Consider the following 111,506-nt stretch of genomic DNA (forward strand, 5'->3'; position numbering starts at 1 on the left):
CGCCAAGCCTTCGCCGCCCAAAGGATCCCATGCCTACCTCACCCGCAGGAACGCGCCAGCGCGCCGCCGTCGTCATGAACCCCATCAAGAAAACGGATGTGGACATCCGCGCCCTGGTCGACAGGATCTGCCGGAATGAAGGCTGGGAAGAGCCGCTGTGGCTGGAGACCACCAAAGAAGACCCGGGCCGCGGCATGGCCCGCGAGGCCCTGGACGCCGGGATTGACCTCGTGATTGCAGCCGGCGGCGACGGCACGGTCCGCTGCGTGGCCGCTGAGCTCACCGGCACCGACACCCCCCTCGGGCTGCTGCCCCTGGGCACCGGCAACCTGCTGGCCCGCAACCTGGACATCGCCGTCGACGATCCCGAGGGCGCGGTCACCGCCGCCCTGACCGGAGCGGACCGCAACATCGACGTCGTTCATGTCACCCTTGACCGCGCGCTGAAGGGTGACGTCTTCCTGGTCATGGCCGGACTCGGCTATGACGCGGCGCTGATGGGCGACACGAATGACACCCTGAAGGACAACGTCGGCTGGCTGGCCTATGTCGACGCCGGCATCCGGAACCTCCCCGGCAAGCCGGTCAAGAGCACCATCCGGCTCGACGGCGGCAAGGAAATCCACGGTCATCCGCGCAGCGTCATGGGTGGAAACTGCGGAAAGATCATGGGCGGGCTGGAGATTTTCCCCGGCGCCCGCATCGACGATGGACTGCTGGACGTCATGACCATGGCTCCCAAGGGGCGCTTCGGCTGGTTGAGCGTTGTTGCCGGCCTGCTGCGCCGCGGCAAGGGAAGCACGTCGGTGGACTACTACCAGTGCAAGGAAGCCGAGATCTTCACCGAGGTTCCGCAGGAGTTCGAGGTTGACGGCGACCATCTGGGCAAGGCGTCCCATGTGGCGTTCCGGGTGGATCCCAGCGCCCTTCGGGTCCGGATGCCGCACGGGAAGAAAGACCCGGCGATCCTGACAAATCCCCGGGTCTAGGACCGGGCCTCCGGGCCGGGAAGCTAGATGCCCAGCCAAACGGCGGGGTCCTGGTATTCACCGTTGGCCAGCACTTCAAAATGCAGGTGGGGGCCGGTCGAGTTCCCGGTGCTGCCGATGGCACCGATCACGGTGTTGAAGTCCACCCACTGCCCCACCTCCACGTGGATCTCGTTGAGGTGGTTGTAGGTGGTTTCGGTGCCGTTGCCATGGTCGACCACGATCCGCAGGCCGCCGTACTGGTGGTATTCGGCGTACGTCACCGTGCCCGCGGCCGCTGCCTTTACCGGGGTGCCGGTGACAGCGCCGAAGTCGATGCCGGTGTGGAATTCCAGGGTGCCGGCGGCCAGCAGCGGGTTCTCCCGCCAGCCGAACGGCGAGGTCACGCGGAGCTCATCCAGCGGCACGGATGCCGGCACTTCTTCGGGCACGGGCTCGGGCGGGGCCGCCACGGGAGTGGTGGAGCCCTGCCCGTCCGACGCCGCTTCGCCGTCGGACGGCTCGTCCGATTCAGTTTCTTCCTTGGCGGGAAGCTCCGACACCACTGTGGTTCGCTGCAGCTCTGCGGGCTCGTGCGCCGCGTGGGCGGTTCCGACGACGGCGGTTCCCACCACCAGTGCGGCTGCGGCGCCCATGGCGCAGGTGCTGCGTCCGGGAGCGGCAAACCACTGCGGGTTCAGCGGCAGTGACTGTGCCGCCTGCAAAAGCCCGGCCGGCACATATCTCCGGACCGTCGACGCAACGTGTTTACCCGGCGGACGGTTTTCCGTGGCCCAGCTAAGGACCCGCTGCCGTAATTCCGTCAGATAACGCAGGGGCTGCGTGGGGTTCTTCGTAATCCATCACCTCTGTGCAATGTTGGCAAAGGGGCAGGGAACAAGAATGCTGTGGTTAAAAGCACGGAGTTTTACTCCCGCAAAAAGCGCACGGAGCGGCACTCCGACTCCTTAATTTTACGGGAAAAGGACTGCGGTCCGGAAAGAATTGTGAGCAATAACCGGGCACGGCGCGGCGGCCGTCACGCCCTCAAGCGCGTCCGGCCCTCAAAGCGCATCGCGTCCTGAAGCTCGTCTCGTCCGGTCTTAAAGCTCAGCCCGTCCTAAAGCTCAGCCCGTCCTAAAGCTCGTCCCGTCCTAAAGCTCAGCCCGGCCGCTGCGCCAGTAGCCCATGAAGGCCACCTGCTTGCGGTCAATGCCCGCTTCCGAGACCAGGTACCGGCGCAGTCCGCGGACCACCGCCGCCTCACCGGCAATCCACGCATAAAACGGCAGGGCCCCGGAAGGGGTGTCCGGGTTCGGGGTGGCCTTTACGGCGGCCGGGGTCAGCCGCTGCGGGGTCTCCCACAGGATGGCCTCATCGATGTTGACGTCTTCGATGACCGGCCTCGGCGGTACCGGCGCACCGTCCACGGAAGCCCAGCCCGGCAGGGCGACGGCGCCCCGGACGGCTTCCTCCAGCAGCTCGCCGTGGGGGCGGCCGCCGCGGGGCAGCCAGGTCACCCGGACCGAGGAATCCGTGGATACCGGCAGCACATCTTCAGCCGCAGGAACCTCCAGCAGGGCATGCCCTGTCACGTCGGCAGGCAGGGATTCGAGGATTGCGGTGATGGCGGGAACCGCTGTTTCATCACCGGCAAGCAGGATGTGCCGTGCCATACCCGGCCGCCACTCGATGCCGCCGTAGCTTTCCGCGGTGACGCAGTGCGCGGCGTTCGGTCCGATGATGCTGACCCGGTCGCCCGGCTGCGCGGCAGCAGCCCAGCTGGAAGCCGGTCCGCCCCGGCCCTGTTCGTCAAAGTGCAGTACAAAGTCGACGTCGATCTCCGGTTCCGCACCGCCGCAGCGCGCTGCGCGGACAGTGTACGTGCGCATGGAGCCGCGCACGCCGGCGTCGAGCTGCAGCCAGTTGCGGTACCAGCCGGTGTCGCTGCAATCAAACACCGGCATCGGCAGTTTCCGGCCGTCAGGGGCGACGGAGGGCACCACAACTTTGATCCGCAGGTCGTGGGTTTGTCCCTGCACTCCAAACTCGGAGAGGCAGGAACCGGCAAAGGTGATCCGCTGGAAGTTCCCGCTCAGGCGCTGCACCCGCTTCACCTCGACGTCGAAGCACATCACGGCCCCTGCGCTGGAGGCACGGCGTGCCTTGCGGGGAGCGGCTGTGGCTCCGTTGCCGGTGCGGACCTGCGTCATGATGCTGCCTCCAGGCGGTTGTCGGATGCTGATTGGCTGTCCTGCGGATTGGGCAGGTATCCCACGGCGCCCGCGGGGCGCACTTTTTCTGCCGGTTCTTCCTCCGGGAGCTTTTCCTCACGAAGTGCTGCGTGATGGCGGCCCAAAGGAACCACCATAGGCGTCCCCGCTACGGGATCACTGATCACCCGGGATTCAAGACCAAAAACGTCACGGACGAGCTGCTCGGTGACCACCTCGGCCGGGGCGCCCTGGGCCGCGATCGCTCCGGCTTTCATGGCAATCAGGTGGTCCGCGTAACGGGCGGCCAGGTTCAGGTCGTGCAGGACGATCACCACGGTGGTGCCGGAACGGCGGTTGAGGTCGGTGACGAGGTCAAGCACTTCAATCTGATGCGTGACGTCGAGGAAGGTGGTGGGCTCATCCAGCAGCAGGATGTCCGTGTCCTGGGCCAGTGCCATGGCAATCCAGACACGCTGGCGCTGGCCTCCGGAGAGTTCGTCCACGTTCCGTTCCGCCAGATCCAGCGTGCCGGTCTCTTGAAGTGCGGCGGCCACGGCGGCGTCGTCGGCCGGTGTCCACTGGCGGAACCAGCCCTGGTGCGGGTACCGGCCGCGGCCCACGAGGTCCGCAACGGTAATGCCGTCGGGGGCTGTGGGCGTCTGGGGCAGCAGCCCCAGTGTCCGCGCCACCTCGCGTGCGGGCCGGGCATGGATATCCCTGCCGCCCAGCAGCACGGATCCCCCGGCAGGCTTGAGCAGCCGGGAGAGGCCGCGCAGGAGCGTGGACTTGCCGCAGGCGTTGGCACCCACGATCATCGTGATCCGGCCGGCCGGCAGCGTGACGGAAAGCCCGTCCACCACGAGGCGCTCCCCGTAGGAAAGCACCAGGTCCTGTGCGCTCAGGGTCGGCGGGATCTGCGCACCGGATACGTTCTGGGGGTTTCCCATCTCAGCCTCCTCGGCCTACACGGTTGGATGTGACCAGCAGCCACAGCAGGAACGGAGCGCCCAGCGCACCTGTCACAACGCCCACGGGCAGTGACACGCCGGGAACCAGGTTGGAGCCGGCGAAATCAGCGGCCAGCACAATCACCGCTCCCACCAGGGCGGCGGCAGCCAGGGACTGCCGCCCGCCCAGCAGCCGCCGGGCGATGGGCCCGGACAGGAAGGCGATGAAGGAGACCGGACCGGACGCAGCGGTGGCCACGGCGGCCAGGGCCACGCCGGTGACCAGCAGCCCGAGCCGTGACGCTTCCACGCGCACGCCCAGTCCGGCGGCTGTGTCGTCGCCCAGCTCCAGGCCGCGAAGCTGCCGTGCGAGCACTGCGGCGGCCGGCAGCAGGACCAGCAGGGACAGGGCCAGCGCGCCGGCGCGGTCCCAGCTGGCGGAGTTCAGGGACCCGTTCAGCCACACCAGGGCCTGGGAGGCTGTGCGGACATCGGTGCGGGTCATCAGGAACATGACCACTGCCTGCATCACGGCGGCAAACCCGATGCCCACCAGGATCAGCCGGTACCCCGCTGCCCCGCCCTGCCGGGAGAGCAGATAGATGGCAAGCACCACCACCAGCGCGCCGGCCAGCGCCGACAGGGAAACAGCCGTTCCCGTTGCCCCGAAAACCACGATCCCCACAACTGCGCTGGCGCTGGCGCCGTAGCTGATGCCGATGATGTCCGGGCTGGCCAGCGGATTGCGCAGCATGGTTTGGAAGATGCTGCCGGCGATGCCCAGCGCGGCACCCACCATGATCGCGGTGACGGCCCGCGGAAGCTTGCTCTCCATCACGATGTAGGTGGCTCCCGGTATCTGCTCCCCGGCGAGGATCCGGAAGAAGTCCGGAACGGTCACGGTGTAGGTGCCGAGCAGGATGCTGACGGCGAAGAGGAGAACGACGGCGCCGGCCAGGGCAGTTGTGACCGTGCGGACCCGACGGGCGGATCTGCGGCGGGCGGAAGAGACGACGGCGGCCGCGGACTTCTCCAGCAGCGCGCTCACAGTTGGGCCGGCTTCCGGCGCCGGACCAGCCAGATGAACACCGGAGCACCGATGACGGCGGTCATGACACCCACCGGAATTTCCGCGGGCGGGAGCGCAAGCCGTCCGGCGATGTCGGCCGTGAGCAGCAGGATGGGTGCCAGGACGAGGGAAAAGGGCAGGATCCACCGGTAGTCGGGGCCGGTCAGGGAACGCACCATGTGCGGGATGACCAGGCCAACAAAGCCGATCGGGCCGGCGGCGGCAGTGGCTGCACCGCACAGCAGGACCACACCGAGCGCCGTGATGCCCCGGCTCAGCCCCACCCGCTGGCCCAGTCCCCGGGCCAGGTCGTCCCCGAGCGACAGCCCGTTCAGGGCCCGGCCGGCTCCCAGAGTGATGACGGCGCCGACCGCCAGGAACGGCAGTACGGCGGTGATCACGTCCCAGCCCCGGCCGGAAACGCTGCCCACCTGCCAGAAGCGGAAGACGTCGAAGGTCTGCTGGCTCGAGACCAGCAGTGCACTCATGAGGGAGCTAAGGCCTGCGGACAGGGCGGCGCCGGCCAGCGCGAGTTTCACCGGGGTGGCGCCTTCGCGGCCCAGGCTGGCGACGGTGTAGACGACGACGGCGGCCAGGGCGGCGCCGGCCAGCGCAAACCAGATGTACCCGCCGAAGCTGCCCACCCCGAAGCCGTAGATGCCGAGGACCACGAAGAATGCGGCGCCGGCGTTGACGCCGAGGATCCCGGGATCGGCCAGCGGATTGCGGGCCACTCCCTGCATCGCGGCGCCGGCCAGGCCCAGCGCACCGCCGGCCAGCAGCCCCAGGACGGTGCGGGGAATCCGGGAGGCCACCACCGCGTGGTCACCGTTTCCCGGGTCGTACGCGGTGAGCGCCTCAAAGACAGTGGCGAAGGACAGCGCCCGCGCGCCAAAAGCGACGGATGCCAGGCAGGCCAGCGCCAGCACGGCAATCGAAGCGGCCAGCAGGGCGGTCCGGACGGCCGGGCGGACGCCGCGGCCCCGGGCGTTCGGCACGGACAGCGGCTGTAAGGACGGGGGCTGCAGAGTGCTGCGGGATGCCGGGATGGAGGAACTGACGTTCACGCCCACGGCGGCACCTCCCTCAAGACGGAATAATCTTAAGTAAGGCTAACCTACGGTCCGGGTGGTTAAGAAACACTTCTGTGCCCTATTACACACCGCTGTGCCGTATTACACCGGGCAGCTATCCGCAGGGGTCAGACGGCGCCGTGCCCGGGCACCACTTCCTCGCCTGCCCGGACAGGTCCCGGTGCGGTCCCTGATCCGAAGGGCCGGCCGCCCAGCTGCTCCCTGTGGTGCTCGCTGAGCCAATTCGACACATCCGGACCCTTGGGCACGATGCCGGTCGGGTTGATGTCCTCGTGAACGATGTAGTAGTGCGCCTTGATCTGCTCAAAGTCGATGGTGTCGCCGAAGCCCGGGGTCTGGAACAGGTCCCGGGCGTAGCCCCAGAGGTTGGGCATCTCGGTGAGCTTGTTCCGGTTGCACTTGAAGTGGCCGTGGTAGACCGCATCGAAGCGGACCAGCGTCGTGAAGAGCCGCACATCGGCCTCCGTGATGGTGTCGCCAACAAGGTAGCGCTGCCTGGACAGCCGGTCCTCCAGCCAGTCCATGGCGGCCCACAGCCGGTCATACGCGGCGTTGTAGGCTTCCTGGGAGCCGGCGAACCCGCAGCGGTAAACGCCGTTGTTGACCTCGGTGAACACCCGCTTGTTGACCGCGCGCATCTCCTCCAGATGCTCGGCCGGCAGCAGGTCCGGAGCGCCGTCGCGGTGGAATTCCGTCCACTCCGTGGAAAAGTCCTCGGTAATCTGCGGGAAATTGTTGGTGACAACGGCGCCGCTGGGAACGTCCACGATAGCCGGAACCGTGATGCCGCGGCTGTAGCCGGGCGTCCGCCGGAAGAAGGCCTCCTGCAGGCGTTCGATGCCCAGGACGGGGTCCCTGCCGTCGGGGTCCAGGTCGAAGGTCCAGCTGCGGGCATCGTGGGTAGGCCCGGGGGTGCCCAGCGAGATGGCATCTTCCAGTCCCAGCAGCCGGCGGACGATGATTGCCCTGTTCGCCCACGGGCAGGCACGGGCCGCGATCAGCCGGTACCGTCCGGCCTCCACCGGATACCCGTCGCGGCCGTCACGGGTGATGCGCGTTTCGATGTAGTTGGTGTCCCGGGTGTATTCGGCGCCGCCGGTGACATAGGCCCCTCGCGTGCTGAAGCCGGAGCCGTTGTCCTGGTCAGTTCCCGTAGTCTCAGCCATGACGCTCCCTGAAGGTGTAATTTCTGGTGGTGATGCTTCCTTCCCAGACTAACGGCAACTCGTTCACTGCCTGCTTTCCCGATGTGTTCAGCCGCTGCCAACGGTAGAGTCAGGAGGACATTGCCTGCTTAGCCACGAACCAACAGCCGGAGGATCCGCGGCCCGGACCCTTTGGCGGGGAAGGACCCAGCCAGATGCGAGTAGCTGTTATTGGAGCAACCGGGAATGTCGGCACGGCACTGCTGCGCCGGCTTGCCCAGGCCCGCGCTGAACGCCCGGAAGGTCTGGAAATTGTAGGCATTGCCCGGCGGGTGCCCGAAACCAGCGCACCGCCGTACGACGGCGTCCAGTGGCACAGCATCGACATCGCCACCGGGGAGGGCCGGGAAAAGCTGACGGAAGCCCTGCGCGGCGCCGACGCCGTCGTCCATCTTGCCTGGGCCATCCAGCCCAACCATGATGAAGCCGAGCTGCACCGCATCAATGTTTACGGCACGGAAAACGCCCTTGCCGCGGCGGCGGCGGCGGGAGTGCGCCAGTTTGTCTGCGCGTCCTCCGTGGGCGCCTACTCCCCCGCCCCGAAGGACCGGCTCACCGACGAGTCCTGGCCGGCACGCGGCATCGCCAGTTCGCATTACAGCCGCCACAAGGGCGAGCAGGAAGCCCTGCTGGACAAGTTCGAGCGGGAGTATCCCGAGATCCCCGTGGCGCGTCTGCGGCCGGGCCTGATTTTCTCCACGGACGCCGGGACCGAGATCGGCAACTATTTCCTGGGCCCGCTGGTGCCGAAGTTCATCCTGAACAAGCTGAGGCTGCCGCTGATCCCGCTGCCGAAGGAATTCTCCTTCCAGGTTGTCCACGCAGATGACATTGCCGACGCATACTGGCGGGTGGTGGACCAGCGGGCCGAGGGCGCCTTCAACATCGCCGCGGATCCGGTCATCACGCCGGAACTGCTGGCCGGAGTCCTCGGCGCCCGGCGGCTGCTGAACATTCCCGTGAAGCTGGTGCGCGCCGTCGTCGGCCTCACCTGGGCGGCGCACCTGCAGCGCACCGATCCCGGCTGGATCGATATGGCAGCCGGGGCTCCGCTGATGGATACCTCGCGGGTGAGGGAGCTGCTGGGCTGGCGTCCGCGGAAGACTTCCGTCGAATCGCTGCGGTATGTCCTGGACGGAATGTCCGGCGGCGACGGGGTTACCGGTTCGCCGCTGCTGGCTCCCCGGCGCTGAGCAGCGGCCCTTCCGCCTCTGCCGTCCGGACCGCTGCTGCCACGTCTTCCTCCAGCAGCTCGGCGTTCAGGGCGACAGCCAGTCGATAAGCATCCCCCGCTGCAGCCACCACTTGGCTGGAGGGATCGGCGACGTTGCCGACGGCCCAAATGCGCTCCGCGCCCGTCCGTCCGGCTTCGTCGGTCTCGAGGCAGCCGTCGGCGTCCCGGCTGCATCCGGACACTCCGGAGAGCACCGGGTCCACTTCGGCACCGGGTTCACAGAACACAGCCCGGCACGGAACCGTGCGGCCGTCCGCGAGGACCACTGCCGCCAGGGTGTCGTCCTGAACCTGCAGCTCAACGGCCGTGCCTTCCACCACTGTTATGCCCATGGCTGCAAGAGCCCGCGAGTCATCATCGGTCAATTCCAGCCCCTCCCGCCGGATCAGCGTGACCTCCGGGGAGAAGGTGCGCACCAGGCATGCCTGCTGCACTGAATCCGGCCCCGTTCCCAGGACAGCGAGGGGGAGGTCCGCCACTTCCCAGCCGTGGCAGTAGGGGCACTGCAGCAGGTCCCTGCCCCAGCGTTCCGCCGCGCCGGCGATATCCGGCAGCACGTCCCGGAGACCGGAGGCCACCACTACGTGCCGGCCCTGCAGCACCCGGCCGTCAGCCAGTTCCACTGTGCGGTCTTCACTCAGGCCGGTGACCTCTGCATCAACGAGGTCAACGTCGTACTGCTCCAGGTCCGACCGGCACAAGCGGAGGAGCTCACGAGGCGGGATGCCGTCCCGGGAGGGAAACCCATGGACATGGTCAGCGGGGGCGTTGCGCGGCCGGCCCGCATCAACAACGGCGACCCGGCGCCGGGCGCGCCCGAGCACAGTCGCAGCAGTGAGTCCGGCGATTCCGCCGCCGACAATAACGACGTCGTACCGTGCGGGAAGAGCATGGGGTGCAAAACTCATGCATCTTTTCTACCGCATAATTCGGAAATCGTCAGCACCCTTATAGTTGCCCTAGACTTTTCGACATGGATAACAGCACGCAGGCGCCGCCTGCCTCAAAACTCAAGCAGGGGATCACCGGTCCCATGCTGTACCTCTTCATCCTGGGTGATGTCCTGGGCGCGGGCATCTACGCCCTCGTGGGCGAGGTTTCCGGTGAAGTGGGCGGCGCGATCTGGGTGCCGCTGGTGGTCGCTCTCGTCCTCGCGCTGCTGACCGCCGCCTCGTACGCCGAACTTGTCACGAAATACCCCAAGGCCGGGGGTGCCGCAGTTTTCGCCCAGCGGGCCTTCAAGGTTCCGGCGGTTTCGTTCCTGGTCGGTTTTGCCATGCTGGCGGCCGGCGTCACCAGTGCCGCGGGCCTGGCGCTGGCGTTCACGGGTGACTACCTCAGCCCGTTCCTGGATGTTCCCCCGGTTCCTGCAGCCATCGTTTTCCTGCTGCTGGTGGCACTGCTCAACGCCCGCGGCATTACCGAGTCGGTGCGCAGCAACGTGGTGATGACCGTCATCGAGGTGTCGGGACTCGTGCTCGTGATCGTGCTGGTGGGCCTGATGCTGGGCAAGGGTGAGGGCTACACGGAGCAGATCACCCGGTTCCCGGCCGATGTGAACCCGGGAACCGCGGTTCTGGCAGCGTCCGTGATTGCCTACTACTCCTTCGTGGGTTTTGAGGTTTCGGCCAACATCGCCGAGGAGGTCCGCGATGTGCGCCGGGTTTACCCCCGGGCCATTTTCGGAGCCATGCTCACCGCCGGACTTGTCTACATCCTGATCGGGCTGGCTGCTTCCATTGCCCTGCCCACCGAGGACCTGGCCGGGTCCTCCGGACCTCTGCTCGACGTCGTCAGCGCCACCGGGTTCGGCGTTCCGGATTGGCTCTTCAGCCTGATCGCCCTGGTTGCCGTCGCCAACGGAGCCTTGCTGACCATGATCATGTCCTCGAGGCTGACCTTCGGCATGGCGGAGCAGGGCCTGCTCCCGGGCGTCTTCGGCAAGGTCCTGCCCAACCGGAAGACCCCGTGGGTTGCCATCGCCGCCACCACCGCAGTGGCCATGATCCTGACCATGACCGGCGGGCTGGCTTCGTTGGCCGAGACCGTGGTCCTGCTGCTGCTGTTTGTCTTCCTGAGCACCAACATTGCCGTGATTGTGCTGCGCAGGGACAAGGTGGAGGAAAAGCACTTCCAGGCCCCCATTGTGGTGCCGTACCTGGCCATCGCCTCCTGCGTGCTCCTCCTGACCCAGCAGGATGCCACCGTGTGGCTGCGGGCCGGCATCCTGATGGCCGTCGGGCTTCTGCTGTTCGGAGCCAGGTTCCTGTCCAAGGGCAAGAATCTTGGGTCCAGGAGCAAGTAGCGAACCCCGACAGCAAAAAAGACTGCCCCGGACCCAACGGTCCGGGGCAGTCTAATTTAATGGGCCGGTTTAGGTTTACCGAGCCGGCTTACGGAAGCGGCGGGCTACTCGTGGAGGTGGTCGTCGTAGTCCTTGCCGGCGTGCTGCTGGCGCAGCTTCCGGCCCTGCTCGATGTCTTCTTCTTCCTGCTCCTGGCGCTTCTCCGTCTGGCGGGTGTCGCGCGGGGGCAGCTGCACGCTCTCTTCAGCCTGGATCCCGGCCTGCAGTTCACGCCCGCGCTCCACCTCGGCATCGAACTCGGCGCCGAACAGCAGCGACAGGTTGGCCAGCCAGAGCCACAGCAGCAGGACGATCACACCACCGATGGCACCGTAGGTGGCGTTGTAGTTGCCGAAGTTTGCCACGTAGAAGCTGAAGCCCAGAGTGACGATGGCGAGGATTACCAGCGCAATAAGCGCGCCCATGCTCATCCAGCGGAACTTGGGCTGCTTCACGTTGGGAGTGGAGTAGTAGAGGATCGCAATAACCAGCACAGCGAAGATCACCATGACGGGCCACTTGGCGATGTTCCAGACGATCAGGGCTTCGGGGCCGAGGCCAATGACGTTCCCCAGCGTTTCGGCAATGGGACCGCTGATCACCAGCATGATGAGCAGTGCCGCCACCAGCAGGATCAGCACCAGCGTCACCAGCAGCTGGGTGGGCAGCAGCTTCCAGGCCGGCCGGCCTTCATCCACTTCATAGATCCGGTTCATGGACCGGCCGAAGGCCTTCACATAGCCGGAGGCAGACCAGAGCGCACCGGCAATACCGACAATCAGCGCAAATCCGGCGGCACCGGACGTGGTCAGCTGCGTAATCGGCCCTTCGAGGACTTCCACGGCACTGCCGGGCGCAAACTCCTCCAGGAATTCCAGCATGGTGTTGGTGGTGCTTTCGGCCTGCCCCACCAGGCCGAGTATGGACACCAAAGCCAGCAGGGCCGGGAACATTGCCAGCACCGTGTAATAGGTCAGGGCAGCAGCAAGGTCGGTGCACTGGTCCTTGCTGAACTCCCGGATCGTCTTACGCAGGATGTATTTCCAGCTGGGTTTTGTCACCTCGGCCGGGCTGTCCGGTTTGCTCGCGTGTTCGGGATCCGGCGCCGTTTGGGCCCGTCCTCCACTGTCCTGCTGCGCCATGACGGCCTCCTGGGTGCGTTGGATTACAGACCTTCATCCTATTGGTAAGGGGGCTTACTACCAAAGGGTTCACGGTGCGGCTGCGGCCCCGTCCGGGCCTCGGGGGTCAAAACTTCTTGTAGTAGTCGGTGAGCAGGGTTTCCTCTTCAGGACTGAGTGCGCCGTCCGGGTCGACGGCGGGCGAGTCATCAACCGCTTTTCGGCTGTAGTTGACGTAAATGTCATCCTCGTCCCGGCGTGCCCCGGCCAGCGGAACAAAATGCTGCCGCGTTTCAAATAGGCCCAGTGCAACGGTAATCCATTCCGGCTCCCCCGTGGCCCGATCCAGGTGCACCTGCCCCACCAGGCCCAGCCGTTCTCCGTCCTTGGCCCACACGTTGGAGCCCTGAAGTTCATGGACCACAAATTCATCTGCCATTGCTGCTCCCCTTTTCCGATGCCCGGCCGCCCGGCCAAAAAGTGCCGGGCCCTGCTGCCAGCCAGCCAGAAGGATCTCCGTCTGTCAACAGATCAAAGCAGGGTTAACGGTTTTGGTCAGTCGTCCGCGGAGTTCTCTTCCCGTTCGTCGAAGACCTGCTTGCCCGGGCCGGCGAAGGAGTGGCGGCGGTCAATGGCCTCGATCGAGCCGGTGAAGAACTGCGAAGTGCTGGTGTCTTCCGGATCTCCGCCCGGATGGGAACGGGGAGCGCTGTGCACCTCGGGTGCCGTGGCCCGGACTTCTTCCCAGCGCTGGCGCGGCAGGGCTCCGGGATGCCATTCCTGCAGGTAGGTAACCATGGCTTCGCGAACCAGGCAGCGCAGGTCGAAAAGCGCCCCGCTGTCCTCCGCGCTGACCAGGATGCGCACCCGCACCAGGCTGTTGACCGCGTCGGTAATCTGCAGCACTCCGGTGCGGCCGTCCCACAGCTCGGTCGCGGCGAGGGTCTCCTTCAGGTGTTTGCGCAGATCGCCCACGGGGGCGCGCCAGTCCAGATCCAGTTCCACGGTGCCCAGAATCGCGGACTGCTTTCGGGTCCAGTTCTCAAACGGGGTGGTGGTGAAGTAAGTCGAGGGCAGGATCAGCCGCCGGTCATCCCACAGGTGCACCACTACATAGGTCATGGTGATTTCCTCGATGGTTCCCCACTGGGTTTCCACGACCACGACGTCGTCAACCCGGATCGCGTCCGTAAAGGCCAGCTGCATGCCGGCAAACACGTTGGTGAGGGTGCTCTGCACCGCGAGGCCCGCGACGATGGAAATCAGGCCGGCGGAGGCGAGAATACCGGCTCCAAGCGCCCGGACTTCGGGAATGGTGAGAAGGACGAACGCCACTGCAATGGTGACAATGACGGCCACACCCACCCGGCGGCCCAGCATGATCTGCGTTTTCAACCGGCGCATCCGGCGGTTGTCCTTGCTGTCCGTGGAGTATTTGCTCAGCAGCATCACCTCGATGATGAGCAGGACGACGACGGCCAGCCAAGCCAGCGACGCGATCAGTCCCAGCGTGAGCACGTAGCTGACCGGCCCAAACCAGTCGGCGCCGGAGGCCGTGGCACCCAGGCCGATCCGGATGCCGATCAGGGACAGCACCAGCCGCAGCGGATTGCGGCCCAGCGCTATGGCCTCCCGGATCCGGGGAACACGCCGGAAAATCCTGGCCGTGGACTCCCGCATTATCCGCGCGAGCAGCAGGGCCGCCCCCACGGCGAGCAGGACGGCAAATACGGGCTTGAGGCCGGAGGCAATGCTGAGCAGATCTTGCATGCTTCCGATCGTGTCAGCTTCCCCGGGGGTCCTGTCCAATCGGGAGGCGCCGCCGGGACGTGAGAACGGCAACAGCCCGCAGATGCAAAAGAACGCCCCCGGGGCTTTCCGGGGGCGTTCTTTTCACGCAGGAACTAGCTGTCGCCGTCGGCTGCCGCAGCCGCCTCGGCGACCATCGGCACCACGTTGTCGAGAGCATAGGGAATGCTCAGGACGTTGATGGCGGAGACGGAGAAGATGCGCTCTGCATTGGAGTCGGCAACCAGTCCGCCGTTCTTTACCGCGGGGATCTGGCCAAGCAGCGGGTCGGTGGCGAGGGAAGCGGCAGCTTCGTCATCCTGCACCCAGGTCACAAAGACGTCGGAGTCCAGCTGGTTGGCGTTTTCATTGGCCCAGGGGTAGTAGAACTCACCGTCCGGAGCATTCTCTTCCACGATCGGCGCCTGGACCATGCCCAGTTCGGTGAGGAACTTGGGGCGGTTGTCCAGGGCGGTGTAGATGGAAGAACCGGCCGGGGCAAGATTTCCGTAGATGAAGGTCTTGCCGTCCAGCTCGGGGTGTTCTGCGGCAGCATCCTGGATGGACTGCTCGGTCTCGGCGATCAGCTCGTCCGCTTTGTCCGACAGGCCCAGGGCATCACCTGTCAATGCGGCGGTGTCCTGCCACGATGTGCCCCACTGGGCCTCCGGGTAGGCCACAACCGGCGCAATCTTGGAGAGCTTGTCGTAGTCCTCCTGGGACAGCCCGGAGAAGGCAGCCAAGATGACGTCGGGATTGGTGGCCGCGACGTCGTCGAAGGCGATGCCGTCCGCCTCCGAATACTGAGCCGGGGCGTCCTCGGATCCGATCGGCGCGCCAAGTTCTTCCAACGCCTCGTCAATCCACGGAGTTGTGCCCTGCTCGTTTCCGCCGTATTCGATGATTGGCATGCCCACCGGAACGACGCCGAGGGCAAGTGCGGTTTCCGCGTTCGCCCAGGCGACGGCTGCTACACGTTCGGGAGCCGAGTCGATGGTTGTTTCACCGTAGACATGCTCGATGGTGACCGGAAAGGCATCAGCTGCGGCGGAGGAACCGCTGCCGGCATCGGCTTCCCCTCCGGCTGAACCGGTTGAGCAGGCGGAAAGGGACAGTGCGGCGACGGCGGCAACGGCCGCAGCGCGGCGCATCCGGAACAGGGCCATGGGGGCTCCTTGACTGAAGGGAAGGAAAGTTTTCACTCTGACCAGCGTCCGGGAAGCCGGACAAAAGTAAGGGTACCCTACCCTTGCCCTAATTAGGCAACATGAGTCTTGCGTATTCCTCCGCAAAGCCCCGACACGCCCCGAGATCATCCCCGGAGCCGGCCAAAGACCAGGAGCGCGAACTACTCGGGGGCTTCCCCGGGGTAGAGGTACACCTCTCCGCCGCGCACCTCGACCCGGTGCGCTTTGGCGTTTACCAGCGCGGGAAGGCAGAGCGCTTCGCCCGTCCGGAGGCAGAACCTGGCCGAGTGAATGGGACATTCCACCTCGGTATCCTCGATCCACCCCTCCGACAGGGATGCCTCTTCATGCGTGCAGGTGTCGTTAAGGGCGTAGAAACCCCCGTTGTCGCTGTGGAAAACCGCAATGTCATCTGCGGTGCCGGCCACCTCGGCGTCGACCTTCAGCGCAGTTCCTTCGTCAATCTCATCCGCAGCAGCAACTCGAATGCCTTCGCTCATTTTTTACCCTCTTCCGGCCGGGGCCGTGATGTCTTAGTGGACTACTCATCACGTTACCTCGGGCCGGGGAAGCCCTGCTGCCGGCTACAGCGACGCCGACGCTCCGGCCCTGTGAACTTCCAGCTCCCGGATCAGGCTAACAAGCTCCCGGCGGAGTTCGGGTCTGATGTCGGCACTGAATCCCGTGCGTTCAATGTCATCGGCCTGCCTCAGCATCCGGCGCCCGTAATCGGAGATGCCCACCATCCGGCGCGCAGCTCCCTCGGCGCTCGGCGGCAACTCAGCCACGAGCCCCTGACGCGACATGGCCACCAGTGAGGTTCCCAGCGTCTGTGCCGTAACCCTCAACCGGCGGGCCAGCTCCGCCCGCTTCATCGGCCCCTCCGACACCAGCACGCGCAGCACTGTCACGCGCTCCTGCGTCAGCCCCACTTCCCGCAGCCGGTTATCCACCTCGCGCCGCACAAGCCGGGCCGCCGTGGACAGCAATCGGACCGCTTCCCAATCCCCCTCGTTCTGCATCAGCCTGCTTCCCTGTATCCATCGCCCCTTGAAGAGGTCTGCGGTTAGCATCGGAAATAATCAGTGTGCTTACCATTCCAACGCTATAGGGGGGGCACTTGTCAAGAATTCTCGTCTTGGTGCCAGTTACGGCAGCTCCATTTTCACCCCGCCCTCACCCGCCGCCCCAGCACCCTTTCTGCAGACGCCGGCGGAGCGTAGGCTGGGGCGGCACAACCAACGGAGGCTGTCTGGTGCAGCCCGGACCGAGGGGAACTGCCATGAGCACAAAGGACCTGCCGGATGCCCGCACCACCGGAGACGACGGCGTCCGGGAGGTCAAGGAGCGCGTGGTCACCGCACAGGATGCCCGGGCGCTGGCCGAGGACTCCCGGATAGCCGAGGACCGGCGGCCCAGCTTTGCCAAGGGCATTTACATGGGCAGCTACAACTTGGACCTCATCCGCCCGCAGCCCGCGGATCCCGAAGCGGCGATCCGGGAGCGCGACTTCCTGGACCAGCTGGAGACGTACTGCGCCACTTTGGACGGCCGGCTCATCGAACGCACCGGCATGATTCCCGACGAGTACCTCCGCGGCCTGACCGAGCTGGGCGTATTCGGAATGAAGATCCCGCGCCAGTACAGCGGCCTTGGCCTGTCCCTGCTCGCCTACGGACGGGCACTGATGCTTCTGGGATCCGTGCACCCCAGCCTCGGCGCGCTGGTTTCCGCGCACCTGTCCATCGGCGTACCCGAGCCGGTCAAGGTTTTTGGAACCGCAGCGCAGAAGGACGAGTATTTGCCGCGCTGCGCCACCGGCGCGATATCGGCCTTTCTGCTGACCGAACCCGACGTCGGTTCCGACCCGGCGCGGATGCGGGCCACCGCGGTGCCCTCCGAGGACGGCAGCGAATACGTGCTGGACGGAGTGAAACTCTGGACCACCAACGGCGTGATCGCGGAACTGGTGGTGGTCATGGCAGCCGTGCCGCCGCACGGAACGGAAAAGGGCGGGATCAGCGCCTTCGTGGTTGAGATGGATTCACCGGGGATTACCGTGGAGAACCGGAACAATTTCATGGGCCTGCGCGGGATCGAAAACGGCGTCACCAGGCTCCGCGGAGTCCGGGTCCCGGCAGCGAACCGGCTGGGCCGGGAGGGGCAGGGGCTGAAGATCGCCCTGACCACCCTGAACACCGGCCGCCTCTCCATTCCCGCCCTGTGTGCGGCCTCGGCCAAATGGTCGGTGAAGATTGCCCGCGGCTGGACCGGAACCCGGGAGCAGTGGGGGCGGCCGATCGGGCAGCATGAAGCCGTCGCCAAAAAGGTGGCCTTTATCGCCGCCACCGCTTTCGCACTGGAGAGCGTCTTTGAACTGTCGGCCAGCATGGCCGACGGCGGAACCAAGGACATCCGGATCGAAGCCGCCCTCGCCAAGCTGTGGGCCTCCGAGATGGCCTACCGGGTCGGCGACGAATTGGTGCAGATCCGCGGCGGCCGGGGCTTTGAAACGGCGGACTCGCTGGCGGCGCGGGGCGAGCGGGCGGTGCCTGCGGAGCAGCAGCTGCGCGACCTGCGGATCAACAGGGTTTTTGAAGGCAGCACCGAAATCATGCATCTGCTGATCGCCCGCGAGGCCGTTGACGCCCATCTCAAGGCCGCCGGCGATCTTGCCGTCGCCGACGCCACGCTGGGCAGGAAGGCCCTGGCCGCCGTGAAAGCCAGCGGCTTCTACGGCCGCTGGCTTCCCACCCTGGCTGCCGGACGCGGTTCGGTGCCTACCGCATATGCGGAGTTCGGCCCGCTCGCCGTGTACCTGCGCTACGCAGACCGCGCTTCCCGCCGGCTGGCCCGGTCCACCTTCTACGGCATGGCCCGGTGGCAGGCAGGGCTGGAGCACCACCAAGTGTTCCTGGGCCGGATCGTGGACATCGGCGCGGAGCTGTTCGCAATCTCCGCCGTATGCATGCGCGCTGAAACCATGCGCCGGAACAACCCGGTCGAAGGTGCCCCGGCCTATGAACTGGCCAAGGCATTCTGCGCCCAGTCCCGCGCGCGGACCGACACACTCTTCGAGGACCTGTGGCGGAACTCGGATGCCGAGGACCGCCGGCTTGCCAAGGGGGTCCTGGCGGGACGCTACACCTGGCTGGAGAAGGGGGTCCTGGACCAGTCCGAAGGAACCGGGCCCTGGATTTCGGAGTGGGCAAACGGCCCAGATGCCGGAGAGAACCTGCACCGCCGGTACCGCTAGACTCCCAAGGCTCTCCCCCCGGCTCTCCCCCGACTCTCCGTCGGCTCCCCGTCGTCGAGCTCCCCTGGGCGGCCCGCCTCCCCGTTGGCAGGCCGCCCGCCGGCGTGCCGTGTGACGCTTGACACACTCTTGGTACTGCACGAGACTTGTCTTAGCGCGGATCATACCAAGCGGTTGCTTGGTCTCATGACGCAGCGCACCAGGCAATGACAGAGGAGTTCGCGTGCAGGAAAATACCGTCCAGGTCCGCCGGCTGGAGGGCAAAACGGCCATAGTCACCGGAGCCAGCCGCGGGATCGGCCTTGCCGTTGCCCGGCGTCTCGCCGCAGAAGGCGCCCGGGTCTGTATTACGGCCCGCAAGCCCGGCCCGCTGGAGGAGGCGGCAGCGTCCTTCCCGGAAGGCTCCATCCTGGCTCTTGCCGGAAGGTCGGACGACGCCGTGCACCGCGCAGAAGTCCTCGATGCCGTGGCCGGGGTCTTCGGACGGCTGGATATCCTGGTCAACAATGCCGGTATCAACCCGGTGTACGGCCCGCTGATGGATCTGGAACCTGAAGCCGCCCGAAAGATCATGGACGTGAACCTCTACGGCACGCTCGGCTGGGTTCAGGATGCCTATCACCATGCCAAACTCGATTTTGCCGGCCGGGGCGGCTCCGTCATCAATCTGTCTTCCGTCAGCGCGCAGACCCCCTCGCCGGGCATCAGCTTCTACGGAATCAGCAAGGCAGCCATTGAGCAGCTCACCCGGTCGCTGGCAGTGGAGCTGGGGCCCGCCATCCGCGTCAACGCCCTCGCACCCGCCGTCGTCAAGACACAGTTTGCGCGCGCACTTTACGAAGGCAGGGAGGAACAGGTAGCCGCGGCCTATCCCCTCGGCCGGCTTGGGACCCCGGACGACGTGGCTGCCGCCGCGGCTTTCCTGGCGTCCGAGGACGCAGCCTGGATCACCGGCCAGATCCTGAACCTCGACGGCGGCCTGCTGGCTGCCGGCGGCAACGCCTGAGCAGCGAAGGACACTCCATGAACACCCTGCCCTCCGAGGTCGAGGATCTGCGCATCCGCGCCCGGGACTTCATCCGCTCTGTGGTTATCCCCGCGGAACCTTGGCCCGGCGGGCGGCTGGACGAGGACGTCCTCCGCCGGCTGCGCTCCGCCGCAAAGGACGCCGGCGTCTACGCGCCGCACGCCCAGAAGGAATACGGCGGCCAGGGCCTGCCGCTTCGGTTCTGGTCGCCGATCTTCCAGGAAGCCGGCTACTCCCTGATCGGGCCGACCGTCCTGAACTGCCAGGCACCCGATGAAGGCAACATGCACATGCTTGAACTGATCGGCACCCCGGCGCAGAAGGAGCAGTATCTGCGCCCCCTGGTGTCCGGGGAAGCCAGATCCTGTTTCGGGATGACGGAACCTCATCCGGGAGCCGGATCAGATCCGGCCGCGCTGCAGTCCTCAGCGGCGAAGGTGGACGGCGGCTGGGTCATTAACGGCCACAAACGCTTCACCAGCGGTGCCAACAACGCCGCCTTCTGCATCGCCATGGTTCGCACACCGGCCCTCGGTGCATCCGCTCCGGGCGGCGCCGCCCCCGCGGGGGCCACCATGCTCCTTGTGGACATGGACACCCCCGGAGTGCGAATCGGCGAGCAGATTTCCACCATGGACCGCGCCATTGGCGGCGGCCACCCGCATGTGCATTTCGAGGACGTGTTTGTGCCCGACGCCGCCGTCCTGGGAACGCCGGGCCAGGGATTCCGGTACGCGCAGGTGCGCCTCGGCCCGGCCCGGCTGACCCACTGCATGCGCTGGCTCGGCCTCGCCCGGCGGGCCATGGACATTGCCCTGGACCGGACGAACACCAGGGAGATTTTCGGCTCGGCCATGCACGAGCTGGGGATAGCCCAGGACATGCTGGCGCTGAACGTGATGGATCTGGAAACATCCGATGCCATCATCACCAAGACCGCCCTGCTGCTGGATACCGATCCCAAGGCCGGTTCCGCCCTGTCCTCGGTGGCCAAAGCGCACACGTCCGAAGCCGTCTACCGGGTGATCGACCGTTCGCTGCAGCTGTGCGGCGGCGACGGCGTCTCCGACCGGCTGCCGCTGGCGTCCTACCTCAACGAGGTGCGTGCCTTCCGCATCTACGACGGCTCCAATGAAACGCACAAATGGGCGATTGCCCGCAGGGCCTCGGCCGCCCGCCGGCGAGCGGTGGAGGAAGGCGCCCCGTTCCAGGCCGATGTTGACGGCACACCCTCCTACAGCGCAGCGGAGGCATAGAACATGGCAACAGGCACAACGGCGCTGCTCTCCGTACCCGACGGCACCGAGGTGGTGTCCACCAGGGCCGAGGCTGACGCGATGGCCTCACCCCCACTGCTCGTCCTCGATGCGGTGACGGCATTTCTGGACGCCCACAACCTTGGCTCGGGGCCGCTGTCCTGGGCGCAAATCGGTGACGGGCAGTCGAACATTACGTACCGCATCCAGCGCGGCAGCGACGTGTTCGTACTCCGGCGCGGCCCGCGGCCCCCGCTGCCGCCCTCCACACACGACATGGTCCGCGAAGCACGGATCCAGCAGATCCTGAAGACCCGCGGCGTTCCAGTCCCGGCCATCCTGGCGGTGTGCGAGGACGAATCGGTGCTCGGTGTGCCGTTCTACGTCATGACGTATCTGGACGGCCTCGTTATTACCAACACCATCCCGGCGGCTTTGGGCTCTGCGGAACAGCGGCTGGCAACCAGCAACGCCGTCGTCGACACCCTGGTGCAGCTGCATCAGGTGGGCGTGACGGCTGGTGACCTTGCCTCATTTGGCCGCCCGGAGGGCTACCTGCGCCGGCAGGTGGAACGGTTTTCCGCTCTGTGGGACATCAACACCACGCGTTCCCTTCCCGACGTCGCCGTTCTGGGCCGATGGCTGGCCGACAACCTGCCGGACAGCCAGCAGGCGTCCGTTCTCCACGGCGATTACCGCCCCGGAAACCTGATGTTCCACCGCGGCGCACCGGCGCGGGTGGCCGCCGTCCTGGACTGGGAAATGGCCGCCGTAGGCGACCCGCTCGCAGACCTGGGCTACCTGACGGCTACCTACGCCGAGCCGGGCAGCCCGCCGAGTCCGCTGGAGCTGACCGCCGTCACCCGCAGCCCGGGGTATCTGCGGCGCGATGACGTTATTGCGCGGTACCAGTCGCAGACCGGCCTGTCACTCGATGCCCTCCCCTGGTATCAGGCCCTGGCCCTGTGGAAGGCATCGATCTTCTGCGAAGCCATCTACACCCGGTGGCTCAAGGGCGAGCGGCCCCACGACACACTGTTCGCCCCGTCCATGGAGGCCGGCGTGCCGCAGCTCCTGGCCCAGGCCCGGGTGTTCGCGGGCCTGTCCCCCGCCGCCGGCTAGGGGACGATGACCGCACGCCCGATGATGCTGTTGTTTTTCAGTTTCTCGTACGCCTTGGGCGCATCGTCCAGGGAATAGACCTCGGTGTGCACGTTGATCCCGCTGGAGCGGGCCAGATCGAGAACTTCAATCAGTTCCGGCCGGCTTCCCCAGTACGGCGAGCGGATCGTGGCCTCCAAAGCTCCGGACATGAACCCTACGGGAAGCACGCCGGCGCCGACCCCGAGCAGCACTTGGTCGCCCTGCGTGCGGATCATGGCTTTGCCCAGATCCATCGTGGCCTGGTTCGCCACAAAGTCGAACACCGCGTTGACCCCCTCGCCGTGGGTCAGGTCCCGCACCAGATCAACGGTCCCGGGTTCGGAGGGGAATGTGTACTGCGCACCCACGTCCGAGGCAAGGTTCAGCTTGTCCTCGCTGATGTCGAGCGCCACGACTGTCGCCGGAGTCATGGCCCGTAGGAGCTGGACGGCGACATGACCCAGGCCGCCGACGCCGATGACCACGCAGGTGGCACCGGCATGCAGCTTGTCCAGGGATCCTTTGATCCCGTGGTACGGGGTGAGGCCCGCATCCGTCAGCGACACGTTCTGCACGGGATCGAGGTCCCCCAGCGGCACCAGGTGCCTGGGGTCGTCCACGATCATGTACTCGGCCATCGCTCCGGGCGCTCCCAGGCCCGGAGGCATGATGCCGAACTTGGCCGCATTCGTGCAGTAGTTTTCGTTCCCCTTGGAGCACTCGTAACAACGGCCGCAGCCCCAGGGGCCGTACACCGCCACGGAAGTTCCCAGCTCCAGGTGCTCCACGCCGTCGCCCAGCTTATCCACCAGCCCTGCGCCCTCATGCCCCAAAGTCAGCGGGAGTCCGTACACGTACTGGTCCTCGGGAAGACTCATGATGAACTCATCCGAATGGCAGACGCCTGCGGCGGTCACCTTGATGCGGACCTGCCCGGGCCCGGGCTCCGGAGTGTCAATCTCGACTACTTCCGGCGGGGCACCAATCGTGCGGTACTGAAGGGCCTTCATGGCAAACTCCTGCTCTCCGTGCCGGAGACACTGGTCCGACCGGTGTGGGTGGATGGCTGTGGCGCTTTAATCGTTGCACTCATCAGTTGGTTGCACAGCCCCCGCACCACCTGCCCGGCTTCTGGACTGCGGGGTTGGCTGGACTACGGGGCTGGCTGGACTACGGGGTCGGCTGGACTACGGGGCTGGCGGAGCGGGAGGCTCCGGCTTTGGGCCCGCAGGGCACAGTCATCAGCCAAACAGGGCCGCCGCCCGGGAGAGGGTCTGGAAGACGCCGTATCCCAGCGGCACGCCCACCAGCAGCCAGCTCACCGCTACCCGTACATTCGTGGATTTCTTCATTTGTGCTCATCCTCCAATTCGGTTGCGGTCTCCGGATCGGTTTTTGCCTGCGGTTCGTGGTGCTTCGCATCCACCGGGCGGACCAGCAGGTTGGCGATAAAACCGATGACCAGGAGGGCGACCATTGTCAGCAGCGCCGGCTGATATGCGCCGGCGTCCAGTTCCCCGGGAGTTCCCTGGGCATCCAGGAAGGAGTTCACGATCAGCGGCCCGGCAATGCCGGCGGCGGACCAGGCCGTCAGCAGGCGGCCGTGAATGGCGCCCACCTGATAGGTGCCGAAGAGGTCCCGCAGATAGGCCGGCACCGTGGCGAAGCCTCCGCCGTAAAACGACAGGATCACGAAGGCCAGCAGGACGTAAAGGATTGTTGAGACGTTTCCGAACAGAGCCAGCATCAGATACAGCACCGCTCCGGCGCCCAGGTAGACCATGTAGATGCGTTTGCGGCCGATCACGTCCGAGGTCGCGGACCAGACAAAGCGTCCGCCCATGTTGCCGATCGAGAGCAGCCCCACGAAGCCGCCGGCCACCGCGGCGCTGACCAGCGAGACGCCGTCGGGCTGGCGGAAGAAGTCCTGGATCATCGGCGCGGCCTGTTCCAGGATGCCGATGCCCGCCGTCACGTTGCAGAAAAGGACAATCCACACCAGCCAGAACTGACGGGTCTTAATGGCGTTGGCAGCCGAGACGTGATTGGTAGTGACTAGGGATTTGCTTGCCACTGCGGCCGGATCGAATCCCTCGGGGCGCCAGCCGTCCGCAGGAACCTTAATGGTCCATGCGCCATAGAGCATATAAACGAGATAGACCGCTGCGAGAGTGAGGAACAGCTTGCCCACTGCCTGTCCTGCCTCGCCTCCCGCGGTGCCAAAGTCGGGATCGTAGAAGGTCAGCAGCGCCGAGGAGAGCGGGCTGGCGATCAGCGCACCGCCGCCGAAGCCCATGATGGCCATTCCGGTGGCCAGGCCGGGCCTGTCGGGGAACCACTTGATCAGGGTGGAGACCGGAGAAATGTAGCCGATGCCGAGTCCGATGCCGCCAATCACTCCGTAGCCGAGGTAAAGGAGCCATAGCTGGTCAGTGAAAATTCCGGCGGCGCCAACAAGGAAGCCGCCCGTCCAGAAAACCGCGGAAACAAACATCGCTTTGCGCGGGCCGTTGCGGTCCACCCAGGTTCCCATGACCGCGGCAGAGAGACCCAGCATCACGATGGCGACCGAAAAAATGATGCCGATCTGCGTCAGGCTGGCGTCAAAATGTTCCACCAGCGCGTTCTTGTACACGCTCGTGGCATAGACCTGGCCGATACAGAGGTGGACCGCCAATGCTGCGGGCGGGATTAGCCAGCGGTTGAAACCGGGCGGTGCGATGGTGTTTTCACGGTCAAGCCAGCTCATCCATAACTCCCTGGTCCATGGTGAAGCGCCTGCAAACTGCCATTGCCGCCAGCATTCACCATGGCGCCGCAGTCGTCATCCGGACACGCCGGGGCCATTAACTGAATTTCGCCGCGACCGCAACCTACTCGCGGGTAACTTATTTTCTAAAATCCTTGCTTTGTTACCGACCAGTAAGTTAGATGTAACAGACATCACACTTATGTCGGGGGAATTCGTCATCAGAGCAGAGGCGCTTTCGGTCCGGCACCACTGAGAGCGGGAGCCCACCGGCGCCCCTCGCACCCAGCCGGTCGCGGGACCGGACTATGACCAGAAAAAGGAATTTCAATGACGAGTTCTCCGTCCGGCCGGGCTGGATCCCGGCCGCATACTCTCCTGACAGCTCTTCTAGCTTTGTTCCTCATACTCCTTCTCGCCTTTTTTGTTCTTTTCAGCAGCCGCGTTGCAGCCGGAGCCAGCCAGCTCAGCGAGGGCGCCGCGAAGGCGTCCACAGGCGCGGGTGACCTGAGGGACGGGGCGGCCAAGGCCCGCGACGGCGCGGACAAGGTTGCGGCCGGCAGCGAAAAGGTCGACGCCGGAGCGAACACGCTGGCCAAGGGCATTGCCTCCGCCAAAACCGGTGCGACATCGCTGAAGGACGGCGCGGTTTCCCTGGACGAGGGCGCCTTGAAGCTGCAGACCGGCGCCGATTCCGCATCCGAGGGTGCGCTCAAACTCGCCACCGGTGCAGGAACGGCCAATGCCGGTGCCGGTCAGCTTGCCACCGGCGGCATCCAGCTCCGCGACGGGGCAGTGCGGGCCTCCGACGGCGCCGGCCAGCTTGCTGTCGGCTCCGGGGACTTGAACACGGGCGCGCTGAGTGCCGCCGAAGGTGCCAAGACGCTGAACGCCGGTGCGGGACAGCTTAACGACGGAGGACTGGCCCTTCGGAACGGTGCCGATCAAATCGCCGGCGGAGCGAAGGAGCTGAACGACGGCGGTCTCAAGCTCCGGGACGGCTCGAAGGCTGCCCACGAGGGCGCCGGCAAGCTTGCCGCTGGTGCCGGAGTACTGCGGTCCGGAGCCAATGATGCGAAAGCCGGAGCGGACTTGCTGAACACCGGAGCCGGAAGCGCCAAGACCGGCGCCGATCAGATCTCTGCCGGAGCAGGCGAGCTTGCTGTCGGAGCGAATGGGCTCAACGACGGCAGCACTGCTCTTGCCGCGGGCGCCCAGAACGCCGACGCCGGAGCACAGCAGATTGCCGCCGGAACCGGTGAGCTGAAGACCGGCGCCGACACGGCGAAGGCTGGAGCATCACAGGTAGCCGCCGGTGCTGCCGGCGTAAATGCCGGCGTCTCCAAGCTGGCCAAGGGTGCCGGAGACCTTCGGATCGGTGCTGCCACGCTTCACGAGGGGACCGGAGCTGCAGTTCAGGGCACCAAGGACCTCGTGGCCGGCGCCAACCGGGTCAACGCCGGTGCCGAGCAGCTGGGGGACGGCGTCAACGATGCTGCTGCCGGCTCTGCTGAACTCGCCACCGGTGCACGGAACCTCTCGAACGGCATCAATGCCCTGGTCAACGGCGGGCCGCAGCTTTCAGAGGGGGCTTTGGCGCTTTCCGCCGGAATTCCACTGGTAAACGGCGGCGCAGCCGGGCTTACCCTGGGCGCCGACACGGTGGCCACGGGTGCAGGAAATGCTTCAGCGGCCGCTGCCGACATGGTGGCAAAGCTGCAGGCGCTGCAGAATGACGCCGCGGCCCTCACCGATGCTGAACTCCAGGAACGCCTTGCCGCCGTCACGGCGCAGGCCGTCGGCACCAGAGACGGTGTAGACACCATCGCTGCAGGAGCCACGAACTTCAGCAACAGCTACAACACCCAGCTCAAGGACGGGCTGGAAACCGTCCGGGCCGGCGCTGTCACTGCCGGCGCCGGGGCAACAGCCCTTGCCGCAGGCGTCCCGTTGGTCAAGGACGGCGGTGTGCAGGTTGCTGACGGAGCAGAAGCACTCAACGGTGGAATCCTGACGATCAAGGCCGGTTTCGACGGTCAGGGAACTGCTGAAGAACCGGGTCTGCGCAACGGTGCGGCAGGAGTTGCCGGCGGTGCCGCAGCTCTTGCAGAAGGAGCCCTGAAACTTCAGGGCGGCGCCCAGCAGGTCCTGGACGGAACGGACAGCCTGGAGAGCGGAATTGGCGAACTGGCTGCCGGAACCGGTGCCTTGGAAACCGGCTCCAGCACTCTGGCGGCCGGCAATGAAAAGCTCGCCTCCGGTGCCGGAGACCTGAAGACCGGTGCTGCAACCCTGGCCGCAGGCACCCCGGCTCTTGCCGCCGGCGCCGACCAGATTGCCGCAGGTGCAGGAAAGCTCAACGCCGGAGCCGGAGAACTTTCCACCGGCGCATCGGATCTGTCCACCGGTCTCGCTACGCTGCGTGCCGGAGCCGGAGATCTGGCCAAGGGCAACGAGGCCATCGCCGAAGGCGCCGGGCAGCTCAACGCCGGAGCCTCCGAATTGGCCACCGGCACACAGGCACTGGAAGTTGGTGCCGGCCAGCTGGCAACCGGAGCGGGAACGCTCAACATCGGAGCGGTGACTCTCTCTGCGGGAGCCGGAGAGCTTTCCGCCGGGCTCGGTACGCTGCGTGCCGGTGCGGGAACCCTGGCCACGGGCAATACCGCCATCGCCGAAGGCGCCGGCAAGCTCAACACAGGTGCCTCCGAATTGGCTGCCAAGACTCCCGATCTGGTAACCGGTGCAGCAAAGCTTGCCACCGGCGCCCAGACGCTCTCCACCGGCCTCGGCACGCTGGAAGCCGGAGCAGCAACCCTCGCGGACGGAAATGACCAGCTCGCGACCGGCGCCACCACACTGTCGGAAGGCACCAGCAAACTCGTCACGGGCAGCGGCAGCCTTGCCGAAGGCGTCGTGAAGCTCGACGACGGCGGCAAGACGCTCACCACCGGAACGAGTGACCTGAAGGAAGGCGCAACGGAGCTGGCCGACGGCAACAAGAAGCTGGCCGAAGGCACCGAGACGCTCGACGGCGGCAACGGGGAAATCTCCGAAGGTGCAGACACCATGCGGGCCAGCACCTCGGCCATGACTCCCGGTGAGATTGTCACTTCTCCGAAGGTCCTGGCAGTGCTCATCCCGCTGCTCCTTCTGATGGTTCCCCTGGTCATGCTGATCAGCGGGCGCTCACGCAGGACGCAGTACTAGCCGGCAGCGGCACCAGCAGCAAAGATGAAGGGCGGAACCGCAGCAGCGGTTCCGCCCTTCATCTTTCCTGCTCTTCATCTTTACTGCTCTTCCTCTACACGGAGAGACGGCGTTTCCTCAGCGGTCAAGTGTTCCTACCGGTCCGCCCGTGCCCGTGCCCGTGGTCCGCGGTACCAAAAGCAATGGGTTGCAGACGCAGGTGCAGGGCTCCGCTGTCCAGGGTCTCGGATTCAATGAGGCGGAACCCCGACGGCACGGCCCCCGTATCAAAGAGACGCTTGCCCCCTCCGACCACTACGGGAAATACGAGCAGCCGGTACTCATCCACCAGCCCTGCGTCGTGAAGCGCACGGGCAAGCCGGTAGCTGCCGTGGACCTGCACTTCCCCGCTGCGTTCCCTCAGCCCCGCCACGGCCGGCAACAGGTCTCCCGCCAACACCTTGGTGTTATGCCACGTTGGGTTAACCACAGTCGACGACACCAGATACTTGGGCAAATGGTTGAAGGCGTAGGCCACCGGATCCTCCGGATCGGTGACAAGTTCCCAAAAGGGTTGCAGCATCTCGTAGGTGCCCCGCCCGAGAAGCAGCGAGTCGCCCTTGGCGAACCATCCGGTGACCGTTTGGCTCACGTCCGTCGTCATATGCGGCACCAGCCATCCGCCGCGCTCAAACCCGCCGGATATGTCCTCGTCTGCTGCACCCGGAGCCTGCATCACCCCGTCCAGGCTCAGGAACATGTTGAGGGATAGTGTCATGGCGCCAATTTACGCCGCCGGGCAGGCGGGCGATATGCGTCTACCCGGTTTTGGGCACCGGATGCTGCGGGCCGGAATCAGCTCCAGGTGTGGGGAGCCGGACGGCGCGTGCTCGGCAGGGCGCTGTCCTCCCGCCACTGCCGAATCCACTCGGGCAGCTCGAGGTCCGCCGGCGGCTGGACGCCTGCAGCCTTAAAGATCTCCTCGTTGCTCACCGGGCCCTTCTTGGAAACGAAGCGCGCGGCGATGTACGCGCGGGCGTAGATCTCGCCGTCGGCCACCATCCGCTGCTCGATGTAGCTGGCCCGCTCGTCGAAGCCGATGACCTTGGTTTCGATCGCGTAGCGCTGGCCCAGTTCGAGCGATTTGCGGAAGCTGATGGTCTCATTGCCCACTACCGGGTTCCAGCCTTTTCGGCGCATTGCCGCCCAGAAACCGCTGCGAACCATGAGGTCGAACCGACCCAGATCCATCAGCGACAGATACATCCCGTTGTTGAGGTGCATGGCGATGTCGATGTCTGTGGGGAGCACCCGCATGGGCAGCGACGAAGTGTCGAAGAAACCGATTTTGGGTCGCCGGCGGGAGCGGAAGAGGACCAGGAGGGTACGAAGGAGAAGGTGCATGGACGCTATATTACTGGTCAGTAACTTAGATGTCCTGCAGTGTTACAGGCTCCCGGCAATGGCGGAGCAGTAGAGCGGTAAGAATGGCCCGTCGGGGTGCGCGTCTCCACCGTGTGTCCGCGGATTGGCCTTGCTGCTGCAGGTTCGACGGCAGGGAGGGCGTCGACGGTGCGCGTGGTCCAGCCGGGCGCTTCCTTGGCCTGGTTGCACGCCTCGCAGAGCCCCTGGAGGTTCTCGGCACTGGTTGCCCCGCCGTCACGGACGGGGCGGACATGGTCGTAGTGCCGAATGGGTGCCCCGCACCACGGCATCCGGCAGGTCTGGTCCCGGGCGGCGATGAACCGGGCCATGCCCTCGGGCACCAGTCTTGCCCTGGAGTCCATGCCCACCAGCTGGTTGCTGCCGGGAGCGGTGTAGAGCCGCCGGAGCCAGGTTCTGGCGGTCTTGTCCGGAGGCGCGTCATCCGCACCGGCCTGACCGAATCCCTTACCGGAACTCCCGCCGGCCACCGCCCCGTTCCCGGTATTGCCCCCGGCACCTGCCCTGTTCCGGACCAGATCCCGGGCGAACTGCGCCGGAACCACCCCGTAGCCGGGCAGGACAGCCGGTTCCGCGGATCCGGACAGCAGGGCCCGGTCCGTCATGATCAGCTGCACCTCAACCCGGACATCCTCCGCCCGAGCCTGCCCGGTGGTGCGTTCCACGAACGTATCGGCCATGATCTGGCCCTTCGACCGCGGATCCCCGCTTGCCCGTAGCCGGTCCGCTTCCCGCGTCAGCGCCGCATACACCCCCACGCCCTGGGCGACCGGCAGCAGGGCCGTCACCCACGTCATGGTGTCCGGCGCCGGGCGGCAGGACACAAACCGCTCCGAGACCGCATGCGCGGCACGCTTCACCACCGCATGCGGATCCAGACCATAGGAGAGGGTCTTGATCTTCGCGATCAGCTGCCGGTCCCCGAGCTGCTCCAACTCACCCTGATCCCCCGCCACCAGCTCATCAACGCACTGCCGGTCGGCCAGGGACAGGCAGGCGGTCTCCCGGACCAGGATCGTAGCCCGGTATTCACTGATCACCCCGATCGTGAGGGCGTGGAGCGTATGGGGCATTTCCGCGGTGAGGATTCGTGCCAGGCCCAGCATCCGGGTCCCGCGGTTGGGTGACTCGCGGCGGGCGAACCCGATCTGGGCACCGACGCCCTTGCCGAGCTGGTCTGCTTTCAGTCCCGCTGCCGCCTGCGCCTGCCGAGTCACCGAGTCAAAGAGAGCCGTTGCCCTGGCCTGGGCCGCGGACGCTGCTGCCTTCAGTTCCTCCAGCGCCCGGATCTGATCTATCAGCCCGGCAAGCAGCGCACTTTCTGCTGCGGCGGGCTCCCCATGGCTGCCGGCGCGGACAAGTTCGGACGCCTTGGCATCTTCCTGGGTGTCCTTCCGGGGCTCGTACATGTGTTCTATTTTATGTGATCAGGATCGCAAATTGTCGGTCAGAGCGATTATTCACCTACTGGACTTTTTCCTGCTGATTACCTGGGTAGAAAGTGCCAGCGACTCCAAGGAATGATTAGCCTTTACCGATGACAGCAATACCCGAATGCCCGAGGCATCGGGGCGTGGCGGACTTCCACCCCTGTTCCCCCAGTTCGTCCAGCGGGCCGGTCGTGACTCCAGACCTGTACGGGACGTGCTTATTGCTTTTCCCAAGTGCCGCAGCGAGCCGATTTAAAGTCCTGACCCTCGGCCAGCGTAACCACTGGGTGCCCGCCGCCCGGAATGTCGTTCTCGAGAATATCCGCGCCATTGGATCCACTGCGGTAGACGCCCCAGTAACAGTTGGACCCAACAGGCTGTGATGCACGGTAAGTTCCAGGCGCTATATCTGACCCCACAACCCACGTTCCATCGCCCACGGTATTGGCTGCCTTGGTCTTCTCTGCTCCGCTTACCGCATCTTCACGAGCCTTGACCGCTGCTTCGGCCGCCGTCAGTTTCTCCTGGGAAGTGACGGCAGCCGCCTCCCGCTTCTCGACGTCGGTTTCCCTCTTTCGAATGCCGCTCGCCATGACGTCATAGTCTTTTTGAAGGGTTTCATAGTCTGATGTGACCTGTGCCAGTTCTGACTCGGTTGATTCTTTTGCGGATTCCACGGCCGCATACTCTTCACTGTCGGTCGGATCCACCAAGGCGGCCCCCGATACACCGCCACCGACAAGGAGAGCGGCCGCGGCCAGAGCCAGTACCCACACCTTGCCGTTGCCCTTCCTTTTGGAGCGGTCGCCTGAAGCGGCAGCCGACACGTCCGGCTCCGGCGGCGCAGGTGGCCCGGACGGAGGTAGTCCTGCGGCAGCACCCTTCGGGTCGCCCTCCCGAACCACCTGTTGCTCGAGTGGATTGTAGGTCACAGCATTGCTCCTATGCGTCTTGCTATTTCAATGACAATGTTTAGCCCACTGCCCGGACGGGTAATCCCAGCCGCCAGTGAACCTGCATTGCCGGCGACGGTGCCGCAATCCGCCGGCTGAATTTACAGCGGGACCAACTGCCTGAAGTTTTGGCTTCACTGCAGGGGGCGACAATTCGCCGGCGTTTCTACGCGACATGATTCATTTCTGATGAACGACAAATAAGCATTACATACGAAACGGAAGCCGCCTCTCACTAGGCGGGTAACTGATTCCGTTCCAGCTGCTACCACAGCGGTGAAAAAGGCCATGCCTGCATCACCAAAACCCGCCACCCTAACGACACGGGCAAGGTTCGGTTGGTGGCACTTGGGCATTTTTGCCACAGCAGCAATTGCAGGGCAACCACCCAAACTAGTTAGGATGATCCTAAGCACTTTGGGTGGCCGCGCTTTGCAGCCTGCGAAGGACTGCGCGCTATTTGGCCACCCGAAGGACCCCCACGTCCCGTAACGGAGCACCGAAATGTCACAGCACCCCCGAAAGACGCAGCGCGCCCATCAGTCCACTCCGATCTGGCGCGGAGCAGCAGCCCTGGGGTTGATCGGTGCCCTCGTCGGTTGTGCAGGCCAGGCCGCCCCGGCAACTTCCCCGGAGAACGGCACGGAGAATGACACTCAGAACACAGCCGCGAAAAACACCGCCGACATCACCGCCGAAAAGGTCCTTCAGGTCAGCGAGGTCCACCCGGAAACGGGCATGACCCTGCTGGAAGGACCGACCTTCGGCCCCGACGGCGGCCTGTTCGTCGTCGATGTGACTGCACCTCCGGGAGATCCGAAAGTCCATAAGATCGACGTCGAGGAAGGGACCGCCGAAGGGATTTACACCGACGACGCCGGTGTCTACACCTCGGCGCAGTTCAGCCCGCAGGACGGCCGGCTGTACCTGACGGACTTCCTCGGCGGAAAGGTCACCAGCATCACCGCCGAAGGCACCGATCCGCAGACATTCTTCGCGGGCAACGTCGAGGGAACCCCAATGAAGCTCGATGATCTGGCCTTCGACGAGGACGGCCATCTTTTCGTCAGCGACACCACCGGACATGACGGGCCGGCAGAAGAGGCACAGGGCAGGATTGTGCGGATCGACAAGGACACCGCCGAACCGACTGTCCTGGCGAAGGATCTTCCCGCACCCAACGGAATCTCCTTCACCGAGGACTTCAAGGGACTGTGGGTCAGCCAGTACTCTGACAACCGCATCGACTACCTCGGCCTGAACGAGGACCGGACCGGTGTTGCAAACTCCCATCCGGGTGTCCATTTCAGCGGCGGCAAGAGCCAGATCGATTCCAACGCCGTGGACGCCGACGGAAACATCTACCAGGCAGTGCACGGCCAGCCGAGCATCTTCGTCTACAGCCCGGAGGGCAGGCACATCGGCACGGTCTCGGTTCCGGCCGACGACGCCGAGGGCCTGTCATCGGCCACCAACGTGGCGATTAAGCCCGGCACCACCGAGGCCTACCTGACGGTCAGCGGCGCCGACGGCGGCTTCGTCTACTCGTTCGAGGCGCTGGGCACCGGCATCCGCCAGTCCAACGGCGGCTAAGCACCGAACCGCCGCACAGGTTCCCACCCTCTGTTGCCTGCTGGTGCTGCCGGGGCCACACCTGCCACAAGGGCAACGAAGAGTGGGAACCGGTGCACGGAAGGCCTCGGGATCCCCTAGAGCAACCGTCGCGCTGCCCCGCGGGTACCGGGAATGGGAGGCTGCGCAGTTCAAGCTGGAGGAGCAGATGGAGATAGAGCGCTGTGCGAGGCGAACACGACGTCGGGAGGAACTCCGGAAGCGAAGGGACAGACCGCCCGCAGCTAGCCCTTTTTCAGCGCAGCACGCACTGCCTTCCAGGCACCGGTGGACCACAGCGCCCAGATCACGAGCAGCGGCTGGAAGAACAGCCGCACCAGGCGGGCACTGTCAGTATCGAGCCCGAAAGCGTCGGTGTGGGTGACGTACTGGGAGATGTTGCCGGGGAAGATGGCAACAAAGAACGCTGCAGCAGCCAGGCCCACCGGAACCCGGCGCCTGCGCAGCAGGATCAGTGCTGCCCCGAGGCTGAGCTCGGCTACCCCTGAAAGCAGCACGACGACGTCGGGGTCCACCGGAACCCAGCCCGGCACCTGGGCCTGGAATTCCTCCCGCGCAAAGGTCAGGTGCGAGGTGCCGGCAAAGGCCAGGAACGAACCCAGCGCGATGGCGCCCAGCCGCCGGCGCTTCGAGGTGGGCGGAGCGGGCCGGGCTGCTGCAGTAATCAGGTTCGCGATAGGCATGGGCACAGACTACGTCAGCCGGTTGTACGCCAGCTGGGCCAGCGCAGCAGCCTGGTCGCCCAGCACGGAATCATCGAAAACCACCCGTGGAGAGTGGTTCCAGGCCACGGTTTCCGGATCCAGGTCCGGCGGCGTCGCTCCCAGGAAAATGAAGGTGCCGGGAACTTCGTTGAGGACCAGGGAAAAATCCTCGGAGCCCATCAACGGATCACGGGACTCGAGCACCCTGTCTTCGCCGAACATTTCCCGCAGCCCGGTGATCGCTTCACGGGTTCGGCCGGCGTCATTGCTGGTCACCGGATACCGCACGGTGAAGTCCACGTCCACGCTGCACCCGTGGGCGGCAGCAATGCCTTCGGCGAGCGTCTTGGATTCCACCACCACCCGGTCCAGCGATTCCTCGGACAGCGTGCGGACGGAGGCGCCCAGACTGGCGGTGTCCGGAATGACATTGATGGCTTCGCCCGCGCGGAGCTGGGTCACGGTGAGCACAATCGGGTCGAAGGCGGAGAACCGCCGGGTGGCCATGGTCTGCAGCGCGGTGGCAATTTCGGTGAGGGCAGGAACGGGGTCGACGGCGGTTTGCGGCTGGGAGCTGTGGCCGCCGGATCCCTTCACGGTGATCCGCAGTTCATTGGCACCGGCCATCAGCGTGCCCGGCTTGGTCCGGAAAACACCCAGCGGACCGGGGCGCACATGGATCCCGTAGGCGGCGACGGGACGTTCCCCCGCGGCGTCGAGTACCCCTTCATCGAGCATCAGACTGGCGCCGTCGTGGCCTTCCTCCCCCGGCTGGAACATGAAGATGACGCTGCCGGAAAGGTCTTCCTGCTGCGCGCTGAGCAGCCTGGCCGCGCCCACCAACCCGGCCACGTGCAGGTCATGGCCGCAGGCATGCATGTTGCCGTTGGTGGAGGCATAGTCCAGATCAGTCAGTTCAAGGACCGGCAGGGCATCCATATCTCCGCGCAGCAGCACGGCCGGGCCCGGCTCGGCACCGCGGAGCACTGCCACCACGGAGGTCGACTTCACGCCGAGCGTGATCTCCAGCCCCAGCCCCTCCAACGCCGCGAGGATCTTCTCCTGCGTGCGGGGCAGGTCATTCCCCGTTTCCGGGTCGGAGTGAAGGGCGCGCCGCAGCGCCACCAGTTCAGGGAGAATCGCCTGTGCTTCGTCAACAAACATGCGTGCAGTCCTGTCGTCAGCGCGGTTTTCGGCCGCCGCCTGGCTGCCGTGTCAGTACCTTGAAGTAAATCACTCCTTCCCCTCCTGCGGCACCCGGTCATCCCTGCGGCGGAGCCGGCAGTGCACACCGGCTCCTAGACTGGCTGCATGATCGAAACCCCCGCCCTCGGCTCCGACACCCGGGACCCCCGGCCCCGCAGTCTTTTCCGGCCGCGTTTCCCCGGCGTCCGGCCGGAACAAAACGGCGAAGACTGGGAGCGGCCCGGGCCCACGCGGGAGCAGCTGCGCCGGGACCTGATCGGCACCGCCGTCGTGCTGCTGCTCAGCGCGGTGGCGCTCGAGAGCGTCCGCGGCGTCGGGTCCATGGGCGCGGAGGACCGCCCGATCTGGCTCCAGCACCTGGTAATGGCGCTGATGGTGCTGCCGCTGGCCGTGCGGCGCCGCTTTCCGGTCACCGTCCTGCTCATATCATCGGCGCTCTTCCTGGTACTGGGCATGTACATGCCCCTTCTCGCCGTCCAGCTCACCTTCCAGGGCGCGTACTTTGCCGCCATTTATTCGGGCGTGGCCTGGGCCCGGAACCGCCGCCTGCTGCGTCTGGCCCTGGTGCTGGTGATAGCGGCAATGGCCCTGTGGCTGCTGCTGTCCTTCACCGTCTCCAACTCTTACGAGTCTCTCCTGCGGGAAGTCCAGGAGCAGGAAAACCCGTCCCGCGGCCTGCTCCCGCCGCTGGCTTCCTATGCCATCTACACCTTCCTGCTTAATGCCGCTTATTTCGGCGGAGCGATCCTCTTTGGCATCACCTCCTGGCGCAGCGCGCATCAGCGGGAGCAGCTTGCCCAGCAGTCGGCCCAGCTTGAGGAGCAGGCCACGGAGCTGGCCCGGCAGGCCGTGATCGATGAGCGCCTGCGCATCGCCCGCGAACTGCACGACGTCGTCGCCCACCACATTGCGGTGATTGGCATTCAGGCCGGAGCCGCACGCCGGGTTCTGGAGAAGAAGCCCGCCGCCACCGCCGGCGCCCTGCAGACAATCGAGGCCTCGTCCCGGGAAGCAGTGGCCCAGATGCGGTCCCTGCTGGGCGTGCTGCGGGGCGGACAGGAAACGGCCACCGACTCCGACGGCGGCGCACAGCGGCATCCGGAGCCAGGGCTGTCTGACCTCCCCGCGCTGGTCGCCGAACATGACGCAATGGGACTGCGCGTTTCCTTTCATGAAGCACAGGATCCGGATTCGGTTCTTGACCGCATCCCTGCGCCGCTGGGCCTGTCCATTTACCGGACGGTGCAGGAATCACTCGCCAATGTGCGGCGGCATTCCACGGCAGGTTCAGCGGTGGTGGCGCTGCGCACCGGCCGCTCGGAGAACGGCGAGTGGGTGGAAGTCGAGACGGTCGACGACGGCCGGCCGCGGGCGGGAAGCACTGCCGGCTCGGGCTTCGGCCTCCGGGGAATCCGCGAACGAGCGGCGCTGCACGGGGGAACAGCCGAAATTGGCCCCCGGGCAGGCGGGGGCTGGCGGGTCCGCGTCCGCTTTCCCGTGCGCTGAGCGCTCCCTCTGTTTCCGCGGCTTTACCGGTACGGTAATTGCGGGGCCGGTGGGACCTCAGCCGGTGCCGAGGGGCTTTCCTTGTGCGAAAGGGTGTGAACGCACGCGATGGAACCAATCCGGGTCCTGTTGGCGGATGACCAGGCACTGGTCCGGGCGGGTTTCGCCATGATGCTGTCCGTGGAGGAAGAGATCACGGTGGTGGGGCAGGTGGCCAACGGCCTGGAAGCCGTGGACTTCGCCGCCGCCAATCCCGTGGATGTCATCCTGATGGATGTGCAGATGCCGGTGCTCGACGGCATCAGGGCCACGGAAGCCGTAGTCCAGGCGGGCACGGCCAAGGTGATTATTCTGACCACTTTTGAGCGCGACGACTATCTTTTTGATGCCATCCGCTCCGGCGCCAGCGGATTCCTGCTCAAGAACGCCGATCCGGATGACCTGGTTGCCGCCGTCCACGCCGTCGCCGGCGGCCATGCCCTGCTCGCGCCGGAAGTCACCGTCCGCGTTATTGAACGCTTCGCTCGTCAGCTCGGAGCCGAATCCTCGCAGGATCCCTCAGGTGCCGGCCCCGGTGCGGCCCCCGCCGCGGCCCGGCCTGTTTCCCCGGAACAGCAGAAGCTCCTGGCCTCCCTGACCTCCCGGGAGCGGGAAGTCCTGGTGAATGTTGCCGCCGGATGCAGCAACGCCGAGATCGCCGCCCGCATGTTTGTCGCCGAGGCGACGGTCAAAACGCATGTATCGAACCTGCTCGCCAAAATTCAGGTCCGCGACCGCGTCCAGGCCGTGGTGTTCGCCTACGAATCCGGCCTCATCCTTCCGGGGGAGAGTGCCGCCGGGCCCTCCGGCGACCGGCGTCCCTGACCCGGAAGGATTCACCCGCCCGGCCGATTACCTTTGCTGCTGCCGCCCCTAGGGTTGAGGGAGAAGCTTTCCCCTGACAACACCCGGGATCTCCGGGAAAGGAGCAGCCCCCATGCTGCAGGTCTCCAACCTCACCCGAAAATTCGGGGACAAAACGGCGGTGGATAACGTCACCTTTGACGTCCCCTCCGGGCAGATGACCGGATTTGTAGGCGGCAACGGCGCCGGCAAAACCACCACCATGCGCATGATCATGGGGGTTCTGACGGCAACCGGCGGCGAGGTGTTCCTCGACGGGTCGCCCGTCACCGCCGCCGACCGCGCCCAGTTCGGGTACATGCCCGAGGAACGCGGCCTCTACCCGAAGCAGCCGATCCTGGACCAGCTCATTTACCTCGGACAGCTGCACCGGATGAGTTCGGCAGCCGCGCGGCGCGAGGCCATGGACCTGCTGGAGCGGTTCACGCTTGCGGACCGGTTCAAGGACAAGCTGGAGTCGCTGTCCCTGGGCAACCAGCAGCGGGTGCAGATTGCTGCGTCGCTGCTGCACCGCCCCAACGTGCTGATCCTGGACGAGCCGTTTTCCGGGCTGGACCCTGCCGCCGTCGATTCCATGGTGGAACTGCTGCGCGAACGCACCCGCGAAGGGGTCCCCGTCCTCTTTTCCAGCCATCAGCTGGACCTGGTGGACCGGCTCTGCGACAACCTGGTGGTCCTCAAGGCCGGAAAGGTCATGGCAGCCGGGTCCAGCGAGCAGCTCAGGGCCAGCGCACCCCGCCGGCACCGCCTCACCGTTTCCCCGGACGCCGGCTGGCTCCGTGACGAGCCCGGGCTGCAGGTCATTGATGTAGCCGGGCCAACAGCAGTGTTGGAGTTCGGCGGCGACGCCGCGGCCCAGCGCGTGCTCGGCACCGCCATGGCGCGGGGCACCGTTGAAGAATTCACGCCACTGAGGCCGTCCCTCAGCGAAATCTACCGGGAGGTATCAGCATGAGCACCACCGAGACCCGCCGCCCTGAGTCCTCCGCGTCCCCGCGTCCGGAAGCGGCGGCCAACAACACCCCGCCGTGGGCGATCGTCACCCTGCGCGAAGTCATGGTGAAGGCCCGCGACCGCAGCTACCTGATCTCCACCCTGGTCACCCTGGTACTGATCATCGGTGCCGTGGTGTTCAACGCCTACATGGCCAACCGCGGCACCGACTACACGGTGGCCGTCGCCGGGGCATCCGGGCAGTCGGTGGTGGAAACCGCAGGCGAAGATGCCGGCGCCGATGACAACACCACGTTCGAGGCGGTTACCGCCGACTCACCGGAGGCGGCACGGGACCTGGTCAGCAACGGAGACGCCGACGCCGCCCTGCTGCAGGATTCCGACGGCGCCTGGACCCTGGTGGGGAACGAGGAAATCGACGGCGGCCTCCGCTCCGCAGTTGCCGAAGCACTGCGGCTGACCGTCATTAATGACAACGCCGAAGCGGCCGGAACCACCGGCACGGAGCTGCTGGCCGGCAGCGAGCTCAAGGAAGAGCTGATTGAGGGCAACGCTGAAAACGCCCTGCTGGCCACCGTGGTGGGCTTTGCCTTCAGCTTCCTGTTCTACATGTCCGCCATCATCTTCGGCATGGCCATCGCCAGCTCGGTCCTGGAGGAAAAGCAGAACCGGGTCGTGGAGATCCTGGCCACGGCCATTCCCATCCGTCAGCTGCTCTACGGCAAGGTGGCCGGCAACACCGTCCTCGCCATGATCCAGCTTGCCCTGTACGGCGGTGCCGCCCTGCTCGCGCTGAACCTCACGGATACAGCGGACATGGTGGGAATGATCATTCCTGCCTCCGGCTGGTTCCTGGTGTTCTTCCTCGCCGGGTTCCTCATCCTGGCATCGGCCTGGGCCATGCTCGGCGCCATGGCCAGCCGCAGCGAAGACCTGAACAACAGCTCCACCCCGGTGCTAGCCGTCGTCTTCGCCGCACTGTTTGCCGGCCTGTTCGCCAAGGGGCAGCTGCTGGTGATCGCGTCCTACATTCCGGTGGTGTCCTCGGTTGCGATGCCGATCCGGATGCTCAACACCGAGGTTCCGCTCTGGGAGACGTTCCTGTCCCTGGCTCTCGCCCTGGCTGCGGCCTACGCCCTGCTGCGCTTCAGCGAGAATGTCTACCGCCGCGCCGTGATGCAGAGCGGAGGCGCGCTGACCCTCCGCAAGGCCATGAAGCTGGAGTCCTAGATCGAGCGCTTCATCAGGTCCGCCAGGGAGTTGAAGCGGTCATTGGACGGCAGGTCATCGAGCAGGATGGCCTGCCCGTCCGGCCCGCACAGGGGGATGCGCCAGTTGGGATATTCGTCCCCCGTGCCCGGCTGGTTTTGCGTCTGCCGCTCCCCCACCGCATCGGTCAGCGACACTCCAAGGAGCACCGACGGCGTCTGCAGGATGAAGGAATGCAGGGCCTCGACCGTCTGCTGAATCTTCTCGGCGCCATCGGCCCCGGAATCAGGCAGGAGCCCGCGGTCGCGCACCAGCGACAACAGCGCTTCCTGAGCGGCGGCGTCCATCTCCCGTTCTTCCTCCACCGGACGGCTCAGCAGCCCCAGGGACGCCCGAAGGTCCACATGTTCGCCGGCCAGATAGCCGGCCGCCGGCGGCAGGTCATGCGTGTTCACTGTCGTCAGTGCTCCCTGCCGGTATTCTTCCGGAACGCGCGGACCGGTCTCGGTCTGCTCGAACCACAGAATGGACGTGCCCAGCACGCCCCGCTCCCCGAGGTACTCCTGCACCCAGGGTTCAAACACGCCCAGATCTTCGCCGATCACGACGGCGCCGGTGCGCTCCGCCTCCAGTGCCAGGATTCCAATCAGGGCTTCGTGGTCGAAGTTGACGTAGGCGCCTTCACTTGGAGCCGAACCGGCCGGAATCCACCACTGCCGGAACAGGCCCAGAATGTGGTCCACCCGAATCCCGCCGGCATGCCGCAGCACGGTGCGCAGCATGTCCCGGTAGGGGAGGTAACCGGCGTCGGCCAGCCGCTCGGGGTGCCACGGCGGCTGGCTCCAGTCCTGCCCCTGCTGGTTGAACATGTCCGGCGGTGCTCCCACCGAAACCCCGGGGGCGAGCACCGGCCGCAGCATCCAGGCATCGGCTCCGGCCGGATGCACTCCCACCGCGAGGTCATGCACAACGCCGATGGACATGCCGGCACTGCGGGCAGCGGACTGCACCGTTTCCAGCTGCTGGTCACAAATCCACTGCAGCCACTTGTAGAACAGCACGCGCGGAGCGAGCACGCTCTCGTGTTCCCGCACATAGGAGCTGTCCGGCCCGTTAATCTCCTGCCACTGGGGCGCTCCGGGCGGAAGGTTCTCCGCCAGTGCGCACCACAGGGCAAAGCTGTCCAGCCCCGGCCCTTCCACGGCGCAGAACCGCTCAAACTGCTGCTCCCGGGCAATGCTGCGCGGCACCGAGAAGACCTGCTCCAGCGCTGAAAGCTTGGCCGCATAGGTTGCATCCCGGTCCAGCAGGTCGGCGGAACGGTTCGCCGCGCCCAGGGTGCGTGCCGAATCCTCCGCTTGCGTCCGCGCTTCGTCGGAAAGATAGCTGTACTCGGGGACATCCTCTACCCGGATATAGAGCGGGTTGAAGAACCGCCGCGTGGTGGGAAGGTACGGCGACGGCTCCAGGGGCGGGACCGGTTCCGCAGCGTGAAGTGGATTGATCAGGATGAACCCGGCACCGTGTCCGGCGCCGGAGAGCGCAGCCAGATCCGCCAGGTCGTTGAGGTCGCCGATGCCCCAGGAGCGGGAAGACCGCACCGAATACAGCTGCGCCATCAGCCCCCAGGCGCGGCGCCGCGCCAGTTTCTCCGCCGTCGACAGCCGTGCCGGCGTTACCACCAGGACAGTATCGGCCTGCCCGCCGGCGGATGCGACTTCCAGCCGGTGCCATCCCAACGGCAGGTCGTCCGGAAGCGGTACAAGGGTGCGGCCGGTCAGGGTTCCGTCAATGTCGCGTTCCTCGGCGGGAATCCGGGGCCATTCCAGCTCCCGGCGGCCGCCGCCCTCCAGCGTGATCCATATTCCAACCTCGTCCCCTGCCGCGTCCCCTGCCCCGTCCCCCACCGCAGTGTGGACGGCAACGGAATGGCTCATGCCCCGGCGCACGACGACGGCGCCGGGCAGGGTGCGGCGCCACTCGGAAAGGCGTCCGTCAGCCAGGGAAGCCGCCATCTCTTCTTCGGATCCCGCTGCGACTCCCAGTGCTTCGAGGACCCGGCGCAGACTTTCGTCCGAGACCTCGCGGGGAGAGCCGTCCCAGCCCTTGAACGTGGTGACAACGTGATGGTGTGCGGCAAGCTCGCGCAAAAGGGTGCTGCTGCCGGTCGCCTGGTCAGGAGAATTCGCTACAGTCATGACAGCTAATCTAAGGCGTGCCGCCCCCGGGTGCCCAGTCTGCAGCGGCCCGGCGCGGTTAGCTGCGTTTCTCGGTGAGCCGCCAAACGTCCTGGTAGTCGGGATGATCCTGGTACGCGGCGGCCATGGCCGCCAGTGCCAGGGTGGTCCACTCCAGCTCGTCTGCAAACTGCTTGCCCTGGCCGTCCGCATCCAGAACCATCCGGGCCAGTGCATTCCGCCTGGCGCCGCCGATGATTTCAATGAGCATCAGCTTGGCTTCGCATTCGCGGAGCAGCCGTTCCTCGTACCACCGGTCGGAAGGGGAAACGCCCCGGGCCGTCAGGAGCTTGCGGGACTCCGCGGCATCGTCCTGGAAGCGGGTCAACAGGAAGTCCACGATATCCATGGTCCCGATCGTACGCCGGGGCAGATCACGGCGTCAGGCACACTGCCCCAAAAGCGCGTGCGGAAGGCGGGAATAACTTCCCGGCCCGTTTGGTTGACATAACTAGTCAACAGAAAGAGAGTCCGTGCCACCGGTCAGCATGCCCAGTACGCCCACACGTTCGAAGGTTGCCCGCCCCAAGCGGGTCCGTAATATCCGTTCCATCCGCCGCGGCGACCACGTTGAAGTCCGCAGCGGCAGCGAGGTCTACTACCGCGGAGAAGTCAGGGATACCGCACCGGGACTGGGAACCCTGTGGATCCGCGAAGATGAAGGAAACCGCATCGCAGTCAGCGTTGAGGACTTCACCATCTGGAAGGTCCCGGCCTAGCCCCCGTTTTTCCCGGCCCGGCGCTCATCAGTCCAGCTCATCGGTCCATCAGGGCGCCGGCGCTGATGTTCAGCGTAGCGGCCGTCATGCTGGCAGCCTTGTCAGATGCCGCAAACGCCGCCGCATTCCCCACCTCTTCCAGGGTCGCCGCCCGCTTGAGCAGCGTGGCATCGACGATGCTGTTGGCGATGTCTTCCCGGCCGTCCATGGCTGCCGGAAGGGATTCGGGAATTCCGCCGCTGCGAAGAGTGACCACGCGGATGCCGTGTTCCCCGAGCTCCACCGCCAGCTGGCGGCGCATCGCTTCCATGGCCTCAAACGCCGTGATGAGTCCGCCGAAGTAGTTTCCGGGACTCGGATCTCCCGATCCGCCGAATACCAGAATGACCCCCGACTGCTGCCGCATCATGTGCCTGGCGGCTGCCCGGGCAGTCAGAAACAGAGTCTGCACCGCGGTGGAAACCGGGCGCAGGTAGCCCTCCACATACATGTCCACCATGGGCGAACCCTGCACATCGCCGTGCTGGATGACGTTCAGTGAAATATCCAGGCTGCCGGCGGCAGCGGCAACATCATCGGCATGCTCATCCACCGCCCGGGCGTTGGTGGCGTCCAGCAGAGCCGTCTCAACCAGCCCTCCGTCCGCGCGGATGTCCCCGGCAACGGCCTCCAGGCTCTCCGGACTGCGGCCGGCCAGGAAAACCCGGGCGCCTTCCCGTGCGAAGGCCCTGGCCACCGCTCCCCCGATTGATCCGCCGCCGCCGTAGATGACGGCGGTTTTCCCGTTAAGCAGCATGTGAGCCTCTTCGGTCCGCTGTGGCTGTGGCTGTGGCTGTGGCTGTGGCTGTGGCTGTGGCTGTCAATGATGGCACTGCCGCCCGGCCGTGCACAGGGGTCCGGGAGCACGCCCGTACCCCTGTGCACTTGTCCTTTACGCGCTGGCTTCTTACCAGCGCACTTTTTTCTCCCGCCGGCCCTGCTTGCCGTTGGTGTGCGTGGGCTTGTGGTCCTTGCCCAGGCTCTGCCAGCCGGGAAGCGCGTTCTCCGCCGCCATGGCGGCAGCCGCCTTGTCCGACGCCTCGGCTGCCAGCTTGGCGGCTGCGGCGGGGGCAAGACTGACCGCTGCCTCCAGCGGTGCGTCCGACGCCGGCAGCACCGGCGAGGAAACGGACGCGGGGGAAGAGGAACCGGACAACGGGGAGTTTCCGGGCAAAGGCTTAGCGCGGTTTTTCTTGTTTTGCGTCATGGTGGTCTCCTGACATGCAGTACGGGCCGGGAGCTTCGCTGGGTATGGTGCGGACGATGCGTCCTGAAAACATCCGGCATCAGCGGCCGCCGCCACTGTTGAAGCGGCGGCAGCACCTGCAGCGGGATGGTTGGACGGGGAGCACGGTCAGCAACACGCACCATCGACAAGCTCACCCGGCAGTGGGTGGATGCTGTCTGCGAAAAGCGGGTGCGTGCGACCGGGGGATCAGCTGCAGCGGATGAGGCCGGCGGATCCGGAGCCCGGTCAGGGCACGGCCCTACTCGTAAATGAGTTCCATGGGGAGACCGTAACAGGAAAAGACGGCACCGGGTAGACCCGATGCCGTCTTTTGCCGGCTTTAACCGACGCTCTTACTCCTGGTGACTGACCTTGCTGCTGCCCGTCCTGCCCTAGATCAGGGTGTCGGAAAGGTGGTTGGGCGTCCCGAAGCGGTGGGCCGTGATGCTGACGGCCTGCTCGTGCAGGAACGGCAGCAGTTCAACCCGTCCGGCTTCGGTGACCGGGTTGGCGTACACCGCAACGTCCGGACGTCCGCCCAGTGCGTCAGCCAGTGCCGACGCGCCGCCGCCGATGAGGCGGATCCGCGGGCCGTGGACCGCGGGATCGTAGCTGGAAGCGGCAGCCAGCCAGGCGGCGTCGTCCTCTTCCGTCACGGAAATTCCGTGTTCAGTCAGCAGCGCCCGCAGCGCCAGCGGCAATTCGACGCCGGTGGAGACCCGCAGTGCGGATCCGGCCAGCAGTCCCGCTGCCGCAACGCGCAGCAGCGGCGTGAGCGGCTGGTTTTCGGCCAGGCGGATGGTGACGGGCAAGGGCCGGTAGCGGAAGACATTGCGTTCGGCGCTCAGCGCAGAAACGTCCTTGGCGGTGCCGAATTCCTCGGCCCATGCTGCCGCGTCACTGCTCAGCGCACGGTGCAGGAAGTCCGTGTCCGCGTCGAAGCTGCCCGAGCCGGCGGCGGCCAGGATCTTGGCGGCACCCTGATGCCGGACGGGGGCTCCCGCACCGGCGGCTACAGCCGGTTCCCATTCGCCCAGGCCCATCAGGTAGTTGGGGCCGCCGGCCTTGGTTCCCGCGCCCACTGCCGACTTCTTCCAGCCGCCAAACGGCTGGCGCTGAACAATGGCCCCGGTGATGCCGCGGTTGATGTAGAGGTTGCCGGCGGAGATGTTCTCCAGCCAGACATCCATCTCAGCCGGGTCCAGGGAATGCAGGCCAGCTGTCAGCCCGTACTCAATCTGGTTCTGCAGGGCGACGGCCTCTTCCAGGGTCTCAGCCGTCATCACGCCGAGAATCGGACCGAAGTACTCGGTGAGGTGGAACTCGGAGCCGCGGCGAACGCCGGTGCGCACGCCCGGGCTCCACAGCCGGCCGCTGTCATCGAGCTGCTTGGGTTCGATCAGCCAGGATTCGCCCTCGCCCAGGACGGTGAGCCCGCGCAGCAGCTTGCCGGCGGCCGGTTCGATAACCGGGCCCATCTGGGTGACGGCGTCCACCGGGTAGCCCACCTTGAGGGACTGCACGGCGTCAACGAGCTGGTTGCGGAAGCGCGGCGACTTGGCCACCGAACCCACAAGGATCACCAGGGAAGCGGCGGAGCACTTCTGGCCGGCGTGGCCGAAGGCGGAGGCGACGACGTCGCGCGCTGCCAGGTCGAAATCGGCACTCGGCGTGACGATGATGGCGTTCTTGCCGGAAGTTTCGGCCAGCAGCGGCAGGTCCGAGCGGAAGGAACGGAACAGCTCGGCGGTTTCATAGCCACCGGTGAGGATGACGCGGTCCACCGACGGGTGCGCGACCAGCTGGCGGCCCAGTTCCTTCTCGCCCAGCTGCACCATCTGCAGGACGTCGCGGGGAACGCCTGCCTCCCAGAGGGCCTCGACCATGACGGCGCCGCTGCGGGCGGACTGGCGGGCCGGCTTGATGATCACGGCTGATCCGGCGGCCAGGGCCGCCAGGGTTGAACCGGCAGGAATGGCTACCGGGAAGTTCCACGGCGGCGTAACCACCGTCAGCGTTGCCGGCACAAACCGGGCGCCGTCGACCTTTTCCAGGTCCTTGCCGCGCTCGGCGTAGTAGTGCGCAAAGTCGATGGCCTCGGATACCTCGGGGTCCGACTGGTCCAGGGTCTTGCCGGTCTCGGCGGCCATGACCTCCATCAGATCCGCGCGCCTCTCCTCCAGCACGACGCCGGCGCGGTGCAGGATTTCGGCACGTTCGGCTGCGCTGAGGGAAGCCCAGCCCTTGGCGGATTCCACGCCGGTGCGGACAACCGTCTCCAGGGCGTCCTCGTCGGCCACCTGTGCCTCGGCGACGGCGGCGACGCCGAGGTCCGAGCCCGCTACGCGGGTCAGGATCGCGCGGCCCCACGCCTGGTTGGCGGGCAGGGACGGATCCGTGTCCGGAGTGTTGCTGAAGTCCTGCTGCGCGGCGTCGGCTCCCGCGGTGTCCGCCGGGCGCGGCCGGCTGCGGTCCTGGACGCGGTTGGACGCGGGAACCGTGTCGTCCAGGTCAGCCAGCGAAGTGAGGAAGCGCAGCTTCTCCCGTTCGAAGAGCGCCTCGTTTTCACTCAGCTCGAAGACGGCGGACATGAAGTTCTCGGAGCTCGCCCCTTCTTCCAGACGACGGATGAGGTAGGCGATGGCGACGTCGAACTCCGCCGGGTGGACCACGGGGGTGTACAGCAGCAGCGATCCGACGTCGCGCTTGACTACTTCGGCCTGGCCCGTGGCCATGCCCAGCAGCATCTCGAACTCGATGCCTTCGGTGACGCCGCGCTGCTTGGCCAGCAGCCAGGCGAAGGCAACGTCAAAGAGGTTGTGGCCGGCCACGCCGATGCGCACGTTGGCAACGCGTTCGGGCTGCAGGGCGTAGCTGATGACGCGCTTGTAGTTGGTGTCCGTTTCCGCCTTGGTGCCGCAGGTGGCCAGCGGCCAGCCGTGCAGCGAGGCTTCCACCTGCTCCATCGGCAGGTTGGCACCCTTGACGACGCGCACCTTGACGGGGGCACCGCCGTCGGCCCGGCGGGCGGCAGCAAATTCCTGAAGCCGCATCATGGCGGACAGGGCATCGGGAAGGTAAGCCTGCAGGACAATGCCCGCTTCCAGATCCTTGAACTCCGGCATGGAGAGGAGCTTGGTGAAGACCGCCATGGTCATCTCCAGGTCCTTGTACTCTTCCATGTCCAGGTTGATGAACTTCTTCGGGCTGAAGGCGGCCGCCTGGCGGTAGAGCGGGGTCAGCTTCTCCACGACGTGCTCTACGGCTTCGTCAAAGGCCCAGTGTGAATGCGGTGAAACCGTGGAGGAAACCTTGATGGAGACGTACTCGACGTCGTCCCGCGCCAGCAGCGTATGGGTGCCCTCCAGGCGGCGGTTGGCTTCACGCTCGCCCAGGACTGCTTCGCCGAGCAGGTTCATGTTCAGGCGGACGCCGTCCTTCCGGATGCGGCTGATGGCCTTGCCCAGACGGGCGTCCGTGGCGTCGACAATCAGGTGGCCCACCATCCGGCGCAGCACCTTGCGGGCCACGGGAATGACAACCTGGGGCAGCACAGGGGCCATGACGCCGCCCAGCCGGACCGCCGAACGCATGTACCAGGGCAGGAAGCCGGGAACCTGCGGGGCCAGGGCGGCGAGGTTCCGGCCGGCAACGCGCAGGTCTTCGGGGCGGATGACGCCGTCAACAAATCCGACGGTGAAGTCCAGCCCGGCGGGGTCCTTCAGGACGCCGGCCAGCTGGGCCGCCGAGGCGTCCACCGGCACGGTTGCGGCTTCGGCCAGCCAGCGGCGGACGAGGTCCACCGCTTCCCCGGACAGGTCCTGCGGTACGCCCGGTACCGCGCTTGGTTCGGTGACGGTGTTGCTCATGGGCCAGCTCTTTTCAACGTGCGACTGATTGATACTTCTCTAAGTATCCGCGCAAACTCCCGTAAGACAAAGGTTAGTTTTCTTACGCATATAGGTTACTTTTACTAATGATTAGTGAAGCAGGATAAACATCGGAGGAAGCCCTTGCTGGACGTGCGCCGGATGAACCTTTTACGCGAGGTAAAAGTGCGCGGAACACTGGCAGCCGTGGCGGAAGCACTGGGGCTTAGCCCCTCGGCTGTATCCCAGCAGCTGGCCCTGCTGGAGAAGGAAGTGGGGGTGGAACTGCTGCGGAAAACCGGACGCGGTGTGCAGCTGACCCCGCAGGCCGAAATCCTGGTTTCCCACACATCGGACATCCTGGAATCGCTGGAACGGGCCGAGGCGGACCTGGCCTCGTCGCTGACGACAGTCACGGGAAGGATCCGGGTGGCAGTGTTCCAGTCGGCGGCCCTGGCCCTGATGCCGGGCGCCCTGTCGCTGCTGCGGCGCGAGCATCCCGATCTGCGGGTGGAAATGGTGCAGCGCGAACCGGAAACCGCGCTGTACGAAACGTGGGCGCGCGACTTCGACGTGGTGATTGCGGAGCAGTACCCCGGTCACGCTGCCGTCCGGCATCCGGAGCTGGACCGGGTACATCTGACCTCGGATGCCATCCGACTGGCGGTACCGAACGAAGGGTTCCCGCCGGTCGATTCGCTGGCGGACACCGCGGACCTGCCCTGGGTCATGGAGCCGCGGGGAGCCGCTTCCCGGCACTGGGCCGAACAGGCCTGCCGACGGGCCGGATTTGAACCCGATGTCCGCTACGAAACCGCTGACCTTCAGGCCCAGATACGCCTCATTGAGTCCGGCAATGCCGTGGCCCTGATGCCGGATCTGGTCTGGACCGGGCGGGAGCCGAGCGTGCGGCTGCTGGAGCTGAACGGCCGGCCCCGGCGCAGTATTTTTACCTCCGTGCGACGAGCAGGCAGCAGGCGTCCTGCCGTCCTGGCCTGCCGCGAGGTACTGGACCGGACGGCGCGGCAGGTGGCGCTGCAGCGCTAAAGACCTGCAGCCCCGGCCGGAGCCGGGGCTGCAGGTCTTCAGGCCGGGTTGCTACCGGCCGGAACCGGAACTGCCCGAGCCGTCGGTGCCGCTGCGGCCGGACCCGCGCGTGGTGCCGTCCACATCGGTCTCGATCTGCTCCTTGCTCACTTCTTCCGTCACGCTCTCCGTGTCGGTAACCGTTTCAGTGTCCAGCCGAACCCGCTCCACCGGAACGGTCTTCTTCTCGACCACCGGCTCCTCGGCGTGCAGCGTCACCTCGTGTTCTTCTTCGCTGAGCTCCGGGCCGGACAGGGCGGAATCGACATTTGAATCGGTAATCGGCTCCCGCTCCACGCGGACCTCTTCATGGCTCACCGGAACCTGCGTGGTGACGTTTTCCGTGACAACGTACTTGCGCAGGCGTGCCTTGCCCGTTTGCCGGGTCTGGGTTCCCACATCAATCTGTTCTTCGGAGCGGGTCATCGCGTCGTCGGTGGTGGGCCCCGAGGTGTCGCGCCCCACCGTTCCAGAGGCATTGCCCGACGAGGTTCCAACACCGGAACGGGTGATGTCGCTGTCATCCCCGATGCCGCTGCCCACGCCCGTGTCGGTGCTCCGGTCCGTCATGGTGCCCGTGCCGGCACCCATGGTGCTGGTGTCGGCCGAGCCGTCGTCGTAGGTGAACCCGTAGTAGCGGTAGAGGGTCACTTCCTCTTCCGGGGAAATGGATCCGTCGGACTCAACCTGCGGGGAGTTCTTCACCTCATCCTTGGAATACGGCACCAGGACGTCAACACCCTCAACGGTTGCCTCACTGAGCGGGACGAAAGACTCATTAGTACCAAAGAGACCGGTGTTGACGGTCACCCAGGCGGGTTCGTTGGTCTGATCGTCCAGGTAGAACGTCCCCACCGAGCCAATCTTGTCTCCGTTGGGGCCCAGCACGTTGCCTGAACCGGCCATAAGGCCTTCGACTTGCTGATTGCTGATCATGTTGTTCTCCTTCAGCTGCGAACCTTCACCGTTGTCCGGTGCTTATTCACGTTGGGCCGGAGTATGCCGGTGCACCGAAGGGCGAACGGCGGAGAGATGCAGAGCCGAACGGCCTTGACGGATATACACGCCAAACCCCGGTTGAGCCTTGTGAGGGCCCTCGTTGGCGGCCCGGCCTGGAATCCCAAGCCTGCTTACAATTCCAACTCAACAGCTTCAGAGCGTCAATAGGTAGTGTTTCGACAGCCCTACTTCGGGTCAGCTAGGAGCTCGCGCACCTCGCGGCGGAGTACCTTGCCCAGCATCGACTTGGGCAGCTCGTCCACGGCGACGATGCGCCGCGGGACCTTGTAGGGGGTCAGCCGCTCGCGGCACCAGGCGCGGAGGCCTGTCTCGTCCAGTTCCGTTCCCGCCTGCAGCACGACGGCGGCAACAACCTGTTCCCCGCCGTCGGCCCGGGGAAGACCCACCACGGCGACGTCGGCGATGTCCTGGTTGCTGCGCAGCACCTCTTCCACCTCACTGGGCGAAACGTTGAAGCCGCCGGTGATGATCAGTTCCTTGCGGCGGTCCACCACCGTCACGAACCCGTCCTCATCAACGGTGACAATGTCGCCGGTCCTGAGCCAGCCGCCGTCGAGGAGTACCTGCTCGGTGTCCTCGGTGTTATTCCAGTAGCCGGCGAAAACCTGCGGCCCGCGGATCAGCAGCTCGCCGCGCTCTCCGGCGGGAACGTCGTTCTCCGGGTGCTCAGGATCGGCCACCCGCATCTCGGTGCTGGGGAAGGGGACGCCGATGGTTCCGTTGCGGCGCGAATCGGCAAACGGGTTGCCCAGCGCCACCGGGGAGGACTCGGTGAGGCCGTAGCCCTCAACCAGCAGGCCGCCCGAGACTTCTTCCCACAGCTTTACCGTGGCGGCCGGCAGCGTCATCGCTCCGGAGATGGCAAAACGGATGGTGGACAGGTCGATGCCGCGCTTCTTCGATTCCAGCGCCGTCTTTTCATAGATCGGCGGCACGGCGCAGAAGACGGTGGGCCGGGACTTCTTCGCTGCCGCCAGGACCAGGTCCACGTCGAACTTGGGGAAGAGCACCAGCCGGGAACCCGTGAGCATGGCGAACGTCAGATACAGCGTCAGGCCGAAGGCGTGGAACATCGGCAGTACGCCGTAAATGACTTCCTTGCCTTCTTCGGCGCCGTGCATCCAGGCCTGGCCCTGCAGGGCGTTGGAGCGCAGGTTGTAATGGGTGAGCATCACGCCCTTGGGGATGCCGGTGGTGCCCGAGGTGTACTGCAGCGCCGCCAGGTCCTTCACGGAGGGGCGGGGGTGGGCACTGTCGATCCGGGGTGAGCTGAGCAGCTTCTCCCAGGACATGGTGTTCTCGGTTTTGGCGGTCAGCCCGGCACGGGTCCGGCGCAGCTTCGGCAGCGGCAGCCGCAGGGCCATGCGCTTCATCCGCGGCATTGCCTTGGTGATGTCCACGGCAATGATGGTCTTCACCGCAATGTCGTCGGGGAAATCCTGGATCTTCTCCACGGCCTTGTCCCAGACAATGGCGACCTGGGCTCCGTGGTTTTCAAACTGGTGGCGCAGTTCGCGCTCCCTGTACAGCGGGTTGTGGCCGACGACGACGGCGCCCAGGCGCAGCACCGCGTAGAACGCGATGAGGTACTGGGGGCAGTTCGGCAGCACGATGGCCACCCGGTGTCCCCGGCTCACGCCCAGTTTCCGCAGGCCCTCGGCAGCGCGGTCGATTTTCTCGCCCAGTTCGGTGTACGTGGTCTCGGCACCGAAAAACTCCAGTGCCACCTTGGGCCCAAAGCGGACGACGGCGTCCTCCACCATGGCGGTCAGGGACTCGGTGGGCAGCTCAATAGTTGCCGGAACGCCGGGCTGGTAGTTCTTGACCCACAACGGTTCCTGGGCAGCAGTCATTGAGCAAGCTCCTTCAGATCGATTAATCCCGACTATATCGACGGGCCGGGCCGAGGGATAAATAAGTTGTCCCAAGCCACTGCCCGCACCGGTGCCCGCAGGCTAGGCCAGGAGGCCCCCGAGGTACCGGGCCAGCTCCCGGGGAGCCGAGCGGGGAGCCGCCGCTTCAACCGCTGCGTTGTAGTTGGTGTTGGTGTTCACGTCGTAGGTGAGGATGCGGCCGTCTGCGGTTTCCATGAATTCAATGCCGCAGATTTCCAGGCCGGTGCGCTTGGCGAAGTCGAGGTACTTTCCAATGATCGGGTGATCGAATCCTTCGCGCAGGCTAAAGAGCTGGGTGTCCGCATCCGGTGCGATGGTGGCACCCGGCGGCATGATCGGCTTGCCGGTGGACGGGTCGATGGCGCAGGCGTCCGCCGGGCAGAGCTGGAATCCGCCTCGGGCGGTGTCTGCCTTGATGGCGTAGATGAATTCCCCGCCGACAATCTCCACGCGGGTGATGAAGGGTTCGGCAGCAACAATGTACTCCTGGATCAGGGTGATGCCGTCCGCCGGCTCTTCAAACTCATCACCGGCCACGTACTCGGCCAGCTCACCGTGGGACTCGAACTTCCGCACCCCGAGGCCCTTGCCGCCCTGGTTGTGCTTGGTGATGAAGGGTGCCGTGAATCCCCTGGCCGCCTCGAGGATGGAGTCCCTGCCCACGGCCGCGACGGTCCGCGGCGTATCAATGCCGGCAGCCCGGAGGGCGGTGAGCTGGTCCACCTTGCTCATTTCCAGTTCCAGGACCCGGCGGCCGTTCACGGTGCGCCGGCCGTGGGCTTCGAGCCAGGACAGCACGGCCCGCGCATAATCCTTGGACAGGGTGTGGTCCCGGGTGTGCGAGGAAGCGCTGATCCGGGACCAGAAGATGCCTTCCGGCGGCACCGAATCCAGGTCCAGGACACCGTCGGTCAGCAACCATTCCTCCACCTCCAGCCCCTCGGCTTCAAAGGCGCGGGCAAACGGAGGGAACCACTCGGGGTTCTCGTGCAGGGCGTAGATCTTGGGGGCGGCGGAGCTCATTAAAAGTGCCTTTCCTCGGGTCGTTGCTGTGGCGGTCGATGGCGTGGCGGGTGGCGTCGGCGGTCGTTACTGTGGCGGTCGTTGGCGTGGCGGCCGTTGCTGTGAAGCAGCGCCTAGCCGCCGATGTAGATTCCGTTGCCCGGGCCCATGGGCAGGTCGAAAATGAAAAACACCGTCAGCACCGCCACCCAGGCCAGCCAGAAGAGGATGGTGAAGGGCAGCATCCGCGCAATGACGGTGCCCAGACCGGCCTGCGGCTCGTATTTGCGCAGCATGGTCAGCAGCACAATCATGTAGGGGTTGAGCGGAGTGAGGATCTGCGTCGCGGAGTCGCCCACCCGGAACGCGCCCTGGATGAAGGCCGGTTCAAACCCGAGCAGCGCAAACATCGGCACAAACACCGATGCCATGAGGGTCCACATGGCGGAGCCGGAAATGATGAACAGGTTCAGCACCGAGGCGAGCAGGATGAAGCCGATGATTGCCGGGTATCCGGTCAGCCCGATGGATTCCAGCCCGGACGCTCCGGCCACGGCGATCCAGTTGCCGATTCCGGACCAGTTGAACAGCGCGATGAACTGGCCCAAGATGAACGCGAGCACCAGGAACCCGCTCATGTCCTTGATCGAGGCGCCCATGACCCGCGGAACATCCTTGCCGGAGGCGATAGTGCCGGTGATCTTGCCGTAGACGAGTCCCGGAACGGTGAACAGGACAAACACGATGAAAACGATTGAGCCCAGCAGCGGGGACTTGGGCAGAAATCCGCCCTCCTCGTTGCGCCACGGGGAGTCCGGCAGCAGTGCGCCCACCAGGATGAGGACCGCGACGGCGGCTCCCGCCGCGACTGCCCACAGCACGCCGCGGCGCTCCACCGGGCTCAGCACGGAGGACAGTGCGGGTGCGGTTGCTGTTGTGGCCGCACTGGCAGGCGTGCCGCCGTCGTCGTCGCCTTCCGTTTCCTCAACGGGCACGCCCTGGCGGGTCAGGCGGGGCTCCAGGATCTTGTCGATGATGAACCCGGCCAGCAGGATCAGCACCAGCGAGGAGGCAAAGTTGAAAAAGTAGTTCGACAGCGGGTTTACCGGCGCACCGGGGTTGGGCAGGGTCTCGGTGACCGCCGTCGTAATTCCCGCGAAGAGCGCGTCAAGGCTCGTGACCAGCATGGAGGTGGAGTACCCGGCGCCGGCGGCGGCGAAACCGCCGAGCAGCCCGGCCACCGGATGCCGGCCCGCGGCCTTGAAGACCAGTGCGGCCAGCGGCGGAATAACCACGAACGCGGCATCGGACATGATTGAGCCGGTCACTCCCACAAGCCCGACCGCATAAGGCAGGGCCCAGCGCGGGGCCGACCCGAAGGCCTTGCGGATCAGGGCCGAGAGCAGCCCCGATTTCTCCGCCACTCCGACCGCCAGCAGGATCGGCAGCACCGTGGCCAGCGGCGGAAATCCGAGATAGTTGGCGCCGAGGGTGGTGGTGAACCAGCTCAGCCCTTCGGCGGTGAAGAATCCCTTGATGACCGTTGCCTCAGTTGCCCCGGGCACGGTGACCACAACGTTGGCCCACGCCATGGCCGTGGACACGACGGCCACGGCCAGGAAGAGGAACAGGAAGAGCATGAACGGATCCGGCAGTTTGTTGCCGATCCGTTCCACCCCGCCCAGGAGGCGGTCGGGGAGGCTGCGGCGGCCGGTGTGCAGGGAGGGGGGCGTCGTGGTCATTCCAGTCTCATTTCCTGGTGCGGGGAAGCTTGTCCGGGGTCAGTCGAAATAGGCGGGAACGTCCACGGGCCCGCCGGCGTCGGCGAATTCCCGGGCCACCGCGCCGCGCAGCTCGGGGTCGCAGAGGTAGTCCAGCGCGGTCAGCGCGAGTCCCGCGGCGCCGTCGAGCGCGCCGGATTCGGCCGCCGGCGAGCCGGCTGCCTCCGCGAAGGCCCTGGTATGCAGGGCCACGTCGGCCGGGGCAATGCCGATCAGCGGATGGATCCCCGGGATGCGGTAGCTGACGTTGCCGAAGTCGGTGGAGGCAGCGATGGTTTCGGAGACGACGCCGGCCGGCAGGGGGCTGCGGCCCCGGCGCTGCTGGGCCGCCACCCACCGGCCGGTCAGGGCCGAGTTGGTCCGCACCGGCAGCGACGGCGGGTGTTCATCCCAGCTGATGTCCACTGCCGTGCCGGTCATGAGCGCGGCGCCGGCGGCAATGTCTTCGAGCCGGCTGCTCAGGTCCTTCAGGGTTTCGGGGTACTTGGACCGTGCGTAGAGCTTCAGGACGGCCTTTTCCGGGATGACGCTGGGACGCTGCCCGCCCTCGGTGATGATGGCGTGCACGCGGTCCGCCGGCGGCAGCTGCTGGCGGAGCAGCCCGATGCCGGTGTAGGCAAGGGAGGCGGCGTCCAGCGCGTTGCGACCCATGAAGGGCTGGGCGGAGGCGTGTGCTGCAACGCCGGAGAACGTCACTGTGAGCAGGCGCCGGCCGAGCCAGACCTGCTCGGACAGGTCCATCGCATAGGGATGGACCATGATCGCCGCGTCGACGCCGTCGAAAGCGCCGTTGCGGGCCAGGACTTCCTTGCCCGAGTGCCCTTCCTCGGCGGGGGTGCCCAGGAACACCACCCGGCCGGGGAAGGCTTCCGGGTTTTCCCCGAGAGTTTGGGCCAGGGCGATGAAGGCGCCTACTCCGGTGGCCGCAATGACGTTGTGGCCGCAGGCGTGGCCCACCTCCGGCAGCGCGTCATACTCGCTGAGGACGGCGATGGCCGGTCCTTCGCCGCTTCCGATTTCGGCCCGCAGTGCGGTGGGAAGGCCGTGGGCGCCCAGTTCTGCCTGAATGCCGTGCCGGTGCAGCAGATCAGCGAGGAAGGCGGCGCTGCGGTGTTCCTCGTAGGCGGTTTCGGGATCCTTGTGCAGGGTATGGACAACCTCATTGAGGTCATCCGCGAGCGCGTCCACCCGGGCTTCCACGGCGGCGGCCAGCCCTGCCGGTGCTCCGGCGAAGGGTGACTCCGGGGTTTGGGCCGTCTGCATCCTGCGGGTTGTTTCGGCGTCGAGCTGGTTCAAGTAGGCAGTGCTGGGTGTGATGCGCGTCATGGGCCCCCACCCTAAGGGCCCGGCCCGCCCGGGAGCCAGTTAGATGACGCACCGTGTTGGGCGCACAGGTGCCGCGCGCCGCCTGCGCTACCTGCCTCGGCCGGCGATCCGGGCTACCAGTGCCTGCGGTCCGCGGGCGCCGAACCAGGCCAGCGCCTTGTACCGCTTCGAGGGAATGGAGACACCCTTGCCGGCGATGGCATCGGCAAGGCCCTCACGCACCACCCGTTCGGCGTCGAGCCACATCCAGTTCGGATACACGGACTTGTCCATGTCCATGCGCTGGTGGAACTCGGTGTGGACAAACCCCGGGCACAGCGCGGTCACATGCACGCCGCGGCCGCCGTAGGAGAGGTTGGCCCAGCGGCTGAAGGTGATGACCCACGATTTTGCGGCGCTGTAGGTGCCGCGCGGGATAAACCCGGCCACCGAGGCGACGTTGATGATGTGCCCGCCCGGTCCCTCCAGACGGGAAAGCATGGTGTTCAGGGCCGTGTGGCTCAGCTGCAGCGGAGCCGCCACCAGCACGTTCAAATGGTCCAGCTCCGCGGACAGGTCATTGCGTTCGAAGCTGTTCTTCAGCCCGTACCCGGCGTTGTTGACCAGCATCGTGATGTCAGGCTTCTCCAGCCGCCGGCCCACCCGCTCCACTCCCCCGGGATCGGCAAGGTCCGCCGCGATGTACTCCGTCTGGACGGAGTATTCCCGGGCCAGTTCCTCTGCCGAGTCCTTGAGCCGCTGTTCGTTGCGGGCCGTGAGGACCAGGTTATAGCCGCGGTTGGCCAGCTGGCGGGCGAATTCGGCGCCGATACCCGATGTGGCGCCGGTAATTAATGCTGTGGGAGTCATGGGTCCACCTTTCCACGCCTACCCTGCATTGCCCCGCAGGCTTTGGCAACGCGCGGCGATGTTCCGCGCCCGGTGCCTTGCCAGCAGCCCTAAGCCGCCCCTACCGTGACAAGATAACCGGCCCCCTTCAGGAGGAGCCATGGCACCACCGCGGTTATATCGGGACAGGCAGGATGCAGGGCGGAAACTTGGCGTCGAACTGGCGGCGTATTTCGGCCTGCCGCATTTGCTGGTGCTGGGGCTGCCGCGCGGCGGCGTACCGGTTGCCGCCGCAGCGGCGGAGCTGCTCCGGGCCCCGCTGGACGTTGTGGCGGTCCGCAAGGTGGGGCTTCCCTCCCAGCCGGAACTGGCGGCCGGAGCCATGGCATGGCTGGCGGGAACCGTCACGACCGTGCGCAATGAACCCGTACTGGTGGACTGGCAGCGCGCCCTCGCGTCCCGGCGCGGCCGGGATCAGCATCCCCCGGGCCGGCCCTTCGACGCGGACCAGGCTTTTGATGAGGCGGCGGCCGTTGAGCTGCTGGAACTGATCCGCCGGGACAAGCTCTACCGGATGCAGCGGGATCCGCTGGACGTGCGGGGGCGGACCGTCATTGTCGTGGATGACGGACTGGCCACCGGCAGCACGATGCGGGCAGCCCTGCTGGCCCTGCGCCGACAGGAGCCGGCCCGCCTGATCGCCGCAGCTCCGGTCGCCTGCGGCAGCGCGGGCTGGCTTTCCAGCTTCGCCGACGACGCCGTCGTTCCCTGGGAGAGCAGTGAACTGGCATCCGTGGGACAGACGTATGAGAGCTTCGACCAGACCACCGATGCGCAGGTCCGGCAGCTCCTGGACGTCCCCTAAAGTGTCCGGACTCCTCCGGACCCCTCCCACCATCGAAGGCAGGAACCCATGAACGCAGCGCCAGACAACGACGGCGGCACACGCAGCTGGGCCGGAGCCCGCTATGTGGCGCTGGGAAGCTCCTACGCGTCGGCGCCGGGCCTGGGGCACCCTGTGCCCGGCAGCCCGCCGGAGGCAGGGCGCACGGATGCCAACTATGCCCACCTCCTGGCGGGAGCACTGCAGCTGTCCCTCACCGATGCCACCAGCTCCGGGGCAACCACCGCGGATGTACTGTGGCGCTCGCAGTACGGACAGGCGCCGCAGGCCGATGCGCTCACCCCCGACACGGACCTGGTCACGGTCACCATCGGAGGCAACGACATCGGTTATGCCGCTTCCATGATGCTGGCGGGACTGTCGCCGGCGGCATATCTGCGCCACCGCCCGTCGCTGGAGCTCATCAAGGCGCTGGCTCCGGCAGCACTGAACCGGAACATCGCCATGCTGCCGGCTGACATGGCATCCGTTGGCCAGCTCATCCGGCGGCGCTCCCCCAACGCCGTCGTCCTGTTTGTGGAATACCTCACCGTGCTGCCGCTGGACCCGCACACCAGGGTGCCCGGCATGAAGCCCGCGCAGGCCGCCGCCTCCCGCCGCCTCGCCGTACATCTGGCGCTGGCCACGGAAGCCGGTGCCAACGCCACCGGGTGCTCGGTGCTCCGGGTGGCGAAAGCCAGTGCCGACCACTACGCCGGATCCGATGACCCATGGACCGTGGGAGCCTTCCTTCCGACCGAGGGCGGGCCGCTGCCGTTCCATCCCAACCAGGCCGGCCATGAAGCCGTGGCGCGGATGATCCGCAACTACCTCGGAGCGTAAAACCGGCCGGCCGGTGTGCGTTCCGGGCTCTCCGAAGGCGCGGAACGCGGCCTGCCCTACCGCTGGCAGCGCCTTCGACGGGATAATTCCATGGAGCGGGCAACCCGCTTTTCGAACTCCGCGGGAGGTTCCAGATGTCCATGTCAGGAAGCGTGTTCAGGCTCGGCGGATTGAACCTCGACATCAGTGAACTCACCCGCAAGGCCGTCCGGAGTATCCGCGCCGGCCTGGCCCTCACCGGAGTGCTTTCCATCATTCTGGGTGCCCTGGTGCTGTTCTGGCCCGGGGCAACGCTGGAGGTTGTCGCGTTCCTTTTCGGACTGTTTTTCCTGGTGTCCGGGGCGATACGGGTAGTCACGGGAATCTTCACGCCCCTGTCGGGAGGCCTTCGGGTGCTCAACATCCTCACCGGCGTGCTGATCTTCATTGTCGGCGTGGTGGCCATGCGCAACCCGCTGGCTTCACTGGCCGTCCTGGGCATGGTGATCGGCATCGCCTGGATCATCGAGGGCATCATGGCACTGACCGAAAGTGAGAGCGGCGGATCGCGGTGGTACGCCATCACCTACGGGATCATCAACATCATCGCCGGAGTGGTGGTGCTGTTCCTGCCGGTGGATTCCCTGACCGCCCTGGTTGTCTTTGGCGGAATCTTCCTCGTGGTCCTGGGCATTGTGGAAGTGGTTCGGGCGATCGCGTTTGGCCGCGGCATGCCACTGGCCTCCTAGCGTCCAGCAACCTTCCAGCAGCTGTTAACACAGTGCTAACCTGCCGCGAAACCTGCCTGAAATACGGGGCCTCCACGCTGGGATAAGTACGGTTTCCATCCCCGCGCTCCGGCCCGCGTGGCCGGCCATCCCCGAATGGAGTAACTCCATGGATTCTGGAAACACCGCCTGGCTGCTCGCCAGCTCCGCACTGGTCTGCCTGATGATCCCCGGTATCGCCTTCTTCTACGGAGGAATGGTGGGCTCCCGCCGGATCCTGAACATGATGCTGATGTGCTTCGCCGGAGCCAGCCTCGTCGCTGTGCTCTGGGTGCTCTACGGCTATTCGGCTGCCTTCGGCAACTCGATGACCGGAGCCGGCCTGCTGGGAAACCCCGCCGAGTTCTTCGGGCTGTCCGAACTGCTGGTGGAGGATCCGGAGAGCTCACTGCCGACGGCCCTCTTTGCAGCCTTCCAGCTGATGTTCGCCTGCGTCACTACGGCCCTGGTGGCCGGTGCCGCGGCCGGCCGCATGAAGTTCGGCGCCTGGATGCTGTTCGCCGGGCTCTGGGCAACCCTCGTCTACTTTCCCGTGGCGCACTGGGTCTTCGCTTTCAGCAGCGAGGACGGGTCCGTGACCGGGGGCTGGATCGCCAACCAGCTGGGAGCCGTGGACTTTGCCGGCGGCACCGCCGTCCACCTGAATGCCGGCGTCGCCGCGCTGGCCCTGGCACTGGTCCTGGGCCGCAGCAAGGGCTGGCCGCACGCCCACGGCAAGCCGCACAGCCGGCCCCTCGTGCTGCTGGGCGCCGGCCTGCTGTGGGTGGGCTGGTACGGCTTCAACGCCGGCTCGGCCCTCAGCGCCGGCCACGCCGCCTCCGTCGTTTTCCTGAACACGGCCGTGGCTGCGGCGGCGGGACTGCTCGGCTGGATGCTGATGGACCGGCTGCGACTGGGAACGTCCTCCTCGCTGGGAGCGGCCTCCGGGCTGATTTCTGCGCTGGTGGCCATTACCCCCGCCTGCGGCGCGGTCAGCCCGCTGGGCGCCCTGGCGATCGGACTGCTGGCCGGCCTCGTGTGCTCGCTGGCCATCGAATGGAAGTTCCGGCTCGGTTACGACGACTCGCTCGACGTCGTCGGCGTCCATGCCGTGGGCGGGCTGCTGGGCACCCTGCTGATCGGCCTGTTCGCGACCGATGCGGCGCCGAACGGGGTCAGCGGCCTGTTCTACGGCGGAGGGTTTGAACTGCTCGGCATCCAGGCGCTGGCCGCAGCCGCGGTCCTTGTCTACTCCTTCGCCGTCACCTGGCTCATTGCGAAGGCGCTGCAGCTGACCATCGGCCTGCGCATCCCGGAGGAAAGCGAGCTGCAGGGGATCGACATTGCGGCGCACGCCGAGTCCGCCTACCTGAACGACGAGGAGCCGGTGGAGCTAGGCGCCCGCCCCTAACCCGGCAGGTAGTCTCCCGCCTCCAGTCCTCCGCCCGTCAGTCCTCCGCCAGAGCCTCCTCCTGGCGGAGGTAGACGGACAGCAAATCGCGGGCATGCTGCGTCTGCGGCCCTTCCTTCTCCATGGCCTCCATCATGGATTCCGCCTGGGCCCGGCCGCCGGGGAAGGGCGGCAGGAGCGGAACGTCGGGGTCGGAAACCACTTCGATGATGCACGGGCGGTCCGCGGCGAGCGCCCGGTCCCAGGCCTCCCCGAGCAGTTCGGGGTCCTCCACCCGGATCCCTTCGAAACCCAGCAGCTCCGCGTATCCGGCGTAGTTGAACTCCGGCAGGGCCTGGCTGTCCTCGAACCGCGGTTCGGTCTCCATCTCCCGCTGTTCCCAGGTGACCTCGGTGAGTTCGCGGTTATTCAGCACGCAGACAATGAAGCGCGGATCCTCCCACTGCTTCCACATCCGGCTGACGGTGATGAGTTCGGTGAGCCCGGCCATCTGCATGGCCCCGTCTCCGGCCAGCGCGATGAGCGGGCGGTCGGGAGCGGCCAGCTTTGCGGCAATGCCGTAGGGCACCGCGCAGCCCATGCTGGCCAGCGTGCTGGACAGATGTGCGGGAACTCCGCGGGGCAGGCGCAGCTGGCGGGCGTACCAGTAGACACTGCTTCCCACGTCCACTGCCACCTGCGCGTTGTCCGGCAGGCGCCGGCTCAGTTCGTGGATTGCCCGTTCCGGGTTCACCGGGTCCGCCGGCGTGAACGCTCGTTCCAGGGACAGGTCGTGCCAGGAACGGACGGCCCGTTCCACGTCGGTGCGCCAGGCGGTCGCGCCGCGTTCGGTGAGCAGGGGCAGCAGCGCATCGAGGGTGGCGGCCGCCTCGCCGGTCAGCGCCGCCTCCACCGGGTACCGGTTGCCGATGGCGGCGGAATCGATGTCGATCTGCACGGCCCGGGCGGCTCCCGGCGGCGGATAGAACTCGGTCCAGGGATCATTGGAGCCGATGATGAGCAGGGTGTCGCAGTTGGCCAGCGCAAATCCGCTGGCTGAAGTGCCCAAATGCCCCATCACGCCTGCGGCCAGGGGATGGGATTCATCCACATACGGCTTCCCCAGCAGGCTGGTGGTGATGGCCGCGCCCACCTTTTCCGCCAGCGCCACCACCTGTTCCTGGGCGCCGCGCGCTCCCTGGCCGACGAGCAGGGCAATTTTCTGCCCGCTGTTCAAGAGTTCCGCGGCGGCCTGGACATCCTCCGAGCGGGGCAGGATCCGCGCCGGCCGCCAGACCGGTGAGGTGCTGAGGACACCGTGTTCCTGGTCCAGCTCCGGTGCCTGCGCCTGCTGGACGTCGTGGGGCAGGATGACCACCGACGGCGTGCGGGTGGCCAGTGCTTCCTTGAAGGCCCGGTCAATTACCAGCGGCGCCTGCTCCGGGCTGCTGACCTGCTGCCGGAAGCCGGACGCAACGTCACGGAAGAGGTGCATCAGGTCCACCTCCTGCATGTAGGCCGATCCAAGCACGCTCAGGCTTTGCTGTCCGATTAGGGCCACCACGGGCGCGGAATCCATCCGAGCGTCGTACAGGCCGTTGAGCAGATGGATGGCACCGGGTCCCTGGGTGGAGACCACCACACCCACTTCCCCGGTGTACTTCGCGTGGCCCACGGCCATGAACGCTGCGTTTTCCTCGTGCCGGGCCTGGACGAACTCCGGTCCGCCGGCCCGCCGCAGCGCACCCATCAGCGGGTTAATGCCGTCTCCGCTGTAACCAAAGATCCGGCCCACACCCCACGCCTTGAGCCGGGAGACCAACAAATCCGCCACCAGCTTCGGTTCGCCCTGCTGTTCCGCGCCCGCCGTTTCGCCCATCGCCTGCCTCCTGGAAATGATCAGTGTGCTGAGTACCCCCACTCTAACCCCGCCTCCGGACAGGGACGCAGCGGACGACGCCGCGGACGACTTTGCCCTCGGGGGCTGCTGTCGGCGCAGCGGTTGGTGTACAGGAACCGGGACGCCGATATGCTCTTTCCCATGGGTGTCCTCTATTACGTCGCGTCGTCGCTGGATGGTTTCATAGCCACGGAGGACCACAATCTGGACTGGCTGATGGCCTTCGGATTCGAGGCTTTCCAGGACCACTATGACAAGTTCATGGCCGGTGTCGGTTCCCTGGTGATGGGTTCAGCCACGTATGAATTCGTGCGCCGCCAGGAGCCGGACAGCTGGGCCTACGGCTCCCTGCCCTGCCAGGTGCTCACCCACCGAAGCCTCGAGGCACCCCCGGAGAGCGGCGTGCGTTTTGCTTCCGGGGACATTAGGCAGATTTGCGCTGACGCCGTTCGGGACGCCGCCGGACGCAACGTGTGGGTGGTGGGCGGCGGCGACGTTGCCGCGCAGTTCGCGGAGGCCGGGCTGCTGGATGAAATCCGGGTTACCTACATGCCGGTTGCCCTGGGCTCGGGGCGGCGGCTGCTCCCGGTGTCCACGCCGACCGCCCCCATGCGGCTGGCCGGCACGACGTCGTTCAACGGCGGTGCCGCCGAGCTCCGCTTTTCACTGACGTAGGGCTCCAGCGGCGCTCCAGCGGCACTGCCGGACACGGCGTCACCGCCGCCGCTCCCCGTGTTTCGGGGGCTGGGCACTGGACCACGGTAGAGTGTGGGTTTCGCGCAGGCGCCGTGGCCCGGCCCGCAAGTCTCAGAAAGTGGCAGATCAATCATGGGGACAGATATCCGCACCCGCAACAACGTCCAGGTCCTGGGAAACCCTGACGGGCCGGTGATGATGTTCGCGCACGGCTTCGGCTGTGACCAGGGCATGTGGCAGCGCTTGGTTCCCCGGTTTTCCCGCGACTACCGGATCGTCCTGTTCGACCACATGGGTGCCGGCAACTCGGATATCGACTCCTATTCCTCCGCCAAATACTCTTCGCTGGACGGCTATACCTCCGACGTGCAGGACATCATGTCCGAGCTTGACCTGCGGGACGTGACCTTCGTGGGCCACAGCGTAGGGGGCATGATGGGCGTGGCCGCTGCGGCCGCGGACCCGTCGCGCTTCAAGGCACTGGTGTTCCTGGCCTCCTCGCCCAGCTACATGGATTACCCGGAGGACGGCTACGTGGGCGGAACGTCGCAGCGGGACATCCGGGAACTGCTGGATTCGCTGGACAGCAACTACATGGTCTGGGCAGCAGCCATGGCACCGGTCATCATGGGAAATCCGGAATCCCCGCAGCTGCACAGTGAGCTGGAGGGCAGCTTCTGCCGGATCAACCCGACCATCGCCCGCGAGTTTGCCCGGGTCGCGTTCCTCTCCGACGTCCGCCACCTGCTTCCGGACGTCACCGTCCCCACGCTCGTCATGCAGTGCTCCGAAGACCTGCTGGCTCCCGTCCACGTCGGCACATACACGCAGGAACAGCTGCCCCACGCCACTCTGGCGGTCATGAAGGCCACCGGCCACCTTCCGCACGTCAGCGCTCCGGCGGAAACCGCCGACACCATCATCAGCTACCTGCAGGCGGCGTAGTTCCTCTGGTGGAAGCTGCTCCCCTGGACTACGAAGCGCTGTTTCACGATGCTCCGGCCGGGTATCTCATCAGCGGGGCTGACGGCACCATCCTCGAAGCCAACCGCACGCTGCTGTCCTGGCTGGGAATGAGCCGCCGGGAGCTGGTGGGAACCAGCTTCCTGAAACTGCTGCCGATCGGCGACCGGATTCTCTACGCAACGCACGCCGCACCCCAGATGGGGGTCGCCGGTGCGTTTGCCGAGCTCGCCGTCGACCTCATCAAGGCTGACGGCGCCCGGATGCCGGCCCTGCTCTCGGCGAGCAGGGTCCCTGCCGAAAACGGCGGGCCGGCTCTGGACCGGGTCATTGTCTTCAACGCCCGCGAGCGCCGGCTCTACGAACAGGAACTGGTCAACACCCTGCGCAAGACCGAGGAAGCCGAGGCGGCACGGGCCAGCGCCGAGGCATCTGTTTTCGCCCAGCAGGAGGCACTGCGGCAAAAGGACCTGGTCCTGCAGGAAAGCCTGACTGAAAGCCGGCGCAAAGAAGCCCTGCTGGAGACCATCCTGAACACTGTCGAGGTGGGCGTGGTGGTGATCGACGAGGCGGGAACGGACCTCCTCACCAACAGCCGGCAGATTCACAACCGACAGCGCGCCCTCCCTCCGGGCATCCGTGACGCCGAGGAGCACGACCTGCTCATGTTTGGTCCGGACCGGGTGACCCTTCTGCCCGCGGACCTGCGTCCGCTGCGGCGCGCCATGCTGGGCGGCTCCTATTCGGATCAGCTGGTGTGGTTTGGCGCCGGTGAGGGCCAGCAGGCGCTGAGCGTCTCGGCACGTTCCGTGCGGGGCGACGGTGCATTCAGGGGTTCGGTGATTGTCTTCAGCGACGTCACCGGCCTGGTAAACGCAGTGCGTGCCAAGGATGACTTTGTTGCCAACGTTTCGCACGAGCTGCGCACACCGCTGACGTCGATCATGGGGTACCTGGACCTGCTGCTCGAGGACGCGGACGACCTGCCGGGCCATGTCACGGCATCGCTGAAGGTCGCCATGCGCAACTCCGAGAAGCTGCTGGCCCTGGTCTCGGACCTGCTCACCGCGGCTGCCGGCGGCAGCACCCTGGCGCTGCAGGCCACGGACCTGTCCGAGCTGATCCGGTCCGCCGTCACCTCAGCCGCACCCCGGGCCGAAATCAGCGGAGTGCACTTCGAGACCGACCTGCCGAACACCCTCCCGGACACCCTTGACCCACAGCGCATCGGCCAGGTGCTGGACAATCTGCTGTCAAACGCCGTCAAATACTCGCCCGACGGAGGCATTGTCACCGTCAGCGCGCGGCGCACCGAGACGCACACCAGCATCGAGGTGGCCGACCCCGGCATCGGCATGACGGCCGCGGAACAGGGCGAGGTGTTCACGAAGTTCTTCCGTTCCGCAACGGCGCGCAAGGCTGCCATTCCCGGCGTCGGCCTCGGGCTGGTCATCAGCCGCAAGATTGTCGAGGAACATCACGGCACCATAACGCTGCACAGCGAGCCCGGCCGGGGAACTGTCTTCACCGTCACGCTCCCGGTTGCCCAGGCCCGGGCAAATTTTGTGCCCGTTGACCCCTTGTGAAAATATCCAAGTAAATCCCCGGTATCTGCCGGGCTGAAGTCAGCAAGGGACGTATCCATGGCCAGCAGCAAAGCCGCACCGGTGCGAAAAATAATGCGCCGGCTGGGATCTTTCTCCCTTGTGGGCACTGTTGCCTTCATCGTGGACATCTCGCTCTACAACCTGCTGGCTTCAACGGTCCTGGACGACAGCCCCATCACAGCCAAGGTGACTTCAGTTGCCGCTGCAACCACGGTGTCCTGGCTCGGCAGCCGGTACCTGACGTTCCGCAGCACCCGGGGCCGGCGCCTCCGCAGTGAAACGCTGCTGTTTGCCCTCACCAACTTTGTGGGGCTGCTGATCGCCACCGGCTGCCTCTACGTCTCCCACTACCTGCTCGGCTTCGACAGCCAGCTGGCGGACAACATCTCCGGAAACGTGGTGGGGGTGATAGCCGGCAACGTTTTCCGGTACTTCGCCTACCGGTACGTCGTCTTCACCACCGACGAGGAACGTGCCGCACGGGCCGCCCGGAAGGAAGCCCTGCTGAAGGAACCCGCGTAGGTTCCGCCTTCCCTGCCCACGACGACGGCGGCGTCTCCTTCAGCTGAAGGAGGCGCCGCCGTCATCGTTAGGGGAAGAGGTTCCTACTTGGCCGTGGGGTCCGCGCCGCCCCGGTGCTGCTTCGGCGTGCGGATGAGCTTCTTGTTCACGAACTCGTCCATGCCGTAGCGGCCCAGCTCGCGGCCTACGCCGGAACGCTTGACCCCGCCAAAGGGCAGGTCTTCCTGCGTTCCGGAGACACCGTTGATCCAGACCATGCCCGATTCCAGGCGGTCCGCGACGTCCAGGGCCTTGTCCTCATCGGTGCTGAAGACGGCGCCGCCCAGGCCGTAGGGCGAGCTGTTGGCCAGTTCCACCGCTTCATCCGCGCTGGAAACCTTGTAGATTACCGCTGCGGGGCCGAAGAGCTCCTCGGAGAAAGCACGCATCTCCTCCGTAACTCCCGTCAGCACGGTGGGCTGCACGTAGGCACCGGGGCCGTCCACCAAGCTGCCGCCGGTGTGCAGCGTGGCGCCCTTGTCCACGGCGTCCTGGATCTGTTCGACCAGTCCGTCCGCTGCGGCCTGCGACGACAGCGGACCGAACCGGGTGGCCTCGTCCAGGGGATCCCCGGGCTGGATCTTCGCCATCTTCGCCGTGAACTTCTCGACGAAGTCCTCGTACAGGTCCTCCATGACGATGAAGCGCTTGGCGGCGTTGCAGGCCTGCCCGCCGTTGCCCATCCGGCCGGCCACGGCTGACTTGACGGTGGCGTCCAGGTCCTCGGAATCGAGCACGATGAACGGATCGCTGCCGCCCAGTTCCAGCACGTACTTCTTCAGGTTCCGGCCGGCGACCTCGGCAACGGCCGAACCGGCGCGTTCGGACCCGGTCAGGGAAACCCCCTGGATCCGCGGGTCGGCAATGATGACCGCAGCCTGGTCATTGGTGGCGAAGAGGTTGATGTAGGCATCCTGCGGCAGTCCGGCGTCGCGGAAGATCTGTTCCATGGCCAGCGCCGACTGCGGGCAGTTGTTGGCGTGCTTAAGCAGCACGGTGTTACCCAGCATCAGGTTGGGGCCGGCGAAGCGGGCCACCTGGTAATACGGGTAGTTCCAGGGCATGATGCCCAGGATCGCGCCGATCGGCTCGGTGCGCACGGTGGCTCCGCCGCCGCCCTTGACGGTGAGTTCCTCGTCGGCCATGAAGCCGGGGCCTTCAGCGGCGTAGTAGTCATAGATGTTTGCGGAAAGGGCGACCTCGCCCTTGGCCTCGCGCAGGGGCTTGCCCATCTCGGTGGCGATGAGCGCTGCGAGTTCATCGCTGCGCTCGCGGTACAGCTCCGCCACCCGGGCGATGATCTTGCTTCTGGCTTCAACCGGCTGGCTGCGCCAGGAGGCAAAGGCCCCGTGGGCGGCGCTGATTGCTTCGCTGATCTCGCTGTCGGTGGCTTCGGCGAATTCCTGAAGTGTTTCCCCGGTTGCGGGGTTCACGGTTTTGTAAGCAGTCATGCGGGCCACGCTACCGGTGACCGTGACCCGGGCAACACGCGGTTCGCTCCCGGCTCAACCGCCGTTTCAGGTTAGGTGCCGACGGGCCGGGCATCGTCGTCGGGCTCCGCGCGGTTCCGGCGCCGGGGCCGCAGGCCCGGGATGCGGCCAAAGCGCGGCCGCGGCCAGCCCTGCTGCTCGCGTTTGCCGTTCCGCCGGCCGGCGCCCGGGGCGCTTGACGGACGCGGGCGTCGGGTCATGCGGACGCTCCATTCCCCCGGTCCCGGCAGGCGCCAGCCGCGGCGGCGGGCCACGGTGCAGAGGACGGCGGCGGTCACGATGGCTACCGCCATTCCCACGTTCGGCATGCCCAGGCGGTACAGGATGGCCATTTCGACAGCGGCAACCAGAGCGCCTGTCGCGTAGAGCGTGTTGCCGCCGAAGATGGCCGGCACCCGGCCCACCACAATGTCGCGGATCATGCCGCCGCCCACGGCGGTGGCCACGCCGAGCAGGATTGCCGGCAGCCACTCCAGGCCCACGGTCAGGGCTTTCGATGTTCCGGTGGCGGCCCAGCAGCCCAGGGCCAGGGCATCAATGACAATTAGGAAGCGGTTGGCCCATTTGCCCTTGAGTTCGATCAGGTACGCAATGAACGCTCCGGCAATGGCGGCCAATAGGTACGCGGGGTTGGTCAGGGCAACCGGTGTTCCGACCTGCAGCAGGGTATCGCGCAGGACACCGCCGCCCAGGGCAGAAGTCAGCGCCAGGACGAGGAAGCCGACCGGATCCATGCGCAGCTGCCGGGCCACTGCACCGCCCAGGACGCCGTTGGCCAGCACTCCGGCAAGGTCCACGACGTTGAAGACGGCCTCCGGATCGAAATTCTCCACGCCGCTCCCGGTGTTAGTTTGCCTGCCCGTGTTTCAGGCATCCATTCTACGGGGCGGCAGCCCCCTGGGCGGCCCTGCAGAGAGCGTTGGAAGCGAGGAGCCCCAGACGGGTCAAGAGCAGCGGAATCACTTCACGGCGAAGTGCGCGGCGAGCTTCCCGAGTGTCTGTTCGATGCTGGCCGGGTGGTTGCGGGTAACGCCCGTGACCCGGTACATCACCCGGTGGCGCACCTTCCGGGCGTCCCACTGCTCGGTCACGAGGGTGCCGCCGTCGGCGGGTTCGAGGAGGTACCGCCAGACATGCCCTCCGGCGTGCCGCCAGGCGATGCGGCGGCCCTCTTCGAACTCCGTTACCGTGTTGCGGATTTTGTACGGAATGCCCATCTTCATGTCCATGCCGAATCGGGCTCCCGGAGACAACCGGGCCGGACCGTCGGGCTGGGCCTCGCGGACAGTGCCGGACCCGTCGATGACGCCGTGCATCGCAGGGCGGGCGAGCAGGTCAAAGACGGCGTCAGGGGCAGCCGGAACGAGCCGGTCACGGGAAATCAGATAAGGACTGTTCATCCGGCCAGTCTAGGGGGCCCGTCATTGCTGACGAGGCATGGACGGCCATGCGCGCCGGCGGTGCGGGATGGTGAGGGAGCCTACGTGGTGCGCTGATAGATCCAGCCGGTTCCGTCCCGCACCAGCCGGTGCCGGGCGGACGCGTCTGCTGTTTCCCCGGTGTCTTCCCCGGCGTCCTCCCCCATGTCTTCCCCGGCGTCCTCCCCCATGTCTTCCCCGGCGTCCTCCCCCGTGTCCGGATACTCCGGATCACCAGGCCAAACCATCACCGACGGTTCCCGCCCGGGAAGCATGCGCGTGGCATAGGTTTCGGGGACAGCGGCAGCGGCCGCGGCAAGCGCCTCCGCCACACTCTTCCTGCCCAGCAGCCCGTGCAGGGTGACCCAGGTGGGCGGCACCAGGTCCATCGTGCCCTCGTGTCCGCGCCGGAGCGCCTCCGCGGGCGTAAGCCAGACGGCGTCCACGTGTTCCTCCGGACTCAACGTGATGTCGCCGGCCGGCGCCGGCGCGAGGAAGAACTCCGTTTTCCAGCGGCGGGGCGCTTCGGGCGGCGGAACCCAGCAGGACAACCTCACCAGCTGCTGCGGCTGCAGCACCAGTCCGGTTTCCTCGGCTGTTTCGCGCACGCCCGCCCGGCGGGCAGAAGCCAGGTTGGCGTCGTCGCCGTCCGCTGCCTCAACGGCGGTGCCGGAATTAACGGCGTCCCCGGGATCCACCACTCCTCCGGGAAATACCCAGGCGCCGGCGAAGGACCCCCGGTGGCGGGGACGTTCGAGCAGCAGCACCTGCATACCTTCGGGGTCATCCCGCAGCAGCACCACTGTGGCGGCCGTGCCATGAAGCATGATGGAAAATCCGTTCCTGAGGAGACTTTGTGTGACCGGGACCATTCGGTCCCTACTGGATCGTAGCTGTTTGCCCGCAGACGGTAGCCCTCGATGTCCCGGGAACCTACCCTGAGAACCGGCTAAGAGGCGGGCATGACAGTGGAGAAGTTCGAGTTCAGGAAAGCGTATCCGGAGCTGTACGCACCCGGATCCGGAGATTTTATGCTGGTTCAGGTTCCGCCCCTGCAGTTTCTGGCCTGCGACGGGCACGGAGATCCGAACACCTCCGCCGAGTACTCCGGCGCCCTGGCCTGCCTCTACCCGGTGGCGTACACGCTGAAGTTCGCGTCGAAAAAGGATCTGGGGCGGGATTTCACCGTGGCCCCGCTCGAGGGCCTGTGGCGGGCGGACGATATGGACGCGTTCACCCGCCGGGAGAAGGACACCTGGGACTGGACCATGCTGCTGGCCCAGCCGGAGTGGATCACCGGGGACATGGTGCAGACCGCCGTCACGGCGGTGCGGAACAAAAAAGGGCTTCCGGGTCTGGAACGGCTGCGGCTGTTTCGGCTCGAAGAAGGCACCGCGGTGCAGATACTGCACCGCGGACCCTACGACGACGAGGGGCCAGTCCTGGAGCGGATGCACCACCAGTGGATGCCCGCCCACAGACTGACGTTCAACGGCGACCACCACGAGGTGTATCTCAGTGATCCGAGGCGGACCGCCCCCGAAAAACTGCGGACGATGCTGCGGCAGCCCGTCCGTCCGGCAGCTTAGCGGCGGCCCGGGAGCTGACGGTCCTGCTGTGCCGCACGCTCCCCGGACGCGGTGAGCGCACCGAGCATCGTTTCGAGCTGCTCGTCGCTGACCCGGGTCAGCGCGGTGAGCAACTTGGTGATGCGGGTGCGTTCCCTGTCCTCAAAGCGGGTGGCATCCAAGATGTCGCTGACCCACAATCCGTCCATCGCCAGGCGGATGATCACGCCGATGATCCCTGTGGGCTGGCGGGGGTCCAGATTGTCACGGTCCAGGCGCCGGTTCAGGTAGATCAGTGATTCCGCCAGGTTCGGCCGCCCGACGGCGGTGGCCAGCAGTGCGCCCTGGTCCGTCTCGCTGTTGGACCCTGCATCAGAGAACGCCTTGATGTAGGCGCGGTCCTGCGCGCCCACCGGATCCGGATCAGCTTCCGCCAGCCGGCCCAGTTCATGGACCAGCTCGATGATCATTGCTTCAACGTCCTGCTCGACTTCGTCGATTGGTGCGCCCGGCCTGAACATTCTTCCTCCAGCTCAACGGTCAACCGTGTTTCGGTTGACCGACCAGCTTAGCCCGTTTTCGGATTTCCTTCCGCTCCGGTAACCCTTTCTCCGTCATGCCTGACATCTGCTTGAACCGGGGCCTATTACGGGCTTGTCTTGGAGCATGACTTGGATCACCGTGCGCCGTTCCGCCCAGCTCCTGTTCGGGCTCTTTTGCTACGGCTTTGCAATCGGCATGATGATTCAGGCAAATCTGGGAGTGTCCCCCTGGGACGTCCTCGGGCAGGGTACCTCCAGGCAGTCAGGCATCCCGTTCGGCTTTGTCACCAACCTGATTGGCCTGCTGGTGCTCCTGCTGTGGATTCCGCTCCGGCAGAAACCGGGGATTGGCACTGTCCTCAACGTACTGCTGGTGGGCCCCAGTGCCGAGATCTGCCTCATCCTGGTTCGGCAGCCCGAGCAGCTCTGGGCGCAGGTGCTGCTTTTCGCCGGCGGGCTGCTCCTGCTCGCTGCGGCCACGGGGCTTTACCTCGGAACACGGCTGGGACCGGGCCCCCGGGACGGACTCATGACCGGAATACATGTCCGTTTCGGCTGGCCGGTCTGGGCGGTCCGCACCGGTATCGAGGTGGCCGTGCTCGCTCTTGGCTGGGCGCTGGGAGGCACCGTAGGGCTGGGCACGGTGGCCTTTGCCCTGCTGGTGGGCCCGCTCATCAGCCGCGCCCTGCCGCTCTTCGACATGCGGGGAATTCCACTGCGTGCGCAGAGCTAGCGGACGCTCGCGTTACGTCCGCAGCCCATAGGTTAGGAGGGCGTTCCCTGAGGCCGTTATCTGCGAATCGGCCAGCCTCAGCCGGGTCAGCGGATCCCCGGGCTCGAACAGGCGCCGACCGGTGCCAACTACCACCGGGTGGATCATCAGCGTGAGGGAATCCAGCAGACCGGCAAAGAGCAGTCGGCGTACCACGGAGATGCTGCCGTTCACCGCAATGTCCCCGCCGTCGAGCTCCTTGAGCCGCCGCACAAAATCCTCCAGCTCGCCGTCCATCAACCGGGAATTGTTCCACTGCAGGTCTTCGTCCGAGAGCGTTCGGGAGGCCACAAATTTCCGGACCGGGTTGATGAAGCCGCCAAAGTCGTCCGAGGTGTTGCCCGGCCAGTAGTCCGCCCACTGCTGATAGGTCACCCGTCCCAGCAGCACCGTGTCCTGGGTGGACAGGGCCGCTTCCATGGCGGCGCCCATATCCTCGTCAAAGTGGTCAAACTGCCACTCCCCCGGGTTTTCCACCACACCATCGATGGAACTGAACAGTGCCGCCGTCACCTTGCGCATGGCCGTACTCCCGCATCTCTGGTCCGATGTCCGGCCTTACGCGCCGCCGGACCGTTCCCCGGAAGAATAGTCGCTGCGGATGCAGGAAGGAACGCCGGACGGGGTTCGCACGGGGGTTCCGGCCGGCGCTGATGAGTCTTACGATGGGGCGTGCCTCTTCACCCTCTCCGCAGGAGGAATGGCCATGCCTCAGAGCACGCCCTCAATGCCCGGCCAGCAGGGCCCGGCCGGGCGGCAGGACTACGGCAACGTCCCCGTGATCATCTCCGCCGTGCTTGCAGCAGTGGCCGGGCTGTCCGTGGCGCTCTTCTCCACCGGAGGCACGGAGCGCGAGTTCCGGTGGGAGCTCGGCGTCGCGGCTGCCTGCGTTACCTTCATTGTTTCGCTGCTGATTTTCCTGCTCCTGATTCTTACCGCCCGCCCCAACCCCGAGCACCTGGGCAAAGGCACCGGGATCAAGCGCAGTTTTGGATCGCGTCCCGGTGTGACGGACGACGACGGCGAAGGCGAAGGCGAGTCCCGTTCCGACGCCCCCGGCCCGCACTGATTCCCGGCCCGCGCTGATTCCCGGCCCGTACTGATTCCCGGCCGGTACTGATTCCCGGCCGGCGCTGACGGCGGCAGTCCTGCCGGCAGCGCCCCCTCTCAACGCGCGAAAATCTTCTCCAGCAGCTCCCGGGAGCGGTCCATGGCGGCGGCGCCGGGCCACCCGCCGTCGTCCTCCGGCTCGCTCTCCTGCAGCACCACGCGGACGACTGCCAGCGCCAGGCCCACGGCCATCCGCGCCTCGGCGGCGAGCTCCGCTGCCGGTTCGGTGCGAAGCTGATCCCGGTACCGGGTGACGACGAGGTTCACCAACTGGTTCTCATGGACCGCCATCCATTCGTTCTGCTTGGACAACAGCTCCGGTGTGCCCATCACCACCTGCATCCGGGCCCGGGCCAGTTCGGCGTTGGGCTGGCCTTCAAACAGTGCGGAGAACACCGCTTTGGCGAGCGTGAAAACCACCGGGGCGGCGCTGTCGGCCCGAAAGGCGCGGGCCACCGCCTCGGTTGCATCGGCGGGAGGCGGCCCAAGAAACACGCCTTCCTTGGAGCCGAAGTAGTTGAAGAAGGTCCGCGGCGAGACCATGCCGGCGGCACAGATCATGTCCACCGTCACCCGGTCATACCCGCGCTCCAGCACCAGGTCTATCGCGGCCCTTTCGATCACGGCACGGGCGGCTGCGCGCTTGCGGGCGCGCAGCCCCTCGCCGGGGTGCCCCTCGCCGTCGTGCCCCTCAGTACCCGGCTCCTCGACGCCCGGATTACCGCCCTTGTCTGCCCCCGCCGTCGTCATGGTCGCTGCCCCCGGTCTTCAGCCGCTACTCGTACCGCAGGGCGTCGATTGGATTCTGCTTCGCCGCGCGCCGGGCCGGCAGGGTGCCGGCCAGGAAGGCGATCAGCATAACGACGCCGATGATAGTTGCAACGGACGCCGGGGTGAACAGCATGATGTGGAGTCCGGGCAGCGATGAGAGGACGGTGTTGGAAAGCACCGAACTGATCACCGAGCCGAGCCCGACGGCGACGCCGGCTCCCAAGGCTGAGCCGAGGAAGCCGATGAAGATCGCTTCAACGCTGAACAATGCAAAAATCTTGCCGCCGCCCATTCCCATGGCCTTCATCAGGCCGATTTCCCGGGTGCGTTCCTGCACGCTCATCAGCAGCGTGTTGACGATGCCGAAGCCTGCGGCGATCAGGGCGATGACGGCGAAGGCGTTCAGAACGCCGATGATGCCGTTGATGACGGTCTGGATGGCGCCGATCTGGTCCGCAACCGTGAGGCCGGTGAAGCCCTTGGCGTCCAGGTCAGCCTTGACCGCGGCCAGCTGCTCGTCGTCCGTGCCCTCGTCCAGGTACGCCACGGAGGTGATGTAACCGGTGGAAACGCCTTCCGGAATTCCGGTGCGCTGCAGGGCGTCCATCTCGGCACGCAGGCCGGCGCTGAAGCCGGATCCGTCGCCAAAGAGCGAGTCGTTCTGCACGCCGGCAATGACGGCGTCAACGGTGTGCTGGGTTCCGGCATAGTCAGTCACGGCAAGAGTGACGGTCTGGTCCACGGCTGCCTGCTCGTCGGTGAAGCCCAGCGCTTCCACGTAGCTGGACGGGATCAGCACTTCCAGCGAGCCGCTGTCCTCCGCGAGCTGGCGGCCGGCGGCGAGGTCCGCATCCGCCAGCCCCGCCATCGGGTTCACGGTCAGCTCAAACTTGGCCCCGCCGTCGTACTGGATGAAATCGGGAGCGAGCATCGCGGCCGGTTCCACCTTCTCGATGCCTTCGGTGGCACGGATAGCCTCGATGTCCGCATCGGAGAGCAGGGTGAAGTTGCCCTGGGTGGCGGCGCCGTCGGGGTTGTATTCCTTGGGCCCCTCATCGGCCGCTTCCGCTTCGGTGGCGGGCGAGACCGTCATCAGGTTGTCGCCGCCGATGGCGCCCACCTGTTTGTCGATGTAGTCCGAGACGCCGGCACCGATGGCGCTGGTGAGCGTCAGGGTGAAGGCACCGATGAAGATCGCGACGACGGTGAGCGCGGTGCGGACCTTGCTGCGGAAGGTATTGGATACGGCAGAGCGGAGAATGTCGCCGGCGGTCATGCGGAGGCCCCTGTGGTGATGGTGGTGGAGGAAAGCTCGGCGGCCGACACTTCGCGGCCGTCCTTGATGTAGAGCTGGCGGCCGCAGCGGGCCGCGAGGTCGGTGTCGTGGGTGACGGCAATCAGGGTGATCCCCTGTTCCCGGTTCAGGTCGAAGAGGATGTCTTCGACGACGGCGCCGGTGGCGGTGTCCAGGTTGCCGGTGGGTTCATCGGCGAAGATCACCGACGGATTGTTCACCAGGGCGCGGGCGATCACCACCCGCTGTTTCTGGCCACCGGAGAGGTCCGTGGCCTTGTTTCGAGCCTTGTCCGCCATTTCCAGGCGTTCCAGCGCCTCCATGCCGCGCTTTTTCCGTTCGGCCGGTTTTACTCCGGCGATCATGAGCGGCAGCACCACGTTGTCCAGCACCGAGGAGTTGGGGGTGAGGAAGAACTGCTGGAACACGAATCCGAAGTCCCGGTTGCGCAGCTCGTTCAGTTCGTTCTTGCCCAGGGAGCGGGCATCCTGGCCCTTGACCGAGATGATGCCGCCGTCGGGCGTATCCAGCAGTGCCAGCAGGTGCATGAGTGTCGACTTGCCGGATCCGCTCTTGCCGACGATGGCCAGGGAATCCCCGGCCTCCACGGCAAGGCTGACCCCTTTGAGTGCGTCAAACCGGTTCTCCCCCTGGCCGTATGACTTGGTCAGGTCCTGGGCGCTGAGTACGTGTGGTGTCATAAGCCAACCGTACGTGCAGTACCTGCAAGTTTGCAGGGAGTGCACCTTTGGTAGGCGGGCGCTGGCCTTACCCTGCCCGGTGCACCCTTTACACGGTGCAGCCGGGCCGCTTGACTCGTGGTGGAGTTACCGGACCGGCCGGCCCGGACACCGGCAGGAGGGAAAGGTGCCTGAGATGTCCCGTCGAACCTTTGCAGCTGCCGCTGCCCTACTGGCAGCCGGTGCCTTCATCCCGGGCTGCCGCCCGGTGCGAAGTACGGATGCGGGGATACACGCAGCCCGCCTCAGCGCCCGGCCGGAGAAGGACGGCGTCGCTGCGGCCCCGGGACAGCGGCCTCTGGGGCTGGTCGCTGAACGTGATGCGCTGCTGTATGTGCCGGCTGAACCGGCCGGTTCGGCGGCTGCCCCGGGCGGGCTCCTGCCGCTGCTGGTTCTCCTGCACGGTGCAGGTTCAGACGCCGCGGGAGGACTGTCCCTGCTGACGGGCCTTGCTGATGAGTACGGGCTGGTACTGATGGCTCCCGCGTCGCGCTCCGGAACCTGGGACGCCATCCGCGGCGCATACGAGGCCGACGTGGATCATATCGATGCAGGGCTGCGGGAGACCTTTTCCGCCGTCGGCATTGATCCCGAGCGCATCGGCATCTGCGGCTTTTCCGACGGCGCGTCCTATGCGCTGGGCCTGGGTCTGGCCAACGGAGACCTGTTTTCCAAAGTGATCGCCTTTTCACCGGGATTCATTCCGTCCGGTCCGCGGCAGGGCAAGCCGGCTGTCTTTGTTTCCCACGGCACCGGTGACGACGTTCTCCCCATCCGTTCCACCAGCCGGAAAATTGTCCCGGCCCTCGAACGGGACGGATACGACGTCACCTACCGGGAGTTCGACGGCGGCCACACGGCCCCGGCGTCGATTGCCAGGGAGGCCGTGGACTGGCTCGGGTGGTGAGCGGACCAGCTGTCTGAAGCAACTAGCTGCGGAACCGCTCCCAGGCTGACTGGCGGGACATGCCCAGCGCTTCGCCGATCCCGGCCCAGCTGATGTGCCGCGCGCGGGCTGCGGCGACCCACCGGCGCAGGTGGTTTTCGACGTCGTCGCGCGCCCGGGCGACCTGCGGCAGCTTCTCCAGCAGCTCCTTGTCGCTGAGGAGGTCCCATGGGGCTCGGGGCGCGGGCTGCACATCGGACGGCGCCTGCCGGAACAGGACGAGCGCGGCCTCTGTGCAGTTCCGGCAAATGGCAGCTGCCGGCGCACCCACCAGCAGGCCGGTCTCCTCGCGCGGGCGCAGGCAGAACGAACACATAAACGGCTGAGCGGCGGGATCCGCGGCAGCAACTTCTCCGGATTCCCCGGAACGGCTTTCCATTCCCCCACCCTACGGTGCAGCTTGAACTACCTGCCGTACGCCTTCCTTGTGAGCCCTTGCCGTGTCAGGTATTACCTGACAGACTCGCCGTGTCAGGGCTTGCCTGACATCCGTAATCCACAGGGGGAAACATGGCAAAGCGGGTTTCGGAGGTTCATTCTGCCGCCTCCGCCGGCGAGGCAAGCCCACGGACGCTTCGGTTTATCCTGGCCGCCGGCGCCGCGGAGGGTTTCGGAGATGCCCTAACCCGCACGCTCCTGCCCATCCTGGCCGTAACAGTGCTCGGTCTCGGCACCGGCTTCGTGGGCCTGCTGAACGCCGTCAGCCTCACCGCGTTTCTCCTGCTGGGCATGCCGGCCGGAATGCTCATTGACCGGATCCGGAACAGGACGCGTGCCATGGGGGCGGCAACCCTCGGCCGCTGCCTCGCTGCGGTGCTTCTCACTGCGGGGTACTGCTTGGAGCTGCTCTCAGGACCCGCCCTGCTGGGCGCCGCCGTCCTTGTGGGTGTGGCCGACGTCGTCTTCACCACCGCGCAGAGCACCGTCATTCCCGCAGCCGTGCCTCCCCGGGGACTGAAGGCGGCCTACTCCCGCCTGGCACTGGTGAACCAGGCGGCGTCGACAACCGCGGCAGCCGCAGGCAGCGCCGCACTGGCGCTGCTCGGCCTGCCCGGCATAATGCTGGTGGCAGCCGCCTCCTACGCAGGGTCGCTGGTTTTTCAGCGCGGCATCCGTGTCAGCCCCGTTCCGCGGGTGCGCCGGAGGGAAGCGGGCGGCCAGTTCCGCCGCGGGTTCGCCACCCTGCGCCGGACCCCCGCGCTGTGGGCACTGACCCTTTCCGGAACTCTGACCAACGCCGGAGCAATGCTGGGCAACACGGTGCTGCCGGTGTTTGTCCTCCGGGATCTGGGGATCGACCCGGCGGCCTACGCAGGGCTGGGCGTGGTGGCTGCGGCCGGTGCCATGGCCGGTGCTGCCGCCGCGCCGCGCCTCACCGCCGGACTTGGCTTGAAGGTGCTGCGGACCAGCGCGGCACTGCTGGCTGTTCCCGCGGTGGGCATGGCCGTGGCCTGCCAGTGGCTTCCCGGGCCTGAGATCACGTGGCTGGCGGCCCAGTCGCTGGCCTGGAGCTTTCTGGTGTCGGTCTCGGCGGTGGCCGGGGCGGAGGTGCTGCCCCGGACGGTGTCGCCCGGGGAACTCGCCACCGTCGGGTCGGCGCAGCGCACCATCACCTTGGGAGTCATGCCGGTCGCGGCAGTCCTGGGCGGTTTGGCCGCGGGGCTGGCCGGCCCTGTTCCGCTGCTGGCGGTGTGGGCTCTGTTGTCGGGGGCGGCCGCCCTTCCGCTGCTGCGGGCGGATTCCCTCCGCGGCTTCCGGTGACGGGCGGCACGAACGCCTGTCGGGACCTGCTGGCTGCAGCCGCGTAAATTGAAGGACATGTCCATCCAGCACGAAAAGTTTCTTGTTCCGGCAGGCGAAGTCGAAGTCTCGGCGGCCTTTGCCTCCCCCGCAAACGCAACCGCCGCCGTCGTCGTCGCGCACGGGGCCGGTGCCGGGATGGATCACCCGTTCCTCACCGGCTTCACCGATGCGCTCAATGACGACGGCGTTGCCACGCTCCGTTTCAACTTCCCCTACCGCGAGGCCGGGAAGAAGTTTCCGGACCGCCCTCCGGCTGCCATCGAAGCGTGGCGGACTGCCATGACTGCGGCGGCCGCCCGGACACCGGGTCTTCCGCTCTGGGCGTGCGGCAAATCCTTCGGCGGGCGGATGGCCTCAATGGCCGCCGCGGAGGGCATGACGACGGCGGGCCTGATCTTCCTGGGTTACCCGCTGCATCCGCCGGGCAAGCCCGAAAAGCTGCGTGACGAGCATCTGTACGGGCTGACCCTGCCGATGCTGTTTCTGCAGGGAACCCGGGACCCGTTCGCGCTGCCGGGGGAACTGGAACCCGTGGCCGAACGCGTTGGCCCCAAGGCCCGCATTTCGTGGATCGAGGGCGGCAACCACTCCTTTGAGGTCCGCGGCAATAAGCGGGACCCGGAGGTTGTGGGGGCCGAACTGGCCGGCCCGGTCGTGCGGTTCCTGGAAGGGATGGCGCCGGACTGAGCCGATACCGGGGCAGCACAGCCCACGCACCTCCGTGAGATAGCTTTCACCCCCTGTCCCGACGGGCCCGGCACTGGGTAAGCTATCGCCATGCTGAAGAGACTGGCGAAGAAGGTCGCGGTTGCAGCCCTGGTCTTCACGGCCCTTGCTGCAGGCCTGGTGGCGGTTCTAGGATACGGCGCCTTCCAGATGCTCGGGTGGATTCTCTCGGAATCCTCCGATCTGGCGGACGGCGCCGAGGGTTTTTCCGGGTTCGACGACGGTCCCTCCCTGCTCTCATTCTTCGGCGTCTTCATCACGCCGTCGCTCTTCATCGGAGCGGCAGTGCTGCTGACCCTGGGCGTACGGGGCATCAGGCGCCGGGCGCGCAGGGCCCAGAACCGACGTTATGACGCCGCGGCGCAGGCTGAGGCCTCGCGCCGGCTGTACCAGCGCCGCGACGAACTGCTGGTGAAGTGGTCCCGGTATGAAACCGATGTGTCGCTGATGATCGACTACCCGGTGATGACCGACTACTCCGACTCCGTCATCCGCGACGTCATCGTCGCCATGCAGGGCATCCGGGCCGCTGAGGCGGAAGCCCTGGACCTCGGCCGCGGCCAGGCAGAGGCTTCCACGCTCCGCCGCGCCGTGGACCGTTTTGAAGTTGCCTTTGTCACCGCCGAAAAATACGCCCGGCGCTGCGGGCAGTCAAAGCTCAGCGATGCCGAACGCAGCAAACTCGCCACAGCGCGGCAGGCGTTGAACATCATCCTCGACGGCGCCGCCACCCCTTCGGAGGTGGAAGCGGCCTACCGCAGCCTGCGGGGTTCCCTGCGCGGGATTATTGATCTGCCGGATCAGGCCGTCGCCGGCCTGGAAGCGCACACCCGGCAGAGCCTGGGCGTGCACCCGCACGGCGCGCATCAGCACCGGAGGGCGTCGGCGGAACGGGCGGCCTGAGGCAGGCCGCCCGCCGCCGGAGAGGTTAGCGCAGCGCCGGAGAGGCTAGCGCGGCTGCGCCGGATTGGTGGGATCGCCCTGCGACGGCGGATTGATCTTGGGTCCGGTGGTCGCCGGGGAAACCTTGGAGCCCTGCTGGTTCTGCGTCACCTCGGGCAGGTCCTCCGGAACCGAGCCGCTCGGCTCCTCACCGTTGCGCAGCGCGTCCAGCCGGCGCTCAAGGACCTGAATCACCGGCAGCCGGTTTCCGTGTGCGCGTTCGTAGTCCAGCAGCCCGGACACTCCGGCTTCATCGAGCGGATGGATCCTGGACGGCAGTGAGCCCAGCGGAATGTGGTCGAAATCGGGCAGCTGAAGGTCTTCGTGCGCGGGTGAATCGGTCATGGTTGCTTCCTCCTGCAATTTGTCGGGTTTGGCTCTGGCGCTCTTTCGGGAACAGCCTTTCGGGAACGGTGCAGCGGGTCGGCTGTCAGCCGGCACTGCCGCGGGGGTAGTCATCCTCGTCAGGAGGCAACCCGCCGTCTGCCCCCTGCTCAAGCCGGTCCGCTTCCGAGCCCTCCGGCCGCAGCGGATCTCCGTGCGCCCGCACAGGGTCCTGGATTCCGGTGTCTTCCTGGGCCTCGGGGACCGTGGGAGCCTGCTGCTCCAAGGCATCGGCTTCGTTCTGCGCCGGCACGGCGGATGTGTCATCTGCGGTGGGCATCGTCATTCTCCTTTGCTGTCGGCGGCTGCTGCGGGACAGCAGCGCGAAGGCTGTCGAGATCGCGCCGGCCCAAGTCCCGGGGGCCCGAAAACAGGGCTTCCCAAGAGCTGCCGGCACCATTAGATTATAAGCCTGCTTACCACTTTGCCAGTGAAAGGACTGTCATGAACCAGCCGGAACAGCAGCAGGACACCCCGGGCACGCAGGGCCAGATGACCCCCACTCCGGACTGCGGCGAAAAAACCTACCGAGGAATGGGCAAGCTCACCGGCAAGACCGCGGTGATCACCGGCGGCGACAGCGGCATCGGCCGTGCAGTCGCCATCGCGTACGCACGCGAAGGCGCCGACGTCGTCATTTCCTACCTGAATGAGGACGACGACGCGAAGGAGACGGCCAGCTGGGTGGAGGAAGCCGGACGGCGCGCCGTGCTGGTTCCCGGAGACCTGGACAAGGCCGAGCAGTGCCGCAAGGTCATCGAAACCGCAGTGCGCGAATTCGGCAAGGTCGACATCCTCGTGAACAACGCCGCGTACCAGATGAACCACGAGACTCTGGAGGAGATTTCCGACGAAGAGTGGGAGTACACCTTCAAGGTCAACATCAACGCCATGTTCTACCTGGTCAAGGCCGCACTTCCGCACATGGCGCCCGGATCCGCAATCATCGGCAGCTCCTCGGTGAACTCGGACATGCCCAGCCCCACGCTCGCGCCGTACGCGGCCACGAAGTCAGCGATCGCCAACTTCTCCGCCAGCCTCGCGCAGCTGCTGGGCGAGAAGGGCATCCGGGTCAACAGCGTCGCGCCGGGACCCATCTGGACGCCGCTGATTCCCGCCACCATGCCGCCGGAGAAGGTGGCGTCCTTCGGGTCCGACACCCCGCTGGGCAGGCCCGGGCAGCCCGCCGAACTGGCACCGGTGTACGTGCTCCTGGCCTCCGATGACGGCAGCTACATCTCGGGTGCGCGGGTTGCAGTGACGGGCGGCCGCCCAATCCTGTAACCCTCCCGGCCGCGGCGTTCCGCCGTCGCGCGTTCCGCAAGGCCCGCTGTCACACGTTCCGCCGGGGCGCCGTCACACCCCGCGTTAGAGCCGGGAGCTTGGGATAGTCTGTGAATTTCAGCGACAGGCCGACAAAGGAATTCATGACAGTCTCCACCAGCACGCGGCTCTCCGACGGCCGGGAACTCATCTATTTTGATGCCTCCGCGGAGACTGCACGCCGGCGGACGGCAGCCCCGGCTGATCGCCGGGGACTGCCCGCCCGGCCCGGCAACGGCACCGCCCGGTACGACGCACTGACCGGAGAGTGGATCGCAGTGGCTGCACACCGCCAGTCACGGACCCACCTGCCGCCCGCCGACCAGTGCCCGCTGTGCCCGTCGTCGCCGTCGCGCGCCTCGGAAATCCCGGCTGAAGACTACGAAGTGGTGGTGTTCGAGAACCGCTTTCCGTCCTTCGGCCCCGATTTGGGCGTCCTCCCGGACAACCCCTCCTGGGGCGCGACGGCGCCTGCCTACGGACGCTGCGAAGTGGTGGCCTTCGACTCCGCACACGAAGGGTCCTTCGGCTCGCTGACGCCGGAGCGTGCCCGCACCGTTGTCGACGCCTGGGCACAGCGCACGGAGGCGCTCTCCGCCATGGAAGGCATCCGGCAGGTGTTCTGCTTCGAGAACCGCGGGGCGGATATCGGCGTAACCCTGCTGCATCCGCACGGCCAGATTTACGCCTACCCGTTCATCCCTCCGCGCTCCGCGGTCATGGCGCAGCAGGCGGCAGCCTTCCACGAGGCCTCGGGCGGACAGCAAACCCTGATCGGTGCAGCTCTGGAGGCGGAACGAAACTCCGGGGACCGGATGATCCTCGAAGGCCGGCACTTCAGCGCCTTTGTTCCCTTTGCCGCCCGCTGGCCGCTGGAAGTTCATTTGGTGCCGCACCGCCAGGTGGCGGACCTTTCCGAGCTGAACGACGCCGAGCGCGATGACCTGACGTCCGTCTACCTTGACCTGCTGGGCCGCGTCGACGGCCTGTACTCCACCCCCACGCCCTACATTGCCGCCTGGCACCAGGCCCCGCTGGACCCGCGCTTCCGTCCGGCGAGCCGCCTGCACCTGCAGCTGACCTCACCGCGCCGGGCGGAGGACAAACTGAAGTTCCTGGCCGGCTCCGAAGCAGCGATGGGCGCCTTCATCAACGACACCCTTCCCGAACAGGTGGCAGCAAACCTCCGTGCCGCCGCACCCTCTACCCCCGCCGATAACGTGCAGCCCGCAGGAAAGGCCCGGCCATGACTCTCTCCGCCCCCGAACTGGCAGCCGCCTTCACCGACCGTTTCGGCCGGGAGCCGGCGGGGATCTGGTCCGCTCCCGGACGGGTTAACCTGATCGGCGAGCACACCGACTACAACGACGGTTTTGTGCTGCCGTTCGCCATCAACCGCTCGACGTCGGTGGCTGCCGCGCCGCGCGGCGACCGCACCGCGCACATCCATTCGGCATTCGACGGAGGAAGCACGGCCAGCACCCATCTGGACGACCTGCGGCCCGGCAGCGTCGAAGGCTGGGCCGCTTATCCGCTGGGGGTGCTGTGGGCCTTCGAGGACCAGGGCACCAAGGTCCCCGGCGTCGACGTGTATCTGGATTCGGATGTACCCGTAGGGGCGGGCCTCTCCTCTTCGGCTGCCCTCGAGTGCGCTGTGGCAGTCATGGCCAACGACCTCTCCGAGGCCGGACTGACCGGACCCGAACTGGCCGCACTTGGCCAGCGGGCCGAAAACCTCATGGTGGGTGCACCCACCGGAATCATGGACCAGTCCGCATCCCTGCTCGGCGAGGAGGGACATGCCGTCTTCCTGGACTGCCGCAACCGGGAAGCGCAGCTCGTACCGTTGGATCTGGCCGGCAACGGCCTGACCCTGCTGGTGATAGACACCCGGGTCAGCCACGAACATTCCACCGGCGGTTACGCCTCCCGGCGGGCCTCCTGCGAGCAGGGCGCCAAAGCCATGGGAGTCGCTGCCCTGCGCGATCTCAGCACGGAAGACCTGGCCGAGGCCGCCGGCATCCTGGATGAGGAGACCTTCCGCCGCGTGCGGCACGTGGTCACGGAAAATGCCCGTGTGCTGGCCGCCGTCGACGTCCTGCGCACGGAAGGCCCGGCCAAACTCGGTGCCCTCCTCGTGGAAAGCCACGCTTCCATGCGCGACGACTTCGAAATCTCCTGCCCCGAGCTGGATCTGGCGGTGGAGACGGCCCTCGGCGCTGGTGCGCTCGGCGCCCGGATGACCGGCGGCGGGTTCGGCGGTTCGGCCATCGCCCTGGTGAACTCCGACGACGCCGGCGCCGTCACCGATGCTGTGACCCGCGCCTTCGCCGCGGCGGACTACGCCGCTCCCGCCGTCTTCACCGTGCTGCCTGCCGCCGGAGCCGGCCGGACGGAAGGCTAGGACCGAGCGCGCCGCTGGGCCCATCTGTTGTGCAGATAACGGGCCTGCAGAGATTCCGTCCAGCCCGGCTCAGTGGCTAACGGTCCCGCGCCTGGACTCCAGCACCGGCGCTATCCAGGCATCGCAGACCGCTCCGGTCACCCACGAGTAGACCGCCTTGTGCCACACATCAACCACGGTTTCGCCGGCCGGCCAGGAGGTCGGCGGAGCTCCGACACCGGTGGCATTCTCCAGCGTCTGGTCCGTGGCCAGCCGCACTACGGTGTGGGTGGTGTTCGCCACCGGACCCCGGATACCCGTTACCGCCCAGACTCCGCGCAGCGCGCCGAGCACGGCACCGGTCCCCCAGTGCATGGCGTGGTTCCAGACCGGCGGGCGGGCGTCGTCGTCGGGCTTCTGGCCCAGCAGCGACAGCAGGGTTCGCGCCGGCACGTAGGAATTGGGCCGCGAGGTGAACAGCTGCTCCACCTTTTCCCCGGCGGTCATCGCTGCCACACCCACCAGCCCCGCCGCCGCTCCCGATCCTGCCGCCTTGAGCAGCGTTCGTCCGCGTCCTGCCATGGTTGACCTCCCCTGTCCGAGTTTTCTGTCTGGGTTTAGTACGTGAAACCCAGCCTAGGAGACGGGGCCGGATCCGGCACCTGTGATGACGCGGGTGCTACAGGTTCTGCCGGAGCCAGGCACTGGCCCGCGCGGCTGTCCGTTGAATTTCCTCCGCTGATCTGCCGTTGACCACGGCAAACGCGAGCTGCTGCAGCCGGAAGGTGTTTCGCCGCACCAACGCCCGGCTGGTGTCCTCAGAATCGGCGATCAACGGCAGCTTGTCCCACCCGTTCCACGCACCGACGCACGCAAGGTCAGTGGAACGGTCACTCCGGGAAGCCAAATCCCAATCAAGGACTCCGACTACCCGTCCGCCGTCCCAGAAGACGTTCTGACCGGCCAGATCACCGTGGGCGAAGACCTCCCGCACAGGTTCAAGGGCCGCCAGGGCGCAGACCGCGTGCAGGGCCCGCCCCTGAACGTCCCCGTCCAGAAGCGGAATCACCTCCTTCCGCTGGATGCCGTACCACTGGGCCCCTCCGCAGAATTCCAGAGGTTCAGCGAGCAGCTCTTCGATTGGCCCGGTGGGAATGGACGCAACCCGGGCGAGCAGCTTCCGGAGCTCACCCGGGTCCCCCTCGCCTGCCGGGCAGGGTGCCCCGGGTATCAGTTCGTTGGCGACCGCCGAGGTCCCGTCGAGTTCCACGACCGGACCCAGCGACCGCGGGAGCAGGAAGCCAACCGATGCGGGGATGCTGTCCACAAGCTGCTGCCGCCGCCGCATCCCGGCCGCAGTGCCGAGATCACGCCGCACCCGAACGGCGGCGTACCCCCGGAGCAGGACAACGGTGTGTGCTGTTCCAAGGTCCACAACGGTCCGCTGTGCTGCCTGTGCTCCCGGCGGCAAACCATCGACGGCAAGATCCACAATGTCGTGCAGAACGCCGTTCACGCTTTTCCCCATGGTCCGAAAGTAACAGGGCTGAGCCGGAGAATCGGGCACACTGGCTCCATGACCGCACACACCCTGATACAAACCGCAGAGATGGAGCTTCTCGAGTCCTCGACGCGGGGCAATGCACCTCGGGTTCGGGAACTCCTGCACCCGGACTTTCTCGAGATCGGCCGTTCCGGGCGGCGCTGGACCCGCGCCGAGGTCATCGAAGCCCTGAACCGCGAAGCCGCGCGCCCGGTGCCGGACACGGACGAATGGGACTTCACCGAACTCGCTCCGCACCTTGTTCTCGTCACCTACCGGATCCGTTCGGGCACCCGGCAGAGCCGCCACGCTTCACTGTGGGACACGTCGGCCGCCACTGCACGCCTGCGGTATCACCAGGGAACGGTCGTGCCGCCGGACTTCGAGTAAGCCTGGAAACCCGGAGGGTCCGGACATGCGGCAGGGCCGGAAAACACTAAAGGCCCGGAACCTGTGAAGGCCCCGGAAACACGTAAGGCCTGCCCGGTGCCGGGCAGGCCTTCGCGGTCCGGCAGGTGCCGGATCTGTGGAGATGGGGGGAATCGAACCCCCGTCCGATGTTGAGTTGAAAGGGCTTCTCCGGGCGCAGTCTGCGTCGGATTTTCTTGGCCCCAGCCGTCGTACAGACGTGCGGCTGATCCGGGCCCAGCCGTTAAAGTGTCCTGAACACCCCAACGGCAAGGGTGTTCAGCAGTGGCCCTCTAAACGACGCCAGATACCGGAGCGAGAGCAACTCCGGGCTGACGGACTGTGCCTTACTGCTTAGGCAGCAAGGGCGAAGTCAGTGCGCATAGGTTTGGCACTTATTTTTTTGCAGAGAGCGTTAGCGAGATAACTCTGCATCCTCGGCCCGCTTCCCCTTTCGCGGCAAACACCGTCGAAACCGATCATCCCCGTGTGTAGTCATCGAGGTTTGTGTAGTTATCAAGGTTCATGCACTCACGCCGCCGGCCCGTTCCCGGCGTCCAAAAATAATAACGCAGGCCTCCCCGGGATGATTCCCGGTGCGCCGGAAAAAACCCGTGCGCATGAGAAATGTGCACGAGAATGGTGGGATGAACAACTTTCAGCCCGGGGAGGGCACCGGCCGGGCCCCGCAGCAATCGGTCAGCGTCGCTGAGCTCGCCCGCCGCGCGCGGTTGCTGGCATCTGCAGGAACGCGTCGGATTTTGGGGATCACCGGAGCGCCCGGGGCGGGCAAGTCCACGCTTGCGGCGCACCTCGTGGAAACGCTGGGTCCCGAAACCGCCGTCCTGGTGCCGATGGACGGTTTCCACCTGGCCAACAGCGTGCTGGACGCGTTGGGCCGGCGCGGGCGCAAGGGTGCTCCGGACACGTTCGACGACGGCGGATACGCTGCGCTGCTGGAGCGCCTCCGCAGCCAGACGGCCGAGGAGCCGGTCATTTACGCCCCTGACTTTCGGCGCGAACTGGAAGAACCGATCGGGTCTGCCCTACCCATCCGTGCCGCTGTCCCGCTTGTCATCACCGAGGGCAACTACCTGCTCCTCCCCCGGGGCCTCTGGCCGCGGGCCAGGGCCGCCATGGACGAGGTGTGGTACCTCGAGGCCGACGACGCCGTCCGCCGTGAGCGGCTGATCCGCCGCCACACGCAGTTTGGCAAGACGGCGGATGAGGCCCGCGAGTGGACCTCGGGCAGCGACGAAGCCAATGCCCGGATCATCGCAGCCTATGCCGGGCAGGCGGACGCCGTCGTCCGGGTTGCCGATGCATCCGCAGGAAACGGGTAACCCTGCGGATGCATCGACAGCAGACCGCTAGCGGCGGCGTCCGAAGATGAGGGAGGCAGCAGCCGTGGCGGCAGTCACCGTAAAGACCGACGGCCAGGCACCGAGCTTCTTCGCGAGCGGGTGCGACAGGCCAAACGCCGTCACGTAGCCGGCGGTCAGGGCTGCGGCCGTACCGGTGCCGGCGTCGCGCTTCCACAGGGTAAAGGCTGCCGCGCCTGCGGCAGCCAGGACCGCTCCGCCGAGCTGGCGGTTGCCGGTGTCCCGTGCGGTCTTGTAACCGCCGATCAGACCGGCGCTGGAAACGAGGGAACTCAGAAGTGCACTCACTGCGGATTTTCTCCTTTTAGCTGGGAACAAGTTCCAGCCTAGCGCGGCCCACCGTCTAAGCTGGGGCGGACCCCTTCCCCTCCCGCTGAAGGACTGAACATGACGACGACACCCGAAAATCTGCTGGCTGACGATGCCGCACTGGAAAAGGTGGCCACCGGCGCCGACTGGGCCGAAGGGCCGGTCTGGATTCCCGGGCGGTCGGCGGTGCGCTTCAGCGATATTCCGGGCAACCGGATCCTGGAATACCGCGAGCGGACCGGCGACTTGGAGGTCTACGCACAGAACGCCGAGTTCACCAACGGCCGGGCTCTGGACCTCGACGGAGCGGTCATCCAGTGCTCGCACGGCCGGCGGGCCATTGAGCGGGACACCGGCACGGCGGACGACGCCGTCCCCGCCGTCAGCACGCTTGTGGACTCCTACAACGGGCGACGGCTGAACTCGCCGAACGATGTGGTGGTGAAGTCCGACGGCACCATCTGGTTCAGCGATCCCTCCTATGGAATCCAGAAGGAGACAGAGGGCCACCCGGGCCGGGAAGAGTACGGCGACCGCTATGTCTTCCGCTTTGATCCGGCCAGCGGTGAGCTGACTCCGGCGGTCATTGACGTCGAGGTGCCCAACGGGCTGGCGTTCTCCCCGGATGAATCCGTCCTGTACGTATCGGATACCTCGCTGGGCACCCCCGCCATGGACGGCGGCGAGCGCCTGCACGGCCACGCAATTCATGCGTACGACGTCGTCGGCGGCCGGTTTGCCCGCAACGGACGGGTTTTTGCCGAGGTGGATCCGGGCGTTCCGGACGGCTTCCGGGTGGACGTCCACGGCAACATCTGGTCCTCGTCGCAGGACGGGGTGCAGGTGTTTTCCCCCGAAGGTGAGCAGCTGCTGCGGATCCCGGTTCCAGAGACTGTCAGCAATGTGTGCTTCGGCGGCGAGGACGGCACCACCCTGTATATGACGGCGTCGAGCAGCCTGTACCGGATCCGCACCACGGTTACCGATGCGGCTGCCGCGCTTCGGGACGGCGGCCGTTAGAGGCGGTCCGTTAGAGGCGGCCGTTAGAGGCGGCCGTTAAAGCAGCCGACGCCGGGCGGTTGCCCCTAGCCACGGTCAGCTGAATCGTGCGGCGGTGGACACCGCGAGGTTGCGGGCTGCAGTGAAGCGTTTGGCCGTGCTGGCCCGGTTCAGCAGCCGTGCCGCACGCACCATCCGGTTTCCCCGGCGGCGCCGGCCGGCGTCGTAGGAGCGCAGGGCGGCGTCGGCGTCGGAAGCCTTCGTCAAGGCCTCCACCAGCGCTACCGCGTCAAGAAGTGCTTCGCAGGCGCCCCGCCCCAGGTTTGGCGCCATGCCGTGGGCGGCATCGCCCAGCAGCGCCGTCCTTCCGAAGACGTAGGAGGGCAGCCGCGGTATGTCGAACAACTCGCGGTAGTCCACCGGGTTCCCCTCGAGGTTTCCAATGACCCGGACCACGGCCGGATGCCAGCCGCGGTAGAGGCTGGTCAGTATCTCGCCCGCCCTTCCCCGGACTTCTTCCAGGGAACCTTCCCCTGGTCCGGAACCCTGTCCGGCACCTTGCCCGGAACCTTGTCCGGAACGGAAGAGCGCCAGGTCTTCAGAGCGGATACAGGCGAACCAGTTGGTGTTTTGCCCGTCCAGCGGTGTGATGCCGAACAGGCGTCCGGGCCCCCACGTCTCCGTCACTTCGGCAGCCGGACCGGGAACAACACCCCGGAATGCCACCGTTCCCAGCGGCCGGGGCCTCGCGGCGCAGCATCCGGTGCGCAGCCGGCTGGAAATACCGTCCGCGGCAATAACAACGTCGGCGCGGGGCAGGGTTTCCAGGCCGGCAACCGGCGAGTTCCAACGGATCAGCCCCGGGGGAAGTTCATCCGCCAGTGCCTCCAACAGGACTGTCCGGGGCACCAGCCTGGCGGTTCTGCCTCCGCCGAGCGCCGCAATCTCGCTGCCGTCGGGCCTCAGGAGGCGGGCACCGGGCTGCTCAACCGAACCGGCGCGGACCGTCCCGCCGGCTCCCAGCACATCCAGTGCCCGCATTGCCTCCGGCCACATCGCCAGCGCCGTTCCGCTTCCGGGCAAGCTCCCGTTGCGTTCAAGGACCTGCACTGACCAGCCGGCACGGAGCAGCCCCCGGGCGGCGGCCATTCCTGCAATGCCTGCTCCGACGATCACTGCCGATCCGCGCATCGCCGCCCCTCCTCAATCTCCGGAGCCGCGCCCGGCGGCCAATCCCGGTAAGCCTGCAGGAAACCGATGAATGATGCAACGGCCGCTCACGCTGCCAGCAGCGGACGCAGGTTCTCCCAGGCCCAGGCGCCCAGGGCGGTGGGGGTGGTTGAGAGGTAGTTCCGCTGATTCTCCGGCGTAAAACCCAGCTGGCCCCGGGACATGCCCAGCACTCCCTCGACCTGTGCCTCGGTGAGGCCGGCAGTGCGCAGCCCGGCCGCGGCGTCGCCCTCCGCCACTTGATCAACGACCAGCTCGCGGCCGACTGCCTCTCCGACGATCCGTGCGACTTCCGGGAAGGTCAGATCCCGTGGCCCAAGTACGCCCAGCGTGCTCACCCCGGTCCAGTCCCGAGCCAGCAGACGCGCCGCGGCCACATCGCCCACATCCCGCGGGTCCACCCAGGGCATCTGGTGCTCCGCCGGAAGCGTCGTGGAGAGCACGCCCGCCCGCAGGGACTCCAGATCCATCAGCAGATTGGTAAAAAAGTAGCCGCAGCGCAGATGCGTCACGTGCGCGCCGGTGGCATTGAGCAATTCCTCGGTGCCGCCCAGTCCGTCAATCTCGCCGAAACCGCTGCGGGCTTCGGCGCCGACACTGCTTTGAAACACCACCCGCGGCACGGCATTGGTGCTGACCGCCGATGCCGCAGTCCTGCCCATCCGGAGATATCCGGCAACCGGATCGTCATCCCCGGTGGGAGGATCCACCCAGTACAGCGCATCTGCACCCAGCGTCGCCCGGATCACTGCCCGTTCATCCCCGGAGTCGCCTTCCACCACATCGCAGCGTCCAATGAGGGCGGGATCCAAACGGCCGGCGTCCCGCACCAGGACCGTGGGCTGCATTCCCGCCTGCACCAGCAGCTGGACCACCCGGGATCCCACGCGTCCCGTTGGGGTTGTCACCACAATCTTCATGAGAATCCTCCGCAGCCGTCGCCACCAGAGTGGCCTGCCGGCAGGTATTCATCAAGAGGAAGCGCTCACTCAGTGGTTCCGGTGCTGCCTCCGGCGGTCCGGTAGCTCCACAGCTCGGCGCTCAACCCGACGGGCTTGCTCCGCGGAGTCCCCGCCGGCTCACCGTCACCTGCCGCTGCTGCGCCGTGCCCGTGGCCGAAGTTCTTGGACTCCACCCAAGCCTGGAACGACTCCTCATCCCGCCACCGCGTGAGAACAAGCCAGGTCGTGCGTTCGTCGGTGGGCTGCAGCAGTTCAAACCCCTCGAAGCCGTCCTGTCCGTCCACGGCACCGGCACGGGCTGCAAACCGGTGCGCGAGCTCATCTCCGGAATCGGCGGGAACGGTGATGGCGTTGATCTTGATAATGGTCATGTCCCTATTATCGTCGGTGCGGCCTACCCGGCCCAGGGCAGCACCAGCGAGGCGTAGCGCGCCTTGACGGTCTCCAGGAGCTCGTCGCCGGGGTTGTCCCAAATTTCCTGGTTAAAGATCTCCACCTCAATGTCACCGGTGTATCCGGCCTCGGCCACCCAGCCGGTGATCGTGGCAAAGTCGATGACGCCGTCGCCCATGATCCCGCGCGAAAGCAGAGCATCGGAAGCGATGGGCAGGTTGAAATCGCAGACCTGGTAGGACGCGATCCGGTCTTCACGGCCGGCCCTGGCAATCTGCGCCCGCAGCTGCGGGTCCCACCACACGTGGAAGGTATCCACTGCCACGCCGACGACGGCGGCAGGGTAGGGAGCGGCCAGGTCCAGTGCCTGCCCCAGAGTGGAGAGAAGTGCCCGGTCCGCGGCGTACATCGGATGCAGGGGCTCCAGCACCAGGCGCACACCGTGCTCGGCGGCAAAGGGGACCAGTTCCTCCAGCCGGTCCGCGACGCGTTGCCGTGCGGCAACGATGTCCCTGTCACCGTCCGGAAGCCCGCCAACCACGAGGAACAGCTCGGACGCCCCCAGGGCTTCGGCCTCCAGAATGGCGGCCCGGTTGTCCCGGACAGCTGCCTCGCGGCCCTCGGCGTCCGCGGCGGTCAGGAAACCGCCGCGGCACAGGGAGGACACCCGGAGCCCGGCATTGCTGATGAGTTTGGCCGCCCGTTCCGTGCCCACTTCGGCAACGCGGTCCCGCCACGGGCCGACGGCGGGGATTCCGGCGCGGACGCATCCCTCGATGACCTGCTCCAGGGTCCAGTATTTGGTGGTGGCGCTGTTCAGGGACAGCCGGGAGAAGTCAGTCACGAGGCAACTCCGTTCACGGTGAGCCAGGCCTGCATGCGGGCGGCGGAGAAGTCAGGGTCCGCGAGCAGTCCGGCCCGGTCCGCCAGCTCGAAGGTCCGCACCAGATGCGGGACCGAGCGGCCGTTCTGCAGCCCGCCCACCATGGAGAAGCCGGGCTGCCTGCCGTTGAGCCAGGACAGGAACGCGATACCCGTCTTGTAGTAGAACGTGGGGGCGCTGAAGATATGCAGGCCCAGCTCCCGGGTGGAATCCAGGATGGCCCGCGCCTTGTCCGGCCGGCCGGCGTCGTAATCCTGCAGTGCAGCGGAGGCGGCCGGGTAGATCGCCGCAAAAATCCCCAACAGGGCGTCGGAATGGTGCGTCCCGTCTCCGTCGATCAGCTCGGGATAGTTGAAATCGTCCCCGGTATAAAGGCGCACTCCCTCCGGAAGGGCCGCACGCAGCGCCTTCTCGTGGGCGGCGTCGAGCAGGGACACTTTCACTCCGTCAACCTTGTCCGCGGACCCTTCGATCAGTTCCCGGAAGGTGGCGGTGGCTGCATCGACGTCCGCGCCGCCCCAGTAGCCGGCCAGTGCGGGGTCGAACATGTCCCCCAGCCAGTGCAGGATGACCGGCTCAGCGGCTTCAGCCAGCAGCGTGGAGTACACACGCAGGTAATCCTCCGGACCCGATGCCGCTTGGGCAAGGGCGCGCGAAGCCATCAGGATCACCTTGGCCCCGGATCCCTCCACCACTGCCATCTGCTCGCGGTAGGCCTCCAGCACCGCGTCCACTCCCGCCCGCCCGGACGGCAGCATGGCCAGGTCAAGCTGGTCGGTGCCGGCTCCGGCGGCAAGCAGGTCGCGGACAGTCTTGCCGGCGACGGCGGGCGCATCCGTGCCAACCACGCCCGCGGCCTCAGCAGCGGAGCGTTTGATCAGTTCCTGAGTGGCCGCCCAATCCAGGCCCATTCCGCGCTGGGCCGTGTCCATGGCATCGGCGACCCCCAGCCCGTAGGACCACAGCTCATGCCGGTAACCCAGCGTGGCGTCCCAGTCCAGGTCAGCCGGAGCACCCGGGACATTGTTGCCGGCGGTACGCGGGATAACGTGGGCGGCGGCGTAGGCTCGGCGTGCGCGCAGCGGCGCCGACGGGCGGTGCCACTCCGGAGGCGGAGCGGTCGTATAGGCGCGGGTGCCGCCGTCGTCGGCCGGAAGCATCAGCTCAGCCATCAGAGGGCAATCTCTTCAATGTCCAAGGTGCGCCGCTCCGCGGAGGATCTCAGGCCGAGTTCGGCCAGCTGCACGCCCCGGGCAGCGGAGAGCAGGCCGAAGCGGTGTTCGCGGCCGGCGACGACGTCGCGCAGGAATTCTTCCCACTGCAGCTTGAAGCCGTTGTCCAGGTCCGCGTTGGCCGGCACTTCCTGCCACTGGCTGCGGAAGGATTCGGTCACCGGCAGGTCCGGGTTCCAGACCGGCTTGGGTGTGTTCACCCGGTGCTGGGACACGCACTTGTTCAGACCGGCGACGGCGGAGCCGTGCGTGCCGTCCACCTGGAATTCGACCAGTTCGTCGCGGTACACGCGGACGGCCCAGGAGGAGTTGATCTGGCCGACCACAGGATCACCGGCCGGGGTTTCCAGCTCGAAGATGCCGTAGGCGGCGTCGTCCGCGGTGGCCTGGTATTCGTTGCTGTCCTCGTCCCAGCGGGTGGGGATGTGGGTGACGGTCTTGGCATTGACGGTACGGACTTTGCCGATGATGCCTTCGAGCACGTAGCTCCAGTGACAGAACATGTCGGTGGTCATGCCGCCGCCGTCTTCCTTGCGGTAGTTCCAGGACGGACGCTGTGCGGCCTGGCTCTCCCCCTCGAAGACCCAATAGCCGAATTCGCCCCGGATGGAGAGGATCCGCCCGAAAAACCCTTCGTCAACCAGGCGGCGGAGCTTGACGAGGCCGGGCAGGTACAGCTTGTCGTGCACGACGCCGGCAGTCACCCCGGTTTCGCGTCCGAGCCGGGCCAGCTCAATGGCCTCCTCGAGGGTTTCCGCCGTGGGTTTTTCGGTGAAGATGTGCTTGCCGGCCAGCATGGCCTTCTTGAGGGTGGCAGCCCGGAGGTTTGTCATGGAAGCGTCGAAAACGACGTCGACGGTGGGGTCTGCGATGACGGCGTCCAGGTCCGTGGTCCATTCGGACACCTTGTGCTTTTCCGCCAGTTCCCGGAGCTTGGCTTCATTCCGGCCCACCAGGATCGGCTCCACCTGGATCCGGGTGCCGTCTTCGAGCAGGAATCCGCCGGCTTCAACGATGGGCAGGATGGAACGCAGCAGGTGCTGGCGGTACCCCATCCGTCCGGTGATTCCGTTCATGGCAATTCGGATGGTGCGGGGGCTGGGGGTGGTGTTCTCCATGGGGTCGGTCTCCGTCGACGGCGGGAAAATGCGGAAAGCGCATTCCGGAATGGGTCCATCCTGCCCCAGCCCCCAGCTTCTGGCAAGCACTTTCCCGGGGGTGCCATAATTGCCCCCTGACTACAGTGGAGGAAACGTGCCCGCTAGCACCTTGTATGAAGTTGCCCGCCATGCCGGGGTTTCCCTCGCCACCGCCTCCCGCGTACTCAACGGCTCCAGCCGCCGTCCCGGCGATGCCATTTCCGAACGGGTCAGGGCGTCAGCGGTGGAGCTCGGCTACATCGCCAACGCACAGGCCCAGGGCCTGGCGAAAAAGAACAGCGGGATGCTGGGACTGATCCTTCACGACATTGCGGACCCGTACTTTTCCACCATTGCCCGCGGCGTCCAGGAGGCCGTACAGGACCAGCAGAAGGTGGTCCTGCTGGCAAGCACGGGCGGCGGACCGGCCAGCGAGCACCGCGCCGTCGCCGCTTTTGCCGCACGCCGTGCGGATGCGATCGTGATCGCCGGAACGCGTTTTAACACCCCGGAAGCCGCCCAAGAAAATGAACTCCTGCTCGCCGAGCTGCGGCGCTACCGTACCAACGGCGGCAAGGTGGCGGTGATCGGCCAGCCTCTGGTGGGATCTGTGGCCGAGGACGGCTTCCGCACCGTCCCGGTGCCCAACCGTGAGCTCAGCCTTCGGCTTGCTGCGGATCTGGCCGGTGCCGGCCACCGCCGCTTCCTCATCCTGGCCGGGCCCGAGGGCCTGCTCACCTCCGACGAACGCGTGGCCGGCTTCCAGGAGGGCCTGAGGCAGGCAGGCCTGGAGCCCGCGGAGGTTCGACGGACCGGTTTCAACCGCGACGGCGGTTACGAGGCGGCCGTCGCGCTGGCGGGCGAACTGGCCGGGGGCCCCGGGGGCCGCCCCGCCGTCTGCGTGTTTGCAGCCAGCGATGTCATGGCCATTGGAGCCATCGCCGGCCTGCGCGAACACGCGCTGCGCATTCCCGAGGATGTTGCAGTCGCCGGTTTCGATGACATCGAAACCCTTCGTGATTTCACTCCTGCACTGACCACGGCACAGCTGCCGCTGTCCAGCCTGGGCAGCGAGGCGGTCGCCCTCGTACTCGCGGAGGATTCTTCGGCAGAGCCCTACGTGGCTGAAGGCCACGTTATTCTGCGCCGGAGCACGGACGTTTCCTAGCCGTACCTGAGTACAGCGGGGCGCCTCGCCACCGCCATTTTCCCCCGTGCCCGGACCTTCCGCCTGTCGCCTCCGGATCTTCCGCCCGGGGCCCAGACCTTCCTCCCCACGCCCGGATTTTCCTCCCGGCGCCCGGACCTTCCGCCCGTCGCCTCCGGATCTTCCTAGACTCCGGCCTCCACGTTGTCGGCGATGGCGGCCGCGAGCACATCCACCACGTCCCGGTTGGCCAGCGGATTACTCATCAGGGTGAAGTCCACTTCGCCGAGCGGAGGCAGGTCCAGCCGTCTGCCCACTTTCTCCAGATCGGCCGGAACCAGGGAGGAAGGCAGCACCGACAGACCAATTCCGGCACGGGTTGCCGCCAGGATCCCGTTAACCTCGCGCGTGTTGCAGGTGACCCGCCAGGTCCGGCCGGCGGCTTCCAGCGCCTCGATCGCGAACCGCCGGCTCAGGCTGGGATGCGGGTAGGCAACGAGCGGAACCGGAGCACCCGGTTCCAGGACTGTCTCCTTGAGCCCGACCCAGACAAACCGGTCACGACGGACATCCGTTCCCTGATCAGAGTTGGCTGCGGTCTTGATAAACACCAGGTCGAGCTGTCCGGCCTGCAGCCGGCGGTGGAGGCGGTCGCTCTGGCTCACGGTCAACTCGAGATTAATCTGCGGATACAGCCGGCGGAAGCGCCGCAGAATATCCGGCAGCCGGGTCAGGGACAGGTCGTCCGCGCTGCCGAAGCGGATCCGGCCCCGCATGGCCGAACCGGAGAAATACGATTCCGCGCTCTGATGTGCGGCCAGGATGTTCCGGGCAAAACCGGCCATGGCGTCGCCGTTGTCGGTCAGGCGCACCGTTTGCGTGTCACGCTCCAGGAGGATCCGGCCGCACGCGGCTTCCAGCTTGCGCACGTGCTGGCTGACGGTGGGCTGGGCCAGGTTCAACCGGGCTGCGGCTCCCGTGAAACTCAGGGTTTCCGCCACAGTCAGAAAACTCAGCAGCTGTGCGGGCTCATACATCGTTCCTCCGGTTACGCATTCATCTCCGACCGCAGCAAAACCGCCCGCGCCTATTACAAAGTGCAATGAGGTTGATAGGGAGCATACTCCCTCTATTCGCTGCTGTCCCGAACTAGGCTGAGGTCCTCATTCCTCCTCACCGCACCCGCCGCTTCGCTCACAGGACGTTCCTTGGTACACCCGTCACCGCAGAAACCCTCTCCGCTGCCTCCTTCGCCACAGCCCTCTTCCCAACGGTCCGCCTCCCCGCATCCCGCACCGGCCCAGACTTCTCTTGCTCAGACTTCTCCTGCTCAGGCCCCTCCCACCCCCGTTGCTTCTCCGGCTCAGGCCACTCCCGCCCCCGCTGCTTCGCCTTCAGAGCGCGTGCCGTGGCGGGACACCTTTGCCTCGCTGCGGATCCTGAACTTCCGGCTCTTCACCGCCGCGCACCTCGTGGCCGTGGTGGCCATCTGGATGCAGCGCATTGCCCAGGACTGGCTTGTTCTGGAGCTTTCCGGAAGCGTCACCGCCGTCGGTATCACCACCGCCTTCCAGTTCCTGCCGACCCTGCTGCTCGGACCCCTGGGCGGAATCATCGCTGACCGGCATTCCAAGCGGATCCTGCTGATGGTGAGCCAGTCTGCCGCCGCCGTCCTGGCCCTTGCCCTTGCGGTGCTTGCGCTGACCGGCGCGGTTCAGGTGTGGCATGTCTACCTTGTGGCGCTGGCGCTGGGCATGGTGACCGTGATTGACCAGCCGGCACGGCAGGTTTTCGTCCATGAAATGGTGGGGCCCAAGCACCTGCGCAACGCCCTGAGTGTGAGCTCCTCGGTCTTCCAGCTCGGCGCCATGGTGGGGCCGGCAGTGGCCGGCGTCATGATCGGCGCCGTCGGCGGAGGGTGGGCCTTCGCCATCAACGCAGCCGCCTGCAGCTTCACGGTGTTCATGCTCGGACGGCTTCGCACCGATCAGCTTTTCCGGACCGAACCCGCGCCCCGCACCAAGGGGATGCTCCGGGAAGGAGCGCGGTATGCCCGCACCACGCCCACCGTGTTCTGGCCGATGGCCATGTGCGCCTTCGTATCGGTCTTTGCCCTGAGTACCCCTGTTCTGATGGCGGCTTTCGCGGACGAGGTCTTCCACAGCGGCGCCAACGGCTTCGGACTCCTGAATACCCTGGTGGCCACCGGAGCGCTGGCCGGTGCGGTGGCGTCGACGCGGCGCCGGACGCTGCGGCTTCGGACCGTCATCGTCAGCGCGGCCACCTTCGGCATCGCTCTGGCTGCGTCCGCCTTTTCGCCGTCCCTTCCGGTCTTCGGCGCGGTCATGATCGTGGCCGGATTCTGTTCCATGCAGTTCATTACGAGCGCCAATCAGCTCGTGCAGTCGACGACGGCGGTAGTCATCCGCGGGCGGGTCATGAGCCTGTACATCATGGTTCTGATTGGCGGACAGGCAGTCGGCGGACCACTCACCGGCTGGCTGGCCGAAGTTCTCGAACCGCAGGGCGCTATTTTCGTCGCCGGGGCGGTCCCCGCACTGGCTGCCGCCGTCATCGGCCTCATCCTGGCACGGCAGGGAAACCTGCGGCTGCGGTTGCCTTCACGGCTGCGCCTGCGGTCACCTCTGCGGCCACGGGGCATCGCCGAGAGCCGGAGGCAGCAGGCCTGATTCGCTTGGTCGCTGAGCCATTGAACTGCTGATGCGCCCGCCGGCAGACGGCACGGCCACAAGCACCGGCAGTCAGCGGCACCGGCAGGCCCGTTCCGGATTTGCTACCGTAGGAGATCAAGACCGGATCCCGGTCTCCGGACGACGGTTCAGTACCCGGACAGCGACAAGACTGGCCAAAGGAATGTGTCATGGCATGGGTCATCCTTGTTTTCTCCGGCATGCTGGAGGCGGTCTGGGCAACAGCGCTCGGCAAATCGGAGAACTTCCGGCGTCTCTGGCCCACGGTCATCTTCGCGGCGGGCATCGTCCTGAGCATGGCCGGCCTCGCCCTTGCCATGCAGTCCATACCTGTGGGCACCGCTTATGCCGTGTGGGTGGGTATCGGGGCCGTCCTGACCGCCGCCTACGCGATGGTGTTCGGCGGCGAGAAAGCCACGGTCATTAAGGTCCTGCTGCTGCTCGGCGTGGTGGGCTGCGTTGTCGGCCTAAAGTTGGTGGGCTAAGCATGCCGTGGATCGTCCTTCTCCTCAGCGCCGTCCTGGAAGCCGTCTGGGCAACCGCCCTCGACGCCTCGGCAGGCTTTACCGTTCTCCTTCCGTCCCTGATCTTCCTTGCCGCCGGGGCCCTTTCCATGGTGGGTCTTTCGTACGCCATGAACTTCATTCCCATCTCCACTGCCTACGCAGTCTGGACGGGTCTGGGTGCGGTTCTGACCGTGGCCTATGCCATGATCTTCGGCAATGAACAGCCCGGGCTGCTGAAGATCCTTTTCCTGGCGGGAATCATCGGCTGTGTGGTCGGACTGAAGTTCGTGGATTCGCCATCCGGTGAGGCACGGGACAGCTCCAACCGCGGCGCCTCCGCACAGGATCAGGAAAGCGGGCACTAGCGGCTTCCAGAGCCGGCCTTTTGCCGCCGGGGCTTTCCAAGGAGTTCAGGCGGGACGATACTGCTCTGGATGCCGGAGTGAAAACGAACTCCGGCACACCCCAGGTAAACCGGCAGCGACGATCGGAGCCTTCCATGGCCACGGCAGAAAGCTCGTCCTCCACCTCCCTCTTCCGGCGCAAGCCCATTGACGAGGTGGAAGACGAAAAAACCGGCAGCAAACTCTTCAAAAGCCTCGGCCTATGGCAGCTGACCGCCATCGGCGTCGGCGGCATCATCGGCATCGGCATCTTCACCCTCGCCGGCCTGGTGGCCAACGGGGGCGCTGATGCTCCCGGCGTCGGGCCCGGCGTGCTGATCTCCTTCCTCATCGCCGGCCTGGCGAGTGCGGCTGCGGCATTGTCCTATGCAGAATTTGCCGGCATGGTTCCCCGGGCCGGTTCCGCGTACACCTACGGGTATGTGGCGCTTGGCGAGATCATCGGCTGGTTCATCGGCTGGGATCTGCTGCTGGAATACACCGCCATCGTTGCCGTGGTCGCCATTGGCATCTCCGGCTATTTCACCGAGTTCATGGCCGGAATCGGCATCGACGTGCCGGCCTGGATGCAGGGCACCGGCGATACCGTGGAGGGCGGGGTCGTGAACCTTCCCGCTCTGGTGGTCTGCCTCTTCATCACGTGGATTCTCAGCCGCGGCACCAAGACCTTCGGCCGGTTCGAGCTCGTGGCCGTGGGGCTGAAGGTGCTGCTCATCCTCTTCATCGTGGGCCTTGGATTCTTTTTCGTGAACGTAGAGAACTACACACCCTTCCTGCCCAACGGCTTCGGCGTGGTCTTCACAGGTGCCGCCACGGTGTTTTTCGCGGTGTTCGGCTATGACGCCATGAGCACGGCAGCGGAGGAGGCAACCGACGGCAAGAAGCACATGCCCAAGGCGATCCTGCTGTCGCTGGCCGTGGCCATGGTGCTGTATGTCCTGGCCACACTGGTGTTGACGGGCATGCAGAACTACACCGAAATCAGCCCCACCGCAGGCTTCGCGTCTGCGTTCCAGTCCGTCGGGCTGCCCGTCATCGCCACCGTGATTTCGGCCTTCGCCGTGCTCTCCATCCTGACCGTCATGCTCACCTTCCTGCTCGGTGTCACCCGGGTCTGGTTTTCCATGAGCCGCGACGGCCTGCTGCCGAGCTGGTTCGCCGGGACCGACCGCCACGGCACTCCGCAGCGCGTGACCTGGATCGCCGGCATTGCTTCCGCCCTGCTCGCGGGCGTCTTCCCCATCCGTGCCGTGGCCGATCTGACAAACATCGGCATCCTCGCTGCGTTTGTGGTGGTCTGCGTGGCAGTCATCGTCCTGCGCCGCCGCCAGCCCGATGCGCCCAGGGAGTTCCGCCTGCCGCTGATGCCGTGGATTCCGGCATTTGGCGTTCTCTCCTCCGGGTTCCTCATGCTGCAGCTGCACTGGGAGACATGGCTGCGCTTCGGCGTCTGGCTCGTGATTGGGCTGATCATCTACTGGTTCTACGGGCGGCGCCATTCGCTGCTGAATCCCAGCAGCCCGCGCCTGGCGCCGCCGGCACCCGAGGCCGCCTAACTGCCAGCCCCTGCCCGGCGCCGGGGCCGTTCCTTTGGACGACCGCTTCTGTGGGACGTCCTCCTTTCGGCCGACGACGACGGCGTCACCGTCTTCTACCGTTGGGGCCATGGATCCCGCTCATTTTGGTGCTTTGGCCGTACTCGCCCTCGTGGATTCCACGAGCTTTGGAACCCTGCTCATTCCGGTCTGGCTGCTGCTGGCACCGGGCAGGCTGCGTTCCGGAAGGATATTGCTGTTCCTGGCGACTGTGGCCGTCTTCTACTTCGCCGCCGGGCTGGCCATCCTGTTTGGCGCCGGGTTTGTGATCGAGAATTACGGCGGGCTTTTCCAATCGCGCGGATTCTCGGTGCTTCTGCTGGTTGCCGGCGCAGCGCTGCTGGCTTGGAGCTTCCAGCTCGAAACCAAGGCAAAACAGGAAAAGGCCTCGCGGTTACAAGTCCAGGTGCCTGTCACCGCTGACCGGCAGGAGGGCGAAAGTTTCGCCGGTTCCGGTGCCGGTACTAGTACCAGTTCCAGTGCTGCCGGTGCCAGTGCTGGGACCAGTGCTGCCAGTGTCGCCGGTGCCGTTCCTGCGGGCCGATTGTCGCGCTGGCGGCTGAAGGCAGTGGGGACCGACTCCCCGCGGGGCGGAAGCGTGGCCCTGGTCGGTTTGGCGCTGGCGGCTGCCACTCTGGAACTCGCGACCATGCTTCCGTATCTGGGTGCGATCGGCTTGATCAGCACCTCTGCTATGGCGTGGCCGCTGCCCGGTTTCGTCCTCGCCGCCTACTGCACGCTCATGGTCATGCCGGCACTCATCCTTCTGGCTGCACGCCTCACCGCGGCCCGGCGGGTGGACCCGATCCTGAGAAGGCTGGACGGCTGTCTGAGCCGGACGTCTACAAACACCCTCTCCTGGGTGACTGGAATCCTGGGTGTCATCCTGATCATCAACACTGTCGGGCCCGCCCTCAGCGGATAACCGCCGCGCCGCCTTTTGGGACAGCCGTCTCCACCGTCGTTGGCGGCCACGCCCTTGGCGGCAGCGGCCCTGCCAGCCGTATTTCGTCCCACGGATAAAACGCGACACAGCACGTTTCAGCGCACCGTTAGACATCGTTCGGTATAAAAGGGGCTATCATCTGCTTGAGGACCTGCTGGGTGGGTCCGGTAGCTGGGGGAGTAAAAATGGGCGGGGAGTCTCAAGAAGTGCCTTTTGCACGGAAAAAATCCGCAATGCTCTTTCGCCGCGGGCGGACCATGCTGGTTCTCGTGGCGGCGTTCTGGTTGTGGCTGCTGCTCGGCAGTGCCAATTTTATTGCCAGCCTCTTCGAATCGCCTTTCTACGCACTGCTGGCTCTGTACGGCCTCGGTGTCGTAACTCTCATCTCCCTACTGGTGGCCGTAGTTTCCGTTTTTTATCTGGTTGCGAACCGTCCTGAAAGCACCAAGGCTGCTGCAGGCGATTCGGTCCGTCCCGGTTTCTCCGAACTGGCACCGGTTATCCGTCTGGTTCCTCGCAAGGTCGTTGACCACAGCGCCGCCCTGACCAACAAGGCAGCAGCAAAATGGCGGGATCTGGCTTCCTGACCAGAGCAATTCCGGCTAAGCAGTTCCCAGCAGCGGGGCCAACCTTGCGCAGGGTTACTCCCCCATAAGGGGCCAAACCCGGCAGCAGGGCTACTCCCCCAGCAGGAGCCAACCCTTGCAGCGGGGCTACTCTCCCAGCAGGGGGACCAAAATGTCAGAGCCGGGCGGCAAGGTTGTCCCATGCCTTCCGTCGTTTCAAGTTTCCTTCCTGCCCCCTCACCTGCGGCGCCTCATGTTCCGGGACCCGCTGTCAGCCCTCCGGTCGGGACCTTGGCCGGAACGCCGTCGCCAATCACGCATGCGCCGTACCGCCGTGAGCCGTACATCCGGTGCCGGACGCCGTCGTCGTCCGTCATTGACGGCAAGGCAGCTGCCTGGACCCGCACCGCAGTCCTCCTGCATTGGATGGACGATCTCGGACGAGCCCACAACCGCTGGGTTCCCGCGACGGCAGTGCAGCGCGTGAGCCGGGACGAATCGTCGTGGCAGGACCCCTACGACGACTGGTCCTTCTACTATCCGGAGCTTCCCGCAGCTTTGCCTTCCGCAGCCTCGCACTCCGCAGTCCTGCCCGCCGCAGCTTAGGACCAGTCGAGCGGCGTATCCCGCCGGGGTTCTCCTCTTTATGCGCTCCTGCGCTGCCGATTCCTTGACACTTCCGCGCCCCCGCGTGCTTATGGAGGTAAGGCGGAGCGCCGGCTGGGATCAGCAGCTGCAGCCCGGGGAGCGGAGCAGGAAATGGAATTTAAGGGCATCATTGAGGCGGCCGGGGAAATTGTTGACCTGGCAGGGGTGGCGGTAATCATCGTTGGTGCCGTTATTGCTACGGTGTCCGCTCTGCGGACCCTCCTCCGGCGCAGCGGACGGCCGGTGTATGAGTCCTACCGTCAGCAGCTGGGCAGATCCATTCTCCTCGGTCTGGAGCTGCTGGTGGCTGCGGACATCATTCGCACGGTGGCTGTGACTCCCACCTTTGAGTCGCTCGGTGTATTGGCTCTGATCGTCCTGATACGGACTTTCCTCAGCTACACCCTGCAGCTGGAAGTCACGGGCAGGCTGCCCTGGCAGCAGTCACGCGGCACCGCCGCCGTTCCTCCTGGTGGATAAGTGGGACGGGGGCCGGCGGGAATCAACCGCGAGCCAAAGCACCGGGCCACCCGAACCCGACCCGAACCCACCGGAACCCAACCGGATTCAGCCTGTTCCACCGTGTTCATGGGGCCACTCTGAGGTGCTGCCAATGCTCTTTCGGGTGTCGCCCCTGCGGAAGGTGGAGATCGCCGGTCCCAAATGTCATCACAGGGGATGAGGCGCGCCGGCAGCGGCTGATCCTATTCTGGACTGGCGGCGAAAAGGCTTCAACAGAGGGTGCGGCCGCACGAATGGAGATTTTCATTCATTGATTGTTGGGCCTCTGTTAATGATGAAGGAGCAAGGTTTTCCGTATGCCGATCGAATACCTTATGTGGGCTCCTTTGGTGGCTACATCGCTGGTTTTGTACGTCACTCTGGCAGCGGCCGCCTTTTTCAGCATCGCCAATTCGGACTGGGTTTCTCCTTTTTCCCGCCGACTGTGGGCGGCAACCGTGATTCTGCTGCCCATTGCTGGCGCCGTGTTGTGGTTGGCGGCGTCGCATCGCTACAACACAACCCACCACGACGACGGCGAGGCGGAACGGACGCCGAAGGCCGACGCCGGCAAAGTGGCGCCGGATAGGAGCTTTCTGGCTAAGCGGAAGCCAGTTCAGCGGACGACGGGTAAGAGGACTCAGGCTAAGAGAACGAAGGCCAGGAGAACGCTGGCTAAGAGAACACTGTCTAAAGGAAAGCCAGCTAAAAGGACGGCGGCCAGTCACGGTACCGTCCGGTGGACCCTGCCGGTTCACCGCCTCCGCAGCCGCGGTGGTATCTAGGCATCAACAGCGGCAGGCCTGGCCCGCACCGATATATCCCCTAGAAAGGTGGCGGGTCGTCTCCGTAGTCGTCCGGGTCGCCGTAGTTGCCGCGGTCTCCGGCACCCGGCTGACCCGTGCCTGATTGTCCGGCAGCCGCAACACTCGCGGCACTCGCCGGACCCACCGGTCCAAGGGCTGGTGCTGTCCGCCGGGCCGCTGCTGCAGGGCCCAGGGCTGGCGGGGCTGGTGCTGTGTCCCGGGCCAGGGTCAGGCGTGGTTCGGTGCGGTACTTTCGTCCTCCCGGTGAGGTCCACTCAATAATCCCGGGACTGGGCTGGCAGGCTTTCCAGAATCCTTTGGTTTTGAACATGTGGTGCCGCCGGCATAAATGCTCCAGGTTGTCGTGATCGGTGGCACCTCCCTGCGCGAAGGGTTTGGTGTGATCGATTTCGGAGATCACCGCATTGGTCCGGCAGCCCGGGAACCGGCACGTCCCGTCACGGACCCGCAGCAGCTGCTTCAACCCATCCGGGACTTTCCGCCGCTTTCCGACCCGCAGGATCTCCTCGGTGTCCGGGTTCCGTTCCACCGGCGTCCACTTCGCCGCTTCGCGGGCCATCCGCCGTGCCGTTTCGGGGCTGATGGGTCCGTAGCCGTGCAGTTCCGCGGGCTGGTCATCGGCGCCCAGGAGGGTTTCGGCGCTGATCAGGACCAGGATCTCGGTCCGGGCCCGGGCCCCGTGGCCGCCGCACCCGGTGCCGGTCTTCGAACCCCCGCTTCTGCCCGCCCCGGAACGCTTACCTGACCCGGAACGCGGGCAGTCACCCTCACACGTAGCGTCGTGGTTTCCGCCGTCGAGGAGGTCGGTGAGGATGTCGGTGCGGAGCTGGTCCACGGTGCGCGGGTCTCCGTGGGCCTGCTCGCCGCGGGCTGCAATGCTGAGCCGGGTGAAGAACGCCTGGGCTTTCTCGGCCGGGAGCAGGGCCGAGAGCCAGGACATTCCGTCGCAGTCAGGTTGCAGGGCCACCCGCCGCTGCTCGAACGCGCTGCGCTGACGCACGGTGATGGTTTCCGGGTAGGTGTTCTCCCGCAGCCGCCGGGCCCGGACCCGGAACTGGGTGTGGGTTTGTTCGGGTGCCAGGTCCAGCAGTTGTGTTTGGAAGGAGGGCAGTTCCTTCGCGGGGATGTTCTGGCACTGATCGATGACGGTCTGCGCGTGGCCGTAGCTGATGTTTCCGGTTTCCAGGGCGTGCAGGGTGGCGGTGTGGGTGGTGCACAGGGTTCCGGCCTCGCTCATCAACATCATGGCGGTGTTCGCGGGGACGTGCAGGATCGCAGCTGCTTCCTCGGCGGCGAGGCTGAAGGCCATCGCGGGGTCCAGGGTGGCGGTGTCCTGGAGGTATTCGGTGCGGAACTGGGTGTGGATGCGGGTGAGGGTTTTGGCTTGCTGGGCCTGGGCCCAGCGGATGAGGTGATCGAGGCGGGAGAGGACGGTTGCGGCTTCGTCCTGGTTCAGGGACTGCAGGTTTTGCAGGGCCAGGGATCCGGTGAGTCCGTCCTGGTACACGGGGCCGGGCAGCTCAGGAGCCGTCGGGGCTGGAACGGAACCGGGAGCGGCACCTGGCACGTCCCGGACAGCCGCTGTTGCGGAACCGGAAACTGTCCCGGGAGCGGCAGCGTAAACCGACATGGTGCACTCTGCCGCCTTGCCGCTACCGGCATCTTCGCCGGGGAAAGATCCGTTCTGATCCATGTCTTCAGGCTTTCACCCGCCACTGACATTTCCGGCCCCAAAAGAGCCCCAAAAGGCCCCTCGGGAGCCCTTTTCAGGTACTCCAAATACCCGACTTTTTCACCCGACTACCTAGGCGGTGGCCGTGCGACTCCCCTGTGCCTATCGCACAGCATCCGGCAAAGGAGACTGTCGGGTCCACCGAAGGAAACCGTCCGGTCAGGCGAAGGAGACAGGGTCGGGTCAGGCGAGAGAAGACTGGCACCCTCCTGCCTGAGGAGCCTGGTTCGGGCGTTGTGCAGGGGCGCTGAGCAGGGCGCTGTGCAGGGAAACGGATACGAATCCCGTTGGCTCTTTTTCCTCGCCCGCGCAGGTCTTTTCCCTCACCGGCACAAGACTTTGCCCCGGGTGTTCGACCTCCCGGCAAGCTTAACTTCGGCTCGCCGAACTAGCGTGTTACGTTTCTGTTATGAGCAACAAAACGGCCACCTCAGCCTCGGCCGCATCCCACGTGCCGGCACCTGCTCCGAAGCGCCTGCTCTGGATGCTCGGTCCGGCATTGGTTGCCGGAGTCGCGTATCTGGACCCGGGCAACGTCGCCAGCAATATGACTGCCGGAGCCCGCTTCGGTTACCTGCTGGTCTGGGTAGTGGTTGCCGCCAACACCATGGCCTGGCTCATCCAATACCTCTCCGCCAAGCTGGGCCTGGTCACGGGCAGGTCCCTGCCCGAGCTCCTGGGTCAGCGCATAAGCCGCAAATCAGCACGCCGGCTGTACTGGCTCCAGGCAGAACTCGTGGCCATGGCCACCGACATTGCTGAGGTCATTGGCGGAGCAGTAGCCCTCTGGCTTTTGTTCGACCTGCCGCTGCTGCTCGGCGGAGTGATCACAGGAGTGATTTCCATGGCCGTGCTCGGCCTGCAGGGCAGCGGCCGGCACCGGACCTTCGAGTACGTGATCGTGTCCATGATGGCGATCATCGCCGTCGGCTTCACTGCCGGCGTCGTCATTTCACCGCCCGACGCCGGTGAACTGGCAGGCGGTCTGGTTCCGCGTTTCAAGGGCAGCGAATCCGTGCTGCTGGCCGCCTCCATTCTGGGCGCGACCGTCATGCCGCACGCCATTTACGCACATTCGGCGCTGACCCGCGACCGCTTCCCGGACCGCAGCGCCGCCCTCACCACTCCGATGTTGATCCGTGCCACACGGTGGGATGTCACCATTGCACTGGCCGTGGCCGGAACGGTAAACCTGGCCATCCTGCTGCTTGCGGCCAGTTCTTTGCAGGGAGTCGACGGCACCGACACGCTGGAAGGAGCTCACGCTGCCATCGCTGCATCCCTGGGCGGCGCCGTCGCAACCCTCTTTGCGGTGGGACTCCTCGCCTCGGGCCTGGCCTCGACGTCGGTGGGCGCATACGCCGGAGCTGAAATCATGCAGGGGCTGCTGAAGGTCCGCATTCCGATGCTCCTGCGCCGCCTGATCACCCTGATTCCGGCGCTCCTGATTCTTGCGGCCGGAATCGACCCCACCTGGGCGCTGGTCCTGAGCCAGGTCATCCTGTCCTTCGGTATTCCGTTTGCCCTGATTCCGCTGGTCTGGCTCACCTCCCGCAAGGACCTGATGGGAGTGCACTGCAACCGCTGGTGGACGACGGCGCTTGGCGTGGTGGTCGCGCTGCTTCTGGTGGGTCTGAACATCACGCTGCTGGTGCTGACCTTCAGCGGTGCAGCTTAGCGGCTACCGCGATTCACCGGGCGCGGCCGCGGCGTTGACACCGGGTCAGTCAGTCAGCCGGTCAGTCAGTCAGTCAGTCAGTCAGTCAGTCAGTCAGTCAGTCAGTCAGTCAACGATCCCTCCACCAGCGCAGTGGCAATGCTGTCGGCGTCCTGCAGCGCTGCCAGGTAGCGTTCCGCGTCGAGGGCTGCCGCGCAACCGGTCCCGGCAGCCGTGATGGCCTGGCGGTAGCGGTGGTCCACAGCGTCTCCGCAGGCAAAGACCCCGTCGGCTGAAGTGGCAGTGGTGGGAGCGGAAACGCTGATGTAGCCCTCCGAATCCAGCTCCACCTGCCCGTGCAGCAGTTCGGTGCGCGGCACATGGCCGATGGCGACAAACACCCCGTTGGCGGGCAGCTCCCGTTTTTCCCCGGTCACCGTGTCAGTAAGAGTCACTCCCGAAACCCTGTCAGTACCGTGGACGGCGGTTACCTCGCTGTTCCACTCAAACCGGATCTTTTCGTGGCTTTTGGCCCGCATCGCCATGATGCGCGAGGCCCGCAGCTCGCCGCGGCGCACAATCACCGTAACCGTCTTGCCGAACCGGCTCAGGAACAGTGCCTCCTCCATGGCCGAGTCCCCGCCGCCAACCACCAGGACGTCCTGGTCACGGAAGAAGAACCCGTCGCACGTGGCGCACCAGGAGATGCCGCGGCCGTTGAGCCGTTTCTCCTCAGGCAGTCCCAGCTCCTTGTAAGCGGAGCCCGTGGCCAGAATGACGCTGCGCGCCTTGTACTTGCCGCCGCCCCCGGTCTCCACCCGCTTGGTGTGCCCGCCCAGTTCCACGGATACGACGTCGTCGTACTGCACGACGGCGCCGAACTTTTCCGCCTGCCGGCGCAGGTTGTCCATCAGGTCTGGGCCTTGGATGCCCTCCGGAAAACCGGGAAAGTTCTCCACCTCGGTGGTGTTCATGAGGGCGCCGCCCGCGGTCACGGAGCCGGCGAGGACGCGCGGCGTGAGCCCCGCGCGAGCGGCATAAACAGCTGCCGTGTAGCCGGCCGGACCGGAGCCGACGATGATGACCTGATCAGTGCCCATTGTGTGCGCGCCTTCCGGTGTGGTCCTTCCGGTGTGGTTCCAGTGTGAAGGCATACTTGACGGGTGAGAACCCTTCCCCTGCCAGCCGTCGACCTGGTGCAGCTGCCGGTTCCGGCCATCGATGCCCTCGCCGCCGGCGACCTGGCCACAGCCAACCAGCTTTCCCCCGTGCCCCTGACGGCACACTTTTCCTCGGACCGGCAGGCGGTGTGGAAAATCCGCAGTGTGCAGCTGGCTACCGCGCCCGACGACGCCGGGTGGGTCACCGGAGCGATCGTGGACCGCGCGAACGGGCAGGCAGTGGGCTGCGCCGGATTCCACGGGCCGCCCGATGCCGGCGGCATGGTGGAACTGGGGTATTCAGTGGACCCGGTTTTCCGCCGGCGCGGCTATGCCCGGGCAGCGCTGGAACTGCTGCTCGCGCGGGCGGCCCGGGAGCCTGCCGCGCGGACGGTGCGGGCGACGGTCAGCCCCGAAAATGAAGCCTCCATCAACCTCGTGCTGCAGTACGGGTTCGAGGAAAACGGCTCCCAATGGGATGCGGAAGACGGGCTGGAGATTATTTTTGAGCGTGACGCGGGTCTGCAGAGTTCCGCGGGACGTTAGCGGTCAGGAAGCCGCTCAGTAAGCCGGCCATCGGCTGCCGCGGTCTGCGCGGGCGCCGCGGAATTTTCATCCGGTGCAGCGCCCAGGAGGTCGGCAACCGCACCGGCAAAGGGCTGCCACTCGCGCTGCATCTGCGCCAGCCGCTCACGTCCGGCGGCGGTAATCTCGAAGACCTTGCGGCCGGGTCCACCCTCCCCCTCGCGCCACACCGAGGTCACCGCGCCCTCGGTTTCCAGGCGGTTAAGGACGGGATAAAGCGCACCACCCTTAACCGGGCCGATACCGGTTTTCTGCAGGCGCTGAGCCACGGCATATCCGTGGGCGCCGCCATGCGCCAGTACTGCCAGCACGCAGGTCGTAAGCAGGCCCCGCTGCCACTCCCGGGACAGTTCGGGATCATTCATGACACTAATCATGCCACCCACTAGTTACCGCTGCGACTAGGACGGGTGAGCGTCGGCCCGGTGTGCATGTCCTCTTCTCAGACGCCTGTTGGTTCGGAGCCTTTGCGCCGGCCGCGCAGATCCCGCCGCCACGCGAGCAGGGCGCCCACAATAAAGAACGCCGTGGCGAACCAGCGCCACAGACTCGGCTGGTCAGCAGTCCACAGGTACACGACCGTAATAAGGACCCACACTGCGGCAACCACCGTGGCCGCCCAGGCCAGGAAACGCCCCTGGGCGCGGTGGGGCTGCGCCGAACCGTCGACCAGCTGCAGGGCGTACAGCTGAGGCGAACCCAGCACGTCCTGCGGATGCGCTGCACCGCTCTCCCGCCATGTGGTCCGGGCCTCGGCCACATAGCCGGAGGCGGCCGGGCGGCTCAGGAAGTAGCGGCCGCGGAGCAACCCGCTGAGCTGCATAAACCACTTGTCGGCCGAGTGGTCATGCCGGGCCGCCGGACGTCTGCGGCTGGGCATATTCCACGCCACGACAAACACAGTGATAAACGCGAGCAGCGGCACGAAGGTTGACACCGCACCGATCGGTTGGCTGTCCGCGAGCGGAAGGGCGGCGGCGGTGCCTAGTCCAAGGGCAGCGACTGCCAGCGCCACCAGTGACCAGCTTCGCCGAATCTGCCCGGCGCGGCGCGCAAACCAGCCTGCCACCACGGACCCGAAGGCAACGGTTCCGGCCGTGAGCAACACGAGCTGCCAGGGAAACATCTCCACCGTCGTGCCCTGCGCGAGCAGCAGGTAGGCACTCAGAAGGGATCCGGTAAAGCCCACAGCCAGCAGGACGCCCTGTAGATGATCCGCCGGGGCGGCGCCGTCCATGTCGACGGCGGCGCGTTCCTCGTCGGTGATCCGGTCAGCAGCCACCTCGTCAGCATAGGTTTCCGCGTCACCAAAAAGCTCCTGCGCAGGGCGGCCGGATTCTGCGCAGGCTTCCTGCGCTTCAACGAGGACCTGTTCAATCAGCTCCCGCCCGGCCGCAGAATGCCCAACTGCCAGCCGCCATCGGAGCGCGTATCCCCATTGTTTATCCTCCGGCCGGACCCAGTCGGTCTCGTTGTA

The 111,506-nt window shown here is 66.2% G+C and carries 107 protein-coding genes, 1 other RNA gene, 1 pseudogene and 1 riboswitch (1 of these 110 cut by a window edge); of the genes and pseudogenes, 48 read left to right on the plus strand and 61 right to left on the minus strand.

The window, feature by feature from the left end:
• Positions 1-29: 29 nt before the first annotated feature.
• Positions 30-989 carry a diacylglycerol/lipid kinase family protein gene (locus tag M1D40_RS16415; protein WP_461169507.1) on the plus strand — a complete coding sequence of 320 codons (960 nt, stop codon included), beginning with the start codon at positions 30-32 and terminating at the stop codon, positions 987-989.
• A 23-nt stretch (positions 990-1,012) separates the two neighbouring features.
• Here the strand turns inward: M1D40_RS16415 and M1D40_RS16420 are convergent, their stop codons facing one another.
• From M1D40_RS16420 to M1D40_RS16445, 6 genes are all read right to left on the minus strand, one after another.
• Positions 1,013-1,708 (minus strand): M23 family metallopeptidase, encoded by a 696-nt coding sequence (locus M1D40_RS16420; protein WP_461169508.1) that lies wholly within the window; start codon positions 1,706-1,708, stop codon positions 1,013-1,015.
• Between the two features lie 414 nt (positions 1,709-2,122).
• Positions 2,123-3,181, minus strand: coding sequence for a siderophore-interacting protein (locus M1D40_RS16425; protein ID WP_445818927.1), 1,059 nt, complete (start codon positions 3,179-3,181; stop codon positions 2,123-2,125).
• On the minus strand, positions 3,178-4,131 hold the full coding sequence (locus M1D40_RS16430) for an ABC transporter ATP-binding protein (RefSeq protein WP_341395143.1): 954 nt from the start codon (positions 4,129-4,131) through the stop codon (positions 3,178-3,180). The genes M1D40_RS16425 and M1D40_RS16430 overlap by 4 nt, the downstream gene beginning before the upstream one ends.
• A gap of 1 nt (position 4,132) precedes the next feature.
• Positions 4,133-5,179, minus strand: coding sequence for a FecCD family ABC transporter permease (locus M1D40_RS16435; protein ID WP_461169509.1), 1,047 nt, complete (start codon positions 5,177-5,179; stop codon positions 4,133-4,135).
• Entirely contained in the window at positions 5,176-6,198 is a 1,023-nt protein-coding gene (locus M1D40_RS16440) for a FecCD family ABC transporter permease (RefSeq protein WP_461171078.1), read from the minus strand. The genes M1D40_RS16435 and M1D40_RS16440 overlap by 4 nt, the downstream gene beginning before the upstream one ends.
• Before the next feature lie 203 nt (positions 6,199-6,401).
• On the minus strand, positions 6,402-7,460 hold the full coding sequence (locus M1D40_RS16445) for a glutathione S-transferase family protein (protein WP_341395142.1): 1,059 nt from the start codon (positions 7,458-7,460) through the stop codon (positions 6,402-6,404).
• A gap of 194 nt (positions 7,461-7,654) precedes the next feature.
• Here M1D40_RS16445 and M1D40_RS16450 point away from each other — a divergent pair, with 194 nt between their 5' ends.
• Complete coding sequence (locus M1D40_RS16450) at positions 7,655-8,692, plus strand: NAD-dependent epimerase/dehydratase family protein (protein WP_461169510.1); 1,038 nt, start codon at positions 7,655-7,657, stop codon at positions 8,690-8,692.
• Here M1D40_RS16450 and M1D40_RS16455 read toward each other — a convergent pair.
• Complete coding sequence (locus M1D40_RS16455) at positions 8,658-9,641, minus strand: NAD(P)/FAD-dependent oxidoreductase (protein ID WP_461169511.1); 984 nt, start codon at positions 9,639-9,641, stop codon at positions 8,658-8,660. The genes M1D40_RS16450 and M1D40_RS16455 overlap by 35 nt on opposite strands.
• A 65-nt stretch (positions 9,642-9,706) precedes the next feature.
• On the opposite strand from M1D40_RS16455, the gene M1D40_RS16460 reads away from it, so the two are divergent.
• Positions 9,707-11,038 (plus strand): APC family permease, encoded by a 1,332-nt coding sequence (locus tag M1D40_RS16460; protein WP_461169512.1) that lies wholly within the window; start codon positions 9,707-9,709, stop codon positions 11,036-11,038.
• A 104-nt stretch (positions 11,039-11,142) separates the two neighbouring features.
• Here the strand turns inward: M1D40_RS16460 and M1D40_RS16465 are convergent, their stop codons facing one another.
• The 6 genes from M1D40_RS16465 to M1D40_RS16490 form a co-directional block, all read right to left on the minus strand.
• Complete coding sequence (locus tag M1D40_RS16465) at positions 11,143-12,219, minus strand: YihY/virulence factor BrkB family protein (protein ID WP_461169513.1); 1,077 nt, start codon at positions 12,217-12,219, stop codon at positions 11,143-11,145.
• 106 nt (positions 12,220-12,325) lie between these two features.
• Positions 12,326-12,637: a PRC-barrel domain-containing protein gene (locus M1D40_RS16470; RefSeq protein ID WP_341395137.1), complete on the minus strand. Its 312-nt coding sequence runs from the start codon at positions 12,635-12,637 to the stop codon at positions 12,326-12,328.
• Positions 12,638-12,753: 116 nt separating this feature from the next.
• Positions 12,754-13,968, minus strand: coding sequence for a mechanosensitive ion channel family protein (locus tag M1D40_RS16475; RefSeq protein WP_341395136.1), 1,215 nt, complete (start codon positions 13,966-13,968; stop codon positions 12,754-12,756).
• A 134-nt stretch (positions 13,969-14,102) separates the two neighbouring features.
• Positions 14,103-15,152 carry an iron-siderophore ABC transporter substrate-binding protein gene (locus M1D40_RS16480; protein WP_341395135.1) on the minus strand — a complete coding sequence of 350 codons (1,050 nt, stop codon included), beginning with the start codon at positions 15,150-15,152 and terminating at the stop codon, positions 14,103-14,105.
• A 182-nt stretch (positions 15,153-15,334) separates the two neighbouring features.
• The gene (locus M1D40_RS16485) at positions 15,335-15,673 is read right to left on the minus strand and encodes a bifunctional 3-phenylpropionate/cinnamic acid dioxygenase ferredoxin subunit (RefSeq protein WP_341395134.1); all 339 of its coding nucleotides are present in this window, start codon (positions 15,671-15,673) and stop codon (positions 15,335-15,337) included.
• 84 nt (positions 15,674-15,757) lie between these two features.
• Entirely contained in the window at positions 15,758-16,195 is a 438-nt protein-coding gene (locus M1D40_RS16490) for a MarR family winged helix-turn-helix transcriptional regulator (RefSeq protein WP_341395133.1), read from the minus strand.
• 260 nt (positions 16,196-16,455) lie between these two features.
• Between M1D40_RS16490 and M1D40_RS16495 the strand changes: the two genes are divergently transcribed.
• The 4 genes from M1D40_RS16495 to M1D40_RS16510 all read left to right on the plus strand — a co-directional run bounded on the left by M1D40_RS16495 (position 16,456) and on the right by M1D40_RS16510 (position 21,834).
• Complete coding sequence (locus tag M1D40_RS16495) at positions 16,456-18,429, plus strand: acyl-CoA dehydrogenase family protein (protein WP_461169514.1); 1,974 nt, start codon at positions 16,456-16,458, stop codon at positions 18,427-18,429.
• A gap of 223 nt (positions 18,430-18,652) precedes the next feature.
• A complete protein-coding gene (locus M1D40_RS16500) occupies positions 18,653-19,435 on the plus strand; it encodes an SDR family oxidoreductase (RefSeq protein WP_461169515.1) in 783 nt (260 codons plus the stop codon).
• 17 nt (positions 19,436-19,452) lie between these two features.
• Complete coding sequence (locus M1D40_RS16505) at positions 19,453-20,712, plus strand: acyl-CoA dehydrogenase family protein (protein ID WP_461169516.1); 1,260 nt, start codon at positions 19,453-19,455, stop codon at positions 20,710-20,712.
• A gap of 3 nt (positions 20,713-20,715) precedes the next feature.
• The gene (locus M1D40_RS16510) at positions 20,716-21,834 is read left to right on the plus strand and encodes a phosphotransferase family protein (protein ID WP_461169517.1); all 1,119 of its coding nucleotides are present in this window, start codon (positions 20,716-20,718) and stop codon (positions 21,832-21,834) included.
• Here M1D40_RS16510 and M1D40_RS16515 read toward each other — a convergent pair.
• The 3 genes from M1D40_RS16515 to M1D40_RS16525 all read right to left on the minus strand — a co-directional run bounded on the left by M1D40_RS16515 (position 21,831) and on the right by M1D40_RS16525 (position 24,604).
• The gene (locus tag M1D40_RS16515; protein WP_461169518.1) at positions 21,831-22,865 is read right to left on the minus strand and encodes an NAD(P)-dependent alcohol dehydrogenase; all 1,035 of its coding nucleotides are present in this window, start codon (positions 22,863-22,865) and stop codon (positions 21,831-21,833) included. The genes M1D40_RS16510 and M1D40_RS16515 overlap by 4 nt on opposite strands.
• Before the next feature lie 231 nt (positions 22,866-23,096).
• Positions 23,097-23,207: an MFS transporter small subunit gene (locus tag M1D40_RS16520; RefSeq protein WP_445818925.1), complete on the minus strand. Its 111-nt coding sequence runs from the start codon at positions 23,205-23,207 to the stop codon at positions 23,097-23,099.
• Positions 23,204-24,604 carry an OFA family MFS transporter gene (locus tag M1D40_RS16525; RefSeq protein WP_461169519.1) on the minus strand — a complete coding sequence of 467 codons (1,401 nt, stop codon included), beginning with the start codon at positions 24,602-24,604 and terminating at the stop codon, positions 23,204-23,206. The genes M1D40_RS16520 and M1D40_RS16525 overlap by 4 nt, the downstream gene beginning before the upstream one ends.
• Positions 24,605-24,934: 330 nt before the next feature.
• Here M1D40_RS16525 and M1D40_RS16530 point away from each other — a divergent pair, with 330 nt between their 5' ends.
• The gene (locus M1D40_RS16530) at positions 24,935-27,814 is read left to right on the plus strand and encodes a beta strand repeat-containing protein (protein ID WP_461169520.1); all 2,880 of its coding nucleotides are present in this window, start codon (positions 24,935-24,937) and stop codon (positions 27,812-27,814) included.
• Between the two features lie 124 nt (positions 27,815-27,938).
• Here the strand turns inward: M1D40_RS16530 and M1D40_RS16535 are convergent, their stop codons facing one another.
• The 4 genes from M1D40_RS16535 to M1D40_RS16550 all read right to left on the minus strand — a co-directional run bounded on the left by M1D40_RS16535 (position 27,939) and on the right by M1D40_RS16550 (position 31,598).
• Entirely contained in the window at positions 27,939-28,571 is a 633-nt protein-coding gene (locus M1D40_RS16535) for a dihydrofolate reductase family protein (RefSeq protein WP_461169521.1), read from the minus strand.
• Positions 28,572-28,648: 77 nt separating this feature from the next.
• A complete protein-coding gene (locus M1D40_RS16540; protein WP_461169522.1) occupies positions 28,649-29,197 on the minus strand; it encodes an acyl-CoA thioesterase in 549 nt (182 codons plus the stop codon).
• A 17-nt stretch (positions 29,198-29,214) separates the two neighbouring features.
• Positions 29,215-30,645: an HNH endonuclease gene (locus M1D40_RS16545; RefSeq protein WP_461169523.1), complete on the minus strand. Its 1,431-nt coding sequence runs from the start codon at positions 30,643-30,645 to the stop codon at positions 29,215-29,217.
• Between the two features lie 239 nt (positions 30,646-30,884).
• On the minus strand, positions 30,885-31,598 hold the full coding sequence (locus tag M1D40_RS16550; protein WP_461169524.1) for a hypothetical protein: 714 nt from the start codon (positions 31,596-31,598) through the stop codon (positions 30,885-30,887).
• A gap of 525 nt (positions 31,599-32,123) precedes the next feature.
• Here M1D40_RS16550 and M1D40_RS16555 point away from each other — a divergent pair.
• On the plus strand, positions 32,124-33,212 hold the full coding sequence (locus M1D40_RS16555) for an SMP-30/gluconolactonase/LRE family protein (RefSeq protein ID WP_461169525.1): 1,089 nt from the start codon (positions 32,124-32,126) through the stop codon (positions 33,210-33,212).
• Positions 33,213-33,475: 263 nt separating this feature from the next.
• Here M1D40_RS16555 and M1D40_RS16560 read toward each other — a convergent pair whose 3' ends face one another.
• Both M1D40_RS16560 and M1D40_RS16565 read right to left on the minus strand, forming a co-directional pair.
• Positions 33,476-33,934: a DoxX family protein gene (locus M1D40_RS16560; protein ID WP_461169526.1), complete on the minus strand. Its 459-nt coding sequence runs from the start codon at positions 33,932-33,934 to the stop codon at positions 33,476-33,478.
• 9 nt (positions 33,935-33,943) lie between these two features.
• A complete protein-coding gene (locus M1D40_RS16565; protein WP_341395119.1) occupies positions 33,944-35,119 on the minus strand; it encodes a M20 metallopeptidase family protein in 1,176 nt (391 codons plus the stop codon).
• A gap of 147 nt (positions 35,120-35,266) precedes the next feature.
• Between M1D40_RS16565 and M1D40_RS16570 the strand changes: the two genes are divergently transcribed.
• From M1D40_RS16570 to M1D40_RS16585, 4 genes are all read left to right on the plus strand, one after another.
• Positions 35,267-36,667, plus strand: a complete 1,401-nt coding sequence (locus M1D40_RS16570) for a sensor histidine kinase (protein WP_461169527.1) — start codon at positions 35,267-35,269, stop codon at positions 36,665-36,667.
• Positions 36,668-36,775: 108 nt separating this feature from the next.
• Positions 36,776-37,531, plus strand: a complete 756-nt coding sequence (locus tag M1D40_RS16575) for a response regulator (RefSeq protein ID WP_461169528.1) — start codon at positions 36,776-36,778, stop codon at positions 37,529-37,531.
• Between the two features lie 112 nt (positions 37,532-37,643).
• Entirely contained in the window at positions 37,644-38,525 is an 882-nt protein-coding gene (locus M1D40_RS16580; RefSeq protein ID WP_461169529.1) for an ABC transporter ATP-binding protein, read from the plus strand.
• Positions 38,522-39,754, plus strand: a complete 1,233-nt coding sequence (locus M1D40_RS16585) for an ABC transporter permease (protein ID WP_461169530.1) — start codon at positions 38,522-38,524, stop codon at positions 39,752-39,754. The genes M1D40_RS16580 and M1D40_RS16585 overlap by 4 nt, the downstream gene beginning before the upstream one ends.
• Here the strand turns inward: M1D40_RS16585 and malQ are convergent.
• On the minus strand, positions 39,751-41,931 hold the full coding sequence (gene malQ / locus M1D40_RS16590) for a 4-alpha-glucanotransferase (RefSeq protein WP_461169531.1): 2,181 nt from the start codon (positions 41,929-41,931) through the stop codon (positions 39,751-39,753). The two genes, M1D40_RS16585 and malQ, sit on opposite strands and share 4 nt — an antisense overlap.
• 58 nt (positions 41,932-41,989) lie before the next feature.
• Complete coding sequence (locus M1D40_RS16595) at positions 41,990-42,319, minus strand: DUF6221 family protein (protein ID WP_341395113.1); 330 nt, start codon at positions 42,317-42,319, stop codon at positions 41,990-41,992.
• Between the two features lie 124 nt (positions 42,320-42,443).
• On the opposite strand from M1D40_RS16595, the gene M1D40_RS16600 reads away from it, so the two are divergent.
• The gene (locus M1D40_RS16600; RefSeq protein ID WP_461169532.1) at positions 42,444-42,689 is read left to right on the plus strand and encodes a hypothetical protein; all 246 of its coding nucleotides are present in this window, start codon (positions 42,444-42,446) and stop codon (positions 42,687-42,689) included.
• A 37-nt stretch (positions 42,690-42,726) separates the two neighbouring features.
• Here M1D40_RS16600 and M1D40_RS16605 read toward each other — a convergent pair whose 3' ends face one another.
• The 3 genes from M1D40_RS16605 to M1D40_RS16615 form a co-directional block, all read right to left on the minus strand.
• Positions 42,727-43,485 (minus strand): SDR family NAD(P)-dependent oxidoreductase, encoded by a 759-nt coding sequence (locus M1D40_RS16605; protein WP_461169533.1) that lies wholly within the window; start codon positions 43,483-43,485, stop codon positions 42,727-42,729.
• Positions 43,486-43,635: 150 nt separating this feature from the next.
• The gene (locus tag M1D40_RS16610; RefSeq protein ID WP_461169534.1) at positions 43,636-43,935 is read right to left on the minus strand and encodes a hypothetical protein; all 300 of its coding nucleotides are present in this window, start codon (positions 43,933-43,935) and stop codon (positions 43,636-43,638) included.
• Between the two features lie 413 nt (positions 43,936-44,348).
• Entirely contained in the window at positions 44,349-47,825 is a 3,477-nt protein-coding gene (locus M1D40_RS16615) for a bifunctional proline dehydrogenase/L-glutamate gamma-semialdehyde dehydrogenase (protein ID WP_461169535.1), read from the minus strand.
• A gap of 144 nt (positions 47,826-47,969) precedes the next feature.
• On the opposite strand from M1D40_RS16615, the gene M1D40_RS16620 reads away from it, so the two are divergent.
• Positions 47,970-48,872: a LysR family transcriptional regulator gene (locus M1D40_RS16620; protein ID WP_461169536.1), complete on the plus strand. Its 903-nt coding sequence runs from the start codon at positions 47,970-47,972 to the stop codon at positions 48,870-48,872.
• A gap of 51 nt (positions 48,873-48,923) precedes the next feature.
• Here the strand turns inward: M1D40_RS16620 and M1D40_RS16625 are convergent, their stop codons facing one another.
• The 6 genes from M1D40_RS16625 to M1D40_RS16650 all read right to left on the minus strand — a co-directional run bounded on the left by M1D40_RS16625 (position 48,924) and on the right by M1D40_RS16650 (position 56,784).
• Positions 48,924-49,847 carry a YsnF/AvaK domain-containing protein gene (locus tag M1D40_RS16625; protein ID WP_461169537.1) on the minus strand — a complete coding sequence of 308 codons (924 nt, stop codon included), beginning with the start codon at positions 49,845-49,847 and terminating at the stop codon, positions 48,924-48,926.
• 248 nt (positions 49,848-50,095) lie between these two features.
• Positions 50,096-51,784: a long-chain-fatty-acid--CoA ligase gene (locus M1D40_RS16630; protein ID WP_461169538.1), complete on the minus strand. Its 1,689-nt coding sequence runs from the start codon at positions 51,782-51,784 to the stop codon at positions 50,096-50,098.
• Between the two features lie 102 nt (positions 51,785-51,886).
• Positions 51,887-52,849, minus strand: coding sequence for an ATP-grasp domain-containing protein (locus M1D40_RS16635; protein ID WP_461169539.1), 963 nt, complete (start codon positions 52,847-52,849; stop codon positions 51,887-51,889).
• A 113-nt stretch (positions 52,850-52,962) separates the two neighbouring features.
• Positions 52,963-54,570 (minus strand): AbgT family transporter, encoded by a 1,608-nt coding sequence (locus M1D40_RS16640; RefSeq protein WP_461169540.1) that lies wholly within the window; start codon positions 54,568-54,570, stop codon positions 52,963-52,965.
• 39 nt (positions 54,571-54,609) lie between these two features.
• Positions 54,610-55,935: a M20 family metallopeptidase gene (locus tag M1D40_RS16645; RefSeq protein WP_461169541.1), complete on the minus strand. Its 1,326-nt coding sequence runs from the start codon at positions 55,933-55,935 to the stop codon at positions 54,610-54,612.
• Positions 55,936-56,022: 87 nt separating this feature from the next.
• Positions 56,023-56,784, minus strand: coding sequence for an SDR family NAD(P)-dependent oxidoreductase (locus tag M1D40_RS16650; RefSeq protein ID WP_461169542.1), 762 nt, complete (start codon positions 56,782-56,784; stop codon positions 56,023-56,025).
• Between the two features lie 139 nt (positions 56,785-56,923).
• Here M1D40_RS16650 and M1D40_RS16655 point away from each other — a divergent pair, with 139 nt between their 5' ends.
• From M1D40_RS16655 to M1D40_RS16670, 4 genes are all read left to right on the plus strand, one after another.
• Complete coding sequence (locus M1D40_RS16655) at positions 56,924-57,628, plus strand: phosphoribosyltransferase (protein WP_461169543.1); 705 nt, start codon at positions 56,924-56,926, stop codon at positions 57,626-57,628.
• A gap of 48 nt (positions 57,629-57,676) precedes the next feature.
• Positions 57,677-58,489 carry an SGNH/GDSL hydrolase family protein gene (locus M1D40_RS16660; RefSeq protein ID WP_461169544.1) on the plus strand — a complete coding sequence of 271 codons (813 nt, stop codon included), beginning with the start codon at positions 57,677-57,679 and terminating at the stop codon, positions 58,487-58,489.
• Positions 58,490-58,623: 134 nt separating this feature from the next.
• Positions 58,624-59,217 carry an HdeD family acid-resistance protein gene (locus M1D40_RS16665; RefSeq protein ID WP_341394266.1) on the plus strand — a complete coding sequence of 198 codons (594 nt, stop codon included), beginning with the start codon at positions 58,624-58,626 and terminating at the stop codon, positions 59,215-59,217.
• A 148-nt stretch (positions 59,218-59,365) separates the two neighbouring features.
• A complete protein-coding gene (locus M1D40_RS16670; RefSeq protein ID WP_461169545.1) occupies positions 59,366-60,646 on the plus strand; it encodes an ammonium transporter in 1,281 nt (426 codons plus the stop codon).
• Between the two features lie 37 nt (positions 60,647-60,683).
• Here the strand turns inward: M1D40_RS16670 and M1D40_RS16675 are convergent, their stop codons facing one another.
• Positions 60,684-62,504 (minus strand): thiamine pyrophosphate-requiring protein, encoded by a 1,821-nt coding sequence (locus tag M1D40_RS16675; protein ID WP_461169546.1) that lies wholly within the window; start codon positions 62,502-62,504, stop codon positions 60,684-60,686.
• Between the two features lie 162 nt (positions 62,505-62,666).
• Between M1D40_RS16675 and M1D40_RS16680 the strand changes: the two genes are divergently transcribed.
• The 4 genes from M1D40_RS16680 to M1D40_RS16695 all read left to right on the plus strand — a co-directional run bounded on the left by M1D40_RS16680 (position 62,667) and on the right by M1D40_RS16695 (position 66,313).
• A complete protein-coding gene (locus M1D40_RS16680) occupies positions 62,667-63,200 on the plus strand; it encodes a dihydrofolate reductase family protein (RefSeq protein ID WP_341394269.1) in 534 nt (177 codons plus the stop codon).
• 153 nt (positions 63,201-63,353) lie between these two features.
• Positions 63,354-64,166: an alpha/beta fold hydrolase gene (locus tag M1D40_RS16685; RefSeq protein WP_461169547.1), complete on the plus strand. Its 813-nt coding sequence runs from the start codon at positions 63,354-63,356 to the stop codon at positions 64,164-64,166.
• An 8-nt stretch (positions 64,167-64,174) separates the two neighbouring features.
• A complete protein-coding gene (locus tag M1D40_RS16690; protein ID WP_461169548.1) occupies positions 64,175-65,770 on the plus strand; it encodes an ATP-binding protein in 1,596 nt (531 codons plus the stop codon).
• 57 nt (positions 65,771-65,827) lie between these two features.
• On the plus strand, positions 65,828-66,313 hold the full coding sequence (locus M1D40_RS16695) for a GtrA family protein (protein ID WP_461169549.1): 486 nt from the start codon (positions 65,828-65,830) through the stop codon (positions 66,311-66,313).
• 83 nt (positions 66,314-66,396) lie between these two features.
• On the opposite strand, the gene M1D40_RS16700 is transcribed toward M1D40_RS16695, so the two are convergent.
• The 4 genes from M1D40_RS16700 to M1D40_RS16715 form a co-directional block, all read right to left on the minus strand.
• The gene (locus M1D40_RS16700; RefSeq protein WP_461169550.1) at positions 66,397-67,803 is read right to left on the minus strand and encodes an NAD-dependent succinate-semialdehyde dehydrogenase; all 1,407 of its coding nucleotides are present in this window, start codon (positions 67,801-67,803) and stop codon (positions 66,397-66,399) included.
• 71 nt (positions 67,804-67,874) lie between these two features.
• Positions 67,875-68,675 (minus strand): trimeric intracellular cation channel family protein, encoded by an 801-nt coding sequence (locus M1D40_RS16705; protein WP_461169551.1) that lies wholly within the window; start codon positions 68,673-68,675, stop codon positions 67,875-67,877.
• A 126-nt stretch (positions 68,676-68,801) separates the two neighbouring features.
• On the minus strand, positions 68,802-69,242 hold the full coding sequence (locus M1D40_RS16710; RefSeq protein ID WP_341394275.1) for an SRPBCC family protein: 441 nt from the start codon (positions 69,240-69,242) through the stop codon (positions 68,802-68,804).
• Between the two features lie 80 nt (positions 69,243-69,322).
• A complete protein-coding gene (locus M1D40_RS16715; protein WP_461169552.1) occupies positions 69,323-70,087 on the minus strand; it encodes an NUDIX hydrolase in 765 nt (254 codons plus the stop codon).
• 135 nt (positions 70,088-70,222) lie between these two features.
• Between M1D40_RS16715 and M1D40_RS16720 the strand changes: the two genes are divergently transcribed.
• Positions 70,223-70,849, plus strand: coding sequence for a GyrI-like domain-containing protein (locus M1D40_RS16720; RefSeq protein WP_461169553.1), 627 nt, complete (start codon positions 70,223-70,225; stop codon positions 70,847-70,849).
• Positions 70,850-71,001: 152 nt separating this feature from the next.
• Here M1D40_RS16720 and M1D40_RS16725 read toward each other — a convergent pair.
• A pseudogene (locus M1D40_RS16725) lies at positions 71,002-71,349 on the minus strand (TetR family transcriptional regulator); the annotation flags it as partial.
• Between the two features lie 145 nt (positions 71,350-71,494).
• On the opposite strand from M1D40_RS16725, the gene yczE reads away from it, so the two are divergent.
• A complete protein-coding gene (yczE, locus tag M1D40_RS16730; RefSeq protein ID WP_461169554.1) occupies positions 71,495-72,103 on the plus strand; it encodes a membrane protein YczE in 609 nt (202 codons plus the stop codon).
• Between the two features lie 12 nt (positions 72,104-72,115).
• On the opposite strand, the gene M1D40_RS16735 is transcribed toward yczE, so the two are convergent.
• Positions 72,116-72,664 carry a dihydrofolate reductase family protein gene (locus tag M1D40_RS16735; RefSeq protein ID WP_461169555.1) on the minus strand — a complete coding sequence of 183 codons (549 nt, stop codon included), beginning with the start codon at positions 72,662-72,664 and terminating at the stop codon, positions 72,116-72,118.
• Positions 72,665-72,848: 184 nt separating this feature from the next.
• Here M1D40_RS16735 and M1D40_RS16740 point away from each other — a divergent pair, with 184 nt between their 5' ends.
• A complete protein-coding gene (locus tag M1D40_RS16740; RefSeq protein WP_461169556.1) occupies positions 72,849-73,211 on the plus strand; it encodes a hypothetical protein in 363 nt (120 codons plus the stop codon).
• Positions 73,212-73,309: 98 nt separating this feature from the next.
• Here M1D40_RS16740 and M1D40_RS16745 read toward each other — a convergent pair whose 3' ends face one another.
• From M1D40_RS16745 to M1D40_RS16755, 3 genes are read right to left on the minus strand one after another with little or no spacing between them, the layout of a single operon-like run.
• Positions 73,310-74,002, minus strand: coding sequence for a TetR/AcrR family transcriptional regulator (locus M1D40_RS16745; protein WP_461169557.1), 693 nt, complete (start codon positions 74,000-74,002; stop codon positions 73,310-73,312).
• A gap of 25 nt (positions 74,003-74,027) precedes the next feature.
• Positions 74,028-75,299, minus strand: coding sequence for an ABC transporter permease (locus tag M1D40_RS16750; protein WP_461169558.1), 1,272 nt, complete (start codon positions 75,297-75,299; stop codon positions 74,028-74,030).
• Entirely contained in the window at positions 75,296-76,018 is a 723-nt protein-coding gene (locus tag M1D40_RS16755; protein ID WP_341394284.1) for an ABC transporter ATP-binding protein, read from the minus strand. The genes M1D40_RS16750 and M1D40_RS16755 overlap by 4 nt, the downstream gene beginning before the upstream one ends.
• A 175-nt stretch (positions 76,019-76,193) precedes the next feature.
• Between M1D40_RS16755 and M1D40_RS16760 the strand changes: the two genes are divergently transcribed.
• Positions 76,194-76,964 (plus strand): alpha/beta hydrolase, encoded by a 771-nt coding sequence (locus tag M1D40_RS16760; protein WP_461169559.1) that lies wholly within the window; start codon positions 76,194-76,196, stop codon positions 76,962-76,964.
• Positions 76,965-76,986: 22 nt separating this feature from the next.
• Here M1D40_RS16760 and M1D40_RS16765 read toward each other — a convergent pair whose 3' ends face one another.
• Positions 76,987-77,382, minus strand: coding sequence for a ClpX C4-type zinc finger protein (locus M1D40_RS16765; protein ID WP_341394286.1), 396 nt, complete (start codon positions 77,380-77,382; stop codon positions 76,987-76,989).
• Between the two features lie 131 nt (positions 77,383-77,513).
• Here M1D40_RS16765 and M1D40_RS16770 point away from each other — a divergent pair, with 131 nt between their 5' ends.
• The 3 genes from M1D40_RS16770 (at position 77,514) to M1D40_RS16780 (ending at position 80,435) form a co-directional block, all read left to right on the plus strand.
• Positions 77,514-78,764: an MFS transporter gene (locus tag M1D40_RS16770; RefSeq protein WP_461169560.1), complete on the plus strand. Its 1,251-nt coding sequence runs from the start codon at positions 77,514-77,516 to the stop codon at positions 78,762-78,764.
• Between the two features lie 57 nt (positions 78,765-78,821).
• Entirely contained in the window at positions 78,822-79,493 is a 672-nt protein-coding gene (locus M1D40_RS16775) for an alpha/beta hydrolase family protein (protein WP_461169561.1), read from the plus strand.
• Positions 79,494-79,583: 90 nt separating this feature from the next.
• Positions 79,584-80,435 carry a hypothetical protein gene (locus M1D40_RS16780; protein ID WP_461169562.1) on the plus strand — a complete coding sequence of 284 codons (852 nt, stop codon included), beginning with the start codon at positions 79,584-79,586 and terminating at the stop codon, positions 80,433-80,435.
• Positions 80,436-80,480: 45 nt separating this feature from the next.
• Here M1D40_RS16780 and M1D40_RS16785 read toward each other — a convergent pair whose 3' ends face one another.
• Together M1D40_RS16785 and M1D40_RS16790 are read right to left on the minus strand one after the other, a co-directional pair.
• Complete coding sequence (locus M1D40_RS16785) at positions 80,481-80,819, minus strand: hypothetical protein (RefSeq protein WP_341394291.1); 339 nt, start codon at positions 80,817-80,819, stop codon at positions 80,481-80,483.
• Positions 80,820-80,904: 85 nt separating this feature from the next.
• Entirely contained in the window at positions 80,905-81,138 is a 234-nt protein-coding gene (locus M1D40_RS16790) for a hypothetical protein (RefSeq protein WP_461169563.1), read from the minus strand.
• A 164-nt stretch (positions 81,139-81,302) separates the two neighbouring features.
• On the opposite strand from M1D40_RS16790, the gene M1D40_RS16795 reads away from it, so the two are divergent.
• The 3 genes from M1D40_RS16795 to galK all read left to right on the plus strand — a co-directional run bounded on the left by M1D40_RS16795 (position 81,303) and on the right by galK (position 84,585).
• Positions 81,303-82,142: an SDR family oxidoreductase gene (locus tag M1D40_RS16795; RefSeq protein ID WP_461169564.1), complete on the plus strand. Its 840-nt coding sequence runs from the start codon at positions 81,303-81,305 to the stop codon at positions 82,140-82,142.
• Between the two features lie 143 nt (positions 82,143-82,285).
• Positions 82,286-83,431 carry a galactose-1-phosphate uridylyltransferase gene (galT, locus tag M1D40_RS16800; protein WP_461169565.1) on the plus strand — a complete coding sequence of 382 codons (1,146 nt, stop codon included), beginning with the start codon at positions 82,286-82,288 and terminating at the stop codon, positions 83,429-83,431.
• On the plus strand, positions 83,428-84,585 hold the full coding sequence (gene galK, locus M1D40_RS16805; protein WP_461169566.1) for a galactokinase: 1,158 nt from the start codon (positions 83,428-83,430) through the stop codon (positions 84,583-84,585). The genes galT and galK overlap by 4 nt, the downstream gene beginning before the upstream one ends.
• Positions 84,586-84,654: 69 nt before the next feature.
• On the opposite strand, the gene M1D40_RS16810 is transcribed toward galK, so the two are convergent.
• Together M1D40_RS16810 and M1D40_RS16815 are read right to left on the minus strand one after the other, a co-directional pair.
• Entirely contained in the window at positions 84,655-85,146 is a 492-nt protein-coding gene (locus M1D40_RS16810) for a hypothetical protein (protein ID WP_461169567.1), read from the minus strand.
• A 97-nt stretch (positions 85,147-85,243) separates the two neighbouring features.
• Positions 85,244-86,080, minus strand: coding sequence for a phosphotransferase family protein (locus tag M1D40_RS16815; protein WP_461169568.1), 837 nt, complete (start codon positions 86,078-86,080; stop codon positions 85,244-85,246).
• Positions 86,081-86,140: 60 nt separating this feature from the next.
• On the opposite strand from M1D40_RS16815, the gene M1D40_RS16820 reads away from it, so the two are divergent.
• A complete protein-coding gene (locus tag M1D40_RS16820) occupies positions 86,141-86,497 on the plus strand; it encodes a nuclear transport factor 2 family protein (RefSeq protein ID WP_461169569.1) in 357 nt (118 codons plus the stop codon).
• A 134-nt stretch (positions 86,498-86,631) separates the two neighbouring features.
• Here the strand turns inward: M1D40_RS16820 and ssrA are convergent.
• Positions 86,632-87,002, minus strand: a transfer-messenger RNA (tmRNA) gene (ssrA, locus tag M1D40_RS16825).
• Positions 87,003-87,162: 160 nt separating this feature from the next.
• Here ssrA and M1D40_RS16830 point away from each other — a divergent pair.
• Complete coding sequence (locus M1D40_RS16830; RefSeq protein ID WP_461169570.1) at positions 87,163-87,858, plus strand: nucleoside/nucleotide kinase family protein; 696 nt, start codon at positions 87,163-87,165, stop codon at positions 87,856-87,858.
• A 27-nt stretch (positions 87,859-87,885) separates the two neighbouring features.
• Here the strand turns inward: M1D40_RS16830 and M1D40_RS16835 are convergent, their stop codons facing one another.
• Positions 87,886-88,185: a hypothetical protein gene (locus M1D40_RS16835; protein WP_341394300.1), complete on the minus strand. Its 300-nt coding sequence runs from the start codon at positions 88,183-88,185 to the stop codon at positions 87,886-87,888.
• A 99-nt stretch (positions 88,186-88,284) separates the two neighbouring features.
• On the opposite strand from M1D40_RS16835, the gene M1D40_RS16840 reads away from it, so the two are divergent.
• Positions 88,285-89,226, plus strand: coding sequence for an SMP-30/gluconolactonase/LRE family protein (locus M1D40_RS16840; protein ID WP_461169571.1), 942 nt, complete (start codon positions 88,285-88,287; stop codon positions 89,224-89,226).
• A gap of 75 nt (positions 89,227-89,301) precedes the next feature.
• On the opposite strand, the gene M1D40_RS16845 is transcribed toward M1D40_RS16840, so the two are convergent.
• From M1D40_RS16845 to M1D40_RS16870, 6 genes are all read right to left on the minus strand, one after another.
• Positions 89,302-90,396 carry an FAD-dependent oxidoreductase gene (locus M1D40_RS16845; protein WP_461169572.1) on the minus strand — a complete coding sequence of 365 codons (1,095 nt, stop codon included), beginning with the start codon at positions 90,394-90,396 and terminating at the stop codon, positions 89,302-89,304.
• 86 nt (positions 90,397-90,482) lie between these two features.
• Positions 90,483-91,355, minus strand: coding sequence for an NAD(P)H-binding protein (locus M1D40_RS16850; protein WP_461169573.1), 873 nt, complete (start codon positions 91,353-91,355; stop codon positions 90,483-90,485).
• 65 nt (positions 91,356-91,420) lie between these two features.
• On the minus strand, positions 91,421-91,768 hold the full coding sequence (locus M1D40_RS16855; RefSeq protein WP_341394304.1) for an antibiotic biosynthesis monooxygenase family protein: 348 nt from the start codon (positions 91,766-91,768) through the stop codon (positions 91,421-91,423).
• 23 nt (positions 91,769-91,791) lie between these two features.
• Complete coding sequence (locus tag M1D40_RS16860) at positions 91,792-92,634, minus strand: sugar phosphate isomerase/epimerase family protein (protein ID WP_461169574.1); 843 nt, start codon at positions 92,632-92,634, stop codon at positions 91,792-91,794.
• Positions 92,631-93,845, minus strand: a complete 1,215-nt coding sequence (locus tag M1D40_RS16865) for a dihydrodipicolinate synthase family protein (RefSeq protein ID WP_461169575.1) — start codon at positions 93,843-93,845, stop codon at positions 92,631-92,633. Before M1D40_RS16865 ends, M1D40_RS16860 begins: the two co-directional genes overlap by 4 nt.
• On the minus strand, positions 93,845-95,023 hold the full coding sequence (locus M1D40_RS16870; protein ID WP_461169576.1) for a Gfo/Idh/MocA family protein: 1,179 nt from the start codon (positions 95,021-95,023) through the stop codon (positions 93,845-93,847). Before M1D40_RS16870 ends, M1D40_RS16865 begins: the two co-directional genes overlap by 1 nt.
• A gap of 136 nt (positions 95,024-95,159) precedes the next feature.
• Between M1D40_RS16870 and M1D40_RS16875 the strand changes: the two genes are divergently transcribed.
• Positions 95,160-96,212, plus strand: a complete 1,053-nt coding sequence (locus tag M1D40_RS16875; protein WP_461169577.1) for a LacI family DNA-binding transcriptional regulator — start codon at positions 95,160-95,162, stop codon at positions 96,210-96,212.
• Between the two features lie 164 nt (positions 96,213-96,376).
• Here M1D40_RS16875 and M1D40_RS16880 read toward each other — a convergent pair whose 3' ends face one another.
• Complete coding sequence (locus tag M1D40_RS16880; RefSeq protein WP_341394310.1) at positions 96,377-97,228, minus strand: LysR family transcriptional regulator; 852 nt, start codon at positions 97,226-97,228, stop codon at positions 96,377-96,379.
• A gap of 204 nt (positions 97,229-97,432) precedes the next feature.
• Between M1D40_RS16880 and M1D40_RS16885 the strand changes: the two genes are divergently transcribed.
• The 9 genes from M1D40_RS16885 (at position 97,433) to M1D40_RS16925 (ending at position 104,853) form a co-directional block, all read left to right on the plus strand.
• Positions 97,433-98,881 carry an MFS transporter gene (locus tag M1D40_RS16885; protein ID WP_461171079.1) on the plus strand — a complete coding sequence of 483 codons (1,449 nt, stop codon included), beginning with the start codon at positions 97,433-97,435 and terminating at the stop codon, positions 98,879-98,881.
• A gap of 116 nt (positions 98,882-98,997) precedes the next feature.
• Positions 98,998-99,062, plus strand: a riboswitch (guanidine-III (ykkC-III) riboswitch).
• A 10-nt stretch (positions 99,063-99,072) separates the two neighbouring features.
• Entirely contained in the window at positions 99,073-99,387 is a 315-nt protein-coding gene (locus M1D40_RS16890; RefSeq protein ID WP_461169578.1) for a DMT family transporter, read from the plus strand.
• Positions 99,388-99,389: 2 nt separating this feature from the next.
• Complete coding sequence (locus M1D40_RS16895; RefSeq protein ID WP_461169579.1) at positions 99,390-99,773, plus strand: DMT family transporter; 384 nt, start codon at positions 99,390-99,392, stop codon at positions 99,771-99,773.
• Between the two features lie 134 nt (positions 99,774-99,907).
• The gene (locus M1D40_RS16900; RefSeq protein WP_341394314.1) at positions 99,908-101,368 is read left to right on the plus strand and encodes an amino acid permease; all 1,461 of its coding nucleotides are present in this window, start codon (positions 99,908-99,910) and stop codon (positions 101,366-101,368) included.
• Between the two features lie 109 nt (positions 101,369-101,477).
• Positions 101,478-102,332, plus strand: a complete 855-nt coding sequence (locus M1D40_RS16905) for a GAP family protein (protein ID WP_461169580.1) — start codon at positions 101,478-101,480, stop codon at positions 102,330-102,332.
• Between the two features lie 206 nt (positions 102,333-102,538).
• A complete protein-coding gene (locus M1D40_RS16910) occupies positions 102,539-102,940 on the plus strand; it encodes a hypothetical protein (RefSeq protein WP_461169581.1) in 402 nt (133 codons plus the stop codon).
• A gap of 180 nt (positions 102,941-103,120) precedes the next feature.
• On the plus strand, positions 103,121-103,525 hold the full coding sequence (locus M1D40_RS16915) for a hypothetical protein (RefSeq protein ID WP_461169582.1): 405 nt from the start codon (positions 103,121-103,123) through the stop codon (positions 103,523-103,525).
• A gap of 153 nt (positions 103,526-103,678) precedes the next feature.
• Positions 103,679-104,047 (plus strand): DUF1622 domain-containing protein, encoded by a 369-nt coding sequence (locus M1D40_RS16920; RefSeq protein WP_461169583.1) that lies wholly within the window; start codon positions 103,679-103,681, stop codon positions 104,045-104,047.
• 338 nt (positions 104,048-104,385) lie between these two features.
• On the plus strand, positions 104,386-104,853 hold the full coding sequence (locus M1D40_RS16925) for a PLD nuclease N-terminal domain-containing protein (RefSeq protein WP_461169584.1): 468 nt from the start codon (positions 104,386-104,388) through the stop codon (positions 104,851-104,853).
• A 40-nt stretch (positions 104,854-104,893) separates the two neighbouring features.
• Here the strand turns inward: M1D40_RS16925 and M1D40_RS16930 are convergent, their stop codons facing one another.
• Positions 104,894-106,588, minus strand: coding sequence for an HNH endonuclease signature motif containing protein (locus tag M1D40_RS16930; RefSeq protein ID WP_461169585.1), 1,695 nt, complete (start codon positions 106,586-106,588; stop codon positions 104,894-104,896).
• A gap of 448 nt (positions 106,589-107,036) precedes the next feature.
• Between M1D40_RS16930 and M1D40_RS16935 the strand changes: the two genes are divergently transcribed.
• Positions 107,037-108,305: an Nramp family divalent metal transporter gene (locus tag M1D40_RS16935; protein ID WP_461169586.1), complete on the plus strand. Its 1,269-nt coding sequence runs from the start codon at positions 107,037-107,039 to the stop codon at positions 108,303-108,305.
• 101 nt (positions 108,306-108,406) lie between these two features.
• Here M1D40_RS16935 and trxB read toward each other — a convergent pair whose 3' ends face one another.
• Positions 108,407-109,384, minus strand: a complete 978-nt coding sequence (trxB, locus tag M1D40_RS16940; protein ID WP_461169587.1) for a thioredoxin-disulfide reductase — start codon at positions 109,382-109,384, stop codon at positions 108,407-108,409.
• Positions 109,385-109,447: 63 nt separating this feature from the next.
• Between trxB and M1D40_RS16945 the strand changes: the two genes are divergently transcribed.
• The gene (locus M1D40_RS16945; RefSeq protein WP_461169588.1) at positions 109,448-109,990 is read left to right on the plus strand and encodes a GNAT family N-acetyltransferase; all 543 of its coding nucleotides are present in this window, start codon (positions 109,448-109,450) and stop codon (positions 109,988-109,990) included.
• Here the strand turns inward: M1D40_RS16945 and M1D40_RS16950 are convergent.
• Together M1D40_RS16950 and M1D40_RS16955 are read right to left on the minus strand one after the other, a co-directional pair.
• Positions 109,987-110,394 (minus strand): PadR family transcriptional regulator, encoded by a 408-nt coding sequence (locus M1D40_RS16950; protein WP_341394324.1) that lies wholly within the window; start codon positions 110,392-110,394, stop codon positions 109,987-109,989. The two genes, M1D40_RS16945 and M1D40_RS16950, sit on opposite strands and share 4 nt — an antisense overlap.
• A gap of 77 nt (positions 110,395-110,471) precedes the next feature.
• Positions 110,472-111,506, minus strand: the 3' portion of a protein-coding gene (locus M1D40_RS16955; protein ID WP_461169589.1) for a hypothetical protein. It continues 90 nt past the right edge of the window; the window shows 1,035 of its 1,125 coding nt (coding positions 91-1,125); its start codon lies off the right edge, out of view; it ends in the stop codon at positions 110,472-110,474.

The organism is Arthrobacter sp. Z1-15 (genome assembly GCF_054792395.1).

Bases quoted from the DNA above. Each gene is read 5' to 3' on its own strand.
- M1D40_RS16415 (WP_461169507.1), top strand. From the start codon at position 30: ATGCCTACCTCACCCGCAGGAACGCGCCAGCGCGCCGCCGTCGTCATG.
- M1D40_RS16425 (WP_445818927.1), bottom strand. From the start codon at position 3,181: ATGACGCAGGTCCGCACCGGCAACGGAGCCACAGCCGCTCCCCGCAAG.
- M1D40_RS16430 (WP_341395143.1), bottom strand. From the start codon at position 4,131: ATGGGAAACCCCCAGAACGTATCCGGTGCGCAGATCCCGCCGACCCTG.
- M1D40_RS16445 (WP_341395142.1), bottom strand. From the start codon at position 7,460: ATGGCTGAGACTACGGGAACTGACCAGGACAACGGCTCCGGCTTCAGC.
- M1D40_RS16450 (WP_461169510.1), top strand. From the start codon at position 7,655: ATGCGAGTAGCTGTTATTGGAGCAACCGGGAATGTCGGCACGGCACTG.
- M1D40_RS16455 (WP_461169511.1), bottom strand. From the start codon at position 9,641: ATGAGTTTTGCACCCCATGCTCTTCCCGCACGGTACGACGTCGTTATT.
- M1D40_RS16460 (WP_461169512.1), top strand. From the start codon at position 9,707: ATGGATAACAGCACGCAGGCGCCGCCTGCCTCAAAACTCAAGCAGGGG.
- M1D40_RS16465 (WP_461169513.1), bottom strand. From the start codon at position 12,219: ATGGCGCAGCAGGACAGTGGAGGACGGGCCCAAACGGCGCCGGATCCC.
- M1D40_RS16470 (WP_341395137.1), bottom strand. From the start codon at position 12,637: ATGGCAGATGAATTTGTGGTCCATGAACTTCAGGGCTCCAACGTGTGG.
- M1D40_RS16475 (WP_341395136.1), bottom strand. From the start codon at position 13,968: ATGCAAGATCTGCTCAGCATTGCCTCCGGCCTCAAGCCCGTATTTGCC.
- M1D40_RS16480 (WP_341395135.1), bottom strand. From the start codon at position 15,152: ATGGCCCTGTTCCGGATGCGCCGCGCTGCGGCCGTTGCCGCCGTCGCC.
- M1D40_RS16485 (WP_341395134.1), bottom strand. From the start codon at position 15,673: ATGAGCGAAGGCATTCGAGTTGCTGCTGCGGATGAGATTGACGAAGGA.
- M1D40_RS16490 (WP_341395133.1), bottom strand. From the start codon at position 16,195: ATGCAGAACGAGGGGGATTGGGAAGCGGTCCGATTGCTGTCCACGGCG.
- M1D40_RS16495 (WP_461169514.1), top strand. From the start codon at position 16,456: ATGAGCACAAAGGACCTGCCGGATGCCCGCACCACCGGAGACGACGGC.
- M1D40_RS16505 (WP_461169516.1), top strand. From the start codon at position 19,453: ATGAACACCCTGCCCTCCGAGGTCGAGGATCTGCGCATCCGCGCCCGG.
- M1D40_RS16510 (WP_461169517.1), top strand. From the start codon at position 20,716: ATGGCAACAGGCACAACGGCGCTGCTCTCCGTACCCGACGGCACCGAG.
- M1D40_RS16515 (WP_461169518.1), bottom strand. From the start codon at position 22,865: ATGAAGGCCCTTCAGTACCGCACGATTGGTGCCCCGCCGGAAGTAGTC.
- M1D40_RS16520 (WP_445818925.1), bottom strand. From the start codon at position 23,207: ATGAAGAAATCCACGAATGTACGGGTAGCGGTGAGCTGGCTGCTGGTG.
- M1D40_RS16525 (WP_461169519.1), bottom strand. From the start codon at position 24,604: ATGAGCTGGCTTGACCGTGAAAACACCATCGCACCGCCCGGTTTCAAC.
- M1D40_RS16530 (WP_461169520.1), top strand. From the start codon at position 24,935: ATGACGAGTTCTCCGTCCGGCCGGGCTGGATCCCGGCCGCATACTCTC.
- M1D40_RS16535 (WP_461169521.1), bottom strand. From the start codon at position 28,571: ATGACACTATCCCTCAACATGTTCCTGAGCCTGGACGGGGTGATGCAG.
- M1D40_RS16540 (WP_461169522.1), bottom strand. From the start codon at position 29,197: ATGCACCTTCTCCTTCGTACCCTCCTGGTCCTCTTCCGCTCCCGCCGG.
- M1D40_RS16545 (WP_461169523.1), bottom strand. From the start codon at position 30,645: ATGTACGAGCCCCGGAAGGACACCCAGGAAGATGCCAAGGCGTCCGAA.
- M1D40_RS16555 (WP_461169525.1), top strand. From the start codon at position 32,124: ATGTCACAGCACCCCCGAAAGACGCAGCGCGCCCATCAGTCCACTCCG.
- M1D40_RS16560 (WP_461169526.1), bottom strand. From the start codon at position 33,934: ATGCCTATCGCGAACCTGATTACTGCAGCAGCCCGGCCCGCTCCGCCC.
- M1D40_RS16565 (WP_341395119.1), bottom strand. From the start codon at position 35,119: ATGTTTGTTGACGAAGCACAGGCGATTCTCCCTGAACTGGTGGCGCTG.
- M1D40_RS16570 (WP_461169527.1), top strand. From the start codon at position 35,267: ATGATCGAAACCCCCGCCCTCGGCTCCGACACCCGGGACCCCCGGCCC.
- M1D40_RS16575 (WP_461169528.1), top strand. From the start codon at position 36,776: ATGGAACCAATCCGGGTCCTGTTGGCGGATGACCAGGCACTGGTCCGG.
- M1D40_RS16580 (WP_461169529.1), top strand. From the start codon at position 37,644: ATGCTGCAGGTCTCCAACCTCACCCGAAAATTCGGGGACAAAACGGCG.
- M1D40_RS16585 (WP_461169530.1), top strand. From the start codon at position 38,522: ATGAGCACCACCGAGACCCGCCGCCCTGAGTCCTCCGCGTCCCCGCGT.
- malQ (WP_461169531.1), bottom strand. From the start codon at position 41,931: ATGACTGTAGCGAATTCTCCTGACCAGGCGACCGGCAGCAGCACCCTT.
- M1D40_RS16595 (WP_341395113.1), bottom strand. From the start codon at position 42,319: ATGGATATCGTGGACTTCCTGTTGACCCGCTTCCAGGACGATGCCGCG.
- M1D40_RS16605 (WP_461169533.1), bottom strand. From the start codon at position 43,485: ATGCTGCTTAACGGGAAAACCGCCGTCATCTACGGCGGCGGCGGATCA.
- M1D40_RS16610 (WP_461169534.1), bottom strand. From the start codon at position 43,935: ATGACGCAAAACAAGAAAAACCGCGCTAAGCCTTTGCCCGGAAACTCC.
- M1D40_RS16615 (WP_461169535.1), bottom strand. From the start codon at position 47,825: ATGAGCAACACCGTCACCGAACCAAGCGCGGTACCGGGCGTACCGCAG.
- M1D40_RS16625 (WP_461169537.1), bottom strand. From the start codon at position 49,847: ATGATCAGCAATCAGCAAGTCGAAGGCCTTATGGCCGGTTCAGGCAAC.
- M1D40_RS16630 (WP_461169538.1), bottom strand. From the start codon at position 51,784: ATGACTGCTGCCCAGGAACCGTTGTGGGTCAAGAACTACCAGCCCGGC.
- M1D40_RS16635 (WP_461169539.1), bottom strand. From the start codon at position 52,849: ATGAGCTCCGCCGCCCCCAAGATCTACGCCCTGCACGAGAACCCCGAG.
- M1D40_RS16640 (WP_461169540.1), bottom strand. From the start codon at position 54,570: ATGACCACGACGCCCCCCTCCCTGCACACCGGCCGCCGCAGCCTCCCC.
- M1D40_RS16645 (WP_461169541.1), bottom strand. From the start codon at position 55,935: ATGACGCGCATCACACCCAGCACTGCCTACTTGAACCAGCTCGACGCC.
- M1D40_RS16650 (WP_461169542.1), bottom strand. From the start codon at position 56,784: ATGACTCCCACAGCATTAATTACCGGCGCCACATCGGGTATCGGCGCC.
- M1D40_RS16655 (WP_461169543.1), top strand. From the start codon at position 56,924: ATGGCACCACCGCGGTTATATCGGGACAGGCAGGATGCAGGGCGGAAA.
- M1D40_RS16660 (WP_461169544.1), top strand. From the start codon at position 57,677: ATGAACGCAGCGCCAGACAACGACGGCGGCACACGCAGCTGGGCCGGA.
- M1D40_RS16665 (WP_341394266.1), top strand. From the start codon at position 58,624: ATGTCCATGTCAGGAAGCGTGTTCAGGCTCGGCGGATTGAACCTCGAC.
- M1D40_RS16670 (WP_461169545.1), top strand. From the start codon at position 59,366: ATGGATTCTGGAAACACCGCCTGGCTGCTCGCCAGCTCCGCACTGGTC.
- M1D40_RS16675 (WP_461169546.1), bottom strand. From the start codon at position 62,504: ATGGGCGAAACGGCGGGCGCGGAACAGCAGGGCGAACCGAAGCTGGTG.
- M1D40_RS16680 (WP_341394269.1), top strand. From the start codon at position 62,667: ATGGGTGTCCTCTATTACGTCGCGTCGTCGCTGGATGGTTTCATAGCC.
- M1D40_RS16685 (WP_461169547.1), top strand. From the start codon at position 63,354: ATGGGGACAGATATCCGCACCCGCAACAACGTCCAGGTCCTGGGAAAC.
- M1D40_RS16695 (WP_461169549.1), top strand. From the start codon at position 65,828: ATGGCCAGCAGCAAAGCCGCACCGGTGCGAAAAATAATGCGCCGGCTG.
- M1D40_RS16700 (WP_461169550.1), bottom strand. From the start codon at position 67,803: ATGACTGCTTACAAAACCGTGAACCCCGCAACCGGGGAAACACTTCAG.
- M1D40_RS16710 (WP_341394275.1), bottom strand. From the start codon at position 69,242: ATGAACAGTCCTTATCTGATTTCCCGTGACCGGCTCGTTCCGGCTGCC.
- M1D40_RS16715 (WP_461169552.1), bottom strand. From the start codon at position 70,087: ATGCTTCATGGCACGGCCGCCACAGTGGTGCTGCTGCGGGATGACCCC.
- M1D40_RS16720 (WP_461169553.1), top strand. From the start codon at position 70,223: ATGACAGTGGAGAAGTTCGAGTTCAGGAAAGCGTATCCGGAGCTGTAC.
- yczE (WP_461169554.1), top strand. From the start codon at position 71,495: ATGACTTGGATCACCGTGCGCCGTTCCGCCCAGCTCCTGTTCGGGCTC.
- M1D40_RS16735 (WP_461169555.1), bottom strand. From the start codon at position 72,664: ATGCGCAAGGTGACGGCGGCACTGTTCAGTTCCATCGATGGTGTGGTG.
- M1D40_RS16740 (WP_461169556.1), top strand. From the start codon at position 72,849: ATGCCTCAGAGCACGCCCTCAATGCCCGGCCAGCAGGGCCCGGCCGGG.
- M1D40_RS16745 (WP_461169557.1), bottom strand. From the start codon at position 74,002: ATGACGACGGCGGGGGCAGACAAGGGCGGTAATCCGGGCGTCGAGGAG.
- M1D40_RS16750 (WP_461169558.1), bottom strand. From the start codon at position 75,299: ATGACCGCCGGCGACATTCTCCGCTCTGCCGTATCCAATACCTTCCGC.
- M1D40_RS16755 (WP_341394284.1), bottom strand. From the start codon at position 76,018: ATGACACCACACGTACTCAGCGCCCAGGACCTGACCAAGTCATACGGC.
- M1D40_RS16760 (WP_461169559.1), top strand. From the start codon at position 76,194: ATGTCCCGTCGAACCTTTGCAGCTGCCGCTGCCCTACTGGCAGCCGGT.
- M1D40_RS16765 (WP_341394286.1), bottom strand. From the start codon at position 77,382: ATGGAAAGCCGTTCCGGGGAATCCGGAGAAGTTGCTGCCGCGGATCCC.
- M1D40_RS16770 (WP_461169560.1), top strand. From the start codon at position 77,514: ATGGCAAAGCGGGTTTCGGAGGTTCATTCTGCCGCCTCCGCCGGCGAG.
- M1D40_RS16775 (WP_461169561.1), top strand. From the start codon at position 78,822: ATGTCCATCCAGCACGAAAAGTTTCTTGTTCCGGCAGGCGAAGTCGAA.
- M1D40_RS16780 (WP_461169562.1), top strand. From the start codon at position 79,584: ATGCTGAAGAGACTGGCGAAGAAGGTCGCGGTTGCAGCCCTGGTCTTC.
- M1D40_RS16785 (WP_341394291.1), bottom strand. From the start codon at position 80,819: ATGACCGATTCACCCGCGCACGAAGACCTTCAGCTGCCCGATTTCGAC.
- M1D40_RS16790 (WP_461169563.1), bottom strand. From the start codon at position 81,138: ATGCCCACCGCAGATGACACATCCGCCGTGCCGGCGCAGAACGAAGCC.
- M1D40_RS16795 (WP_461169564.1), top strand. From the start codon at position 81,303: ATGAACCAGCCGGAACAGCAGCAGGACACCCCGGGCACGCAGGGCCAG.
- galT (WP_461169565.1), top strand. From the start codon at position 82,286: ATGACAGTCTCCACCAGCACGCGGCTCTCCGACGGCCGGGAACTCATC.
- galK (WP_461169566.1), top strand. From the start codon at position 83,428: ATGACTCTCTCCGCCCCCGAACTGGCAGCCGCCTTCACCGACCGTTTC.
- M1D40_RS16810 (WP_461169567.1), bottom strand. From the start codon at position 85,146: ATGGCAGGACGCGGACGAACGCTGCTCAAGGCGGCAGGATCGGGAGCG.
- M1D40_RS16820 (WP_461169569.1), top strand. From the start codon at position 86,141: ATGACCGCACACACCCTGATACAAACCGCAGAGATGGAGCTTCTCGAG.
- M1D40_RS16830 (WP_461169570.1), top strand. From the start codon at position 87,163: ATGAACAACTTTCAGCCCGGGGAGGGCACCGGCCGGGCCCCGCAGCAA.
- M1D40_RS16840 (WP_461169571.1), top strand. From the start codon at position 88,285: ATGACGACGACACCCGAAAATCTGCTGGCTGACGATGCCGCACTGGAA.
- M1D40_RS16845 (WP_461169572.1), bottom strand. From the start codon at position 90,396: ATGCGCGGATCGGCAGTGATCGTCGGAGCAGGCATTGCAGGAATGGCC.
- M1D40_RS16850 (WP_461169573.1), bottom strand. From the start codon at position 91,355: ATGAAGATTGTGGTGACAACCCCAACGGGACGCGTGGGATCCCGGGTG.
- M1D40_RS16855 (WP_341394304.1), bottom strand. From the start codon at position 91,768: ATGACCATTATCAAGATCAACGCCATCACCGTTCCCGCCGATTCCGGA.
- M1D40_RS16865 (WP_461169575.1), bottom strand. From the start codon at position 93,845: ATGGCTGAGCTGATGCTTCCGGCCGACGACGGCGGCACCCGCGCCTAT.
- M1D40_RS16870 (WP_461169576.1), bottom strand. From the start codon at position 95,023: ATGGAGAACACCACCCCCAGCCCCCGCACCATCCGAATTGCCATGAAC.
- M1D40_RS16880 (WP_341394310.1), bottom strand. From the start codon at position 97,228: ATGTATGAGCCCGCACAGCTGCTGAGTTTTCTGACTGTGGCGGAAACC.
- M1D40_RS16890 (WP_461169578.1), top strand. From the start codon at position 99,073: ATGGCATGGGTCATCCTTGTTTTCTCCGGCATGCTGGAGGCGGTCTGG.
- M1D40_RS16895 (WP_461169579.1), top strand. From the start codon at position 99,390: ATGCCGTGGATCGTCCTTCTCCTCAGCGCCGTCCTGGAAGCCGTCTGG.
- M1D40_RS16900 (WP_341394314.1), top strand. From the start codon at position 99,908: ATGGCCACGGCAGAAAGCTCGTCCTCCACCTCCCTCTTCCGGCGCAAG.
- M1D40_RS16905 (WP_461169580.1), top strand. From the start codon at position 101,478: ATGGATCCCGCTCATTTTGGTGCTTTGGCCGTACTCGCCCTCGTGGAT.
- M1D40_RS16910 (WP_461169581.1), top strand. From the start codon at position 102,539: ATGGGCGGGGAGTCTCAAGAAGTGCCTTTTGCACGGAAAAAATCCGCA.
- M1D40_RS16915 (WP_461169582.1), top strand. From the start codon at position 103,121: ATGCCTTCCGTCGTTTCAAGTTTCCTTCCTGCCCCCTCACCTGCGGCG.
- M1D40_RS16920 (WP_461169583.1), top strand. From the start codon at position 103,679: ATGGAATTTAAGGGCATCATTGAGGCGGCCGGGGAAATTGTTGACCTG.
- M1D40_RS16925 (WP_461169584.1), top strand. From the start codon at position 104,386: ATGCCGATCGAATACCTTATGTGGGCTCCTTTGGTGGCTACATCGCTG.
- M1D40_RS16930 (WP_461169585.1), bottom strand. From the start codon at position 106,588: ATGGATCAGAACGGATCTTTCCCCGGCGAAGATGCCGGTAGCGGCAAG.
- M1D40_RS16935 (WP_461169586.1), top strand. From the start codon at position 107,037: ATGAGCAACAAAACGGCCACCTCAGCCTCGGCCGCATCCCACGTGCCG.
- trxB (WP_461169587.1), bottom strand. From the start codon at position 109,384: ATGGGCACTGATCAGGTCATCATCGTCGGCTCCGGTCCGGCCGGCTAC.
- M1D40_RS16950 (WP_341394324.1), bottom strand. From the start codon at position 110,394: ATGAATGATCCCGAACTGTCCCGGGAGTGGCAGCGGGGCCTGCTTACG.